The following is a 112,763-nucleotide window of genomic DNA, read 5'->3' as shown; positions in this document are numbered from 1 at the left end:
TGACCGTAGTGCCTTTGAAGAGCACATCCCTGCCAGATTGAAGCGGATCATCAAGAAATGCCTCGAAACAGATCCCGCTAATCGATATGCAGCAGTTATCGAGGTAGCGAACGACTTGGCAAAGGTGAATGCCGGTTTCGATTGGGAATTCACTACCGATGTGAAGTCGCGCACATGGATCCATACCCGCGACGGAAAGACTTACGAGCTTGCGGTAGATCAAAGCGGCGCTTCGACAGCGTATAAGACTGTAAATTCAGGGCGTCGGACGCGGGTTACTGGGTATTGCAAAGAACATATCACCAGCACGGAGATACGGCGATTCTTGCAGGAGAACGAAGAATGAATACCAAGATAAAGAATGATTCCTCCCGATACATTTCAAGGGCTTCGCTCGGGGGCATACGTACAGCGCATCGTGGAGTCCGCTCAATAAGTGAACAATCTCCCATCAACGAAGCCGAGCAGGAGCAGAAATTTCGTCAACGGGAGATGGATTCTGTAATCGACGATCGTTGGTACATCCAGTTCCCAGCTAGAAATAGTTGAGTAGATGGCAGGGCTTGCGGCTTCGATGCGGTCATCACGTGGTGTTGACCCTTAGCCTGGTGTCTTAGGATATGATGCTCAAGGGCCTAGGCCGTTGTGGGAACGGTACTGCTCTATCCACTTGACGGACTGCGCGATGCCGCCGAAGGGAAAGAAATGCAGGCTGACCTCGCCGTGTGCCGCTGTCAGCCCGGCGGCCAGGCGCTCGACAAACAGGTCCGGCCCCGCCGTGCCGAACAGCTTCCCGATTGAGACGCCGTACTTGGACCACATCGATGCGCAGGCGCTCACGCCGCACAATGCCGCATAGCGCGCCAGCACCGCGATGCTCGCGGGACCCGGCACGCCCACGCGCACGGGATGGTCAATGCCCCGCTCGCGCAGCGCTTTGAGCCACGTCAACACGATGTCGGCATCAAACGCAAACTGGGTGACGATCAAGGGCGTCATGCCGCGCTGCGCGATGCTGCGGCATTTGCGTTCGAGCACATCCCACTGCTCTGCCGTGCTCATGACCGGATGGCCTTCCGGATGACCACCCACGCCGATCACCTTCATGCCCGCGCGCTCGAACACGCCTGTGTCGATCAGCGCGGCACTGTCGGAAAACGGCCCCATCGCGGTGGATGGATCGCCGGCGATCACGAAGCAGCGCTCGACGCCCGCTTCGGCGACGGCGCGCTGGATGAATGACTCAAACTCGGCGAACGAGGCAATACGGCGCGCGGACAGGTGCGGCATGGGTTCGAAGCCGAGCGTGCGCACGGTGCGGGCCGCGGCCAGCCGCGCGGCGTTGTCCTCGCGCGGCAGGTAGGGAATGGCAATGGTGGATGCGGGCGCTATCCGCGGCGCCGCCGCGCTCAACGCCGGCATGTCCTTCGCACTGACTTCCAGGGAATAGGCGTGCGTGATGTGGCCGGCGGACCCGAGCTGAGCGGGATGCATCAAGAGATGACCCATGGCGTCGCTGCGGTCACTGCGCACTGGCGCTGGCAGGCTGGCGCGCCAGTGCGATGAAGGCGCGCACGTAGTCGATGGCGGTGTCCGTCTCGCGTGCTCCCAGGAAAATCTGCTTGGCGATGCCGCGCGCGCCCAGCCGCACAGGCACCACGTCCATCTTGGCTGCGTACTCCTCGACCAGCCAGCGCGGCAGGGCGGCCACGCCGCGGCCGCTGGCCACCATCTGCAGCATGATGTCGGTGGTCTCGATGGCTTTGTGGCGCTTGGGCGTGACACCAGCCGGCAAGAGGAATTGATTGTAAATATCCAGGCGCTCGATGTCCACGGGGTAGCTGATCAGCACTTCCTGCGTCAGTTGCTGGGGCTGCACATAGGCTGCCGCCGCCAGCGCATGGCCCTTGGCCACGACGAGTACCTGCTCATAGTCGAACACGGGTTCGAACGTCAGTCCCGGCTTGTACAGCGGGTCGGGTGTGACGAGCAAGTCGATCTCGTAGCCGAAGAGCGCGCCGATTCCGCCGAACTGGAACTTCTGCTTGACGTCCACATCCACGTCGGGCCATGCGGCCAGATACGGCGACACCACCTTCAGCAGCCACTGGTAGCAAGGGTGGCATTCCATGCCGATGCGCAGCGCGCCGCGCTCGCCCTGCGCGAACTGGCCCAGGCGCTCTTCGGCCAGGTCCAGTTGCGGCAGCACCCGGTTCGCCACCGCCAGCAGATACTGGCCGGCCTGCGTCAGGCGCAGGTTGCGCCCTTCGCGCAGCCAGACGTCGGTGCCCAGTTGCTGCTCCAGCTTCTTCATGCTGTGGCTCAGGGCCGACTGGGTCAGGTGCAGCACGCCTGCGGCGGCCGTCAGCGACCCTTGTTTCTCGACCTGCTGGACGATGCTGAGGTGGATGCGTTCAAGCATTGAGATGAGCTATGTTCATGGATGTATGAAATAAGACCATTATACTTCATCGATTCCCGCCGCTATCATCGATCCCCTTGTTGCCTGCACTTTTACGGCCCTGGCGCATCCATCCACATGAAAGCAAACATGACACGTCCACTTCGTTTAGTCGCGGTTTCCGGCGGGCTGCAACGCCCTTCCAAGGCGGCCGCCCTGGCAGAGCACCTGATGGACCTGATCGCCGAGGAAGTGCTGTGCGAACAACGCCTGGTCGAACTGGGCCAGCTCGCACCCCAGCTGGCCGGCGCGGTCTGGCGCTCCCACCTGCCCGAGACGGTGGAGCAGGACCTTGTTGCCGTCGAGCAAGCCGATATCCTGGTGGTGACAACGCCGGTCTACCGTGGCTCCTACACGGGACTGTTCAAGCATTTCTTCGACTTCATTCATCAGGATGCCCTGATCGACAAGCCCGTCCTGCTGGCGGCCACCGGCGGCAGCGAGCGCCATGCCCTGATGATCGACCACCAGTTGCGTCCGCTGTTCAGCTTTTTCCAGGCGCGCACATTGCCGCTGGGCGTGTATGCCACCGACAAGGATTTCGCCGACTACCGCGTGCAGGACGAGGCCCTGATCCAGCGGGCCGCGCTGGCCGTGCAACGGGCATTGCCATTGATCGCATTGACGCGCCATGCGAGTCCGGTCATCGCTGAAGAGGTGGTCGCAGCCTGATACGCATCGCCACGGTCACCAAGCAGTTACCCCATTCATCCTTTCGCAGAATTCAGGACACCAGATCACCATGAGCAAAGATTTTGCATTCAGCATCAAAAGCATTATTTTCGATGAAAACTATCATCCATCGGACAATACCCGCCTGACGACCAACTTTGCCAATTTGGCCAGGGGAACGAGCCGCCAGGAGAACTTGCGCAACACCCTGAAAATGATCGACAGCCGTTTCAACAGCCTGGCGCATTGGGATAACCCGAAGGCGGACCGCTACTCTGTCGAGCTTGAAATCATTTCCGTCGAATTGAATATTGATGTCAAAGGCGGCAATATCCCCTTGATCGAGATATTAAAGCCGACCATCATCGACAAAAAAACCGGCGAACGCATCGCCGGCATTGCAGGAAATAACTTTTCCTCTTACGTCCGCGATTACGACTTCAGCGTGTTGCTGCCAGAGCACAACAACAATCAATCTGCATTCAGCGCACCGGAGGATTTCGGCGATTTTCATGGCAAGCTGTTCAAGCACTTTGTCAGGTCAAATACTTACAAGGAACACTTCAACAAGGCGCCCGTTATCTGCATCAGCGCCTCGAGCAGCAAGACCTACCAGCGCACTGAAAATCAGCACCCCATCCTGGGCGTCGAGTATCAACAAAATGAATTTTCATCGACGGATGAATATTTCGAAAAAATGGGGATGCAAGTTCGCTATTTCATGCCGCCAAACAGTGCCGCCCCCCTGGCTTTTTATTTTATCGGCGACCTGCTGGGCGACTACAGCAATCTTGAGCTGATCGGCACCATCAGCACGATGGAAACGTTTCAAAAGATTTATCGGCCCGAAATCTACAATGCCAATTCAGCGGCGGGAAAAGTTTATCAGCCTAGCCTGAAGAATCAGGATTATTCGCTGACGCAAATTGTCTATGACCGGGAAGAGCGCAGCCAGCTGGCCGTCAAGCAGGGAAAATATACGGAAGAGCATTTCATCAAGCCGTACAAGCATATTCTGGAGCAATGGGCTGCCAATTACGCTCTCTGATTAATCAAATACACGACATCAATCATCATGAAAAAATTATTGCCTACTTCAACTGCCGGCAGCTTGCCGAAACCTTCCTGGCTGGCGCAGCCTGAAAAGCTGTGGTCGCCCTGGAAATTACAGGACGAGGAACTAATCGAAGGCAAACAGGATGCCTTGCGTTTGTCGCTGCAGGAGCAACAGCAGGCCGGCATCGATATCGTCAGTGATGGCGAGCAAACGCGTCAGCATTTCGTCACCACGTTTATCGAGCATCTGAGCGGCGTCGATTTTGACAAACGCGAGACCGTCAGAATCCGCGACCGCTACGATGCGAGCGTGCCGACCGTCGTTGGCGCCGTGAGCCGCCCGAAACCGGTGTTTGTCGACGACGCCAGGTTTTTACGCCAGCAAACCACGCAGCCGATCAAATGGGCGCTGCCAGGCCCGATGACGATGATCGATACGCTGTATGACAGCCACTACAAGAGCCGCGAAAAACTGGCCTGGGAATTTGCCAAGATCCTGAATCAGGAAGCCAGGGAACTGGAGGCGGCCGGCGTCGACATCATCCAGTTTGACGAACCGGCATTCAATGTTTTCTTTGATGAGGTCAATGACTGGGGGATTGCCACCCTGGAGCGGGCGATCGAAGGGCTCAAATGCGAAACGGCCGTGCATATTTGCTATGGTTACGGCATCAAGGCCAATACGGACTGGAAAAATACGCTGGGCTCCGAATGGCGTCAATATGAGGAATCGTTCCCCAAGCTGCAGCAATCGAATATCGACATCATCTCGCTGGAATGCCACAACTCGCGTGTGCCCATCGATCTGATTGAACTCATCCGCGGTAAAAAAGTGATGGTCGGGGCCATCGACGTGGCAAACAATGCCATTGAAACGCCGGAAGAAGTGGCCGACACCCTGCGCAAGGCGCTGCGGTTTGTCGATGCCGACAAACTCTACCCGAGCACCAACTGCGGCATGGCGCCCTTGTCGCGTCACGTAGCCAGAGGCAAGTTGCATGCGCTCAGTGCCGGCGCGGAGATCATCCGGAGAGAACTCTCGGCCTAGCCGTGCCGTGTCAAACTGGATTGTTGATTGACATGGATCAGGTCGCGTAACAGGAAGCAGCCCATGCTGCATGACGCCACAGGCGCCGAGAGGCACCTGTGGCGTTGCTGTCTTAGAACTCTTCCCAGTCGGATGACACCGTTGCTGCCGGTGCAGCTTTTTTGGCGGCCGGCATGCGCAGGGCGACGGCTTGCTGGCGCGGTACGGTTGTCGCGGCGATTGCCGGCTTGCTTGCCGGCGCGCCGGCTTCCAGCTTGAAGGCGCTCACCACCTGCGCCAGGGTGGCCGCCTGCTCCTGCATGGCCGCCGCCGCGGCCGCCGATTCTTCCACCAGGGCCGCGTTTTGCTGGGTGACGTTGTCCATCTCGCTGATGGCCTGGTTGATTTGCTCGATGCCGGCCGTCTGTTCCGCGCTGGCCGAGGTGATTTCTTCCATGATGTCGGTCACGCGGCGCACGCTGTCGACCAGGTCGCTCATGGTGTCGCCCGCTTGGTGCACGAGCTCGCTGCCGGCCGCCACGGTTTGGGTCGAATCGTCGATCAGGGTCTTGATTTCCTTGGCCGCGGCGGCCGAGCGGTGCGCCAGGCTGCGTACTTCCGTCGCCACGACGGCAAAGCCGCGGCCCTGTTCGCCCGCGCGCGCCGCTTCCACGGCCGCGTTCAAGGCCAGAATATTCGTCTGGAAGGCGATGCCGTCGATGACGCCGATGATGTCGGCGATCTTGTTCGACGAGGCGTCGATTTGCCGCATGGTCGCCACCACTTGCGCGATGACGGCGCCGCCGCGCTGCGCCACGCCGGAAGCCGTGTCGGCCAGCACGTGCGCCTGGCGCGCATTGTCGGCATTCTGCTTGACGGTCGACGTCAGTTCTTCCATGGAAGAGGCTGTCTCTTCCAGCGAACTGGCTTGCTGCTCCGTGCGCGCCGACAGGTCCAGGCTGCCCGCCGCCACCTCGGACGAGGCCGAGGCGATCGTTTCCGTGCCGGCGCGCACCGTGCCCACCGTTTGCGCCAGGTTGTCGTTCATGCGCTTGAGCGCCTGCAACAGTTGCCCCATTTCATCGCTCGATTGCACGGTGATCTGGCTGCGCAAATCGCCTGCGGCCACCGTGTTGGCCACCTGCAGCGCCGTGGTGACGGGGCCGGTGATCGAGCGCGTGATGCCATACGCCAACGCCGCCGCGATGGCCAGCGCCGCCAGCGACATGCCGATCAGCAAGGTACGCGTGTTGGCATAGGTGGCATTCGCGTTGTCGCCCGCCGTGTTGGCCAGGGTATTTTGCAAGCTGATCTGTTCAGCAATCAATTGTTTGTAGACGAGCAATACGGGGCGCAGCTGGCCGTACAGGTAGGCGCTGCTGTCGTCCGGCGTGCCGCTCCTGATCAGTTCAAGCAAGGCTTCCTGGCCCTGCGCGTAGCGCGTGTTGGCGTCGTTCATCTTGGCCAGCAAGGCGCGCTCACGGTCGGAATCGAGCATGCGGGCGAGCTTGCCGAGATTGCCGGCCGCCGCCTGGCGCGCGGCCAGGATGGCGTCCGTTTGCTTGCGCTGGTCGGCCGGATCGGCGCTGAGCATCATGTTGCGCAGCGCGATGGCGATGTCGTTGATGTTGGCCGACACGCTGTTGGCGAGCTCGATCTTCGGCATGCTGTCATGCACGATATGGCCGGTGCCCTGGTTGATCTTGCCCAGCATGGCGATGCCCAGGCAAGAGATGATGATCAGCATGGCGCCGATGGCGCCAAAGCCTGTGGCGAGGCGTGTGCCGATGGTCAGGTTGGATAAAAACTTCATGGCTGTCTCAATACGGAGGGAATGGTGAAAAGGTCGGCGGCGTGCAGATGGGTGCCGCGCCGCCAAGCGGACGACGATCCTAGACCTTTTTGAATGATATTTCCATAGGGCAATATGCCTAGTCGCGCCTGGAGGCACACGCCAGTTCCGCTGATCCTGTGGCTTGCCGGTGTTTTCAGCTATATTGACAGGCACCCGCCGGGCGGCACGCCATGACCGGCGCCGCCGCCAGTCCGGCAGTTTTTCTCATTTTCAGGCATAGGTCCGCATGACTTCTTTCCGTCTCCGTTTCTTCCCTTTCCTGCTGGCATTGTTGCTGGCGTGCTCGCTATCCGCGCCGCCCGCCTGGTCGCAGCCCGTCGATGACGCCGCCACTGCCGACCAGCGCCTCGACGGCTTGCGCAAGCAGATTACCGGCATCCAGAAGGCGCTCGATGGCGAGGCCGATCTGGATGACGCGACCCTGTCGCAGATGCGCGCCGATGCGCTGGCGGCCAGCACCGAAGCGGACAAGGTGGCCGACGCGCTCGCGCCGACATTGTCGAGCGTGCAGGCGCGGCTGGCCGAGCTGGGCAAGCCGGCGGCGGGGGTAAAAGATGCGCCCGACGTGGCAGCGCAGCGCAGCCAGCTGGACCGCACCAGCAGCGCGCTCGATGCGCAGGTGAAACTGGCGCGCCTGCTGGCCGTGGAAGCGACGCAGGCCTCGGAGCAAGTGTCGACGGTGCGCCGCGCGCAGTTGCAGGCGCGCCTGGGCGAACGCACGGCGTCGATTTTGGCTGGTTCTTTCTGGAAACAGCTGCATGCGGAATTGCCGCAGAACTTGCAGCGCCTGCGGGCGCTGGAGCTGGAGTTGGCGAACGCGGCCAGCGCCACGCCGTGGTCGGCCTGGGGCGGCTTGCTGGCCGCCATCGTGGCCGTGATCGGCGCCAGCGTCTGGGCTTCGCGCTACCTGCTGGTGGTCACGGCCACGCGCGTGCCGCATGGCCGCTTGCGCCGTTCCTTGCATGCGCTGGCCGTGCTGGTGCTGGCGCTGGCCACGCCGGGACTGGTGGCGGAATTGCTGGCCATGGGCTTGCGCTGGGAGGGTGGCCTGTCGGACAAAACCTCGACTTTCCTCAGCAGCTTGATCGGCATCATCTGTTTTGCCGGTTTTACGGCGGGACTGGGCCATGCGCTGCTGTCGCCACGGCGCGTGTCGTGGCGTTTGCTGCCCCTGCCCGACGCGCTGGCGCACCGCATGCGCAACTTCCCGTCGATGTTTTCCTTCATCGTCGTGCTCGTGTGGGCGACGGAACGGGTCACCATCGTCATCAATGCGGGCCTGTCGACGGCCGTGGCCGTCAACTGCATCGTCGCCCTGGTGATGAGCACGACCATCGCCTACGGCTTGATGCGCGCCGAGCGCTGCTGGCGCCAGTTGCGCGAAGCCGATCCCGCCACCCTGGTCACGCCGCTGTGGCTGCGCTGCGTCACGGTGCTGTTGTGGCTGGCGCTGGCGTCCAGCGTCATCAGCTTGCTGGTCGGCTATGTGGCGTTCGGCAGCTTTGTCGCCAAGCAAATCGCCTGGGTCATCGTGGTGCTGTGCAGCACCTATCTGCTGACGGTGCTGGTCGACGATATCTGCATGCTGCTGGCTTCCACCCCGCCGCCGCCGGATGTGGCCAACCCCGTGCTGGCCACGCCCAAGGCGCGCGACCAGGCGGCCGTGCTGCTATCGGGCATAGGCCGCGCCATCGTCGTGCTGCTGGCCCTGATGCTGCTGCTGGCGCCGTTCGGCGAAGGGCCGGGCGAGCTGTTCCAGCGGGTCGGCAAGCTGCAGGATGGCCTGGCCATCGGCGAGGTGGCGATCCGCCCTGCCGCGCTGATCCAGGCCCTGCTGGTGCTGCTCGCCGGTTTTGTTGCGCTGGGCTTGTTCAAGCGCTGGCTGCAAAACAGTTATTTGCCGACCACCAACCTTGATTCCGGCATGCAAGTGTCGTTCATCACGCTGTTTGGCTACATCGGCGGCGTGCTGGCCGTGGCGCTGGCCCTGTCGGCCGCCGGCATCGGCCTGGAACGCATCGCGTGGGTGGCGTCGGCCTTGTCGGTGGGTATCGGCTTCGGCTTGCAGGCGGTGGTGCAGAACTTCGTCTCCGGCCTGATTTTATTGGCCGAACGTCCGGTGAAAGTGGGCGACTGGGTGTCACTCGGCGGTGTGGAGGGCGACATTCGCCGCATCAACGTGCGCGCCACGGAAATTCAACTGAGCGACCGCTCGACGGTGATCGTGCCGAACTCGGAATTCATCACCAAGACGGTGCGCAACGTCACCCTGGCCAATCCGCTGGGCCTGGTGCAAGTCAAGCTGCCGTTGCCGCTGGGCACGGATGCGCAAGCGGCGCGCGCGCTGATCCTGTCCACCTTTGTCGACAATCCCGACGTGCTCGACACGCCGGCGCCCAGCGTACAGCTCGACGGCATCGACAATGGCTTGTTGCTGTTCAACGCCACCGGCTATGCCTCGTCGCCGCGTTTGACCTCGGGCATCCGCAGCGCGCTGCTGTTCGAACTGCTCAAGCGCCTGGACGCGGCGCATATCGCGATCGCCAAGCCCAGCACGATGGTGCTGAGCACGGTGCCGGCCCAGCCCGAGGCACCGGCCATGTCGGCGGTGGCAGCCGCGCCGGCACCCGCGCCCGTGCCGCCGCTGACGTCCTAGCGGACCGTCGACCACAGCAGCGCCGCCAGGTACAGGCCGATGCCGAACGCCGTGTGGGCCATCAGGCTGCGCAGGCGGGCGGCCGTCGGATGCGGCGTCTTGCTGGCGGCCAGGCCGGCGCCCATGCCCGGCTGCAAGATGCAAAACGGCGCGGCCACGCTCACCAGGCCCGCCAGCAGGGCCGGCGCGAAGGTCGGCCCTTGCACCCACCTCTCACCCACCAGCGCCAGCAGCACGGCCGCAAACAGCACGCCGATCGCATAGTGAGCCGTCCAGCCCAGGATGGCTTCATCGCGCACGGGCGCCGCCTGGGCGATGTTGACGTGGGTAAAAGTGCCGCGCGGCAGATGGCCCAGCCAGCGTCCCACCATCGCAAAGTTCAGCGAGGGGATGCACCAGAAGCGTTTTAACGCCACCGCCCACACATCCATCACCGCCGTCGCGCCCGCGCCGATCGCCAGCGCATCGAGCCAGAGTATTTGCATTGCTGCTCCTAACATTCAATTGATTGCTTGAATGTTATAAGGGTGCTAGCATCGTGTCAATGAAAAATGCCGATATCGAACTTCTCACCGGTTCCGCCGGGTTTGCCCATATTTTAGGCAGCGCGCCGCGCCTGCGCCTGCTCGAGCAGATCGTGCACGGCGAGTATGCGGTGGAGCAATTGGTGGAGTTGACGGGCCTGTCCGTGGCGAATACCTCGCAGCATTTACAGCAGTTGCGGCGCGCCGGTTTCGTGCTGGCGCGGCGCGACGGCAAGCGCGTGCTGTACCGGCTGGGCAGCGGCCCCATCGTGCAACTGCTGGCCGCGCTGGACGTGTATGCGCAGCACCAGCGCAGCGAATTGCAGGCGCTGGGCCGGGGTGACCACGTGGAAGCGATCACGGGCGACGAGTTGCAGGAACGCATGCGTGAAGCCAGCATCACCGTGCTCGACGTGCGGCCGGCGCAGGAATTCGCCGCTGGCCACTTGCCCGGTGCGGTCAATATTCCCTTTGATGACTTGCAGCGCCGCCTGGGCGAATTACCGGAGAATGCAGAAATCGCCGCGTATTGCCGCGGCCCGTATTGCGTGCTGTCCGTGCAGGCCGTGGCGGCCCTGCGCCAGCACGGCTTGCATGCGCGCCGTCTCGGCAGCGGCTACGACGATTGGCAGGCGGCCGGCTTGCCGGTGGTGAAGGCGGCCTGATGGCGATCCCGGACAGCAAGCAGGCACTGATAGCCGCCATCGACAGCACGTATGCGAAGTTGATGCAGGAACTGGCGCGCGTGCCGCCCACGCTGGCGCGGGAACCCGTGCTGGAAGGGCAAGTGGCGGGCACGCGCATGAGCGTGTGCGACTTGCTCGCCTACCTGGTCGGCTGGAACGAGCTGGTCTTGCACTGGCACGCGCAGTTGCGCGACGGCAAACGCATCGAGGACATCGCCTTTCCCGCCGAAGGTTTCACGTGGAACGCTCTGGGAAAACTGGCGCAGCGCTTCTATGCCGACTATGCTGACTTGAATATGGACGACTTGCTGCAGCGTCTGGCTCAGGCGAAAGACCAGCTGCTGGCGCTGATTGACAGCCACGACGATGGGCAATTGTATGGCCAGCCCTGGTACACGCATTACACGATGGGACGCATGATCCAGTTCAATACGGCGTCGCCCTATGCGAATGCGCGCACGCGCTTGCGGGCCTGGCTCAAGACCTTGTAGCACCCTGATCGGCAGGCTTGCACGATTGCATCAGTACGCTCAGAAAATTTTTCAGGCAGGATAGTGGTTTCAAGCGTAACCAATGAAGGATCGCCATGCTGACCATCGCCCTCGCCCAGATGAATCCCACCGTGGGCGACTTCGACGCCAATTGTGCCGCCATCATCGCGCGCATGGGCCGCGCCAGCAGCGATGGCGCCGACTTGCTCGTGTGCCCCGAGTTATCGCTGTGCGCGTACTATCCGGGCGACCTGTTCGAGGACGCCGCCTTCCTGCGCGACATGCAGCAGGCGCTGGATCAGCTGCTGGAAGCGTCCACGCGCTGGCCTGCGCTGGTCACCGTCATCGGCACGGCGCGGCCGAATCCCGGCGTCGGCAAGCCCCTGTACAACGCGCTGCTGGCGATGCGCGACGGACGCATCGTGGCCGAATACTACAAGCAGCTGTTGCCGACGTATGGCATCTTCGACGAGGGGCGCCATTTCGAGCCGGGTCCGCCCGGTGCCTGCACCCTCGATATCGCCGGCTGTAAAGTCGGTTTCATGATTTGCGAGGATGGCTGGAACGACGATGGCCGCGCCTACGCCGTCAACCCGTTCGACGCCCTGCACGCGGCGCGGCCCGACCTGGTCGTCAGCATCAACGCCAGCCCGTCCGACATCGGCAAGCGCGCGCAGCGCCATGCCGTGTTTGGCGCCGCCTGCGCACGCGTGAACTTGCCTTTGCTTTTCGTCAACCAGGTGGGTGGCCAGGATCAACTCGTGTTCGACGGCGCCTCGTTCGCCATGTCCCCCACCCTCGGCGTGCAATTCGAGGCGGCCCGCTTCGTCGAGGATGATCCATTGCTGCGCTTTGCCGACGGCGGTTTTACGCGACCTGATGGCGCGGCGTTTCCCGTGCCCGACCCGGACGGCATCCCGGCCGTGGAATTTGCGCGCCGTCAAATCGTGCTCGGTTTGCGCGACTATGCGCGCCGCTGCCGCTTTACGAAAGTCGTCGTCGGCTGCTCGGGCGGCATCGATTCGGCGCTGACCCTGGCCCTGGCCGTGGAAGCCCTGGGCGCCGACAACGTGGTGGGCATCACCATGCCGTCCGTGTTTTCCAGCGCCGGCTCCGTCACCGATTCCGTCGCCCTGTGCGCCAACCTGGGCATCGTCCTGCACACGCATGCCATCCGCGACATCGTGGCGCAATACGAAGCGGGCTATGCCCAAGCCTTCGACGGCAAGCTGCAGGGACTGCCGCTGGAAAACCTGCAGGCGCGGGTGCGCGGCACCATCCTGATGGAATACTCGAACGCCTTCGGCGCCCTGCTGCTCACCACCGGCAACAAGAGCGAAATCTCGGTGGGCTACTGCACCCTGTATGGCGACACGAACGGGGGACTGGGATTGATCGGCGACCTGTATAAAACGGAGGTATTCGCCCTGTCGCGCCACCTCAACGCCAGCGCCGGGCGCGAACTGATCCCCGTCGCCGTGCTCGACAAACCCCCGTCGGCGGAACTGGCGCCGGGCCAGCGCGACACCGACAGTTTGCCGCCCTATCCCGTGCTCGATGAAATCTTGAAATGGCATATCGAGGGACGCCGCCTGCCGGCGCAAGAAAGCGCGCAAGCCTTGACCCTGGTCGACCAGCTGCGCGAGACGGACGAGGGCCGCGCACTGGTGACGCGCATCCTCGGCATGGTCGCCCGCAATGAATACAAACGGCGCCAGGCGGCGCCCATCATCCGCGTGCGTTCGCGCGCCTTTGGCAGCGGGCGTCAATTGCCGATCGCCGCCCACTACCCCACCGGAGACGACGCATGAGCTCATCCTATCCTGCCGACGCGGCCATCCTGATCGGCCGCTTCCAGCCTTTTCACAATGGCCATGCGGGCTTGCTGCAAAAGGCGCTGGCCACCGCCGCCAGCGTCGTGGTGGTGCTCGGTTCCGCCTTCCATGCGCGCAGCCCGAAGAACCCGTTTACGTGGCAGGAGCGGGCCGCCATGATCGCCGCCACCCTGCCCGAGGCGCAGCGCGCGCGCGTGCATTACGTGGCCGTGCGCGATTACTACGACGATGGCCTGTGGGCCGATGCCGTGCGGCGCGCCGTGGCGGGCGCCGTGCCCGCGGTGCAGCGCGTCACCCTGGTGGCTTGTTTCAAGGACGCCACCAGTTATTACCTGCACCACTTCCCGCACTGGCAGTTGCTCAACCTGGAGATCGATCCCGGTGCGCCCATCGGCGCGACGGCGATCCGCAACGTGCTGTTCGAGGCGGAAGACGTGGACGTGTCGCTGAGCGCCGTGGCGCAGCTGCTGCCGGCGGCCATCGGCCAGTATCTGAAGGCGTGGACCTTGTTGCCGTGGTACGCGCCGCTGGTGCAGGAATACCGCGCCATCGAAGCGTACAAGGCGCGCTGGCGCACGGCGCCGTATGCGCCCATCTTTTGCACCGTGGATGCGTTGGTGCAGACGGGCGGCCACGTCTTGCTGGTGCGCCGCGGCGGCTATCCGGGCAAGGGCTTGTGGGCGCTGCCGGGCGGCTTCCTGGAGCCGCGCGAACGCCTGCTGCAGGGCGCCCTGCGCGAACTGGCGGAAGAAACTCAGCTGGGCGTGCTGGCGCCCACCCTGGTCGAGGCGCTGGTCGGCGTGGCCGTGTTCGACCATCCGGACCGCAGCCAGCGGGGGCGCACCATCACGCATGCGCATTATTTTGACTTGAAGACGCGCCAGCTGCCGGCCGTGACGGCGGCCGACGATGCGGCGCTGGCGCAGTGGGTGCCGGTGAGCGCCCTGCCGGCCATGGAAGAGCAGTTCTTCGAAGACCACTTCCACATCCTGAACCACTTCCTCAAGCTCACGCACGAGGGGCGCTGACAGAGCCATCCCCTCGCCGCGCGTCAGGACGTGATGCGCTCCCAGCCATGTTTGATGGCCGCCTTGAAGTTGTCCCACGCCGATTGCGGATACGTGTGCTCCCACGTGGAACGCAGCTCCGCTTCCACCTCATCCCACGGGCGGCCCCGGTAGCTGTCGCTGTTCGCCATCGAATGGCCATAGCGGTAGGCGGGATCGTAGTCCTCGAAGCGCGCGCCGGTGGCGACATAGGTGGCGCTCCAGTGGTTGCGGTAGTACTGTTCGTCGTTGTAGCTGGTGCCCGGCAGGTTGTCGGCGCTGGGGTAGCGGCGCGCGTTGGCGCCCGTGCCGGATGACGGCGGCGCCATGCCGCCCGCAAATTGCTGCGATGCTGCCGTCTCGTTCAGGTTGCCGGCCGACGCGCCCTGCTGCATGCTGGCGCCCTGGCGCCGCGCGCCGTCGTCTTGCGGCGCGCCCTGCCAGCCGCCGGTGCGCCAGTGCTCGGCGTGCGCATCGATGTCGAGCGGCGCATAGCGCTCGACGAGGTCGGTGGCGCGCTGGATATCGGCGTCGCTCGCCCCTTCCAGTGTCAGCACGACATGCCCGCGCCGCACGGCTTCCGCATAGATGTGGCGGTCGGCGTGGCTGCCGAACAGGTCCGTGAAGAAATGCTTGACGCTGTCGAGCAGGCTATCGCTGTCGTCGCGGCGGATGTTTTCCGTGGCGGAAAAGTCGTCACTGCCCGCATCGTGCAGGCGGATGTTGGCGCCGGGAAAGCCCGCCGTGATCAGGTCGTGCCGGGCGCGCTCGGCCATGTCGCGCACGGCGAAAACTGCTGCCAATGTATGTGCCATGATGGTCTCCAATCGGTGAACAACGTCCTTCCAGTGTAGGCCGTGAAAAGCGAAATGGGCGCTCGTTTGCCCTTTGGAAATCGTTGTATTCAACAAGTATTGACGACGTGACATGGGCGCCGTGGCGCCACGTGAAACCTCAGGCGGGCGTGCCCACGAACGCGCGCAAGAAGTCGATAAACGCGCGCACTTTTTCCGCAATATGCTGGGTGTTCGGATACACGGCATACACGCCCTGTTCCGGGAAGACGACGTCGGGCAGCAGGCGGCGCAAACGTCCCGCGCGCACGTCCCCTTCCACCTGCCATTGCGGCAGCAGGGCCACGCCGCAGCCGCCCAGGGCAAAGCCCAGCAGGGCCGAGGCGGAGTCGGAATGGATGGCGGCGTCGTCCTGCGCGACGAAGACGGCGGCACCGTCGGGCGTCTGCACGTCCCAGCGCAGGGGCGTAGCGAGGCGGCTGTGCGCCAGCCAGCGCGCGCGCTGCAAGTCGGGCAAGGTGGCGATGTCCCGGCCGGGCAGGCTGGCCAGGTAGGCGGGCGAGGCGACGGGCCAGATCGCATACGGCTCGATCAGCGCGGCGCGGTAGCTCGAATCGTTGAGGGAACCCATGCGGATGGCCAGGTCGTAGCCGCCCGAGATCAGGTCTTCATGCGAGGACGACGAGGAATGCTGGATCTGCAGCTGCGGATGGGCGGCGGCAAAGGCGATCAGCGCGGGGATCACCGTGCGGCTGCCGTATTCGACGGTGGTGGTCAGGCGCAGGGTGCCGCGCAAGCCCTGGTGCCCCTGGCGCGCCGTCTCGATGGCGCCCTGGGCTTCGCTCAGCACGCGCTGGCAATCCTCGTAAAAGCGCCGTCCCACGTCGGTCAGCGCCAGGCTGCGCGTGCTGCGCGTCAGCAGCGACACGCCCAGCTCCGCTTCCAGTTGCTTCAAGTTAAAACTGACGACGGCCTTGCTCTGGCCCAGCACGGCGGCGGCGGCCGTCAGCGAGCCGGCGTCGACGATGGCGATGAAAATACCCAAACGGTCAAGACTGATCATAAATAACTATGAGGATACATGCGGGTTGCGGGAGTTTGTCAAAATTTCTTTGACAGTGTAATCGGGGCTGGCCCGTTACGCAAATGGCGATGAAAGCTTAAGCTGGCCGTTTGCCATTCGGAGCACCATGGACTATCGCAAAAAGGTCGCGGCCATCTATCTGCTGGGGTTTTTCGTCGATCTGATCAACATGTTCATCACCAGCGTCGCCTATCCCGACATCGGCCATGCCCTGCACGCCTCGGTGGCGCAGCTGGCCTGGATCAGCACGGCCTACATCCTTGGCTTGACCATCGTCATCCCCGCCAGCGCCTGGCTGGCTGCCTATTATGGCAGCAAAACCGTGTTCATGGCATCGTTGCTAACTTTTTTATGCGCCAGCATCGGCGCCGGCCTGGCGCCCTCGATCGAGGCGCTGATCGCCTGGCGCTGTGTGCAGGGCCTGGGCGGCGGCTTGCTGATCCCGCTGGGGCAAAGCATGACTTACCAGCTGTATCAACCGGCCGAGCGTCCCGGCCTGTCGTCCGTCATCATGCTGGTGGGCTTGCTGGCGCCCGCCCTGTCGCCCGCCTTGGGCGGCGTCATCGTCGACAGCCTGTCGTGGCGGGCGATTTTTTATCTGAACGTGCCGTTTGCCGCGCTGGCGCTGCTGCTGGCCGCCTGCTGGCTGCGTCCCGACCCGCCGCGCGCGCAAGTGCCCCGCCTCGACACGGGCGGCCTTGTGGCGGGCAGCACAGCCATCCTTTTGCTGTTGCTGGGCTTGACCATGCTGGGCACGCCGGGCGAGCTGCTTGCCGGCGCCGGCGTGCTGGCGCTGGGCACCGCGTGCGCCTGGATCTACGTGCGCGGCGCGCTGCGCAAATCCACGCCGCTGCTCAACCTGCGCCTGGCCGCCGAACCGCTGCTGCGCATCGCCATGCTGATGTACCTGCTGGTGCCGGGCGTGTTCATGGGCGTGAGCCTGCTGGCCATGCTGTATTTGCAGGGCGTGCTGGGCATGTCGGCATCGACGGCGGGCGCGCTGATGCTGCCGTGGGCGCTGGCCTCGTTTGCGGCCATCTCGCTCACGGGAAAAAGCTATCGCCGCGTGGGGCCGCAACCCTTGTTCCTCGCTGGTGCGTTGCTGCAGGCGGCGGGCATGCTGATGCTGCTGCGCGTGGATGCGGCGGGCCAGTTGTTCTGGCTGGCCGGCGCGTATGCCGTGATGGGCTTTGGCGGCGGCTTGTGCAGCAGCACGGCGCAAAGCACGGCGTTCCTGCGCACGCCGGACGGGCAGCTGAGCCAGGCCAGCGCCGTGTGGAATATCAACCGTCAGCTGGGCTTTTGCCTGGGCGTGGCGCTGCTCAGCGTACTGCTGAATGGCTTGCTGGCGGCGCAGGGAATTACGTCGCTGGACGACCCCGCCCAGCACCTGCGCGCGGCGCAGGTTTTTCACTGGTGTTTTGCGCTGGCCGCCAGCGCGTGCGTGCTGCCTTTGGCGTTGTGCATGCGCATCGACAACCGCGCCGTTCTCGACCTTTTACATCACCATGGAGCAGCAAAAAAATGAAGACAACGAACCCCTGTTTTGACGACGTGTTATCCACGCATGTGCTGATCCGCGAATGGCTCTCCGGCGAATCCACGGCACCCGAACATTGCGCCGATTTGCTCGCGCGTTTCTCGCCCGGCTTCACGATGGTGTCACCGGGCGGCAAGCAGCTCGATCATGCCGGCTTGACGGCATTTTTCCAGGGCGCCGGCGGCAGCCGTCCGGGCCTCATCATGCGTATTTCCGACCTGGCATTGATCCAGGACAACGCGGCCGGCGCCAGCGTGACTTACCGCGAGCATCAATCGCTGCCGGGGGGAGAAAACACGGAGCGCCTGTCGACCGTCGTGTATGAGAAGACACCGGCTGGAACGCTGCTGTGGCGCCATTTGCACGAGACGTGGACCGCTTGATTTAACTCAAATCGTGCAAGTCTTTTTGCTGCGCCGGGCCGATGGAAAACCGGGAAAACACCACCTCCAGGCCAGCGCGTTCCGGCGTGCAGCACATGGGGCCGACGCGGTAGCTGCCGGCCTCGGGAAATGGCGCCAGGCGCAGCAGCGGCCAGCGCTGGCCATCGGTCGAATATTGCACGCGGATCGCGCCTTGCGCCACCGTCACGCGCAGCCAGAAACCGTCCGGCATGGCGGGAGCGCTGCTGACGGCCCAGTCGGATTTGTCCTGCGTCAATACCGTGCTCAATAAGAGCTGGCCGTCGGAAAATTCGACGCCGCACTTGATCCAGTTTTGCTCGTCGATGCGCACCATCATGCCGGCCTGGTCGTACAGCGCCGCGTACTGCGCCGCCACGTGCAGCTGCGCCGTGAAATCGCCGTCGATTTGCGTGCCGAAAAAATGGCCGCTGTCGCGGATAAAACCATAGTGAGTCTTGCGCCAGAAATCCGTATTTGCGTCCGTCGTCACGCGCAATTGCGCGCCGTCGGCGGACCAGTTTTCCGGTGGATTGAGCCAGCTGCCTTGCGTGAACATCGCGTGCCTTTCCGAGCTAAAAAGATCACATAGTGTGCCCCCATCCCAGCGCCTTGTACAGGGCAATCGCATCGATGTAGGACGCCGTTTCCGCCAGCAGCGCTTCGCGCCGGATATCGTACAAGGCGCGCTGGTTTTCCAGCACGGCCTGGTAGCTGCCGGCACCGCCCGCATAGCGCGTGCTGGCGATGCCGAGGGCCGCGTTGCCGTGGCGCGCCGATTCCAGCAGCGAGGCCAATCGCGTCTGGTTTTCCGCCAGTTGCGTGACGGCGTTTTCCACCTCTTCCTGCGCCAACAGCATCGTTTGCGTATAGCGCGCCTGCGCGCCTTGCGCTTCGGCCTGCGTGCCGCGCAAGCGCGCCTTGACGCTGCCCAGGCGGAAGGCCGGATAGCTGACGGAGGGCGCCACGTCGAAGGCGCGCGCGCCGCCGTCGAATACGCCGCTGCCGCGCAGCGCAAAGAAGCCCAAAAAGCCGCCCAGGCTCAGGCGCGGATACAGGTCCGCTGTTGCCGCCCCCACGTCTTCGCTGGAAGCGGCCAGCAGGCGCTCGGCGCGCACCACGTCGGGACGCTGCTTGATCAGGCGGTTCACGTCGCCCAGCGGCAACTGACCGGCCAGCGGCGCCTGCTGCCGCGGTGTGGTCGCCAGCGCGATGGCGCCCGGCGCTTGGCCGCTCAGCACATCGAGCCGGTACTGCGCCTGGCGCAAGCCGGCCTGCAACGGCGGCAAGGCCGCCTCGCTGCGCGCCAGGTTGGCCAGCGCGTTGTGGCGCTCTTCCGGCAAGCCGCCGCCGGCGCGGATGCGCGCATCGATCAGGGCGATGGTGTCGCGCCAGCTTTGCACTTGCGCCTGCGTCAGCGCCAGGTTTTGCTGGTAGCCCAGCGCCTCGTAGTAATTGCGCGCCACTTCGGCGGCGATCGTCAGCTGCACTTGGCGCAAATCGGCCTGCGCCGCGTCGGCGCGCGCCTGCGCCGAGCGGGTGATATGCGCCAGGCGGCCGAACAGGTCGATTTCCCATTGCGCATCGAACCCCACGCGCGTGCTCGTGCTGGCGGCGCGGCTGTCTGGCGCATCTTGCTGCACGCTGCGCTGCCAGCCCGCCTGGCCCGTGACGGCGGGCAGTTCGTCGAGGCGGCGCTCGTCGAAGGTGGCGCGCGCGGCCAGCAGATTGGCTTGCGCTTGCGCGATATCGAGGTTGTGCGTCAACGCGCTGGCGATCAGCCGCGACAGGCGCGCATCGTCGAAAAACGTCCACCAGGCGGCTTCGCTGGCAGCCGTTTGACCTGGCGCAAACTGCGCCTGCTGCGGACTGGCCAGGGCGATGGCGGGCGTGGCCGGCGTGACGTAGGCGGGGCTGACGGCGCAGCCGGCCAGCAGGGGGAAAAGGGAGACGAGATAGCGGTAATTTTTCATGGGGATTCCTTCAGCGCGTGCGACAAATCGCGCGCGCGCGGCGTGGCATGGTCGGCCGTGTGGCGGCGGGCCAGAAAGGTGTACACGGTGGGCAGCACGAACAGGGTAAAGAAGGTGCCGATCAACATGCCCGAAACGATCACCACGCCCAGGCCGAAACGGCTGTTGGCGCCGGCGCCCGAGGCGAACAGCAGCGGCACCAGGCCCACCACCATGGCCGCCGTCGTCATCAGAATCGGGCGCAAGCGGATTTGCGCCGCCTTGCGGATGGCGCTGAGGCGGTCCAGCCGTTCATGCACCTGCAATTCGTTGGCAAATTCCACCATCAAGATCCCGTGCTTGCTGATCAAGCCGATCAGGGTCACGAGGCCGATCTGCGTGTAGATGTTGACGGTGGCGTAGCCCAGCGCCAGCGGGATCAGCGCGCCGCAAATCGACAGCGGCACCGTGATCAGGATGATCAAAGGGTCCGTCAGGCTCTCATACTGCGCCGCCAGCACCAGGTAAATCACGACGACGGCCGCCAGGAAGGCCAGCAGCAGCGCATTGCCTTCCGTGGCGAATTGGCGCGCGTCCGATTGCCAGTCGTAGCTGAAGCCGGGCGGCAGGGTTTTCGCCACGCCGTCGAGGAAGGCGACGGCGTCGCCCAGGGTCACGCCCGGCGCCGGCACGCCCTGGAAGGTGGCCGCATTTTGCTGGTTGAACTGGGTCAGCATGTTCGGCTCGATCTGTTCCGTCACCGAGACGACGGCGGACAGGGGCAGCAGGCTGCCATCGTCGGCGCGCACGTACTGCTGCGTCAGGGCTTGCGCCGTCAATCGCTGCTCGCGCGGGCTTTGCGCGATGACGTCGTAGGCGCGGCCATCCATGCCGAAGCGGTTCAGGTAATTTTCGCCCACCAGCACGGCCAGCGATTCGCCGATGTCCTGCATGCGGATGCCCAGGCTGTTCGCCTTGGAGCGGTCCACGCGCACCTTGACGACGGGGTTGTTGTAATCGAGGTCGCTGTCGACGACGGCAAACAGGCCGCTGTCGCGCGCGCGCTGCTTGACGTCTTCCATGGTGCGGAACAGGGTGGCGTAATCCTGCGCGCTGCGCAGCACCATTTGCACGGGCAAGCCGCCGCTCGATCCGGGCAAGGGCGCCAGTTGGAAGGCGAAGATGCTGGTGCCTTCCACGTCGCCCACGGCGTGCTGCAATTCGGCCTGGATGACGGCCGCATTGCGCGAGCGTTCGGCCCACGGCGTCAGGTTGATGCCGCCGATGCTCGATGCCGGGCCTTCGCCGCCATTGATGATCCAGCGCGAGTCCGTTTCGGGGATATTTTTGTAGATCTCATCGAGCTTGTACGAAAAGCGTTCCACGTAATCGAGGTTGGCGTGCTGCGGCGCCTTGATCGCCGTCAAGACGCTGGCCTGGTCTTCCGCCGGCGCCAGTTCGCGCTGCGGCAGCAGGTACAAAAACGGCAGACTGAGCATCACCAGCGCGGCGAAACCGGCACTCCACCAGCGGTGGTGCAGCGAACGGTCCAGCAGGCGCGCGTAGCGGCTGGTGAGGCCTTCGAAGAAATGCTCGGCGGCGCGCGCCATGCGCCCTTCCGCTTGTTTCGGCTGCAGCAGCAGGGAGCTCATCACGGGCGATAAGGTCAGCGCCACTACGCCCGACACCACCACGGCGCCGGCCAAAGTCAGCGCGAATTCCTTGAACAGCGCCCCAGTCAATCCGCCCATCATGCCGATCGGCGCATACACGGCCGCCAGGGTGATCGTCATGGCGATGACGGGGCCGGCCACTTCGCGCGCGCCCACCAGGGCGGCCGCCACGGGCGTCTTGCCTTCCTCGATATGCCGGTGCACGTTTTCCACTACGACGATGGCGTCGTCGACCACCAGGCCCACGGCCAGCACCATCGCCAGCAGGGTCAGTAAATTGATGCTGAAGCCGAAGGCCAGCATCAGCGCCGCCGCACCCAGCATCGACAGCGGGATCGTCACGACGGGAATCAGCACGGAGCGCAGGGAACCCATGCAAAGGTAGATGACGATGACGACGATCAGCAGCGCTTCGAGCAGGGTGTGCGCCACTTCGTCGATGGACGACTGGATGAAGCGCGCGGTCTCGAACGCCAGCTCGACTTTCACGCCCGGCGGCAGGGTTTTCTGGATTTCCGGCAGCAGCTTCTTGATGCCGTCGACGATCACCAGCGGGTTGCCGCCGGGCGTGGGCGACAGGCCCAGATACACGGCCGGCACGCCGTCCATGATGCCGCTCGTCTCCGTGGCGGCCGCTCCCAGTTCCACCGTGCCCACGTCCTTCAAACGCACCAGGGCGGCGCTGTCTTTTTCATCGCCGCCCTTGCGGATGACCATGTCGCGAAATTGCTCCACGCTGGTCAGGTCCGTGTTGACGCTGATGTTCGCGACGACGAATTGTCCCTTCACCTTGCCGGGCGCCGCCTGGTAGTTATTGCGCCGCACGGCGTCGGCCACGTCGGCCGCCGTCAGCCCGCGCGCGGCCAGTTTCGCCGGGTCGATCCACAGGCGCATGGCCAGCTGCTGGCCGCCATACACGTCGACCTTCGCCACGCCGTCGATGGTGGCGAACATGGGCTGCACCACGCGCGCCAGGTAATCCGTCAGCGCGGGCGCGGACACGCTCTCGCTGGCAAAGCCGACATAGGCGACGGCCGAGGAATCGCCGGCCGCGCGCTCGATGACGGGGTCGAAAGCGCCTTCCGGTAATTTATAGCGTACCTGGTTGACCTTGGCCATGACTTCCGTCAACGCTTGCGTGGAATCGCGGTTCAATTCCATGCGCACGGTGACGGTGCTGCTGCCCTGCACCGACGACGACGTCAGGTAATCGATGCCTTCCACCGACGATACGGCTTGCGCGATGGGTTGCGTCACGAAACCCTGCATCAGTTCCGCCGAGGCGCCCGGATAGTTGGTCGTGACGGTGATGGTGGACGATTCGAGCATCGGGTATTGGCGGATCGGCAGCTGCAGGATGGCGATCACGCCCAGCATCAGAATCAAGGTGCTGATCACCAGCGCCAGCACGGGGCGGCGCACGAATAAATCGGTAAATTTCATGGTGCTGGCCCTTCCTCAAGAACCGGCCTTGGGCGCGGCGCGTTTCGCCTCGTCCAGGGTATTGGCCACGGCCTGCACGGCCATGCCGTCGGCCAGTTTCAGCTGGCCCGAAGCGACCACGCGCTGCCCTTCGCGCAAGCCGTCGAGAATGGCCACGCGGCCCCCGGCCCGCTCGCCCAGTTTGACGCCCACGCGCTTGACGGTGAGCGGCTGTTTTCCTTCCTGCTGCGCCACAAACACCGTATCGCCATACGCGCTGTAGGTCACGGCCGTTTCCGGTACCGTCAGCTGTTGGCCAGCCTCGCGGGCCACGCGCACGTTCGCATACATGCCCGCTTTCAGCGCACCGCGGGGATTGCTCAATGCCGCCTGCACCTGCACCATGCGCGAGCGGGCGACCAGCGGGTCGATGGCGTTGATCTTCGCCGTGAAGATTTCATTCGGATAGGCGTCCACCAGCACTTGCACGGCCTGTCCCGGCGCCAGATTCGCGCTGCTCTGTTCATCGAGGGCGAAGTTCACCAGCAAGGCCTTCGTGTCGATCAGGCTGGCCACCGTGTCGGCCGCGTTCAGGTACTGGCCCGCGTGCACCTTGCGGATGCCCAGCTGCCCGGCGAACGGCGCGCGGATGGTCTTTTGCGCGATCAGCGCTTCCGTCTGGCGCACGTCGCCCAGGGCCGCGTCGCGCGCGGCCAGCGCCGCATCGAGCTGCTCCTGCGTGGCGGCCTTTTCCCTGACCATCTGCACCGTGCGGGCATGGCTGCTTTCCGCGTTTTTCAGCTGTGCGCGCTGGCGCAGCAGCATTGCCTGTTCCTGGGCGTCATTGAGCTGTACCAGCACGGCGCCGGCCGCCACGCTCTGGCCCGATTCGAAGCGGATCTGCGTGACGCGCCCGCCCGTTTCGGCCGCCACCTGCACCTGGCGCGCCGCTTCCAGTTCGCCCACACCGGCAAAAAAGCGTTCCTGCGTGCCCAGCACGACGGGGACCAGCGCCACCTTGGTGGCGGGGTAGGCGGCGGCATCAGCCGCATGCGAGTTGGCGCGCGGATACAGCGCGGCGCCCGCGACGGCCAGGGCGATGGCCAGCGCGGAAGCGCCGACGAGTTTCGTATTCATGATGAAGTCCTTTACTGCATTGAAAGGGAGAAAGAAGAAGAGGCGCAGCGGAGGCTGGTCAGGTCCGCTGCGCGTTGAAGAGGAAGAACAAACCCAGGGTCCACAGCAGCAGCACCAGGTGCGTCGTCTGCAAGCTTTCCTGGGCGATCCAGTAGCCGAACCACAGGCCGCCCAGGTGCATCAGCAGCAGGAAGGCGGCCATGGCGCACAGGGCCAGGTTCAGCCAGGGCAACGCTTGCGTCAGGGATGCGCCGAGCAATAGCGCCACGCCCGTCCAGGCGGCGATGGCGGCCAGCAGTTGCAGCGCCAGCACCGTCAACAGGCTCAGGCGGTGCAAGACCAGGGACGTGAGCGCGCGGCGCAGCAGCGGCGTCTGGATGGTCGGGTCCTGGCGCAGCGGGTCCATGCGCATGGTGTTGCCGATGGCCCAGACGGCGCCGTGGAAGGCGTGCAGGTTGTTGAGGGCGGCCAGGGTGAGCCAGAGGGCCAGGCCGGTGGCGAGGATGGCGTGAAACAGCCAGATCGAGTGAGACAGTTGCATGGGAAAATCCTGTCAAAAGAGTACCTTGCCGGCATACGGACGTGGAAACTCCTCGACAGCGGGGAGCTACCGGCCTATTATGCAAGCAATTAGTTGGTTAACTGGCCCCATGATAGTTGAGTGAAATGAATTACACAAGTAAACGTTTGGATAATCAAGAGGCGCCGCAAACGACGGAGCGCATCCTGTATTTCATCAAGACCAAGGGACCCGTCTCCACGGCGACCCTGGCCAAGACCCTGGACATGACGGGCGAGGCGGCGCGTCAGCAAGTGCAAAAGCTGGTAGCGGCGGGCCTCATCGAGGGGCGCCAGGAAGCGCAGGCGGGCGCCGGGCGGCCGCGCCAGAACTGGGTCTTGACGGAGGCGGGCAATGCGCGCTTTCCCGACACGCATGCGCAGCTGACGATCAAGCTGATCGGTTCCGTGCGCCAGCTGTTCGGCGAAGCGGGGCTGGATAAACTGATCACGCAGCGCGAAGAGGAAAGCCGCAGCGCGTATGCGCTGGCGTGCTCGGCGCCGGACTTGCCTACGCGGCTGCAGCAACTGGCGGCCGTGCGCGATGAAGAGGGTTATATGGCGCGCGTGGAAGCGGATGGCGACGACTGGCTGCTGATCGAAGACCACTGCCCCATCTGCGCCGCCGCGCGCACTTGCCAGGGTTTTTGCCGCTCCGAATTGCAGCTGTTCCAGGAAGTGGTGGGACCGGGCGCCAGCATCGTGCGCGAGCAGCATGTGCTGACGAACGCGATGCGTTGCATCTACCGCATTTCGCCGCTGCCCGAGTTAAATTAAGCTTTCGGAAACAGGGGCCGCGTGGCCAGCGCCACCAGCCCCGCCAGCCACCACACGACGGGCCAGTTGCTGGCCGCCAGCAAGTGCGGGATGGCGATCGGTGTGAGGAACAGGCCCGCGTAGACGGCCGTGTTCGCCATGCCCAGGGCCGTGCCCGCGTTGGCGCCGCCCGCTTCCGTGGCCAGCTCCGTGTAGGCCACGCCATGCCAGGCGGACACGGCGATGCCGGCGGCCACCACGGCGGCCATCAGCAGCCAGCCCGGCGCCTGCAGCCAGGCGATGCATCCCAGCACAATGAACGACGCCAAGGCCACCAGGGCCGAGCCGCGCAGATAGGCGGGCCGGTTCGCGTGGCGGTCCGTGTGGCGTCCGCTCCAGATGCGCATCAACATGGCGCCCGCCTGCAGGGCCACCATCACGGCCGTGATGGCGGCCAGTCCCAGGCGGCCATGGTCGTGCAGGAAGACGGTGGCATAGCTGAGCACGGCAAACTGGGGCACGCACAGCAAGCCGATGGCGGCCACCATGCGCCACACTTTGCGGTTTTTGAGTGGACCTTGCAGCGGCGGAGGCGGCTTGATCCCCATCAGGCCCGTGGACGCGTTTTGCGGCCCCGTGGCGGCCTCGGCAGAGAAATCGGGCTCATGCATCCATCGCCACGTAAAAAACGCCGACAGGCCGCATACGAGGGCCAGGGCGCCAAACACGGGCATGAAGCCGTAACGTGACGCCAGGCTGGGCAGGACGAGGGCGCCGAGGCCGCCGCCGAGCGGTACGGCCGTCTGGCGGATGCTCATGGCGAAACCCCGTTCGCCGGCGCCGAACCAGCGCATCACGGCGCGCCCGCTGGCGCCATTCACGCTGCCGCCCAGCACGCCGACCAGGGCCAGCCCGGCCGCCAGCGCCCATAACGGCGGCACGGCGCCGTCAGCGGGTGTGATCCACAGCAGCAAGGTCAATAGGGCCAGCATGGTGCCCAGCAAGCCCGTCAGCAGCACGGGCCGGTCGCCCCAGCGGTCGGTGGCCATGCCCCATGGCAATTCTGTCAGGGCCACGCCCAGGCCCATGGCGCCCAGCGCCACCCCCAGTTGCGTATTGCTCAGGTGATAGCCGCTGCGCAGCCAGATGGCCGTCGTGGGCATGCCGTTGGCGGCAGCGGAAAAGCTGGCATTGGCCGCCACGCCGACGGCCAGCACCTTCCAGCGGTGGGTATCGCCCAGCGCGGGCGCGGTGGCGGGGACGGGAACAGGAACGGCTGGGCAGCTGGTGGTCATGGCAGGGAGGGGAAAGTGGTTGACCCTGACAGTGTTGCGCAGTACGATCGTTCTGAATATCAGATAATTTACCAGTCACCATCCCATAAAACAGGACGATTGTATTTGCGCCATGAGCTTGCTGAATTTTGACATCGCCTTCTTGCGCAGCTATGTGGCTGGCATCGAACTGGGCAGCTTTGCCCGCGCGGCCGACAAGGTGGGCCGCTCCACCTCGGCCGTCAGCGCGCAGCTGAAAAAACTCGAGGAGCAGGCGGGCATGCCCCTGTTCCGCAAGGATGGCCGGGGACTGGCGCTGACGCCGGCCGGCGAAGTGCTGCTCGGCTATGCACGCCGCTTGCTGGAACTCAACGACGAGGCGGCCGTCGCCTTGCGCGGCGCGGAACTGGAAGGCTGGATACGGCTCGGTTTGCAGGAGGATTTCGGCGAAGCCTTGCTGCCCGACGTGCTGGGACGCTTTGCCCGCGCGCATCCGAAAGTGCGCATCGAGGCGCACGTGGCGCGCAACACGGCCTTGATGCAAGGGCTGGCCATGGGCCAGCTGGACCTGGCCCTGCTGTGGGGCGGCGCCTGCATCGCCGACGTGGCCGAGTATCCGCTGCCGCAGCGCCAGCATATTGCCGAGCCGGCCATGCGCTGGATCGCCTCATCCAGCCTGGCCTGGCAGCCTGAATCGGGCGAGCCCTTGCCGCTCATTACCTTCGACCGCGACTGCCTGTTCCAGCGCTGCGCTACGCAGGCGCTGGACCATGCCGGCATCGCCTGGCGCACGGCGTTTACCAGTCCCAGTCTGGCGGGACTGTGGGCGGCGGCGGCCGCCGGGCTGGGCGTGACGGTGCGCACCAGCCTGGGCTTGCCGTCTTCCGTCTGCGCGCTCGACCACGTGGCGGCGGGCTTGCCCGCCCTGCCCCCGCTGTCGCTGGAACTGCTGCGCGCCTCCAGCGTGCCCAGGCCGCCCGTCGAGCGGCTGGCTGGCCTGATCATCGACGCGTTGCGGGACAGTCCCGCTTGATACCGGCGAGCAGGAACGGGCGCCGTGGGACAGCGGCATGCATCGGTCCCGGCGCGGGCCGCCGGCGCAGGTTTACCGAGGCCGTTCCCAGCTTGCTCGCCAATGGAAACAGATTCCATCTTGCATGATCTGCAAATCAGCTATGTTGCGCTGCATGCCGCTGTGCGTATCGAGTACGCAAAAATCGCATGACTGAATTTCCTGTTCCAATCGGTCTGCCTCGACGAAAAGCTGATCGTTGGCGGCTTGTTCCAGATTTTTGAACAAGGTCGCGTATGCGGCAAAGGCAGCCGTGGGAAGAAAAGTCCCGAGAACAAGCGCATTCTCTGACAGGACGACAATTTCTCCGAGGATCGTTCCAGAACGATCAGATAGTGTCAGGCTCATAGGGCGATGGACATCTTGGTGTTATCTCAGGTGCGTAATGCGGGGTTTGTCATGGTTCAGCGTTCAGCGCCATCGCTGCGCAGCCAGTATTCAACCACATGGGCGCAGCGCTTGCCATGCGATGCATCAAATGGCGCTTGCGGCAGCGCGCTGCGCGCGGGCGGATTCACGCTCCATCCTTGCGCGCAATCAACACTTGCACGGGCGCCATGGGGAAATCGCTGGCGCTGTATTGCTCCACTTGCCGCCAACCCGTGTCGCGCAGCACTTGCGCCAATTCTCCCTGCTGGGTTACCGTGCGGCCGAGCATGCGCATCGGCAAGTAATACGGCAGCACGCGCGCCGCGTCGCCGGCTGCCGGGGCGATTTCCGCTTGCACGCAAACGAAGACGCCACCGGGTGTCAATGCCGCATGGATCTTGCGCAAGGCCGCCGCCATGTCGGGCACGAAATGCAGCACGGACGAGCACCAGATGAGGTCGTAGCCGCTGCCGATATCGTCGCTGGCCAGGTCGCCGCCCACAGTCTCCAGGCGGTCAGACAGTTGCGCATGGGCGATGTTCGCGGCTGCCACGGCCACCGTTTCCGGCCAGTCGAAGACGCCGCCGTGCAAGCCCGCATGGGCTTGCGCCAGCGCAATGGCAACCCAGCCCGGTCCGCCGCCCAGGTCGAGCAGGCGCAGCGGCGTGTGGCCGTCTGCAAACGGGGCGATGCGCTGCATCACGGACAGGGCTGCGCGCATGGTGATGGCGCGTTGTTCCTGGCCAATCTGCTGCTGCGCGGCAATGGCCCAGTTGATGCCACTTGCCGTGCTGTAGGGCGCGGCCTTGTCGCCCTCGCGCACCAGCGTACTCAGCTGGGTGGCGAAATGGCGCAGCGCATGCAGCCGGTACAGCCAGGCGTCGCCGCAAAAGGCCACGGAGTCGCGGCAGAAATACTGCAAGGTGGCGGCCGTGCAGCGGTAGCGCTGCGCATCAGCATCGGCCGCATCGCGTTCCAGCACCTGCATGCTCCAGAGTAATTCCAGCAGCAGCGCCGTGTGTGGTGCGTGCAGCGACAGGGCGTCGGCCAGCTGCGCCGGCGTGTGCGGCGTGGCCAGCAGTTCGAAAATGCCCAGTTCCAGGGCGGCGGCCAGTCCATCGGCCTGGACGGGCGCGACGGCCAGGTCCCAATACGGTTGCAAGGCGTGTTGTGTTGTAAATGGCATGGTGCTTCCTTTCGGTGAGGTGGGCAAGAGCACCTATTTTATGCAACAATGAGAATAATTATCATTTGCATTTGTATGCGACACGGCGCATTTCGTATGCGCGACGGCGCGCGGGAAAACAGGGGGGAGCGATGAGGGAACAGGACAGGGAAGCGGCAGGCTGGACGCGGCGCCAGCTGGACCCCGGGATGGGCGAGTGCCGCGCTGACCAGCGCCAGGTCGACCAGGGCTTGCTGCTCGTGCATTCCGATTACCGTCCGCGCCTTGCGCTCGTCGAGCAATCGAAGCATGACGATGCGGGCGGCATGGTGATCACCATCGGCCTGGAAGGCGTGTCCGGCTACACCACGCGCGATGGCGAACAATTGCGTTTTCGGGCCGGCCATACGACGGTGACGGCGTTTCAGCACGTCAGCGGCGAGCGCCGTTTCGAGGCGAATCAGCGGGCGGCGCAATTGCGCGTGCTGGTGGACGAGGATGCGCTGGCGCGCTACTGGCCGCAAGGCCTGGCGTCATTGTTACCCCACGGTGGCGCGCGCCAGCTGGCGCATGCGGCCACCACGGCGGCGTCCGCCCTGCAGGCGCGGGCGCTGCTGCGTGCGACGGACCCGCTGGCCGTGCACATCGGCGTGCTCAGTGTCTTGGCGGAACAGTTGCGGGCGCTGCGGCCGGCGCCCGTGCCCGCTTCCATCCCGCGCTGGTCCGAGGCCGAGATGATCAAGCTGGAGCGCGTCCATGCGCTGATGCAGGAGCAGATGGCGCAAGACCTGACGCTCGATTACCTGTGCGCGCAGACGGGCCTGAGCTTGTTCAAGCTCAAGCAGGGATGGCGCTACCGCTACAACGACAGTCCGCAGCGCACCTTGCTGGCGCTGCGCATGCAGCGGGCAAAGTTACTGCTGGAAAATGGTTGCCAGGTGGCGCAGGCGGGCTGGCAAACCGGTTATCGCCATCCGTCCAATTTCAGCGCTGCGTTCAGCCGCTATTTTGGCTACGTGCCGAAGATCGTGGGACGCGCTGGCGCGTAAAAAGCCGGTGTAGAATCGGCGGGCAGCATTTTTCATCTCACCTGAAGGAGACATGATGGCCCGCAAAATATTTGTCAATCTGCCCGTCCAGTCGCTGGAACGCTCCGTGGCGTTTTTCACGGCGCTGGGCTTCAGTTTCAATGCCCATTTCACGGATGAAACGGCAACGTGCATGATCGTCGCCGACGATATCTTCGTGATGCTGTTGACGCACGACAAATTCAAGCAATTCACGCCCAAGCAGCTGTGCGATACCAAGGTGGCGACGGAAGTGCTCGTGTGCCTGTCGGCGGAGAGCCGTGGCGAAGTCGATGAGCTGGTGGCGAAGGCCGTCCAGGCGGGCGGCAGCATCTACAAGGAGCCGATGGATTTCGGCTTCATGTATGGCCACAGTTTCCAGGACCTGGATGGACATCAATGGGAGTTGATGTTTATGGAGCCGAACGCCGTACCTGGAAACGCCTGACCAAACCTACTGCGCGTCGCGCTTTGCGGCCGGCGATGCTCACCGTACTAGAGTACGGTTGCGCTTCTCGGCCACAAATCACTGCCGCTCGCTACGGTTTTGTCAGGCGTTGCAACAGCCAAGTCAAAACACTTGTTAAGCCCACGCCTTAGCTGGCCAGCGCCAGCAGATCGACCACGTCCAGGCCGGCCAGGTCTTGCGTCGTGTTGCCCGCAAACGCGGCGCGGCTCTGCTGGCCGTTTTTCAGCCAGGTGCGCGTGACTTCCTTGATCTGGCTCAGGGTGCAGGTCAATACGCCCGTGCGGAATTGCTGGCGCACGGCTTCCGTCGTGCCGCGCTGCTGCATGTTCCACGCCGTCAGCGCTTCCGCGTACGGCGAATGGGGCTTGTCGAGGCCCTTGATGACGCAGATGATGGCCTCTTCCACTTGTTCCTGCGAGAAATCGCCGTCGAGGATTTGATCCAGGGTCGTGCCGAAGTCGGCGTACGTGCCGGCCAGGCGCGGATCGCGGTAGGAACTGAGGGTAAACGTGCCGGCGCCGGCCGCATAGCTGGCGCTGCCGCCATACGCGCCGCCTTTTTCGCGCAGGGCCGTATGCAGCACCTGGTTGGTCATCAGTTCGGCGGCCACGGCCAGGGCGGACGCGTCCGGATTGTGTACGCCAGGCACGGCCCAGGAAACGAAGCAATGGTTGATCTGGCTCGTCGCATGCAGGGCCGTGTTGGCCAGCGGCAAGGCTGCCGGCGCTGGCGTTGCCGTCGCTACGGCCGCGTCCGTGTTGGCTGCCGGCAATTCCAGCAAGCGGGCCAGGGTGATGCCATCTTGCTCCAGGCCGGCGCACAGCACGGTTGGTTGCTGGGCGATGATGTGCGCGTGCAGGGTGTCGAGTTCGCGCGCGATTTCCTGCAAGCCTTCGGAGGTCTTGCTCAGCTGCTGCAAACGGCGGTAGAACGGCAAGGCCGCCGGGCCGCCGACGATGTCGTCGAAGCGGCGCGTGGGCGACAGCGGTGCCGCCGCGGCCAGCATGGCGTAGCGGTTGCCCGATTCGGACAGGCTGCTCAATTTGTCTTGCACCAGGCTTTCGATCAGGAAAGCCAGGCGCTCTTCTTCATCGAAGCGGGGCTTGGCGATCCAGGCCGACAGCACGGCGGCGATCGCCGCGTGTTCTTCGCGCAAGCCGCTGGCCGAGAACGACAATTCCACGCGCATCGCCTGTTGCGGGCGGGGAATGGCTTCCAGGCCGATGTGGAACGATGGCACCATGCTCTGGCGCCAGGCGCTGGCGTCGTCGAACGACATGTCGCCCACGCCCAGTTCCGGCGCCAGGTCCGTGTACAGACGCAGCCAGGGCCACGACGCTTCCGGCAAGCCCGACACGTCGTACAGCACGTTGGCATAGCTGATGCCATTCGAGGCAATGCTGAACGCCACGGCGCCGTCGACGGCGGCAGGAATCGGCAGTGCCGGGCGCGGCAGCGCGCTGACGTCGCCGGGGCGGATGCGCGGCAAGACTTCCGAATTCGACGGCAGTTGCTGATGCGCTTCCAGCGCGGCGGACTCGGCGATGATGTGTTCGCGCTCGGCGTCCGTCAGGCTGGCCTGCAGGGCCGCCAGCTTGGCGTCTTCCTGCGCGGCGCGGTCCGTGAAGTAGGCGCTGTCGGGCACCACGTGCGTCGTCAGACGGGTTGGATTGGCGATCAGCTCGCGCACCAGCTGCTTGAAGAATTCCGGGTCTTCGATTTGCTGTTCCAAGGTTTCCAGGATGTCCGCATTGTCGAAGGCATCCATGACGTTGCCGTCGTACATGGCCAGCGGCAAGGCGTGCAGCAGGCGGCCCAGGCCGTAAGGCATGCGGCCGCTGCTGATTTCGCGCTGGCTGTATTTGATATCGCGCAAGGCCGCGTGCAGCACGGCGGCGGGAATGCCCTCTTGCGCCGTCTCTTCCAGGGCCGTCCAGATGCGCTGGTGCGCATCGGCGATCTGTTCCTGCGTCAAGCCTTCCATGCCGATGTGGAACACCATCTGGCGGATGCCCGCGTCGCGGCCATTCATGTCCGATGGGCGGCCATAGCCGGCCGATTCCATGGCGCGCATGACGGGCGCCGACGATTCGCCCAGCAAGCCGTGCGACAGCAAATGCGCGTGGTAGTAGGCGATGGGGTCGCTCGACTCGCCCATCAGCCAGGCGAATTGCAGGCCGAATTCATCGTCGCGTGCTTCCTGCGATGGAATTTTCACCACGTTTTCCTGCGGCGCCGTCCACGCGGGCGCCAGTTGCGGCAGGCGGCGCGGGCTGAAGCCGCTGAGCTTGGACAGCACGCGTTCGGCCACCTGCTCTTGCACGGCCGACGCTTCGATATTGCCGGCGGTCATGATCACGGCTTGCGAAGGGTGATAGTGGCTGGCGTGGAATTCTTTCAGCATTTCATGCGTCAGCTCGGGGATCACCAGCGGATCGCCGCCCGATTCCACTTCATACGTCGTGCCCTTGAGCAAGGCGCTGGCGATGCCGCTGTCGAGCGCGCGCATGGGGCTGTTGAAAGCGCCCTTCATTTCATTGAAGACGATGCCCTGGTACACCAGCTTGTCGCCTTCGAACGCATGGCGCCAGCCTTCCTGGCGGAAATTCAGGTAATCGAGATTCGGGAAGAAGGCCGCGTCCAGGTAGACGTCGAGCAGGTTGAAGAAATCCTTGCGGTCGGTGCTGGCGAACGGGTACACGGTGCGGTCCGGGTAGGTCATCGCATTCATGAAGGTGGCCGTCGAGCGGCGCAGCATCGAGAAGAAGGGGTCGCGCACGGGGTAGCGGGCCGAGCCGCACAAGGCCAGGTGCTCGAGGATGTGGGCGCGCCCGTCGCTCACTTCCGGCACAGTGGGAAAGGCCACCAGGAACACCATCTCAGCCTGCTCGGTATGCATGTGGATATGGCGCATGCCCGTTGCTGGCTCGACATATTGCTCGATGGTTGCCTGCAAGACTGGAATGAAGTTGCTGCTGACTTTTTCAAATGTGCTCATGCGGTATGGGATCTCTGCGGTAGGTGATTCGGAGTGTCGGTGGGGCTGCATCACATGTGGGGGCAAAGTGGCGTAATGCCAGGGCCGGGGCCACTTTGATGCCTGTATGAAGCTTTTCTCTATTGTACTAGGAGTATCTGCGCGCCGCCGCCATGGCTTGCTTGCCGATCGCAAAAGCAACAACATTGTCAGATGGGCTATTTTTTGACAGGTGGCGCCTCGCGATGAACGCTTAGCGTACCATGCGCCTTTTGCACTCCAGACTGAACCGAAGGCGCCCATCTTGTCCCGACTTTCCTTTCGCCAACTGCTATTTGCCGCCTTCATTTTGACGACGGGCATTTTGACGGCCACCTCCGTGCAAGCCCTGCTGACCCTGGAACACCTGGCGCGGCTGGGGCGCGAGACGGCGGCGCAGGCGATTGCCTTGACGGAACAGTCGCAGCGCCTGTCCGAGCGCACGCTGGCCATGGAGCGCAGCGCACGGCAATTCCTCGTGCTCGACGATCCCGTCTTCCGCGAGCGCTACGCGGCGGCCCGCGACGAAGCGACGGCGGCGCTGCAAGTGCTGAACCGGGCCACGCCCGAGTTCGCCCCGCAACTGGCCGACGAATGGACGGTGCAGGCGCAAGCGGCGTGGGAAGTCTTGCAAGCGGGTAAGCGCCGCAAGCGCGATGGTCACGCCGTCGTGTACCGCGCGTTTGCCCGCATGACGCAGATCAATGACAGCCTGGCGCGCGAAAGCAAGACGGAAATCGGCAGCCGCAACGACGCCCTGCTGGCCGAGCTGGAACGCCAGCGCCGCTTGCTGGGCGTGCTGGTGGGGGGAGCCGTGCTGCTGGCGGCCGTGCTGGCCACCTGCTTCGGCTTTCTGTTGTCGCGCCCGCTGCGCCGCATCGAGACGGCCATCGAGCGCCTGGGCGACAAGCGCTACGACCAGCCCATCGTCGTCGGCGGCCCGGCCGACACGCGCCGCCTGGGCCAGCAGCTCGACTGGCTGCGCCAGCGCCTGGCCGATCTCGATGCCGACAAGGAACGTTTTCTGCGCCACATCTCGCATGAGCTGAAAACCCCGCTGGCGGCCCTGCGCGAAGGCGTGGCCTTGCTGGAAGACGAGGTGGCGGGCAAGCTCAGCGACGGCCAGCGCGAAATCGCCGGCATCCTGCAGCAAAACACGGCGTCCCTGCAAACCCAGATCGAAGACTTGCTGCGCTACAATACCGCCGCTTTTGACGCCCAGCATTTGGCGCGCAGCAAGGTGGACTTGCTGGTCTTGCTGCAAGATGTGGTGGCCGGGCAGCGCCTGCAATGGCTGGCGCGCCGTTTGACGGTCGAGGTGCAGGGCGCGTCGCTGATCGTGCAGGCCGACCGCGACAAGCTGGCCACGGCCCTGGCGAACCTGCTGTCGAATGCCGTGCGCTTCAGCCCGGAAGGCGGCACCGTGCGTTTCACCCTGTCTGGCGAAGGCGGCCGTGTGCGTATCGACTGCACCGACGAGGGCGCCGGCGTGGCGCCCGAGGATGCCGCGCGCATCTTCGAGCCGTTTTACCAGGGCGTGCGCCAGGCGGCCGGCGCGCGCAACGGCAATGGCATCGGCCTGTCCATCGTGCGTGAATATATCGCCGCCCACGATGGCAGCGTCACTCTTTTACCGCGCCCCGCCGGCGCGCATTTTCGGATAGAACTGCCCTTATGATGACGAGAATTCCCCTGGCCGGCATGGCCGTCTGCGCGCTGCTGTTGGGCGCTTGCGCCGCCAAGCCCCCCACCCAGACGCCCGTGCTGGTGCAGACGCCGCCGCGCGTGGTCGTGGTAGCCGATCCCCAGCTGACGGAATTGCTGGCGTATCAGGGCGCCTTGCGCCTGATGACGCCGTCGGAACTGGTGAAGGCGCAGCTGGACATGGCGAAGGCCGATCACGCGCCGCCCAACACCATCCGCCGCGCCATGCTGCAGGCGGCCTTGCGCGGCACGGGCGACCTGGCCCGCGCGCAGGCGCTGCTCGAGCCGTTGCTGACGGCCACGGGCAAGGACGCGCAACTGCTGGCGCCGCTGGCGCAATTGCTGGGCAGCCAATATGCGGAACTGCGCCGCCAGGACGAGGGCATCGACAAGCTCAACACGCAGCTGCGCGACGCCCAGCGCCGCATCGACCAGCTCAACGAAAAGCTCGAAGCGCTGAAAAACATCGAGCGCAGCCTGTCCGTGCGCCCCGCCGCGGGAGCGCCGAAATGAGCGAGCACGCCCACATCTTGCTGGTCGACGACGATCCCGACCTGTTGCGCTTGCTGACCATTCGCTTGAAGGCGGGCAACTATCGCGTGACGGCCGTGGGCAGCGCGGAAGCGGCGCTGGCGCGTCTGGCCGTGGAATTGCCCGCCCTGGTTATTACCGACGTGCAATTGCCGGGCCGCGACGGCCTGGCCCTGTTCGATGAAATCCGCCGCCAGCATGCGGCCCTGCCCGTCATTTTGCTGACGGCCCACGGCACCATTCCCGACGCCGTCGACGCGACGGCGCGCGGCGCGTTTGCCTACCTGACGAAACCGTTCGACGGCAAGCTGCTGATGGAAAAAGTGGCGTATGCCATCAACTTGTCCACCGTCATGCCGGCGCCCGCGTCCGGCGACGAGAGCTGGCGTGCCGAGCTGATCAGCCGCAGCGCGCAGATGGCCGAGGTGCTGGCCGAAGCCAAGCTGGTGGCCGGGTCCGATGCCAGCATCCTGATCCGCGGCCCCAGCGGCACGGGCAAGGAATTGCTGGCGCGCGCGCTGCACAACGCCAGCCGCCGCGCCAAGGCGCCGTTCATCGCCGTCAACTGCGGCGCCATTCCCGAGCAGCTGCTGGAATCGGAACTGTTCGGTCACGTCAAAGGCTCGTTTACGGGCGCCGTCGGCAACCGCGAAGGCTTGTTCCAGGCGGCCGATGGCGGCACCCTGTTCTTGGATGAGATCGGCGACATGCCCTTGCCGCTGCAGGTGAAACTGCTGCGGGTGCTGCAAGAGCGGGCCGTGCGCCCCGTGGGCGCCGACCAGACGCGTCCGGTGGACGTGCGATTGTTATCCGCCACGCACCGCGACCTGGACGTGGCGATGGCCGAGGGGCAATTCCGCGAAGACCTGTATTACCGCCTCAATGTCGTGACCTTGACCCTGCCGCCGCTGGCCGAGCGCCGCGAAGACATTTCTCTGCTGGCGAACCATTTCCTGCAGAAGCTGGCGGCCAAGTATGAGAAACCCCTGAACGGCTTTGCGCCCGACGCTTTGACGGCCCTGGTGGCGGCGCCTTGGCCCGGCAATGTGCGCCAGCTGGTCAATGTCGTCGAGCAAGTGTGCGCGCTGGCCACGGCGCCGCTGGTGCCCTTGAGCCTGGTGCAGCGGGCCTTGCGCGTGCCCTCGCTGGAAGCGCTCAGCTACAACGAAGCGAAGCAGCGCTTCGAGCGCGACTACCTGATACAACTGTTGCGCCTGACGGATGGCAACGTGGCCGACGCGGCCCGCCTGGCCGACCGCAACCGCACGGAGTTCTACCGTTTATTGCAGAAATACGAGCTGACGCCGGCCCTGTTCCGCGGCGAAGGCGACCCTGTCGCTGAATAGCGACAAAAATAAAGTATTAATAATCAATGACTTATTGTAAAACATTGATATTGTTGCCACAGGCTGTCGCTGGCAGACGACAAAAAGCCCGGATTTTCGGCCCGGAACGCCGCGAAACGGGCAGGAAAAATCGAGTCTAAAGCTAAGTCGTTGATTTTGAATGGAAATTAAAAGCTGGCACGGTGCTTGCTGTATGGGTAGATGTGACGCTTCAAAGTGTTGCTTTATCCAAGTAAGAAGCTTTTAACTTCATTGAGAGGAACTACCATGCAAACATCGAAACTGTTCAATACCCTGGTTGCCGCTATCGTACTGTCGGGCGCCTCGATCACCGCTTCGCATGCCGCTGACTCCGCACCAAAAGCACAAGCTCCTGCTGACACCGTCGTGGCCGCCAATGCCGCCGCAGCCGTCCCTGATGAAACCATTACTTCCTCGGCCAAGGCCGCCCTGAGCGCCGATGCGCAAGCCGCTGCCCTGCCCGTCAAGGTGGCAACCCAGCAAGGTGTGGTCGTCCTGTCGGGCGACGTGCCGAGCGCCGAAGCGGGCGACCGCGTCGTGCAGATCGTCGCTTCCGTGAGCGGCGTGAAAGAAATCAAGAACGAGCTGAAAGTCAAAGCCGCCGGCTAAGCCCTCGCGCTGTACTTTACTCCGGGTTGCCCTGTCTGCGGACAGGGCATTTTTTTGTCCGCACGGTTTTACCTGGCCAGCCATGCCGATGCCGCCAGGCAAGGAGCAGGGAAATACAAGTAGAATAGCCAGCACTGGCGCCGCTCCCGGCGCTGTTTGTCATCCCCGGCACAGCATTCTGTTGCAAGGCTGCGCCGTTACCAGGCTACCGCATGTCTTCTTTTTCTCCCGCTGCCCTGTTGCGCAATCTGAAACCCGATAACTTCACCATCGCCCTGCTCGTCACCGTGGCGCTGGCCACGTTTCTGCCCTGCACGGGCCAGACGGCCGTGGTCTTCGGCAATATCACCACCGTCGCCATCGGCGCCCTGTTCTTCTTGCACGGCGCCAAGCTGTCGCGCGAAGCCGTGGTGGCCGGCGCCATGCACTGGCGCCTGCACTTGCTGGTGCTGGCCAGCACCTTTGTCCTGTTTCCTCTGCTGGGCCTAGCATTGCGCCCGCTGGCGCTGACCTTCCTCACACCTGACCTGTACATGGGCATCTTGTTCCTGTGCGCCTTGCCGTCCACCGTGCAGTCCTCCATTGCCATGACCGCCATGGCGCGCGGCAACGTGCCGGCCGCCATCTGCAGCGCTTCGGCCTCGAACTTCATCGGCATTTTCCTCGCCCCCATCCTGGTGGGCTTGCTGGTGGCCAAGGGCGCGGAAAGCAAGTCGTCGGTGGACGCCGTGCTGTCCATCGTCCTGCAACTGCTGCTGCCCTTCCTGGCCGGCCAGTTCCTGCGCCGCTGGATCGGCCGCTGGGTCGACCGCCACAAGGCCACCCTGAAGTACGTCGACCAGGGTTCGATCTTGCTGGTGGTCTATACGGCCTTCAGCGAAGCCGTCAGCGAAGGCCTGTGGTATACGATTTCGGTGGAAACGCTGGTGGCCCTGGGCCTGATCAGCCTGCTGCTGCTGGCGCTGGTGCTGGGTATTTCGACCTTTGTCAGCCGCCGCCTGGGTTTTAACAAGGAAGATGAAATCGCCATCGTCTTTTGCGCCTCGAAGAAAAGCCTGGCCAGCGGCGTGCCCATGGCCAAGGTGCTGTTTTCCACGCGTTCGCTGGGCATGGTGATCTTGCCGCTGATGCTGTTCCACCAGATTCAGCTGATGATTTGCGCCGTGATCGCGCAAAAGTATGCGCGGCGCGACGAGGCGGCGGCGGTGCGCGTCTAGGGGATGGACGGGGCCTTGCTGCGCACCGGCCACGTCAGCGCGTCAAGCAAGGTGCCCGGCGCCTTGCCCGTGTCCAGCCCCGTCGGGGGATATTCTCCCGCGCGGGGAATATGGTGGGTGCCGAACAGCCAGTCGAAGACGGGGAACAGCCCCGCGAAATTGCAGTTGAAATGCTCGGCTTGCACCGAGTGATGAACGCGATGGTACTGCGGAGAATTGCACAGCATCCAGTAACGGCCAAAGCCGACCCGGACATTCATGTGTGGGAAAACATGATACAAGCTCAGTATCCCGTACATTCCCAGAATCACCATATTGGTCTTGAATAAGATCCCCGCCAGCAGATAGATACTGAGTGCCTTGATGCCCGCTTCGGCCCAATAGTGCCGCGTCGTTGTGCTGGCATTCATGGCCGTATCGCTGTGATGGAAGGAATGCATGGCCCACATGGCAGGTATGCGGTGTTGCACGCGATGAAAGACGTATTCCAGAAAATCCATGGTCAGGGCATACGCGAGGAAGGCCGGCGCCAGCATCCAGCCTGAAGAGGCTAGATTGATGAGCCCGCCGCCAGCCGCATTGACAAGCTGTACCGTGACGATGGCCGTGAGCGGGGCCAGCATGGCGCCGCTGGCGGCATAGATGAGCATATACGCAAGATTGAAGCGCGACGCCCCCGAAGGCTGTTGCTGCAGGGGATGCCGCCTCTCGATGAGCAATGCCAGAAGAATGACCGCCAGGAGCATCAGGGGGCCAAGCAGTAGCGCTGCGTATCCCATCGTTTACCCCTGGAAAGTAGTGGATAGTTGTCTCTTGTTAAAAATAGTCCGCCCATTCCCGCCTGTCAATGTCATTGGCATTGCCTTGACCCATGCAATGGCAGAACGCTATATATAAGTGTATATTACGCTCCTTGTTCACCGTTCACTTTACAAGGATACGATCATGCGCCTCACCTCCCTCGCCCGCCTGCTTGGCACCGCCCTGCTGGCCACCGCCGCCACCTCCGCCCTTGCCGGTGAAGTGGTGGTGTCGGCCGCGGCCAGCCTGACGAATGCGTTCAAGGATGCGGCGCAGAGCTACGAGGCGCAGTATCCGGGCAGCAAGGTGTCCCTGAACTTCGCCGCCTCGGGCGTGCTGCTGCAACAGATCGTCAAGGGCGCGCCCGTGGACGTGTTTGCCTCGGCGGACCAGGAAACCATGGATGCGGCGCAAAAGCAGGGCTTCGTCCTGCCGGCCGACCGCATGGATTTCGTCGGCAACAGCCTGGTGCTGATCGTGCCGCACGATAGCAAGCTGGGCATCAAGAACTTGAGCGACCTGACGCACAAGAGCGTGACCCGCGTGGCCATCGCCAATCCGGCCAGCGTGCCCGTCGGCCGTTACTCCGAAGGCGCGCTGAAGAAGGCGAAGCTGTGGGACGCCGTGCAGCCCAAGGCCATCGGCACGCAGAACGTGCGCCAGTCGCTCGACTACGTGGCGCGCGGCGAAGTCGATGCGGGCTTTGTCTACGCCACCGACGCGGCCATCATGAAAGACAAGGTGAACGTGGTGCTGGACGTGCCACTGGACGCGCCCGTGCTGTACCCGATCGCCACCATCAAGGACAGCGCCAACCAGGCTGAAGCGAAGCGCTTCGTCAGCTACCTGCAGACGGCGCCGGCGCAAGCCATCCTCGCCAAGTACGGTTTCAAGAAGCCATAAGGTAAACGAACGCGCATGGATATCGCCTGGACCGCGCTGGCCCTGTCGCTCAAGGTAGCGGCGTGGGCCACGGCGCTCAATTTGCTGCTCGGCATCGGTACGGGCTATGTGCTGGCGCGCACGCGTTTTCCCGGGCGCGAGCTGCTCGACGCCCTCATGACCCTGCCGATGGTGATGCCGCCCACCGTACTCGGCTATTACCTGCTGGTGCTGCTGGGCCGGCGCGGCACGATGGGCATCTGGCTGCAGGATAACTTCGGCATCAACCTCATCTTTACCTGGCAGGGTGCCGTGATCGCCTCCACGGTGGTCGCCTTTCCCCTCGTCTTCAAGCCCGCGCGCGCCGCCTTCGAAGCGGTCGACGGCCAGCTGGAGCAGGCGGCCCGCGTGCTGGGCATCTCGGAGCTGGCGATCTTTTTCCGCGTGACCTTGCCGCTGGCCTGGCGCGGCATCCTCGCCGGCGTGCTGCTGGGCTTTGTGCGTGCGCTGGGCGAGTTCGGCGCCACCCTGATGGTGGCCGGCAGCATCCCCGGCAAGACGCAGACCCTGTCGGTGGCCGTGTTTGAAGCCGTGCAGGCGGGCCAGGACGAGGTGGCCAATACGCTGGTCCTGATTATTTCCCTGGTCTGCATCGTGGTGCTGCTGTCGGCGGGCCGCCTGGCGCCCGGACGCATCGCGCACAAATGATGCAGATGATGACGCCTATGCAACTCGACCTCGACCTCCGCGCTACCTTGCGCTCCGGCAAACGCCGCTTCGACCTGCAGGTGCAATGCACTTCCAGCAGCCAGCGCATCGCCATGTATGGCCCGTCCGGCGCCGGCAAGAGCATGACCCTGAAAGCCATTGCCGGCCTCTTCACGCCGGAGGCGGGCCATATCCGCCTGAACGGGCGCACCCTGTTCGATTCCGCCGCCGGCATCAATTTGCCGCCGCAGCAGCGCAATGTCGCCTATCTGTTCCAGGATTATGCGCTGTTCCCGCACCTGACGGTGCGCCAGAACGTGGGCTTTGGCTTGCGCCGCGGCTGGTTCAATCCGCGCGCGCGCGAAAAATTGCAGAAGGTCGAGCATTGGCTCGACGCCTTCCACCTGCAGGAACTGGCGCACCAGTTTCCCGACGAGTTGTCCGGCGGCCAGCGCCAAAGGGTGGCGCTGGCGAGGGCGCTCGTGGCCGAACCGGCCGCGCTGCTGCTCGACGAGCCGTTTGCCGCCCTCGATCCGGCCCTGCGTGTCAAAATGCGCCTGGAGTTGAGCCAGTGGCAGCAGCGCCTGGACGTGCCCATGATCCTGATCACACATGATCCGGAAGATGCGCGCATTCTGGGTGAACATGTGCTTTACTTGCGTGACGGACAAATTGACAGCATGGAAGAAAATAAGGCATTGGGTGAACGCATTGGATAAATCAGCGGCAGCGGAAATCGGCCTGCAAGGCTCGGTATGGATGACGGTGGGCGGAGAACACCTGGGCGGCGCCGGCCGGGTGGAATTGCTGGGCGCCATCGCCGAATGCGGCTCCATCACGCAGGCGGCCAAGCTTGTGAAGATGAGCTACAAGGCGGCCTGGGACGCCATCGACGCGATGAACAACCTGGCTGGCGAACCGCTGGTCGAGCGCCTGACGGGCGGCAAGGGCGGCGGCGGCACGCGGCTGACGCCACGGGGGCGCCAGCTGGTCGACAATTTCCGTATCATCGAGCGCGAGCATGCCCGCTATCTGCGCCAGCTGGGCAGCCAGGCGGAAGGCATCGCCGACGATCTTTTACTCATACGGAGAATGGCCATGAAAACCACGGCACGCAATCAATTCCTGGGCAAGGTGGCCGAAATGAAACAGGGCGCCGTCAACGATGAAGTCACCCTGGAATTGCCCGGTGGCCAGCACATCGTGGCCATCGTCACGCAGGGCAGCAGCGCGAGCCTGGGCCTGGTGCCGGGCGCGGAAGCGTTTGCGCTGATCAAGGCGTCATCCATCATCCTCGTGACGGACAGCCAGGGCGCGCGTTTTTCCGCGCGCAACCAGCTGGCCGGAGTCGTGACGCGCGTGCAGACGGGCGCCGTCAACACGGAAGTGGTGCTGGACTTGCCGCGCGGCGGCACGATTGCCGCCATCATCACCAACCAGAGCAGCACCGACCTGGGCATCGAGCTTGGCAGCAACGTGACGGCCATCTTCAAGGCGTCCAGCGTGATTCTGGGCGTGCCCGCCTGATTTAATCCTGCAGGCGCGACAACCAATCCGCCGCCGCCGCCAGCGCCTGTTCCAGTTCCTGCGCCGTGTGCGCCAGCAGCGCCGGCACCTCGTCCAGGCGGCCCGCATCGATGGCTTCCTCGGTGGCGAACGCGGCGCGGATCAGGCGTTTCGTGCCCAGGGTGCCGACGGAGCCGCGCACGCTGTGCAGGATGCGCGCCACGTCGCTGTGGCGGCCCGCCTGCAACGCCGTTTCGGCGTCGCGCACGGGCGTCATGCCCTTGTTCAGCGCGTCTTCTACCATGCGCCGCAGCACGCCGCGCCCCTTCGCATCGCGTCCCATCACGCGCATCAGCGGCGCCATGGAAAACACTTCTTCATCGGCGATGCGTGCCGGCTCGGCCGTCTGTACTTGCGGGCGCTTGGGCAGGTGGCGCAGGATGACTTCCATCATTTCTTCCACCACTACGGGCTTGGCGATGAAATCGCTGATGCCGGCCGTCATGCAGCGCTCGCGCTCGGACGCCAGCACGCCCGCCGTCATGGCGATCACGGGCAGGTGCAAGCGCAGTTCCGTGCGGATGATGTGGGTGGCGCTGAAACCGTCCATGACGGGCATCTGCATGTCCATCAGCACGATGTCGTAGCGCAGCGCTTCCGTGCGCAGCCGTTCCACGGCTTGCAAGCCGTCGCCCACCACGTCCAGGGTGGCGCCCATGTGTTCGAGGATGCCGCGCGCCACGGCCTGGTTCAAATGATTGTCTTCCACCAGCAGGAAATGCACGCCGGCCAGTTCCGTGCCCAGCGGCTGGTGCAGCATGCGTTGCTCGCCGCCGTCGTCCTTGGCGATCAGCGCCTGGTGCAGGGCGTCGAACAGGCTCGATCCCGTGATCGGCTTCATCAGCACGACGTCGGCCTCGGCCGCGCTGGAGATTTCTTCCAGGTGGTTGCGGGCGAAGGCGTTGACCATCACCACGATGGGCTGGCGCTGGCCGCTGGCCGCCTGGCGGATGGCCTTGGCCGTGGCCAGACCGTCCATGACGGGCATGTGCCAGTCGGCCAGCACCACGTCGTACGGTTGCTGCTGCGCCAGGCGTTCGCGGTACAGCTCGATGGCGGCAAAGCCGGAGTCCACTTCGTCGGCCAGCCAGCCCCACGCCTCGATCAGCTTGACGATCAGTTCGCGCGTGGTGCGGTTGTCGTCGGCCACCAGCAGGCGCAGCTGGCCCAGCGCCGGCGTGCGCCGCGTTTCGGCCGGCTGCGCCAGCATTTCGAAGGGCACGCTGAACCAGAAGCGGCTGCCCTTGCCTTCGCTGCTGGCGACGGCGATGTCGCCGCCCATCATGTGGATCAGCTGCTTGCTGATGGCCAGGCCCAGGCCCGTGCCGCCGAAGCGCCGCGTGATGCTCTGGTCGCCCTGGGAAAACGCGGCAAACAGCTGCTGTTGCTGCAGTTCCGTCATGCCGATGCCCGTGTCGCGCACTTCGAAGCGCAGCCAGGCGCGGCCGTTTTCGTTCTCGGCCAGGCTGACGGCCACCACCACTTCGCCGCTCTCCGTGAACTTGATGGCGTTGCCGGCCAGGTTGACGAGGATTTGCTGCAGGCGCTGGGCGTCGCCCACGAGGCGCCGCGGCACGTCGGGCTCGACGGCGATGGCCAGTTCCAGCTCCTTTTCGCCCGCATTCATCGTCATCGTCGTGGCCAGGGTATTCATGACTTCATCGAGGTCGAATTCGACGGGCGACAACTCCATGCGCCGCGCCTCGATCTTCGAATAGTCGAGCACGTCATTGAGGATGCCCAGCAGCGACTGGCCCGCCACTCTGACCATGGTCAGATACTTGCGCTGTTCCGTGTCGAGCCTGGTATTGCCCAGCAAATACACCATGCCCAGTACGGCATTGAGGGGCGTGCGGATTTCATGGCTCATGTTGGCCACGAAATCGCTCTTCGCGCGGTTGGCCGCCTCAGCGCGGTCGCGTTCCTGTTCCAGCTCCGCCGCGCGCGATTCGAGTTCCTGCTGCAGGCGGTCGCGTTCGCTCATCAGGCCGTTGAACGCTTCCGTCAGTTCGCCGATCTCGTCGCGCTGCTGCACCGGCACGGGCGTGAAGCGGCTGCCGCTGGTGCGCAGGGCTTGCAGGGTGTCGCGCAGGCGCACCAGCGGCGACAGCAGGCGCACGGTGACCCAGCCCAGAACAAAGGCGGCCAGCAGCGAGGCGAGGATGCTCCACAGCACCAGCCGGTACAGCACGCCATCGAACGGTTCGAAGGCATCTTCGACGGGGAGCGAGGCGGCCAGCAGCCAGTTCACGGATTTCAGGCGCTTGAAGCTGTTGACGGCCGTGATGCCGCGGCTGTTGGTGCTGACCATGCTGCCTTCGCCATCTTCCTTCAGCAGCTGGGTCGTCGTCAGGTTGGCGTTCGGCTTGCGCGGTTGCAGCAAGCGGCTGGTATCGGGGTGCAGCACGTAGCGCGGCACGGCGCCGCGCGTGAGGATGAAGTAATAGCCGTTCTTGCCGATCTTTTCCGAGCGCAGGCGGCCCAGCAGGTTGTCCTTGTACAGGCGCAGCACGCCGATCACCACGCCGGCCACCTGGCCATCGGCGGCCAGCACGGGCGCCACCATCTGCACGATGGGCATGCCGCTCGACTTGCCCAGCATCGGTTCGGTGATCATGGGCTGGCGTGTGCGCAGGACGGTCTGGAAATACTCGCGCTCGGCGACGTTGATGCCGGCGCGCCCCGCTACCTCCGGCATGTCGGCCACGACGGCGCCATGCGCGTCGAGCACCAGCACGTCATCGAACAGCACCAGCATCGAGCGGCGCGAATAGTATTCGCGCAATTGGGCGGGCCGGGCGATCAATTCCGGCGGCTGCTGTCGGGCCGTCAGGGTGACGATCTGCAGCAGCATGCCCAGCTTGTCGTCGAGCTCGGCAGCGGTGCGGGTGATCAGGGACGATTGCTGGCTCAGCAGTACTCGGGTGAAGTCGTCGCGCATGTGCTGCACCTGGATCATGGTGACCAGCGCGATCATGGCGATCGAGGTCAGGCTGGTGGCCAGCGCGACTTTTGCTTTAATGCCGAGAGGCTTCATGATTTCCTTTTCAGTACCGGGCGGCACAGGCGGCAGATAATGCTGTCAGGAATTTTCCTATCAATGCCCCAGCTTGGCAAGCGGTGCCGCGCAAATTGCCCGTCCCGGATGGGCTTTTGACGATGTTGCCATATAATTAAAGGCTGGACGTCGTTTATTCGCCGAATTTACGGTGAAATTGGCATACGGCAACCCTGTATGCGGCTGTATGCAGTAAACTTGTTGTTGCATTTTCTAAAAGGTACCGACATGACTGAAGCGCTACTCACTCCAACCTTGCCCACCGTGAACGTGGAGGCGTTGCGTGCGCGATGCTCGACCTGCAGCATGCATCAATTGTGCCTGCCGATGGGCCTCGATGTGGGCGACATGGACAGGCTGGACCAGATCATAGGCCGCCGCCGCAAGATCGTGCGCGGCGCCTCGCTGTTCCGTATCGGCGACTCGTTCCAGAACCTGTATGCGATCCGCCTGGGGCATTTCAAGACGTACCAGATCAATCCGGGCGGCGAAGAGCAGGTGACGGGCTTCCAGATGGCGGGCGAACTGCTGGGCATGGACGCCATCAGCGCCGACCGCCACCACTGTAATGCGGTGGCGCTGGAAGACAGCGAAGTGTGTGAAATCCCGTTTTCCAGCCTGGAACAATTGCTGGGCAATATGCCGACCCTGCTGCGCCATTTCCACCGCATGATGAGCCAGGAAATCACGCGCGAGCAAAGCGTCATGCTGTTGCTGGGCAATATGCAGGCGACGCAGCGCTTTGCCGCCTTCATCGTCAACCTGGCGTCGCGCTATGAAGCGCGCGGCTATTCGGGCAGCAATTTCCAGCTGCGCATGTCGCGCGAGGAAATCGGCAACTACCTGGGCCTGACCATCGAGAGCGTCAGCCGCCTGCTGTCGAAGTTCAAGAAGGAAGGCTGGCTGCGCGTCTCGAACCGGGAAATTGAAATCCTGCAGCCGGCGAAACTGAAGGCGATTACGGCCGGCACGGACGTCTGCAAATAAGACTTACAGTTCCTCGTCCGCATGCAGCGCGATGCTGCGCTGCAGCGGCCAGGTCCAGATGCCGGACAGGCGCCACTCGCGTTTGTCGTTTTCCACCAGCACTTGCCAGCGGCTGCGCTCGAGCATCGGCAGCGCCACGGAAAAATTGCCGGCCGCATCGGGCTGTACCAGCACCTTGATATCCTTTTCCGGCAGGGTCGCATGCGCTAGGTGCAGCTGCAAAGGCGCCTGATAGGCCTTGCCGAAGCTGTGCACGGAACCGGTCAGGCGCGCTTGCGCCACGTCATACGACAGGCGCGTATCCATCGCCAGGTCGCTGGCGATCGTGTCGCGCTTCAAATCCTGGTTGATCGCCTTGCCCTGCTTGTAATAATCGCCCACCACCAGCGCATCGGGCTGCGTAAACGCGATATAGCCCATGAAGCTGCCGACGACCACGGACAGGCCGGGGCCGATCATCAGCAGCCATGGCCAGCGATGCTTGTACCACGGTGCAACGGGTGCTTGCAGTTTCAGACTGTCGGACATGATATTTCTCCTGTTTAATCAGCCAGTCCCCGCATGGGGACCGGCCTTCCTGCAACTTCGTGGCGGCGGCGAGGGCACCCGGTCCCCGTCCGCCTTTCCTTGTTAACGTGGCACGATGAATACCGCGCTTTCACGCACATGCAGCGATGGGTCGTCCAGCGATTGCAATTCGATCGCAATCTTGTTCGAGCCCTTCTCTCCCACGCCGTGCGGCACGCGCAGGCGGATCGGCCAACCCAGCGTTTCCGTCGGCTGCAAGGTCACTTCTTCGCGCGTCAGCAAGGTCAGGCCCGGCAAGCCGGAAGCGCTGATTTTGAAATGCTGGCTTTGCTCCGATGTGTTCATGATCTGCAGGCGGTAGACGTTTTCGATCATGCCGTCTTCCACTTCGCGTCCCATGGAACCGCGGTCGCGGATCACGTCCATTTTCAGGGGCGTGCGCAGGGCCAGCGAAGTACACACGGCGATGATGATCAGGGCCAGGATGGAAGTGTAGATCAAGACGCGCGGGCGCATGGCGCGCTGGCGTATCTGCTTCGAATTGAAGTTGTTTTCCATCGCATGGTCGGTACTGTAGCGTACCAGTCCCCGTGGCCGGTCGACCTTGTCCATCACGCTGTTGCAGGCATCGACGCAAGCGGCGCAACCGATGCATTCATACTGCAGGCCGTTACGGATATCGATGCCGGTCGGACACACCTGCACGCACAGGGTACAGTCGATGCAATCGCCCAGCTTGTCGTTGTTGCCGGCCTTCTTGCTCATGGCGCCACGTGGTTCGCCGCGCTTGGCATCGTAGGTGATGATCAAAGTGTCCTGGTCGAACATGGCGCTCTGGAAGCGCGCGTAGGGGCACATGTATTTGCACACCTGCTCGCGCAGCCAGCCCGCGTTGCCGTAGGTTGCCAGGCTGTAGAACAAGACCCAGAACCATTCCCAGGGACCGAAGTTCAGCGTGGTCACCGACTGCGCCAATTCCTTGATCGGCGTGAAGTAGCCGACAAAGGTAAAGCCCGTCCACAGGGCGATGGCGCCCCATACCAGGTGCTTGGCCGTCTTCTTGAACGCCTTGCGCACGGAGGGGCCCTGCTTGTCGAGGGCCATGCGCGCGCTGCGCGTGCCCTCGATGCGGCGTTCGACCCACAGGAAAATTTCCGTGTATACCGTTTGCGGGCAAGAGAACCCGCACCACACCCGCCCGGCAATGGCCGTGACGAGGAACAACAAATACGCACAGATGATCAGCAGGGCCGCCAGATAGATGAAATCCTGGGGCCACAGCACGACGCCGAAAATGTAGAACTTGCGCGTGGTCAAATCGAACAGCAGGGCTTGCCTGCCATTCCAGGTCAACCACGGCAAGCCGTAGAACGCGAGCTGGGTAAGCCATACGCATACCCATCGCCAGGTAGCGTAGCGTCCTTTGGCCTCGCGAGGGTAGATTTGCTCGCGGGCCGCATACATCTTGATGACTTGAGGTTCCATTTTTACTTTGCGGGTGCCTGCGGATTCGACAGGCTCCAGACATACGCCGACAGCACGTGTACCTTGGATTCGCCGAGGAAATCGCTGAAGGCCGGCATGGTGTTGCTGCGTCCCTTGCGTACGGTTTCCATGATGGTGTCGGCGCTGCCGCCGTACAGCCAGGTCTTGTCCGTCAGGTTTGGCGCGCCCAGCATCTGGTTACCCTTGGCATCGGCGCCATGACAGGCCATGCAGGCGCCGAACTTGGCCTTGCCCAGCACGGACTTGACGGGATCCGAGGTCGAGCCGGACAGGCTCAGCACATAATGGGCCACGTTCTCGACATCCTTTTCGGAGCCCAGGGCAGCGCCCATCGGTGGCATTTGCCCATTGCGGCCGTGCATGATGGTGGTCTTGATGATGTCGGGTTCGCCGCCATACAGCCAGTCCTTGTCCGTCAGGTTGGGGAAGCCCTTGTTGCCGCGCGCATCCGAACCGTGGCATTGCGCGCAGTAGGTCAGGAACAGGCGCTGGCCGATGGCTTGCGCCTGCGGATCGGCGGCCACCGTCTTCAAGTCCTGGCTCAGGTACTTGTTGAACAGGGGACCGTAGTCGGCTTCCGCCTTCTTCAGCTCTTCCTCGTACTGGCCCGTCGATTTCCAGCCCAGGCTGCCGGCATAGTTGCCCAGGCCCGGATACAGGAACAGGTAGGCCAGCGAGAAGACGATGGTGATGTAGAACAACCACATCCACCAGCGCGGCATCGGCGTATTGAGTTCCTTCAAGTCCTCGTCCCAGACGTGGCCCGTGGTGCCGTCAGCAGGGGCGCCCTCGACCACTTTGATTTTCGACTGCGAGTACAGCAGCACGCCGCAGCCGATGATGCCCAGCAGGGACAGCACGATGATGTAGATATTCCAGAAGCCATTGGTAAAGTCAGCCATGGTTGTGCTCCTTCGCCAGGGTCATCTCGGCCTCGGCCGGATAGTCGAGCGCGTCGTCGGCGAACGGCAGGCGTGCCGCCGCGTCGAAGTCGCTGTTGCTGCGGCTGAACGTCCACCACAGGATGCCCACGAACGTCGTAAAGGAAACCACCGTCATGACGCTGCTGGCGCTGTCAAACAGGTTTTCGATTGCCATGCTAATTCCTTGTTTTGATTAATGTACCGAGGCCTTGCAGATAGGCGACCAGGGCGTCTTCTTCCGTCTTGTCCTGCAGCTGCGCGGGGCCGGCGGCAATCTCTTCATCGCTGTACGGCTGGCCCAGGCGTTTCAGGGCGCGCATCTTCGGCATGATGTCGTCAGGCACCAGCTTGGTCTTCGCCAGCCAGGGGTAGGACGGCATGTTCGATTCGGGCACCACGTCGCGCGGGTTGTTCAAGTGCGTGCGGTGCCATTCGTCGCTGTAGCGCGCGCCCACGCGGGCCAGGTCGGGCCCCGTGCGCTTGGAACCCCACTGGAACGGACGGTCGTAGACGAATTCGCCAGCGACCGAATAGTGGCCATAGCGTTCCGTTTCCGCGCGCAGCGGACGCACCATCTGCGAGTGGCAGTTGTAGCAGCCTTCGCGCACGTAAATGTCGCGGCCCGCCAGGCGCAGCGGCGAGTACGGTTTCAGGCCGGCGACGGGTTCCGTCGTGCTCTTCTGGAAGAACAGGGGAACGATCTCGACGGCGCCGCCGATGCTGATCACCACCGTGACCAGGGCGATCAGCAGCCAGGGGTTTCTTTCAATCCATGCATGTGAAAATTTCATTTGCTTTCGCTCCTATCAGGCGTGCGCCGCGTTCAGTTCCGGAATGCGGGCGACGGGGAGTTTGCTGCCGCGCAGAGTCATCCAGGTGTTGTAGCCCATGATGCACATACCCGACAGGTACAGCAGGCCACCGGCCACGCGCACCACGTAGTACGGATACGTCGCTTTCACGCTCTCGACAAAGGTGTAGGTCAGGGTGCCGTCCGGATTGACCGCGCGCCACATCAGGCCCTGCATCACGCCGGCGATCCACATTGCCGCGATGTACAGGACGATGCCGATGGTGGCCACCCAGAAGTGCACGTCGACCAGGCGCGTGCTGTGCATCTGCGTGCGGCCCGCCAGGCGCGGCAGCAGGTAGTAGATCGAACCCATGGTGATGAAGCCCACCCAGCCCAGGGCGCCCGCATGCACGTGGGCAACGGTCCAGTCGGTGTAGTGCGACAGCGAGTTGATGGTCTTGATCGACATCATCGGACCTTCGAAGGTGGCGATGCCGTAGAACGACAGCGAAACGATCATGAATTTCAGGATCGGATCGGTACGCAGCTTGTGCCAGGCGCCCGACAGGGTCATGATGCCGTTGATCATGCCGCCCCAGCTTGGTGCCAGCAGGACCAGCGAGAAGACCATGCCGATCGATTGCGTCCAGTCAGGCAATGCCGTGTAGTGCAGGTGATGCGGGCCCGCCCACATGTAGGTGAAGATCAGCGCCCAGAAGTGGACGATCGACAAACGGTACGAGTACACGGGGCGCTCGGCCTGTTTCGGGATGAAGTAGTAGACCATGCCCAGGTAGCCGGCGGTCAGGATGAAACCCACCGCGTTATGGCCGTACCACCACTGGATCATGGCGTCCTGCACGCCCGCATACGCGGAATACGACTTGGTGAACGAGGCTGGCATGACGGCGCCATTGACCACGTGCAGAATCGTCACGGCCAGGATGTAGGCGCCGAAGAACCAGTTGGCCACGTAGATGTGCTTGACCTTGCGCTTGATCAAGGTGCCGAAGAAAACGATGGCGTAGGCGATCCAGACGACGGCGATGAGGATGGCGATAGGCCATTCCAGTTCCGCGTATTCCTTGCCGCGTGTCATGCCCAAGGGCAGGGTGACGACGGCGCACAGGATCACCGCTTGCCAGCCCCAGAACGTGAAGGCGGCCAGTTTGTCGGAAAACAGGCGCACCTGGCAGGTGCGTTGTACAACGTAGTACGAAGTAGCGAACAGGCCGCAGATGCCGAAGGCGAAAATCACCGCATTCGTGTGCAGCGGACGCAAGCGTCCGTATGTCAGCCATGGTATGTCGAGGTTCAGGGCAGGCCAGGCCAGCTGAGCGGCGATGATAACGCCAACCAGCATGCCGATGATGCCCCATACCACAGTAGCGACCGCGAATTGCTTCACGATCTTGTAGTTATAGTTCAGCGATTGATCCACAAAGACTCTCCCTGGAATTACTATTTATGATGGTGGCCAGAGAGTAAGTGTTTGACCGGGAAAAAACTTTGATGTGGATCAAAATTCCCCGGATGAAATAAGCGTAGCGAAGTGGCATCGAAATAAAGTGATATTTCGATCAAAAAAGCCATGCAAGATCCCTGCAAGCGCTGCTTGACCTGTGTCAAAAGACGCTTGCTGGCGCTGGCGGGCGTCAGCGTATTGCGTGGGAAAAAGTCAGGCCGGCGGTTCGCCGGGCGCGGGCTTGGCCGGCGTATCGTCGTCCTGCAGCACGCGCAGGCCCGGTCCGACGAGGTCGTCGAACTGGCCGCTGTCCGAGGCCGTGAAATACACCCACAGGGCGATGAAGACGACCACGACGCTTAAGGGGATGAGGAGGTAGAGAGCTTCCATTAGACTTTCCGCAGGCGCAGGGCGTTGGCGATGACGACGGCCGAGCTGGCAGCCATGCCGACACCGGACAGCCAGGGGTTGAGGAAACCCAGCGCGGCGGCCGGGATGGCCGTCAGATTGTACAGGGTTGCCCAGCCCAGGTTTTCGCGGATGATGCGCATGCTGCGCGCCGCCGTTTTCGCCGTGTCGAGCACGGAAACCAGTTGGCTCGACAGCAGCACCGTGTCCGCATGCGCCTGCGCCAGCGCGGCGCCGGAACCCATGGCGAAGGACACGTCGGCGCCGCTCAGCACGGCGGCGTCGTTGATGCCGTCGCCGACCATCGCCACCACGGCGCCCGTGGCCTGCAATTGCTGGACGAAATCGAGCTTTTCATCGGGCAGGCATTCGCCGCATGCCGTGTTGATGCCCAGTTCCGTCGCCACGCTTTGCGTCAGCGCTTCCTGGTCGCCGCTGAGCAGCACGACTTGCTTGCCGCGCCGGTGGAAATACGCGACGACGTCAGCCGCTTCCGGGCGCAACGCGTCGCTGAGTAAAAAGCGCGTCAGCCAGCGGCCTTGCGTGCCCAGGTACAGCGGCGTCATGCCCTGCATGCCGACGGCCGTGTCGCCCAGCGGCGGCCCGGCGAGGGCGGCGACAAAGGCCGCATTGCCCAGGCGGTAGCGCACGCCGTCGACGATGCCCTCCAGGCCCTGGCCTTGCACTTCTTGCAATTGTTCCGCATGCGCGCGCAGCAACTGTTTTGGCAACTCTTCTGCCGCTGCCAGGATGGCCTGCGCCAGCGGATGGGCGCTGCCCGCTTCCAGCGCGGCGGCCACCTGCAGGCAAGCGTCCTCGCCCATGCTGCCGAGCCCCTCGGTTTGCCGCAGCACGGGCCGGCCCAGGGTCAGGGTGCCCGTCTTGTCGAAGACGATGTGGGTGGCGCGGTGCAAGGTTTCCAGCACATGCGGCTGGACGATCAGCACGCCGCGCCGCAGCAGGCTGTCGGTGGCGGCCGCCAGCGCCGTCGGCGTGGCGAGAGACAGCGCGCAGGGGCAGGACACGACCAGCACGGCGATGGCCACGGGCCACGCTTGCGACGGGTCATGCCAGCTCCAGAAGGCGAACACGGCGATGGCAAACAGCAGCAAGCCCAGCACGAACCAGGCGGCGACCTTGTCGGCCCATTGGGCGATCTGCGGCTTGCCGCTGCCGGCCCGCTCGATCAGTTTCAACAGGTCGGACAGGGTGCTTTCGCGCGCCGGTTTGAGCACGCGCAAGATGAGCGCCGCGCTGGCGTTGATCGCCCCGCCCGGCACCCGTTCTCCCGTTTTTCTCCGTTGCGCCGCGCTCTCGCCCGTCAGCAGGGACAAATCGAGCGCGCTCGTGCCTTCGATGATGACGCTGTCGGCGGCGATCGCTTCGCCCGGTTTGACCAGAATCACGTCGCCGACGGCCAGGCTGCCGGCCGGCACCAGGGTGGTGGCGCGGTCGTCCGGGAAGCCCGCCATCAGCGACGCGGACGCGGGCAAGGCGTGCTGCAGGCGCTCCAGCGCCGAGGCGGCCTTGCGGCGCGCCTGCAGCTCGAAATAGCGGCTGCACAGCAGCAGGAAGATGAACATCGTGGCCGAGTCGTAATACACCTCGCCGCGGCCCGTGAAGGTCGCCACCACGCTGCCGAAGAAGGCCGCCAGGATGCCCAGCGCCACGGGCACGTCCATGCCCAGGGTGCGCGCGCGCAGGCTGGCCCAGGCGCCCTGGAAGAAGGGCATGGCCGAATAGCAGATGGCCGGCAAGGTCAGCAGCAAACTGGCCCAGCGCATCAGGCTGGCCATATTGTCATCCAGGGTGCCATCCTCGGCCAGGTAGGCGGGCGCCACGTACATCATCACCTGCATCATCGACAGGCCGGCGACGAACAGCTGGCGGCCCAGGGTCTTGCTGGCCTTTTGCAGGCGCTCGCCATGGCGCACGGCATCGTAGGGATAGGCCGTGTAGCCGACCTGGCGCACGGCTTGCAGGATGTCGCCCGGTTCGCATTCGGCGCGGCTCCAGCGCACGTACAGGCGCTCCGTGGCGACATTCAGGCTGGCCGCCTGCACGCCGGGCAAACGCGTCAGCTGGCGCTCGATCAGCCAGACGCAGGCGGCGCAGCGGATGCCTTCGACGGACAGGGTCGCTTCGCAACTGCTGGCGTCGCGCGCGAATTGCGCGTCGTCATTGCTGTACAGGCGCAGCTCGGGCGGCACCAGGGTGGCGTCGGCCGCGTTGACGGCATATTCGTCGCGGTCGCGGTAATACGCGCTCTGGCCGATGTCGACGATGGTTTGCGCCACCGCTTCGCAGCCGGGGCAGCACATGGCGCGCGGCACGTCGTCGATGGTGACGAGCCAGCTGGAGCCGACGGGGACGGGCAAGCCGCAATGGAAGCAGGCGGAGGGTTGTAACACAGCATTCATGGGTTTGTTTTCATGCGTCTTTTCATGGATGGCCCGTGACGCACAGGGCGTCGAGCCAGCCCAGCGACACGCCGTTGGCGGCGCGCAGCAGGCCCAGCACGCCAAAGCCCAGCACCAGCAAGCCGCTGGCGATGCGCACGGGACGGCGCTGCATCTGCGCGCGCAAGCGCGTGCCCAGCAAGCCCATGCCCAGCAGGGTGGGCAGGGTGCCCAGGCCGAAGGCGGCCATGGCGGCCGCGCCGTTCAGGGCCGAGCCTTGCATCATGGCCGTCAGCAGGGCGCTGTAGACCATGCCGCACGGCACCCAGCCCCACAGGCCGCCCACGGCCAGCGCCTTGAACGGCGTATCCATCGGCATCAGCGGCTTCAACAGGGGGCGCACGCGGCGCCAGATCACGTTGCCGGCCGCTTCCAGGTGCGCCAGGCCGCGCCAGGCATCCATCAGGTACAGGCCCAGGGCGACGAGCATCAGGTTGGCCAGCCAGTAGCCGGCCACTTGCAGGGATGCCAGGTGCAGCATGCCGGCGCCCGCCAGGCTGCCGGCCAGGGCGCCGGCCAGCATGTAGCTGACTATGCGCCCGCCGTTGTAGGCCAGCACGCGCAGCACGTTCTCCGGCAAGGTGGTCTGCAGCGCCGGGCGCGCCACGGCGATGGCAATCACGGGACGGCCGGGTGCGGGCGTGCCACCGCCCAGCGACAGGGCGCCGACGATGCCGCCGCACATGCCGATGCAGTGCACGCTGCCGGCCAGGCCGACCAGGAACATGGGCACGAGGCTCAGGGCATTCATCGGGCGGTATTACACCGTTTTCGAGTAGCGCAGCGGCTGCACGGCGTCCGGCGCCGTGTTGGCGCGCGCCAGGGTCAGGTAGCGGTCGAAGACCATGCAGATATTGCGGATCAACAAGCGCCCTTTCGGCGTCACCGTCAGCCAGTCCTCTTCGATGACGAGCAAGCCATCTCTCGCCAGTTCGCGCAGCTTGTCCAGCTCGGCGGCGAAATAGCTGCGGAATTTGACGGGGTGCGCTTGCTCGATGGTGGCGATCGACAGTTCGAAATTGCACATCAGCATCTGGATGATGATACGGCGCAACAAATCGTCTGTATCGAGCTTGATGCCGCGCGCGATCGGCAGCACGCCTTCGTCGAGTTTTTCGTAGTACGCGTCGAGAGTTTTTTCATTCTGGCTGTACACGGCGCCGACGGAACTGATGGCCGACACGCCGCAGGCGATCAGGTCCGCCTCCGCGCGCGTCGAATAGCCCTGGAAGTTGCGGTGCAAGCGGCCTTGGCGCTGCGCCACGGCCAGGTCGTCCGTTGGCTTGGCGAAATGGTCCATGCCGATGTACACGTAGCCGGCGGCCGTCAGGCGCGCGATGCACAGGCCCAGCATGGCCAGCTTGGTGGCGCTGTCGGGCATGTCCGCGTCGAGGATGCGGCGCTGCGGCTTGAACAGGTGCGGCATGTGCGCGTAGTGGTACAGGGCGATGCGGTCGGGGCTGGCGTTGATCACCTTGCGCAGGGTTTCCGTCATGGTGTCCAGGTTTTGCTTCGGCAAGCCATAGATCAGGTCGATGCTGATCGAGCGGAAACCGGCGTCGCGCGCCGCCTGCATGATGGCCACCGTTTCCGCTTCCGGCTGGATGCGGTTGACGGCTTTTTGCACGTCGGCGTCGAAATCCTGCACGCCCAGGCTGATGCGGTTGAAACCTTGCGCGCGCAGCGAAAACACGCGTTCGCGCGACACGGTGCGCGGGTCGATCTCGATCGAATATTCGCCGTCTTCATCGGAAGCGAATTCGAAATGCTGGCGCAAATGCGCCATCAGTTCATCCATCTGCTTTTCGCTCAGGTAGGTGGGCGTGCCGCCGCCGAAGTGTAATTGCTCGATCTGGTTCATGCCGGCAAACAGCTTGCCCTGCATGGCAATTTCCTGCTTTAAATAGCTGAGATAGGTGGCCGCCTTGCTGCGGTCTTTCGTGATGATCTTGTTGCAGGCGCAGTAGTAGCACAGGGTGTCGCAGAACGGCACGTGCACGTATAGCGACAGGGGACGGCGGCCGCCGCGCATGCGCAGGGCGGCCAGCGCTTCGAGGAAGTTGCCGTAGCCAAATTCCGCATTGAAACGGTCGGCGGTCGGGTAAGACGTGTAGCGCGGGCCGGACTGGCTCATCTTGCCGATGATGACCGGGTCGAATTCGACGACGGCGTCCAGGTCGGCGGAAGCACTGCTGAGTAGTGTAGGCATGATGTGTGTAAAGTCTTGAAAGGTTTAGGCGGCCAGGCGTTTCATGGCGGGCTTGCCGGCGTTCGCGGCGCCAGACTTGCCGCCAGGCATGGCGACGCGGCGCGGTGGCGGCATCTTGCCGAAATTGAACAGGCTCACGGCTTGCGACAGGCTGGCCGCTTCTTCCGCCAGGCGCGTGGCGGCCGCGGCGGCTTCTTCCACCAGGGCCGCGTTCTGCTGCGTCACCTGGTCCATATGGGCGATGGCCTGGTTGACCTGGTCGACGCCGATGCTCTGTTCGCGCGAGGCGATGGAAATTTCCTGCATGATGGCCGTCACCTGCTTGACGGAGCTGACCACCTGTTCCATGGTGGCGCCGGCGCGGTTGACCTGCAGCATGCCGGCGCCCACCTTGCCGACGGAAATTTCAATGAGTTGCTTGATATCCTTGGCTGCCACGGACGAGCGCTGCGCCAGGTTGCGCACTTCGCCCGCCACCACGGCGAAGCCCCTGCCCTGCTCGCCGGCGCGGGCCGCTTCCACGGCCGCGTTCAAGGCCAGGATGTTGGTCTGGAAGGCGATGCCTTCGATCAAGCCGATGATGTCGACGATTTTCTTCGACGAGGTGTTGATCTCGTCCATGGTGGTGATCACTTCGGAAACGATCTCGCCGCCCTGCACGGCCACTTTCGAGGCGGCCACGGCCAGTTCATTCGCCTGCACCGAGTTGTCCGCATTCTGTTTCACCGTCGACGAGAATTCCTCGATGCTCGAGGCCGTCTCTTCCAGGCTGGCCGCCTGCGATTCCGTGCGGCCGGACAAGTCCATATTGCCGACGGCGATTTGCTTGGTGGCCACGGCCATGGTTTCCACGTTGATGCGCACGTCGCGGATGGTGGCGATCAGGTTGCTGTTCATCTGTTGCAGCGCGCGCAGCAGTTGCCCCACTTCATCCGTGCTCTCCGTTTCAAAACTGCCCGACAGGTCGCCCGCGGCAATGGCCCGCGCGCCGTTCAGGGCCTTGCCCAGCGGCTTGAGCACGGACATGCGCAAGGTATACCAGAGGAAAACGTTGATCAGGAAACCGAACAGGGTGGCGCCGAAGATGGCGTAATTGGTGATCTGGCCGCCGCTGGCGAACAGGCTGATGACGCACACCAGCAGTTGCAGGCAGTTGACGATGGAGGTGGCGGCCCAGATGCGCAGGTTGAGCGACATGTGCGTCAGGCTGTGCAGCAGGTGCGCCAGGCCCGGACGCACGATTTGCCCGTTCTTGATGACGATGTTGCCGCCTTCCTTGTTGCGGATGGCCGCGTAGGCTTCTTCGGCGGCCTTGACCTGGTCCTTGTCCGCCTTGACGCGCACGGACATGTAGCCGATGGTCTTGCCTGCCTCGCGGATGGGGGTGACGTTGGCGCGCACCCAGTAGAAATCGCCGTTCTTGCAGCGGTTCTTGACCAGGCCCGTCCACGGCGTGCCGGCCTGGATCGAGGTCCACAGGTCGGCGAACGCTTCGGCCGGCATGTCCGGGTGGCGCACGATGTTCTGGGGCGAACCGAGCAGCTCGGCCTCGCTGAAGCCGCTGACCTGACTGAAGTAGGGGTTCACATATACGATATTGCCGTTCATATCCGTTTTCGACACGATGGCCTGATCGTCCAAGACGAGGACTTCACGGTTAGTCACTGGCAAATTTTGTCGCATGGTCGCGGCTTCCTGATCAGTTAAATAGGCAATTGGTGAGTAAGACTTGCACGATTGCAAGAATGGAGATCAGTGTAAGGAGTCGCCTGCGCAAATTTATTGATGTAGATCAAAATCCTCAAGATTGGTCGTGCTTGCACGCATTTAGCGATAGCAATGCGGCATTGTTTTAAAGATATTGGTTGCCGTCGGCGCTTAATCTGCGCCCGCCGTCAGCGGCCGCAGGCTGCCCACGGCGTAGCCTTGCGCGTAGTCGATGCCCAGTTCGCGGATGACGGCCAGGGTGGCCGCGTCTTCCACGTATTCGGCCACCGTTTCCAGTCCCATCACGTGGCCCACTTCATTGATGGCCTTGACCATGGCGCGGTTGATGGCATTGGTGGCGATGTCGCGCACGAAGACGCCGTCGATCTTCAAATAGTCGACGGGCAGGGCTTTCAGGTAGCCGAACGAGGAAAAGCCGCTGCCGAAGTCATCGAGCGAGAAGCGGCAGCCCAGGGCCTTGAGCTGGCGCATGAACACTTGCGCCTTGGGCAGGTTGGCGATGACGGCCGTTTCCGTGATTTCAAAGCAGATTTGCTCGGGCGCAATCGCGAATGCCACGAATTGCTCGGTGATGTAGTCGTGCAAGCCGGCATCGGCCAGCGACATGCCCGACAGGTTGACGGAATACAGGGCCGGTGCGCGGCGCCGGCTTTCGGCCAGCGCGGCCAACGGCGGCAGGCTGTCGCGCACGCTCTGGATATGCGCGCAGACGGCGCGGATGACCCAGCGGTCGATGGACAGCATCATGTCGTAGCGTTCGGCGGCCGGAATAAAGGCGCCCGGCAAGATCAGGTCGCCCTTGCTGTTGCGGATGCGGATCAGCACTTCGTCGTGGTGTTCCGGGCTGTCGCGCAGGTGCACGATGGGCATGGCGTACAGGCGGAAATAATCGTGGGCGAACGCTTCGTTCAGGCGCGAGATCCACAGCATTTCGCCATGCCGCTGCGCCAGCATGACGTCGGACTCCTGATAGATATGGATGCGGTTGCGGCCCTGCTCCTTGGCCAGGTAGCAAGCCTGGTCGGCCGCGCTCAGCAGCTCGCTCATGGACTTGCTGTCCTGGCTGATTTCCACGATGCCGATGCTCACGCCCAGCTCGAAGCTGCGTTCGTCCCAGGCGAAACGGAAATCGCGCACGGACTGGCGCAGCTGTTCGCCGATCAGGCGCGCATGTTCGAGCGGACAGTGCGGCAGCAGCACGCCCAGTTCGTCGCCGCCCAGGCGCGCCAGGATATCGCTGTCGCGCATCCGCCCCTGCAGCATCTTGGTCAGCAGCTGCAGCAGCACGTCGCCGGCGCCGTGGCCGCAGGTGTCGTTGATGACCTTGAACTGGTCCAGGTCCAGGTACAGCAGCGCATGCGCGTGGCCATCCTGCTTGGCCGTGCGCAGGGCGCCGGCCACCAGGTGCTCGAATTCGCGCCGGTTGATCAGGCCCGTCAGGGTATCGTGCGTGGCTTGCCACGACAGTTCCTGGCTCAGCTTGCGCTCGTGGCTGACGTCGCGGAACACGACGACGGCGCCGAGGATGTGGCCGTCGCGCGACCAGATAGGCGCGGCCGATTCCTCGACGGCGATGCGCCGCCCGTCGCGCGTGACCAGTTGCGAGCGGGGCGAAATGCCGATGGCCTGGCGCTGTTGCAGGCAGCGCATGGCCACGTGCTCGCGTGCCTCGCCCGTGCGTTCATCGGCCAGCGGCATGGTCAGGCCGATGTCCAGGCCCTGCGCCAGCTCGTTGCTCCAGCCCGTCAATTGCTCGGCCACCCGGTTCAGGTAACGCGTCTTGCCCTGCGGATCGGTGGTGATGACGCCGTCGCCGATGGAGCTGAGCGTCACTTCGGCCAGTTCCTTGCGCTCGGCGATCATCAGTTCGCGCGCCATGTGCTCGGTGATATCCCAGATGATGCCCAGGGTGCGGTCGGGTCGGCCGCCGGCATCCATGAAGATGTGCGCCTTGGCCGCCAGCCAGTGTTCGCTGCCGTCGGGCCAGACGACGCGGTATTGCAGGGCGTAGCCGCCGCGCCGGCGCACGCCGTCCTGCAGCACGTTGACCACCTTGTCGCGGTCGCCGGCGTGCACGCAGTCGAGAAAGCTGCGGAATGGCTGCGTCAGCGCCCGTTCTTCCAGGCCCAGCAAGGTGGCGCCCTTGGCCGACCAGCTGACCGTGCCGTCGATGACCTGGCCAGCGACGATGCGCGAATCCCAGATCGCCATGTGCGCCGCCTCCAGCGCCATTTGCAAACGTTTCTGCTGGTCGCCCATCATCCTCTCCCGACATGGATACAGGAATAGACGCGCCGCTGGTGTTTAAGTTCCCGGCAGCTCGGCGGGTGTGCTGGCCGAGGCGCGCGCCACGTCGCGCACATTCTTTTGCACGGCCACGGCAGCAAATAGGCTGAGCAAGAACGCCATGGCATAAAACCCTTTCTCGCTGTTTTGCAGGGTGGCGTTCCACAGGCCCACGGTCAATAACAGCAAGGCCAGCAGGACGGAAATCCAGCACAGGCCGAAATAGATGCCCGTCACGGCGATGCCTTCGCTGCGGTCGCGCACGGATTTTTGCAGCGAGATGGCGGCGAACAGGCCATACATGAGAATGGTGAAGTAATAGCCCTTCTCGTTGAGGGCCATCGTGGCGTTCCACAAGCCGGACAGATAGGTGACGATGCCGATCAGCAATGCCGCCCAGGAGGCGCCGATAAAGGCGCTGCTGGGGCGTGGGGCGGGGGAAGCATGCATAGGGTCTCCATGGGCAGCGGGCGCCGCCGGCATGGCCGGGGCGGCAGGCACGGATGCGCCTGCCGCTCCATCAGACCAGAAAGCTTATTTGCTTGGCTTGATCATGCGCAACAAAGCCGACACGGCCGTGACGCCGGCCAGCACCAGGCCGCCGGCGATGAGGCCGGCCACCGCGTTGATCAGGCTGGGCGTGACGGCCGCCAGCACGGGGCCGATGCCGGCCACGCCGCCGACGGCTTCCTCGACGTGGTGCAGCATGCCGCTGGCCCACGGCCAGCCGTGCGTCAAAATGCCGCCGCCGACCATGAACATGGCCAGGGTGCCCACCACGGAGAGAAATTTCATCAGTTTCGGCGCCGCCGAGACGAGCATGCGGCCAAAGCCGCGCACGCCGTCCATCAGCGCGCCCGCGCCCTTGCGCGCCGCCAGGTAGAAGCCCGCGTCGTCGAGCTTGACGATGCCGGCCACCAGGCCGTACACGCCCACCGTCATGATGAGGGCGATGCCGACGACGACGGCCACCTGCTCGGCGAAGGTGGCCGCGGCCACCGTGCCCAGGGCAATGACGATGATTTCCGCCGACAAAATGAAATCGGTGCGGATGGCGCCCTTGATCTTGTCCTTTTCCAGCGCCACCAGGTCGACTTGCGGGTCGCGCAGCGCCTGCGCCAGCTCGGCCTTGTGGCTGTCGTCCGGGTGCAGGTATTTGTGCGCGATCTTTTCGAAGCCCTCGAAGCACAGGTAGGCGCCGCCCACCATCAGCAGCGGCGTGATGGCCCATGGCGCGAACGCGCTGATGGCCAGCGCGGCGGGCACGAGGATGGCCTTGTTCTTCAGCGAACCGACGGCGACGGCCCAGACGACGGGCAGTTCGCGCTCGGCGCGCACGCCGGCCACTTGCTGCGCGTTCAGGGCCAGGTCGTCACCGAGCACGCCGGCCGTCTTCTTGGCGGCCACCTTGGTCATCAGGGAAACGTCGTCGAGGATGCTGGCGATGTCGTCGAGCAGGGCCAGCAGGCTGGAGCCGGCCATCTCAGCGGACTCCCACGGTGGTGGCAGGAAATTGTGGAGCGAGGAAAGTGTTGTTTTTCATGATGTTATTCTTGGTTGTACGGCAAGGAACGATGTGGCTAAGGCATGACCGCGATCTTACCTCAGGCGGGGCCGGCAAGGCCGCACGGGCCGGGTTAAAATTGCCTCTCATCACCATTTTTGGAAACCGCATGCCCTTTGCCACCTGGATCACCTTTGTCATCGCCGCCTCCATCATCGCCGTCTCGCCCGGCTCGGGCGCCGTGCTGTCGATGTCGCACGGCCTGTCCTACGGGGTGAAAAAGGCCAGCGCCACGATTCTTGGCCTGCAGCTGGGCCTGCTGGTGGTGCTGGGCATCGCGGGCGCCGGCGTCGGTTCCTTGCTGCTCGCTTCCGAAGTGGCGTTCAATATCGTCAAGACGGTGGGCGCCTTGTACCTGATCTACCTGGGCCTGTCGCAGTGGCGCGCCAAGGTGGCCGTGACGGGCGACCTGCATGCGGACGCCGTGGTGCCGTCCATGCGCCGGCGCGTGCTGACGGGTTTCCTGACCAACGTGACGAATCCGAAGGGCATCATCTTCATGGTGGCGGTGTTGCCGCAATTCATCAGCCCCACGTCGCCGCTGTTGCCGCAATTGCTGATCCTGGCCGTCACCATGTGCACGATCGACCAGATCGTCATGCACAGCTATGCTTTTTTAGCGTCCTCGATGCAGCGCTTCTTCCGCGACGCGCGCGCCGTGAAAAAGCAGAACCGCTTCTTTGGCGGCTTGCTGATGGCCGTCGGCGCCGCCCTGTTCTTCGTCAAGCGGGGCGGCCAGACGGCGTCCTGAGCCAGATCAAGATGCAAACATTTGTAAGCCCGCTTGCGATGCCCGCCCGATAGGACTGTAATCGGGGTGTTGTCTACCTTTCATCTCTGTCCGTCCTGCCTGGAGCGCTGCCATGCGTCCGACCCTGTCTTCCCCCTTCTTGAACACCGTGTGCGCCGTGCTGCTGTCGTCGGCGTGCTCCCTGGCCCTGGCGCAGGACCCGCCCGCCCGCGTGGGGCGCATTTCCACCGTCGAAGGGCAGGTGCTGGTGCGCGCCGGCGAGGGCGAGGCGCAAAATGCCCTGCTGAACTGGCCTGTCACGACGGACAACCGCTTGACCACGATGCGCGGCGCGCTGGCGGAATTGCGCGTGGGTGCGGCCGCCGTGCGCCTCGATGGCGATTCCGAGCTGGAAGTGAGCGAGCTCGATGACGACAGTTTCAAATTGCACCTCGGCTATGGCACGGTCAGCGTGCGCGTGCGCAATCCCGACGCGCTGCGCGGCTTCGAGCTGACCACGGCCCAGGCCCGCGTGGTCCTGACCCAGCCGGGCTGGGTGCGCATCGAGGCGGGGCGCCAGCCCGGCACCAGCATCGTCAGCGTGCTCGAAGGGGCGGCCGACGTGGATGGCGCGACGGGCAGCGTCACCTTGCGTGCAGGCAAGCGCGCCGAATTGACGGACGAAGAATTGCGCACGGGCGCCGTGCAGAGAATCGCCTTCGACAACTGGCCCGAAGCCTTGCCTGCCGCCGCGCCGGCCTTGCGCTATGTCACGGACGATACGACCGGCTATGAAGAGCTGGACCGCTATGGCGCCTGGCAGGACAACGCGGAATACGGCCCCCTGTGGCTGCCCAGCACGGTGCCGGCCGGCTGGGCGCCGTACAGCGACGGGCGCTGGACGTGGATCGCGCCGTGGGGCTGGACCTGGGTCGACAATGCGCCGTGGGGCTACGCGCCCTCGCATTACGGCCGCTGGGTGCTGCTGGGCCAGCGCTGGGGCTGGGCCCCGGGCCGCGAGCGCGGCCGCGTGCCCTGGGCGCCGGCCCTGGTGGGCTGGGTCGGCGGCAATCACGGGACCGGCCACGGCCAGCAGCCGGGCGTGGGCTGGTTTCCCCTGTCGCCGCACGAGCGCTACGTGCCTGGCTACCGCAGCAGTGCCGAGTATGAACGCCGCCTCAACCGCGTCGCCGACGGGCGCCGTTCCGTGATGGGCGAGCGCGAACGCCGTGAAGGCATGACGATGCTGCCGGGCGAGCGTTTTGGCGGCGCGCGCACGGTGGACGTGCCGCGCCGCAACCGCACCATCATGCCGGCGCCCGTGCTGCAAAGCATGCCCTTGAGCACGCCGCCTGCGCCGGCGGGCAACTGGCAGCGTCCCGCCGATGCGCCGCGCCAGCAAGATGGTTTCCGGCGCGACTGGGGCAACCGCCCTGGCCGTTTGCAGACGGACGATGGCCAGACGCACCTGGCGCCGCGTCCCATGCAGCCGAACCGGCCGCCCGTGCCGGCGCAGCCGCCGCAGCCGCAACAGCCGCCGATACCGGCCCAGCCCGTGATGCCGGCGGCGCCTTCCTTGCCGCCCGTGCAAGACCCGGTGGCGCACCCCGGCTGGCGTGGCGAACAGCGGCCGCAGCCGCGCCCCGTCATCGAGCGTCCTGCCGAGGTGCAGCGCCCGGACGGCAACCGCTGGGAGCGTGGCGGCCGCCGCGAAGTGCTGCAGACGGCGCCGCCGCCTGCCATGCCTGCGCCACCGCCCGTGGCCCAGCCGCGGCCCGCGCCGCCGCCGATGCCGGCTCCTGCGGCGCGTCCGGCACAGGAGGCGCGCGGGGGCGAACGCAGCGGGCCGCCACGCGAACGGAGCAATGACCGGAATATTGACCGGGGCAATGAGCGCGGCGGCCCCGGCCGTAATGGCCGGATGCAGGAAGCGGAGCGCTGAACTGGCCGCTGGCGCTGGCTGTCTGTCCGTCCGGTCATGGATTATCGACGTTCAAGCCGCCAAACCGACAGTTCGTCACATTTCAGCGGTCAAGCCGCGGTGTTTTGTCTACAGTGGAGTCATTGCAGCACAGCGCAATGCCTTCGCGGCTGACAGCACCGATTTTCCGGCTATTTTGTCCAAACGAAATAGTTTTCGCCAGCTTACAAAGCTGGCTTTTTTTTTCCGCGCCCCTGGCGCCATGGCGGCGGGCGCAGGCGCCGCCAAAGTTGGCTACAATACGCCTTTCTGCAGCCGCCGCGCGCCATGCGCCGCGCCGTCTGTTCTGACCGGCACTGATTGGATTTCCCATGCAAACCACCCCACCCACCGAAGTGACGATTCCTCCCAGCGAATCGCTGATCGAATACCCGAGCGACTTTCCCATCAAGATCATGGGCCCGACGCATGTCGATTTCGCGCCGACCATGCTGGAACTGGTGATCAGCCACGATCCGACCTTCCACGCAGGCCGCATGGAAGAGCGCCCATCGGGCAAGGGCAATTACACGGGCCTGACCGTTACCGTGCGCGCCATCAGCCGCGAGCAGCTCGACGCCCTGTACATGGCGCTGTCGGGCCACCCGATGGTCAAGATCGTCATGTAAGGCTGGCTGCCGCCACGCTGGCCCGGCTCTTCGTGAGCAGCCAGACGGCGGCAAAGGACGCGCTGGCCGCCGCCGTCACCCACAGCAGCGGTTGTGCGCTGCCGTCCGTGATGGCGGCGATGACGGCGCCGCAGGCGGCCGTGATGAGCATCTGCACGAAGAAGAACAGGCCCGAGGCGCTGCCCGCCTGGTCGCCGTACGGCTGCAGCACAGCCAGCTGGCAGGCGGGGATGGCCATGCCCACCGACACCATCACCAGCAGCATGGGCGCCACCAGCGACGCCACGTGCCACGGCGCCAAAGTCCCCGCCAGCAACAAGCTGGCCGCGCCCGCCACATTGATCAGCACCGCCACGCCCAGCATGGTATCGGCGCCCAGGCGCGGTCCCAGCGCGCGAAACAGGCTCGATCCCGCGATATAGCCGCTGACCGTCAGCGCGAACACCAGCGCGTACGCGTGCGGCGACAGGTGCATGTCCCTTTGCAACAGCACGGACGATTCCGCGATGAACGGGAAATACGTGCAATATACACAACCGATGGCCAGCGCATAGCGCAGGAAATACGCGTCGCCCAGCAGGCGGCGGTACAGCGCCAGGGTATTGCCCTGTGGCACGACGCTGGCCGGCCTGGTTTCCGGCACATACGCAGCGATCAGCCCCAGCGACAGCGCTCCCAGCAGGCACAGCACGCCAAACACGGCGCGCCAGCCGAACGCCGCGTCGAGCACGCTGCCGGCCAGCGGCGCCAGGATCGGCGACAAACCCATCACCATCGATATTTTGCCCAGCATGCGCGCCTGCGTGGCGGGATCGAAGCGGTCGCGCACCATGACCCGGCCGATGATGGTGCCGCTGCAGCCGCCGAACGCTTGCAGCACGCGCGCGGCGATCAGCACGTGCACGTCGGAAGTCACGGTGCAGACGATGCTGGCGAGCACAAAAATGCCCGTGCCGGCCAGCAGCACGGGACGGCGTCCGTAGCGGTCGGCCAGCGGCCCGCACGCGAGCATCGAAGCGGCTGAGCCAGCCATGAACAGGCTCAGGGTCAGTTGCAGCTGCGCGTCGCTGGCATGCAGGGCATCGGCCATGGCCGGCAGCGAAGGCAGATAGATGTCGATGCTGATGCGCGACAGGCAGACCAGCAGCAGCACGATGCCGCCCCAGGCCCATAAAGCGATTTGTTTCTGCATTGTTTTACACGATCCAGGCAAGCGTGCGCCCCGCTGGCGCACCGGAACGGTGAGAGTAGAATGTTTGTGGTGTAATGCGAAGTGCCAGTCATCAGAAAATTCATTGGACCACTTGGACGATTATTATGCCGCGAGGAAAATCACCGCACGCCCTGGACTTGCCTCGCCCCACCAGCTGGCTCGACAAGGCGGGCGTCAACAAGCAGGATGGCGCGTATGAAGCGCTGCGCTCGGCCATCCTGACGAAGATGTTGCCGGCGGGCAGCCGTTTGCCATCCAGCCGCACCCTGGCGGAACGGTGGGAGTTGTCGCGCGGCACCATCGAAACCGTGTTCGACCGCCTGCACGCGGAAGCGTACGTGACGCGCGTGCCCGGTTCCGGCACGCGCGTGTGCGCCGTCGTGCCGGAGCGCTTCCTGATGGCGGGCCTGGGCGACGCCGTTCCCGCCCCGCTGGCCGTGGCGCCCGCGCCTGCCTCGGATACGGGCGTGCGCGACGGCTTGCCCTTCGTGGCGCGGCGCGCCGACGCCAGCCTGTTCCCCATGGCCGCCTGGTCCAAGTGCGCCACGCGGGCGCTGGCCGCCGCCACGCCGGAGCAGCTGTGCAGCGCCGATCCCGCCGGCTTGCCCGAACTGCGCCAGCAGATCGCCGATTTCCTTGCCAAGTACCGCGGCGTGCGCTGCGACCCGCAAGACATCCTTGTCACGACCGGCATCCGCCACGCGATCGACTTGCTGGCGCGCAGCATCGTGCGTGAGGGCGACAAGGTGTGCCTGGAAGAACCGGGCTATCCGGCCGCGCGCGCCCTGTTCGCCCTCGCGGGCGCCGTGCCGGTGGACATAGCCGTCGACGCCGAGGGCATCGATGGCGCCGCCCTGGCCGCGCACGCGGATGCCCGCCTCGCCTACGTGACGCCGGCGCACCAGTCGCCGCTGGGCGTGACCATGTCCGTCACGCGCCGCCTGGCCTTGCTGGAATGGGCGAACGACCACGGCGCGTGGGTGCTGGAAGACGATTACGACAGCGAATTCAATTACCAGAGCGCGCCGCTGGCAGCCTTGAAGGCGCTGGACCAGTACCAGCGCGTGATTTACTGTGGCAGTTTTAACAAGACCCTGTTTGCCGGCCTGCGCGTGGGCTTCATGGTGCTGCCGCCCGCCTTGCGGCCGCAGTTGCTGCGCACCCTGCAGTTGACGGGCAGGTCCGTGGGCGTGACGGAGCAACTGGCGCTGTCCGCCTGGATGGAGGATGGCGCTTTCGTGCGCCATTTGCGCCAGGCGCGGCTGGCCTACAAGGAGCGGCGCGACCTGCTGGTGGCCTGCCTCGAGCAGATTGCCCCCGGGCGCTACGCCATTTCCGGCCAGCAAGCGGGTTTTCATTGCGTGCTGTGGTTGCCGCCGGGCAGCGATGAGCGGACGTTTTGCGCGCGCGCGGCGCACGAGGGGCTGGCGCTGCAGCCGCTCGGTGATTTTTGTCACAGCGCACAATTGGCGCCAGCCGTGCTGCTCGGCTACACGGCCTTGAATGGGCCCCAGATACGCCATGCTGCACAAAAATTGGGCAGATTGCTGCTGTTGCCGGAGTCTGCCCCGGAATGAAACGGCGGCCTGGCTTATAATCACGGCTTCGCCGCAGCGTCCGCAGGGCGCCGGCAGCTGATTACAGAATCCGTCATGACCACCACCCGAACCGAAACGGCGCTGATCCGCGAGCTGGGCCGCGTCGATTACGAGCCGACCTTTGCCGCCATGCGCGCCTTTACCGACGCGCGCACGACGGACACGCGCGACGAACTGTGGGTCGTCGAGCATCCGCCCGTATTCACCCTGGGCCTGGCGGCCGACCGCGGCCACCTGCTGGCCGGCGCGGAGAATGTGCCCGTGGTGCAGACGGACCGGGGCGGCGAAGTGACGTTCCACGGCCCCGGCCAGGTGGTGATTTACCTGCTGATGGACTTGCGCCGCAACAAGCCGGGCGGCAAGCTGTATGCGCGCCAGTTCGTGCATAAAATCGAGCAAGCCATCATCAACGTGCTGGCGGCGTATAATCTCGCTGGCGAGCGCATCGATGGCGCGCCTGGCATCTATATTGCCAGCGGGCCAGACAAGGGTGCGAAGATCGCCGCGCTGGGCTTGAAAGTGCGCGGCAACGGCTGCACCTACCATGGCGTGTCGCTCAACGTGGCGATGGACCTGGCACCGTTTTCCTGGATTAACCCTTGCGGCTATTCCGGCCTGAAGACGGTGGACATGCGCAGCATGGGCGTGTTGGCGCCGCTGGCCGACGTACAGCGGGCCCTGGCCCACGAATTGACCGTATTACTCGATGTAAGCGAAGTAAACAGCGCCGCAGGCGCGCCTCAGGCAGCGGATGCCTGAGCAAACAAACCAACATGCCCCTCAAGGGCTTGCAGCCATGACTTCTGAGACCATTTCCAGCACCGCCCCCGCCGCTCCCGCCGCCTACAACCCGAGCGAAAAGCAAAAAGGCGCCAGCAAGACTTCGCGCATCCCGATCAAGATCATTCCGATCGAGCAAGTCGAGCGCCTGAAAAAGCCGGACTGGATCCGCGTCAAGGCCGCGTCGGCATCGACCCGCTTCTATGAAATCAAGGACATCTTGCGCGAAAACAAACTCGTGACGGTGTGCGAGGAAGCCAGCTGCCCGAACATCGGCGAATGCTTCGGCAAGGGCACGGCCACCTTCATGATCATGGGCGACAAGTGCACGCGCCGCTGCCCGTTCTGCGACGTCGGCCATGGCCGCCCGGATCCGCTGGACAAGGAAGAGCCGGCCAACCTGTCGAAAACCATCGCCAAGCTGCGCCTGAACTACGTCGTCATCACCTCCGTCGACCGCGATGACTTGCGCGACGGCGGCGCCGGCCATTTCGTCGAGTGCATCCAGCAAACGCGCGCCCTGTCGCCGAACACCCGCATCGAAGTGCTGGTGCCCGACTTCCGCGGCCGCCTGGAAAAAGCCCTGAACCTGTTCAAGGATGGCTTGCCTGACGTCATGAACCACAACCTGGAAACGGCGCCGCGCCTGTACAAGGAAGCCCGTCCCGGTTCCGACTACATGCACTCGCTGAAGCTGCTGAAAGACTTCAAGGCCATGTACCCGGACGTGAAGACCAAGTCCGGCATCATGGTGGGCCTGGGCGAGACGGACGAGGAAATCCTGCAAGTCATGCGCGACATGCGCGAGCACGACATCGACATGCTGACCATCGGCCAATACCTGGCGCCATCGAACAGCCACTTGCCCGTGCGCCGCTACGTGCACCCGGACGTGTTCAAAATGTTCGAGGAAGAAGCGTATAAAATGGGCTTCACCCACGCCGCCGTGGGCGCCATGGTGCGCAGCTCGTACCATGCGGATGAACAGGCGCACAGCGCCGGCGTGGAATCGGCGCTGAATTTCTAAGCACCTTGCGCTGTATCAAAGCCGCCCGCTCGCGCTGGCGGCTTTTTTTTGCCTGTTCGAATCGTATGCGTCTCATCCGGCCGGGCGTTCTATACTATCGTGCTGAAAATGCATGGTTGACGAATAGGCTATGAGGTGAGGCATGGACGTACGCATCGACGCATCGTGGAAGGCGCGGCTGGAGGCTGATTTCGCCGAACCTTACTGGGAACGCCTGGCCGCCTTCGTGAAGGTGGAATATGCGGCGGGGCCGTGCTGTCCGCCCGGCAAAACCATCTTCCGGGCCTTCGACCTGACGCCGTTCGAGCAGGTGAAAGTCGTGATCCTGGGGCAAGACCCGTATCACACGCCGGGCGCGGCCATGGGACTGTGCTTTTCCATACCCGAAGGCACGCCGCCGCAGCCGAGCCTGCAGAATATCTTCAAGGAATTACAGAGCGACGCAGGCGTCGTGCGCACCCGGACGGATTTGTCCGACTGGGCGCAGCAAGGGGTATTTTTGCTCAACAGCGTGCTGACCGTGCGCGCGGGGGCGGCCGGTACGCATGCGGGCAAGGGGTGGGAAAAGCTGACGGACAGCGCCATCCGCCACCTGTCCGCCGAGCGCAGCAATCTCGTCTTCATCCTGTGGGGTGGCTACGCGCAAGCCAAGCGGTCCCTGATCGACCCCGGCAAGCACCTGGTGCTGACGGCTCCCCATCCATCTCCCTTGTCGGCGAATAAAGGTTTCTTTGGCAGCAAGCCGTTCAGCCTGGCGAATGCGTATTTGCAGGCGCACGGCCAGACGGCCATCGCCTGGGGATGAGACATGACACGGTACGGCAACCGACAGCGGCAGGCGTTGCTCCCTGCCGCTGTCTTCGCGCGTAACTCTTAGAAGCTTGTTGATAAACCCGCATAGATGCTGCGGCGGGCGCCGTACTGCGGCGCTCCCACGCCCACGCCGGAACCGTCGCGCAGCAGGTAGGACTTGTCGAACAGGTTGATCAGGGCCAAACGTCCTTCCACCTTGCCGACCGGCGTATTTTTCCACGTGTGCGTGAGCGCCGTGTTGACGGTGAAGTAACTCGGCAAATGGCCGGAATTCGGCGCGCCGCCATCCGGTGTCATGCGCAGACCGCTGCCATAGAGGAAGTCAGCGCTCACTTGCGAATCGCCGAAGTGATAATGGCCGCCACCGGACAGCGTGTATTTCTGGTCATGATCGAGATAGACATAGTGGCGGCTGATGTAGTTCAACTCATCGGCGCCAAACAGGGCCTGGCCCGAATTGATGTTGCGGCCCTGCGCCTTTTGCGTGCTGGCGTTGAGGAACAGGCCCCAGTTTTTCTCACTGTAGATGGCGGATAATTCCAGGCCCTTGGCGTAGCCATCCGCATAGTTGAACGGCGTCAAAATCAATGCCTGGCCGAACTGGCCTTCGTCGAGCAGGTTGCTGATCTTTTTATAGTACACATCGGCCGTCACGGTCAGTTTCGGACTCACCTGGTGGCTGATGCCCACGTCGTAATAATGCGTGCGTTCGGCCTTGACGTTGTCCGACTGGCTGATTTCCGGCGCATTCGTCGTGTTCGCATACAGGTCGATGCTGCCTTGCGCCGCCAGTTCCTGCGGCGGCGGCGTGAAGTAGCGCGAATAGCCCGCGTGCAGGGCCGTGCCCGGCGCCAGCTGGTAAGCCAGGTTCACGCGCGGACTCCATTGCTGCTCGCTCGTGTAGGCCGAGACCTTGTCGAAACGGGCACCATAGTTCAGGGTCAAGGGTTTGCTGATATGCCATTCATCCTGCAGGTAGAAACTGGCCAGGGTGCCCGTCTTGCCGCTGTTGTCGACGATGGAAATCGGCGTGGTGGCGCTTTGCGCACCGTCCAGCGCCGGGAACACGGCCACCGTGTTGTCGCTCGTCGTCTTCTGGCGCGTGTAGGCCAGGCCGGCGCGCACGGTATGGTCCTGGTGCAACTTGTAGCTGATATCGAACTGGGCACCCGAGGCGCTGTTCGCGCGGCGCGAATCCGACGCCACGCCGTTGTAGATCAGGTCGCCGATGGAGTCCGGCGTGAAGTGCAGTTCCGAATACTGGTGGAAGGCGGACACCTGGTAATTGACGTCGCCCAGGCTCTTTTGCAGCGACAGCACGAGGAAGCGGTTCACTTCGCGCTGGTTTTCATTCAGTTGCGACGACGGCAAGGTGGACGTGCCCGCCTGCGCATCGCTGTGACCGGCCAGCGAGAAGCCCGGCGCCTGGTCCGGATTGTTGGGGATCTGGAAGCGGCCGTTATACGTGCCGAACATGGCGCCCAGGCGCGTGTTGTCATCGAGGAAATACGACAGGCTGCCGAACGATTTGTTCTGGCGCGTCTTGTCGTGCAGGGCGCTGCGCGTGTCCTGCGGGTTTTCCACGCCCAGGGAATTGCCCAGGTAGCTGCCGGACAGGTAGTAATTGAACTTGCCCACGCTGCCGAAAAATTCGGCACTCGGCTCCACGTGGTCGTGGCTGCCGACCATGATGCCGATGCGCCCGCCCGGCGTCATGCCGCCCTCCTTCGTTTCGATGTCGACGATGCCGGCCGTGCGCAGGCCGAACTGGGCCGGCAAGGCGCCCGTCATGAAATCCGTCTTGTCGATCAGGCGCGTGTCGATCGACTGGCCAAAGCCGCTGATGCTTTCCGGCAATTGCACGCCGTTGATGCGGTATTGCACGTTGGCATGATCGTCGCGCACGTGCAGGGCGCCGGAACCCTTCGAATCCTGCGATACGCCCGGCAGGCGCAGCAGTACTTCGTTGAATGGTGTGTTGTCGCCCTGGCCCAGCATGTCGACCATGTGGCTGTCGATGCTGTAGATGGTGGTGCCGACTTTCGGCGACAGCTCGATGCGTGCGCTTTTCAAATGGGCGGACGTGACTTCCACTTTTTGCATCTCTTGCGGCGCAGCATCGGCGCCGGAAGTGGCCGGACTGGCATCCGCGGGCTCGGCGGCATGGGCGGAAAAGCTGAACAGGCTGGCAAGGGCGAGCGACAGCGCGCTCAAGCGTGGTGTGTGTTGCATGGTGAACCTCGAAAATAGTCTACGCCAGGCGGCCCGGCGCGCATGAGGGCGCGGCGGTGCAGCCTGAAAAAAGGATAAAAACAGCGTGGGAACTACAACGAGGCGGCAGGCGGACCGCGCACGGGCGGCAAGATGAGGGCGGCGGCGGGCGCCAGGGTGGCGGGCGCGATGGCCAGCAAGCGGTACGGCAATAACTGGGCGGGCGGCTCGGTAACGGCCGGCGGCACGGCGATATCGGCCACCTTGTCGATGACGGTGGCGCACAGCGCGCACTCTTCCGCGTCGAGGGTCGTCTTGTGCAGGTGCGACGCGGCCGTCGACAGCAGCAACACGAGGGCCAGCGCACTGAACAGCGCCACGCACAGCCGCCACGGCGTGCGCGCGAGGGCGGCGGCACCGTGATGAGCAAGCTTGCAGGTGGGCTGGCGGGAAGACATGGGCGCATAGTAGCAAGAAAATCGCCCCGCTGTCAGCGCTTGTTGCGTCATTTGCGCCGGAGCGAGCTTACAGGGTGGCGCGCAAGTCGCGCGGCGACAGGCCGTAATGCTGGCGAAAACGGGCCGCGAAGCGCGAGGGCGAGGCGTAGCCGCAGGCGGCGGCGATGTCGCCAATGGGTAAGATGCCAGATTGCAATTCTTGCAAGGCCAGGCCCAGGCGCACGTCTTCCAGGATGGCGCGGAAGTGACGTTGTTCCAGGGCCAGCTGGCGGCGCAGCGTGGACGCGCCCAGGTGCAGCTGGCTGGCGACCTTGGCCACGCTCCAGTCGGCGGCCGGGTCCAGCAGCAGCACTTGCTGCACGCGCGCGGCCAGCGGGTCGCGGCGGTCCAGCAGCAAGGGGCCGCAGTGGCCGCCCAGGGCCAGGGCCAGCAGCAAGCCTTCGGCCTGGTGCGCCAGCAGCGCGGGCGGGCTACCGGCAGCCAGGCTGGCCATCAGCTGGTCCCAGGCCAGCGCCGCGTGGTCATCGAGCGGCACGCACAAGCTGGCCGTGGCCGCCTGGCGCAGCTGGCCATCGACGAGGCTGCCATGGCGCGCGCGGAAACGGGCGATCAGGGCTGGCGAAAAACTCAGCACTTCGGCCCGGTAGCCTTGCGTGCCGGGCAGGTTGGCCACGCCCAATTCCTGGCCCGCCGGCATCAGCACCACGTCGTGCGTCCCGGCGCGCGCCTGGCGAGCGCCCCATTCCAGCAGTTTTACTCCCTGCCGCACGCGGCACAGGGCGCTCTGGAAGACGGGTACGCGGCGCAGGGTTTGCGCGCGGCGCGCCTCGATGGTGCCGTGGACGATGCGCAGTTCGCTCAGGGCCACCGCTTCCATCTTATCTTCCATACAGTCCCGTCAGCTGTGCCTTGCCCAGCGCGTTGGCGTTGAGCATGTAGCCGAGCATGGCGCCGCTGGCCTGTTGATCCAGGGGCAGCTTGTCCACGCCCAAGGCCCAGACCGTGATCTGATAGCGGTGCGCCTTGTCGCCGGGCGGTGGGCAGGCGCCGCCGTAGGCGCTGTCGCCGAAATCGTTGCGTCCTTGCATGGCGCCCGCTGGCAGGGTGCCGGCCGTGGCGCCGCCCGGCAAGGAAGTGGTGCCGGCGGGCAGATTGAATACGCTCCAGTGCCACCAGCCGCTGCCCGTCGGCGCGTCCGGGTCGTACAGGGTGACGGCGTAGCTTTTGGTGCCGGCTGGCGCGCCGTGCCACGACAGCTGCGGCGCCAGGTTGCCGCCCGTGCAGCCGAAGCCCTGGAACACTTGCGCAGGAGCCAGGGTCTGGCCAGGGGCGATGTCGGTGCTCGATACCGTGAAATCGGCCGCGTGGGCGCCCAGGTGCAGAGCGAGGCCCAAGGTGGCGGCGAAGAGGCGGGCAGTGGTCATGGTTTTCCTTTCGATGAAGTATAGGGGAAAGTGTATGCCTTGCAACATTCCTATGCGATGCCGATGCGCTCGCTGATGGTGCCGAAACGCTCGGTTTCCTCCAATTCGCGCGTTCTGATGAGCGTGTTGTATGGTTCTTCTCTTTCTTGCCGCACGTGATTTTCACTGCAGGGCTTTCATGCTATCGTTTCGCAGCCCAAAATTCCCAGAGTCCCCCTTCATGTCCAAGCGCCCGATTCCATGGCTGTTAGCCAAGCTGCACCTGTATGCGGGCCTGTGGTTCGGCGCCCTGTTCGTCCTGCTGGGCTTGACGGGGTCCGCCATCGCCTGGATGCCGGAACTCGATGCGTATCTGAATCCTAATTTGTTGCAGGCGAGCACGCCCGCGCCCGGCCAGGTGTTCCAGGTGACGCCGCGCACGCTGCAAGCGGTGGTGGACCAGCTGACTGCCGACCCTGCCTACGGCCAGCCTTCGCAGCTCAATCCGCCCGCCGATGCGCGCGACGTGTACGTGGCGTCGTACCGCCAGGCCAGCAAGCCATCGCCCTTCAGCCAGGCCATCGTGCGCCAGGTGATGGTCGATCCCTACACCCTGCAAGTCAAAGGCGAGCGCGACTGGGGCCGTTTCGGCCTCACGCGCCCGCTGTTGATGTCGGGCATGTTTCATTTGCACCGCTATCTGCTGTCGGGCGACGCGGGCAAGACGGTCACGGGGATTTCCGGCGTGATGCTGCTGCTGATGGCGCTCACCGGCATCTATCTGTGGTGGCCGCGCCTGCAGTGGACGGCGATCAAGCGCGCGCTGACGGTGTCGCATGGCGGTTCCTGGCCCCGTTTTCATTACACGTTTCACAAGGCGGCGGGCTTCTTTGCCGCGCCCGTGCTGGCTGTGCTCGCCTTTTCCGGCATCTATTTCAATTTGCCGCAATTGATCGTGCCGCTGGTGGAGCTGGTGTCGACGGTGCCGGATACGGCAAAATTGAAGAATGTGGCGCAGGACGGCGCCGTGCTCGATGCGGGCCAGGCCATGGCCGCCGCGCAGTTGCTGTATCCGCAGGCGCGCGTGTCGCGCATCGTGCTGCCGGCGAAAAAGGACCAGCCGTATGACGTGCGCGTGCGCCAGCCCGGCGAAATCGCCCACGGCGACGGCGCCACGCGCATCACCCTGGACGCGCGCAGCGGCTTGCCCCTGCGCATACGCGATCCCTTGCGGGCGCCGGCCGGCGATGTTTTCCTCGGCTGGCAATTCCCCCTGCATTCGGGCCAGGCGTTCGGCGTGGCCGGGCGCGCCTTCATTACCGTCTTCGGTTTGATGCCCTTGCTGTTCCTGCTGACGGGCAGTTTGGTGTGGTGGAAACGGCGGCGTGGCCGGAAATAGGCGGTTGCCAAACCGATGCGGGGAAAGTTGCTATCATCATAGTATTTTCCGGCAGATCCGCTGTCCGGATTCACCCGCACAAGGACCAGCATGAGCAATCCCGACATCACCGTAGCAATGTTGAATGAACGCGGCACCGGCCGCCTGCCCGGCCACCTGGGCATCGTCATCACGGCAGTGGGCGACGGCCAGCTGACGGCGGAATTGCCCGTGCTGCCGCACTTGCTGGCGCCGAACGGCTACCTGCATGCGGGCAGCGTGGTGACCCTGGCCGACACGGCTTCCGGCTATGGCTGCATCGTCAACTTGCCCGAAGGCGCGAGCAATTTTACGACCATCGAGTTGAAATCGAACCACCTGGGCACGGCCCGCGAAGGCACGCTCACCTGCACGGCGAAAGTCGAGCACAAGGGCCGCAACACGCAAGTGTGGGATGCCGTGGTGAAAAGCAAGGAAACGGGCAAGACGATTGCCCTGTTCCGCTGCACGCAGATGATTCTGTATCCTAAATAAGCTTAGATTTTCACCCAGTTACCCTTGTACAAGATTGGTCCCGTCGGTCCGTTCGGATCCGGCGAACCGCCTTTCGGCTCCAGGGTAACGGCCAGCAAGGCCACGTCGCTGCCGATGGCGCGCTGCGACAGGGCCAGTTTCACGTTGCCCTTGTCTGCCAGCAAGCCGAGCGAACGTGGGTTGCCGCTCTTCGGCACGGCCCACAGTTCCAGATCGCGATCAGCAGGCACGGGCGCGTTGCCCACCATGCGCACCTCGAGCGCGCCATGGCGGCTGTCGGCCGTCAGCAGCAGGGCTGTTTGCGCTTTCTCGTCCGTCAGGCTGGCCACATAGCTGATCTGCGGCGCATCCATCACGCGCGTGGCCACGACGATCACCAGCAGCGCGGCGATGGCGCTCGACGCCATGCCCAGGCCACGCCAGAACGCCAGCGAATCGTGCAGCCAGGACTTGCCGCCCTGCGGACGCAGGTGCAGGCGCTGCTCGATCTGTTGCCAGACGCGCTTGGGCGCCACCACGGGCGTGGCAAATTCGGCCATCGGTTCCAGGCGCTGGCGCCATTCGGCCGTGATATTGCGCAAGTCGGCGTCGTTGTGCAGCCAGCCTTCGAAACGCCGCCGCGCGCCCCCTTTCAGGGTGCCCAGCACGTATTCGGACGCCAGTTTCTGGCGCAGCACGTCATTGCCGCGGATATTCATGATGCCTCCCGTTTCGCCAGGCACGTGCGCAGCCGTTCCAGGCTGCGCCGTATCCAGGTCTTCACGGTGCCGATCGGCAGCGACATCTGCTGCGCCACTTCGCTATGCGACAGGTCGTGATAGAACGCCAGGGCGACCACCTGCCGGTGCAGCCCTTCCAGGGCGGACATGCAAAACGCCAGCGCCTTGGCGTCACCGCTCAGTTGCAGTGACTCGATCGGCGTGGCCTGGGGGTCTCGGAGTGCATTCATGACTTCGCTATCAAACTGTTCGGCATCGATTTCCACGGTATCGTCGCTGCGCCGCAGCACATCGAACGCCTTGTTGCGCACGATGGTGGCCATCCAGGTCATCGGCGCCGCCAGATGGCTCTGGTAAGCGGCGGCGTTGTTCCAGATGGCGACGAACCCCTCTTGCAAGGCTTCTTCAGCGAGCTCTTGCTTATGCAATATACGCAGCGCGAAGCCAAACAGTTTCGATGAGGTGGAGTTATATAGCTGGCGGAACGCGGTGGCGTCCTTGTTACCGGCGGCGAGCAGCCAGGTTTTCAGTTGCTGCGGGTCGAGCGATTGGGCGGCTGGGGACACGGCTGGCCTTCACAAGGTGAGTGGGATCACGCAAGGGAAGGTTATAACAGATTGGCAACACCTGGCAACAGGGTTTTGTATGGTGCTCCCCTCGTCTTCAACGCCTCACAGAAGCGTAGCGAGCGGAAGTGAGTTGCGGCAGAGAAGCGGAACTGTGCTTGAGCACAGTGAGCATCGCAGGCTGCAAATCGCGACGCGCAGTAGCTTATGTGAGACGTTTAGCCGGCGATGGCGGATTCGAGCAGCTTGTGCAGTTCAGCGAATTCCGGCTTGCCCACGTAGCGCTTGAGGATCTTGCCCTGTTTGTCCAGGACGAAGGTGGTGGGCGTGAGGGCCACGTCGCCGTAGGCCTTGGCCGCTTCGCCCGTCACGTCGAGCGCCACCTTGAACGGCAGCTGGCGCGTTTCGGCGAAGTTCAGCACGTAGTTGGCCGGATCGTATTTCATGGCCACGGCCACGAATTCCAGTCCCTGCCCCTTGTACTTGTTGTAGGTGTCGACCATTTCCGGCATTTCCGCCACGCAAGTCGTACACGAGGTGGCCCAGAAATTGACCATCACCACCTTGCCGCGCAGGCTGTTTGACGTGATTTTCTCGCCATGGATGCCGTGGAAGGTCACGTCCGGCGCGCTTTGCTTGTCGTTCAGCGACAGATAGCCGGCTGCTGCCACGCCCGCCACGAAGACGGCGATCAGGGCTGGCTTGATCCAGGACTTGCTTGCGGATGGCGAAGTTGACATGGTTTTCACTTGAAAAGCGGGGCGATGCGGCCACGATGCGACTATTATAGCCACCGCATCGTCGGCGCGCCCTAGGTCGGATGGCGGAGGCGCTTACTGCTGGACCGTATCGCTGACGGTGTTCGTCGTGCGCTGCTGCGGCGGGTCCGGCTGCAATTGCTTCAGTTCCGCTTCCGAGATGTAGTCGAACAGCTTGACCACTTTCTGCACGCCGCCCACGCCGCGCGCCACGTCGGCCGCGACCGTGCCTTCGCGCTGGGTCACGCGTCCCATCAGGAAGACGGTGGCGTTCTCGGTGACGACCTTGAACGAGGCCGCCGAGATGGTTTTCATGTCGACCAGGCTGGCCTTGACCTTGGTGGTGATCAGCGCATCGTTCGAGCGCGAGGTATAGCTGGCCGGGCCGGCGATGATCAATTCATTCGCCACCGATTCCACGCCCTCGATATTGCGCACTTCGCGCTCGACGGCATTTTTCATCGCCTCGTCGCGCACTTCGCCCGTCAGCAGGACGCGGCGGTTGAAGCTGGTGACGTTCACGTGGCCCACGTCGCCCACGATGGAGGGGATGCGCGACTCGCCTTTGAGGGCGATCGACTTGTCTTCGGTCTGCGCGCCCAGGGTGCGGCGGTCCGCTGCGGCCACGCCGCCCATCACCGCGCCGCCGACCATCAATTCGATGCAGCCGGTGAGCGAGGTAAGCATGGCGCCGCACAGCAGTGCGGTGGCCAGCGGGCGTTGTACGCGTTTCCAGCCTGGGCCAGTACCGAATTTAGTCATTCACGTCTCCTCCGAATAGGGCGACATCGATGCCGTCGCAGATGCAATGTATGGTGGTCAGATGGACTTCCTGGATGCGCGCCGTGCGCTCGGCCGGCACGCAGATATGCACGTCGGCGTCCGTCAGCATCTTGCCGATGGCGCCGCCGTCCTTGCCCGTCAGCGCCACGACGCGCATTTCGCGCTCGAGCGCCGCTTCCACGGCCGCCATCACGTTGGCCGAATTGCCCGACGTGGAGATGGCCAGCAGGATGTCGCCAGCCTGGCCGAATGCCTGCACCTGCTTCGAGAAGATCTCGCGGTAGCTGTAATCGTTCGCCACGGCCGTCAGGATGGACGTATCCGTCGTCAGCGCCAGGGCCGGCAGCGGAAAGCGTTCGCGTTCGAAGCGTCCGACCAGCTCTGCTGCGAAATGCTGGCAGTCGGCGGCGGAACCGCCGTTGCCGCAGGCGAGGATCTTGTTGCCGTTGGACAATGCATAAAACATCAGGTCGATCGCCTGCGCAATCGGTTGCGCCAGTACGGTGGCGGCCTGGATCTTGAGTTCGGCACTTTCGTGGAAGTGCGAGAGGATGCGTTGATTATTCATAGTCTGCCGATTATAGTGCAGGCGCGCGGCATGGCGGACAAGCACTGTTAAAAATGCTTACATATCGAGGATGTTCTTCAGCCAGCTGATGCGCCCGCCATCGATGGCCAGCGCGTCGAAGCGGCATGGCGGCAGCGTTTTTTGTCCCAGCAGCCAGGTTTGCGCGGCCAGCACCATGCGCCGCTGCTTGGCCGGCGTGATGCTGGCCAGGGCGCCGCCGTAGGCCGTACTGCTGCGCAGCCGCACTTCGACGAAAACGATGGCGGCGCCGTCGCGCATGATCAGGTCGAGTTCCCCGCCCTTGCACAGATAGTTGCGTTGCAGCAGCACCAAGCCTTGCAGCAGCAGATACGCGAGCGCATCGTCTTCTCCTTGCCGTCCCCGTTCCCGTTTGTTCCAGAAAGCGAAGGGCGGCATGGCGTGTCCTTATTGCGCTGCCGGGGCCGGCGGCCAGGTACCCAGCACGCCCTGCTGGTAGGTGGCGGCCTGTTCCGTGCGTTCGAACACGCTTTGATCACCGTCAAAGCGCACGGCCAGGCGGCCCGTCACGCCATCGAGGGTAAATGGCGCGTTCGGCCGCAGCGCCACTTCGCGCGCCACGCGGAAGGCATCGATGCCCAGCGCGTACAGGCGTTCCATGTCGGCCGTCAGCCGGCGTTCGGCGGGTTGCTCGGGCTGTGGATACACCATCACTTGCGGATGGTCGCGCTGCACTTGCCATGGCAAGTCCAGCAGGCGCGCGCCGTCGAGTTCCGGGCCGCTGGCGCCGCGTCCGGCGCCGGGATTCAAGGACGAGGTGCCATACAGCGGCAGATCGCTGCCGATGGCCACGCGCAGCTGGCGCGCCTGGTCGGCGTCGAGCGCGGCAAACAGCAGGCCCGGCGGCGTGGCGGCCAGGCGCGCGCGCAGCTGCACCAGCTCGGCATCGCTCAGGTAGCCATTCGTGGCCGTCAAGTCCATGGTTTCGATCTTGCCGCCCTGGCGCAGCCATTCCTGCTTGAAGGCGGCGCTGATGCGGCGCTGCGAGGGCGAACCGGCCGACAGGACCAGCGCGCTGGCGCCCGGCTGTTCGCTGGCGGCCCAGGCGGCGACCTGGCGCGCTTCCGCCTCGATCGACAAGCCCATCACCAGCAGCTTGGCCGGCAGGCGCGCGTCGCCGCGGTTGTCCGGGTGGTTCAGGGCGATCGTTGGTTTACGCACCAGGTCGCTGTTCGCCACGGCCGTGACGGCCGAACGCGACAAAGGCCCCACGACGATGTCCTGTTCTTCCTGCGCTTGCGCAAACTTGTTCAGGACGTCGCTGCTGCCATCGCCCGTATCGATCACCGTCACTTCAAAGCCGCTGCGGTCGCGTTCGTACGCAGCCATGAAGCCGGCGCGCAGCAATTCGGCGGCCGGGCCCAGGGAAGCCGAGCGCAGCGGCAGCAGCAGGCCGATGTGGTGGACATTGCCGTCGGACGGCGCCGGCGCCGTGGCGGCCGGCATGTCGAGTGGCGTGCCGGTGGCCGGTTTGTTCTTGATGGGTGTCAACGGCGCGCCGTTGCCGTCGTACGCGGTAATATCGGGCACGGCCACGGCGAAAGTGACGGGTTCGGGCGCGGGCGGCTTCGGCGGCAGGGGCAGCGGCTTCGGTGGCGGCAGCGCCCTTGTGTTAGATTCAATAGGCGCGCACAATTGCCCGGGCGCGTCGCAAGGCGTGCTGCAAGCGCTCAGCATGCCGGTCGCGGCACAAACAAGCAGTAACTTCACACTATTAGCAAGCATTTAACCTCCAAAATGACCGTACAAGAAATCAGTTCCATCGCCAGCCTGCCCATCATGACAGAGGCGGCGCACCAGGTCTATCCTATCGCAACATTGTATATAGTGGCCACGCCGATCGGCAATGTGACCGATATCAGCCTGCGCGCGCTGCATTTGCTGAGCCTTGCCGATGCCGTCGCCTGTGAAGATACGCGCAATACGGCGCACCTGCTGACGCGCTTTGGCTTGAACAAGCCGTTGATTGCGGCGCATCAACATAATGAACGCGAAGTGGCGCAAACTTTGATTGCCCGCCTGCACGCCGGCGAGCGCATCGCCCTCGTCTCCGACGCCGGCACGCCCGCCGTGTCCGACCCGGGCGCGCGCATCGTCGACGCCGTGCGTGCGGCCGGCTTGCGCGTGCTGCCCCTGCCCGGTCCATCGGCGGCGATCACGGCCATTTCCGCCAGCGGCTTGCTGAATGACCAGTTTTACTTTGTCGGCTTCCTGCCAGCCAAGGCCAAGCAGCGTGAAAACATGCTGCACAGCCTGCGCGGCGTGACGGCCACCATGGTGTTCTATGAGGCGCCGCACCGCATCCTCGATTGCGCCACGGCCCTGGCGGCGGCGTTCGAGCCGACGCGCCAGGTGGTGTTCGCGCGCGAACTGACGAAACTGTTCGAGGAAATCCACCGCTGCCCCCTGTCCGAGGCGGAGGCGTGGATACGCGCCGACGCGCACCGGGAAAAGGGAGAATTTGTCGTCTTGCTGGAAGGCGCCACGGAAGCGCAGGACGCGGAAGACGTGGAAGCGGAACGCATCCTGAATATTTTATTGGCCGAATGCAGCGTCAAGCAGGCGGCGAATTTGACGGCGCAGATCACGGGCCGCAAGAAAAACGCCCTGTATGAGCGGGCGCTGCAGTTGAAGGGGCAGGAATAATCTGATGGTGGCATACCCATGATGGGGTGTTGCTAAATAATCACCACTTGCAGCCGCTATCCTTCTTGTCGAGCAGCATCAGCACGGGCGCCAGCAAGCCCGCGCCAGAATAGGCGGTGCGGCAATCGCCGCGCTTGCCTTGTGCGATGTCGCGCGCCAGCTGGGTTTCCGTTTGCAGCGGCTTGTCGGGGATTTGCCCCACGGCCGTGCCCACCTTGGACGGATCGCGTTCGCCCGCCATCTTGCGCGCCGTCCGCCTGGCCGCGTCCATGTCGAATTTCGGTGTTTCCGGGGTTTCTTGCCTGAAGGTATCGGCACTGGCCGCCGGCGTGGCCGGTGCTGCCGGGACGACCGTGATGGCTTGCGGACCTGGCACGGGCGCCGTCGCCGCCGCCGGCGTTTCCCGGACCGTGGCGAGTTTCGGCTTGCTGATGGGCTTGGGTTCGCGTTTCGGCTTGACCACTTCGACGGGCGGCGGAGGCGGCTTGGCGGCCAGCGGACGTATCCACACGGCGATCGATTCCACGCGCGGGGCCGTGTCCATCCGCGCGGCCGGCTGCACATGGCGCCACAGAGTGATCAAGGCGCCATGCAGCAGCAGGGACACGGCGATGCCCAGCACGATGCCGCGGCGGTTCGGCAGGGGCCGGCCACCGTCGCTTCTTTCTATCCTGAACTCCATTGCCGTCGTCACCTTCATGTCTGATCGGGAAAACTTGCCAAGCCAGTGTCGCATACTTCAATCGTTTTGAAAAATACATGGGTTCCAGTGCCGCGCGTAAATAATTTACACAGAGTTTCACCTGACCCTTGACCGAAGTCGATACGGCCTGTATTATCTTGGTCTTCGGAGTGTGGCGCAGCCCGGTAGCGCACCTGGTTTGGGACCAGGGGGTCCAAGGTTCGAATCCTTGTACTCCGACCAAATTTGTAGAAAAAAACCCAAGAGTTTAGGCTCTTGGGTTTTTTTTCGTCTGTAGCGCCTGCGGCGCGAGGCCGGCAGCAAAAAGGGGCCGCAGCCCCTTTGCAATTACCCCAGGCGTTTCGCCGCAATGGCGTTTCCCGCCCGGCTCGATCCTTTGCGCCCCAGCTGCTGCGAGATGAACTGCCCCGCATCGACGACCAGGTCCAGGTCGATGCCGGTGGCAATGCCCAGCCCCTGCATCAGGTACAGCACGTCTTCGGTGGCCACGTTGCCGGTGGCGCCCTTGGCGTAGGGGCAGCCGCCCAGGCCGGAGACGGACGAGTGATAGATCGCGATGCCCGTTTCCAGGCTGGCGTAGATATTCGCCAGCGCCTGGCCATAGGTGTCGTGGAAGTGGCCGGACAGGCCTCCCACGTGGAAAGCCTGGATCGCGCGCTCCATTACCGCCTGCGTCTTGCGCGGCGTGGCCACGCCGATGGTGTCGGCGATGTCGATTTCGTCGCAGCCCAGGTCGCGCATGCGTTTCACCACGTCGGCCACGGCGTCGAGCGGCACGTCGCCCTGGTAGGGGCAGCCGAAGGCGCAGCTGATGCTGCCGCGCAGGCGCAGGCCGTGTTCCTTGGCCGCTTTCGCCACGCCTTCGAAGCGGGCGATCGATTCGGCGATGGAGCAGTTGATGTTCCTTTGCGAGAACGCCTCGGAAGCGGAGCCGAAGATCACCACTTCATCGGCCTGCGCCGCCAGCGCGGCATCGAAACCCTGCATGTTCGGTGTCAGCGCCGAGTAAATCGTGCCGGGGCGGCGTGCGATTTTCTCCATGACTTCCGCGCTGGTGGCCATCTGCGGCACCCATTTCGGCGAGACGAAGGACGCCGCCTCGATATTGGCGAAGCCGGCCAACGTCAGGCGGTCGACCAGTTCGATCTTGACGGCGGCGCTGATGGTTTCCTTCTCGTTTTGCAGGCCGTCGCGCGGACCCACTTCGACGATCTTGACCTGCTTGGGCAGACTGGTAGTAGGGTTCATCTCAATATCCTTGCAAACGGTTGACGATGCCGGCGACAGAGTCGCCGGCGTGCAGGCGGCGCATTTTGGCGGCGATTTGCGCCACGCTTTCGCGGCGCAGGGTGGCGGCCGAAATATGCGGCGTGATGGTGATGCGCGGTTCTTGCCAGAACGGGTGCTGCTGCGGCAGCGGCTCGTTGCGGAACACGTCCAAGGTCGCTCCGGCGATGTGCCCGGAGCGGATCAGGGTCAGCAAATCCGGTTCGGCGAGATGCGCACCGCGCGCCACGTTGATGACGTAGGCGCCCGGCAGCAGCATCGACAGGCGCGCGCGGTCGAGCAGGTTGTGCGTGTCCGGCGTGAGCGGCAGCATGCAGACCAGCACGCGCGTGCCGCGTAAAAAGGCTTCCAGCTCCTCTTCGCCCGCAAAGCACTGCACGCCATCGACGTGTTTCTGGCTGCGGCTCCAGCCGCGCAGGGGGAATTCGAACTGCGCCAGCGCTTGCAGCACGCGGGTGCCCAGCACGCCCATGCCAAGCACGCCGACGGGGAAATCCCCCTTGTCGAATGCGGGCAGCGGTTGCCAGATGCCGGCGCGGCCCTGCGCCTCGTAGTCGTCGAAACGGCGGAAGTGGCGCAGCACGGCGTGGCTCACATATTCGGCCATCTGCACGCCCATGCCTGCGTCATCGAGGCGCACCAGCGGCACGTGGGCCGGCAGCGCGTCGCCGAATTTCAGCAGCGCGTCGACGCCCGCGCCCGTGTTGAAGATGGCTTTGACTTCGCTCAATACGGGCAGCATGGCGGCGGGCGGCTGCCACACGACGGCATAGTCGTAGGGCGCGAACGACTCGCCCTCGCGCCAGAAGACAATCTCGGCTTCGGGCAGCAAGTCACGGAAGTCGCTGATCCACGCCGCTTCCTTGCCGTCCGCGCGCTGTAACAGGATGCGCATCGAGGTTTCCAAGAGCGCTCCTCAGGCGGCGGCCTTGAAGGCCAGCAGCGGCGCGCCATCGGCCACCTGGTCGCCGACCGCGTACAGCACCTCTTCCACCAGGCCGTCGTGCGGCGCGGCGATCGTGTGCTCCATCTTCATCGCTTCCATGATGACCAGCGGCTCGCCCTTCTTGACGTCCTGGCCTTGGTTGACCAGCACGGCGACGACCTTGCCCGGCATCGGCGCCGTCAGGCGGCCGCCTTCCGCTTCCGTTTCGCCCGCATGCGCCATCGGGTCGCTGTAGTGCAGGGTGTGGTGCAAGCCGCTGGTGAACACGTGGAATTGCTCGCCGTCGCGCAGCACGGTGCCATGCACGGCACGCTCGCCCAGCTTGATGTGCAGCTCGTTGCCTTTGCGCGCCGTCAATGTCAGGGGCTGGCCGTTGAACAGCCAGCCATCCGTCTGGTAGGCGATGCGCGCGGCATAGGCCTTGCTGTCGCCGGCCAGCGCGAATTCGTCGGCAAATGCCAGGCTGCGTCCCAGGGTGCTGTTCAAGCGCCAGCCCAGGGCATTGCCCCATGGGTCGGCGCGGTTGGCCGATTGCGCTTCGGCGGCCGCTTTTTCTTCCAGCAGCAGGGCCACGGACGCCAGCGCCAGGGCCGTGTCGGGCGCCGCCTGCAGGGCGGGGAACAGCGACTCTTGATTGCGCTCGATCAAACCCGTGTCCAGGTCCGCGCTGGAAAATGCCTGGCCTTCGACCAGGCGTTTCAGGAAGGCGATATTGCTGGCGAGGCCGACGATCTGGTATTCCGACAGCGCTTGCGCCATGCGCGCCAGCGCTTCGCGGCGGTCCGCGCCCCAGACGATCAGCTTGGCGATCATCGGGTCGTAGAATGGCGAAATGGCGTCGCCTTCGCGCACGCCCGAATCGATGCGCACGGACGCCGGCACGACCGTGCCACCCAGTTCGAACGTGACGGCCGATGGCGACTGCATGTGGCGCAGGGTGCCGATCGACGGCAGGAAGCCCTTCTCCGGATTTTCCGCGTAGATGCGCGCCTCGATGGCGTGGCCGTGGATCGCCAGTTCGCTCTGTTTTTTCGGCAGCGGCTCGCCAAAGGCGACGCGCAACTGCCATTCCACCAGGTCGGTGCCGGTGATCATTTCCGTCACCGGATGCTCGACCTGCAGGCGCGTGTTCATCTCCATGAAGTAGAACGAACCATCCTGGTTGGCGATGAATTCCACCGTGCCGGCGCCCACGTAGCCGACGGCCTTGGCGGCGGCGACGGCCGCTTCGCCCATGGCTGCGCGGCGCTCGGCCGGCATGCCCGGCGCCGGCGCTTCTTCCAGCACCTTTTGATGGCGGCGCTGCACCGAGCAATCGCGCTCGAACAGGTAGATGCAGTTGCCGAACGTGTCGGCGAACACCTGGATTTCGATATGCCGCGGGCGCGACAGGTATTTTTCGGCCAGCACCTTGTCGTCGCCGAAAGAGCTGATCGCTTCGCGCTTGCACGAGGCCAGCGCGGCCTTGAAGTCGGCGCTGTTGTCGATGACGCGCATGCCCTTGCCGCCGCCGCCGGCCGAAGCCTTCAGCAGGACGGGGTAGCCGATCTTGTCGGCTTGCGTGTGCAAAAAGTCCGCATCCTGTTCCTCGCCATGGTAGCCGGGCACCAGCGGTACATTCGCCTTTTCCATCAGCGACTTGGCGGCCGATTTGGAACCCATGGCGCGCATGGCGGACGCCGGCGGGCCGATGAAGACGAGGCCCGCCGCGTGGCAGGCGTCGGCGAAATCCGCGTTTTCGGACAGGAAGCCGTAGCCGGGATGGATCGCCTGCGCCCCTGTCGCCAGCGCCACGGCGATGATCTTGTCGCCGCACAGATAGCTTTCCTTGGCCGGCGCGGGGCCGATCAGGACGGCTTCGTCGCACACGGCGACGTGCTTGGCGTTGGCGTCCGCTTCCGAATACACGGCGACGGTCTGGATGCCCATGCGGCGCGCGGTAGCGGCGACACGGCAAGCGATTTCGCCGCGGTTGGCGATCAGGATTTTAGTGAACATGGTCTCTCTCTTTGCAGCTCGTGGCTGGAAGTTTTTTATCTGAGGTGTCGCGATGAAGGAATGCGCCCTGGTGGGGCGCATTCCGATGGCTGGATCAGCAGCCGCACTTCTCTTTCTGTACCGAGTCCAGCATGGCGCCGCGCGTTTGCAGGCCCAGCTTGTTCAACAGGACGCGGTCGTCTTCCGCTTCCGGGTTGTCGGTGGTGAGCAGCTTGTCGCCGTAGAAGATGGAATTGGCGCCAGCCAGGAAGCACATGGCTTGCACGGCTTCGCCCATCTGGCGGCGACCCGCCGACAGGCGCACGCGCGCCTTCGGCATGGTGATGCGGGCCACGGCGATGGTGCGCACGAATTCGAACGGATCGAGCGCTTCCATGCCGTACAGTGGCGTGCCTTCCACCTGCACCAGGTGGTTGACGGGCACCGATTCCGGATACGGATTCAGATTGGCCAGCTGGGCGATCAGGCCCGCGCGCTGCAAGCGCGTTTCACCCATGCCGACGATGCCGCCGCAGCATACTTTCAAGCCCGCTTCGCGCACGCGGCCCAGGGTGTCCAGGCGGTCCTGGTATTCGCGCGTCGAGATGACGTTGTCGTAGAACTCGGGCGCCGTATCGAGGTTGTGGTTGTAGAAGTCGAGGCCCGCGTTCTTCAGGCGGTCCGCTTGTCCTTCTTCCAGCATACCCAAAGTAGCGCATGTTTCCAGGCCCAGCGCCTTGACCTTGGTCACCATCTCTTCGACTTTTTCCATGTCGCGCTCTTTCGGGCTGCGCCAGGCGGCGCCCATGCAGAAGCGCGTGGCGCCGTTGGCTTTTGCCTGGCGCGCCGCGTCGAGCACCGTGTCGATGTCGAGGATTTTTTTCGCTTCCACACCCGTGTCGTAGCGGGCCGCCTGCGGGCAGTAGCCGCAGTCTTCCTCGCAGCCGCCCGTCTTGATCGACAACAGGGTCGCCAGTTCCACGTCGCCGTCGGGGAAGTTGACGCGGTGGGTTTGCTGGGCCTTGAACATCAGGTCATTGAATGGCAGGTCGAACAGGGCCAGCACGTCGGCGACGGGCCAGGTGGCCGCTTCCGGCACGGTGATGCGCGCCGCAGGGCGGTGCAGTTCGACGGTTTTTGCTGCTTCTTGGACTAAAGACATGGTGATTCCTTCGCTTCTATTTTTTAGCTACATTAAGTGTTGGGATGCTGCGCCGGCCAGTTGGGCAAGCCGGTGAAATCGAGATACGCCGCCGCCGCTTGCGCGCTCGGCTGCGCCAGGCGCGGCACCCTGCCCAGCAGCGGCGCCGGGATGCGCTCGATCAGCGCATCGATATTTTCGTCGAGGAAGCGCATTTCCACTTCCAGCGTGTTGGCGACCCAGCCGACGACCGTCAAGCCGCGCGCTTCGACGGCTTCCACCGTCAGCAAGGCCTGGCTGATGCAGCCCAGGCGCATGCCGACCACGAGGATCACGGGCAGGTCGAGTTGCTGCGCCAGGTCGGCCGAGTCGAAACCGGGCGACAGCGGCACGCGGAAACCGCCCACGCCTTCGACCACCACGGCGTCCGAGGCGGCGGCGATTTCCAGGTAGGCGGCCAGGATGGGCACCGATTCGATGCTGACGCCTTCCAGTGCGGCGGCGATATGCGGCGCGGCCGGTTCCTTCAGCATGTAGGGCGTCGTCAGGCTGCGCAGCATGGTGACGTTGCCGGCCGCGATCAGGCTGTCGGCGTCTTCATTATGCAGTTCGCCGTCGCGCATTTCGGCGCCGGCGGCGACCGGCTTCATGCCGCAGGCGCGCACGCCGCGCGCGACCAGTGCGTGCAGCAGGGCCGACGACGTCAATGTCTTGCCGATTTCCGTGTCGGTGCCGGTGACGAAACAGGCAAAGCGCGAGGGCAGGCCGGCAATGGCCGGAGCCGGCTGCACGGCCGGCGCCAGGTCCGCCAGCACTTCCGCCACGATAGGATCATCAAGGCTCATGGTGAGTCCTTTCCAGGGTGTTGACTGCGTTGATCAATTGCGCCACTTCCTGCGCCGTATGGCCGGCCGACAGGGTGACGCGCAGGCGCGCCGACCCCGCCGGCACGGTGGGCGGGCGGATGGCGCCGACCCACAGGCCCTGTTCATACAGGGTGGCGGCGATGTCCAGCATGTCCGCGTTCTCGCCGATGATGACGGGCTGGATGGCGGTCACCGAGGGCAAGGCTTGCCAGCGTTGCAGCTGCAGGCCGTCGTTCCATTGCGCCACCAGCGCCGCCAGGTGGGCGCGGCGTTGCCGGCCTTCCTCGCCGGCGATGATGTCCAGGCTGGCCAAGAGCGCATGCGCCAGCGCGGGCGCGGCCGCCGTAGTGAAGATGTACGGGCGCGCCTTTTGTATCAGGGTGTCGATCACGGCTTCGTGCGCGCACACAAAGGCGCCGCCCACGCCGGCCGACTTGCCCAGGGTGCCCACGTACACGAGGTAGGGCGAATGCAGGTCGAAGTGTTCGAGCGCGCCGCGGCCGTTGGCTCCCAGCGCGCCGAAACCGTGCGCGTCGTCGACCACCAGCCAGGCGCCGTATTGTTCGCACAGGGCCAGCAGCGCGGGCAGCGGCGCCAGGTCGCCATCCATGCTGAAGACGCTGTCGGTGACGACGATCTTGGTTTTCGCCGTGCTGGCCGCCAGCAGGGCCGCCAGGGCATCGAGGTCCGCGTGCGGATATACGCGCGTTTTCACGCGGGCCAGGCGCGTGCCGTCGATCAGCGAGGCGTGGTTCAGCGCTTCCGAGAAAATCTCCGCGTTCGCGTCGCCCGCCGACAGGGCCGTCAGCACGGCCAGATTAGCCATGTAGCCGGTGCAGAAATACAGGGCGCGGGCGTTTTCCAGGTTGGCGCCCACGAACGTCGCCAGGCGCTCTTCCAGCTGCGCGTGGGCGCGGCCATGGCCGCTGATCAGGTGCGACGCGCCGCTGCCGGCGCCATACAGGTCGGCGCCCTCTTTCAGCGCCGCGACGATGCGCGGATGCGACGCCAGGCCCAGGTAGTCATTGCTGCAAAAGGCCAGCATGTCGCGGCCGTCCACCGTCAGGCGCGGCGCGCACGGCGTGTCGACGGTGCGCCGGCGGCGGATCAGGCTGCGCTCTTCCAGCCCTTGCAGCTGCTGTTGTAATCGGGCGATCAGTTCCATCTCAGGCCCCGATCACATGATTGAAGACGGCCAGGGTCTGCTGGCCCAGGCCCGCGATCTCTGCGTCGTCGAGGATGTACGGCGGCATCAGGTAGACGGTGGAACCGATGGGGCGCATCAACAGTTCGTGTTCCAGCGCCGTGCTGAAGAAGCGGCGCGAGAAATCGGGCGCTGCATCGACGGCGTCAAACGCCCAGATCATGCCCTGCTGGCGGAAATTGTGTACTTTTTCATGCTGCGCCAGCGGCGCCAGCGCTTGCGTGATTTTTGCGGCGCGCACCCGGTTGGCCGTCAGCACATCGTCTTCCTCGAAGATGGACAGGGTCGCCAGCGCGGCGCGGCAAGCCAGCGGGTTGCCCGTGTACGAGTGCGAATGCAGGAAGCCGCGGCGCACGTCGGTGCTGTAGAAGGCCTGGTAGATGTCTTCGCGCGTCATCACCAGCGATAAAGGCAGATAGCCGCCGCTGATGCCTTTCGACAGGCAGACGAAATCGGGCCAGATGCCGGCCTGTTCGCATGCAAAGAAGGTGCCCGTGCGGCCGCAGCCGACGGCGATTTCATCGAGGATCAAATGGACTTGATAACGGTCGCACAGGGCGCGCACCAGCGACAGGTACAGCGGGTCGTGCATGGCCATGCCCGTGGCGCACTGCACCAGCGGTTCGATGATGATGGCGGCGATTTTTTCTGATTTCTGCTGGAACAGCTGTTCCACTTCAAAGGCGGCGCGGCGCGCCACGTCTTGGGCCGATTCGCCTTCGGCCGCCTGGCGAAAGTCGGGCGACATCACCGTCTGCGTTGCGCGCAGCAAAGGGCCGTAGGCATCCTTGAACAGGGCGACGTCCGTGACGGCCAGCGCGCCGATGGTTTCGCCGTGGTAGCTGCCTTTCAGGCAGACGAATTCCTGTTTTTCACTCTTGCCGCTGTTGCGCCAGGCGTGAAAACTCATTTTCAGGGCGATTTCCACGGCCGAGGCCCCGTCGGACGCGTAAAAGCTGTGGCCAAGCACGCCGCCCGTCAAGGCGGAGAGCTTTTCTGACAGCTCGATCACCGGTTCATGCGTAAAGCCGGCCAGCATCGCGTGTTCCAGGCGGTCCAGCTGGTCCTTCAGCTCCGCATTGATGCGCGGATTCGCGTGGCCGAACAGGTTCACCCACCAGGAGCTGATGGCGTCCAGGTAGCGTCGTCCTTCGTGATCATACAGCCAGGCGCCGCGGCCGTGGCTGACGGGGATCAATGGGACCGTCTCGTGGTGCTGCATTTGCGTGCACGGATGCCACACGCTGCGCAGACTGCGTTCGACCCAGCCCGATTGTTTTTCTGCTTTCAAAACTGCTCCAATGATATTGCTAGCCCATGAGCCAACTCGGCTTGCGCTTGTCGAGGAACGATTGCACGCCTTCGCGTCCCTGCTCCGAGGCGCGGATCTGCGCGATGCGCTCGGCGGTGTCCGCCAGCAGCGCGTCGTCGACGGGTTGGCCGACGATCTCGCGCACCAGCGTTTTCGCTTGCGCCACGGCGTGCGGGCTGTTGCCCGTCAGCGCTTTGAGCACCTCGGCCGTTTTCGCGTCCAGCGCGTCTGCCTCGACTACCTCGTGGGCAAAGCCGATGCGCAGCGCTTCCTGAGCGGAGAATCGCTCGGCGGTCAGGAAATAGCGGCGTGCCGCGTTTTCGCCCATGGCCTTGATGACATACGGTGAAATAGTGGCGGGAATCAGTCCCAGCCGCACTTCGCTCAGGCAGAAATGCACGTCTTCCGCAACCAGAATGATATCGCATGCGGCGACGAGGCCCATGCCGCCCGCATAGCAGTCGCCCTGGACCTTCGCCACCACGGGTTTCGGACACAGGTAAATCGTGCGCAGCATCTGCGCCAGCTGCAGCGCGTCGGACTGGTTTTCGGCATGCGTGTAGCCTGCCATCTTCTTCATCCAGTTCAAGTCCGCGCCGGCGCAAAAGGCCGCGCCATTCGCTGCCAGCACGATGGCGCGCACCATGTCGCTGCGTCCCAGGCCCTCGAAGGCGCGCGCTAGTTCGGCGATCGTCGTCTCGTTGAAGGCATTGCGCACGTCGGGGCGGTTCAGGGTCACGGTGGCGACATTGCCTTCGATGACCAGCTTTAAGGTTTCAAATTCCATTATCTTCTCCCTGAATGCCGCTTACATGCGGAATACGCCGAACTTCGTGTCCGGGATTTCCGCGTTCAAGGCGGCCGACAGGCCCAGGCCCAGCACCATGCGGGTGTCGGCCGGGTCGATCACGCCATCGTCCCACAGGCGCGCGGTGGCGTAGTACGGGTGGCCCTGGTGTTCGTATTGCTCCTTGATCGGCTGCTTGAAGGCCGCTTCCTCGTCCGCGCTCCACTGCCCGCCCTTGCCTTCGATACCGTCACGCTTGACGGTGGCCAGCACGGATGCGGCCTGGTCGCCGCCCATGACGGAAATGCGGGCATTCGGCCACATCCACATGAAGCGGGGCGAAAACGCGCGGCCGCACATGCCGTAATTGCCGGCGCCGAAGCTGCCGCCGATGATCACCGTGAACTTTGGCACGCTAGCCGTCGCGACGGCCGTCACCATCTTGGCGCCATTGCGGGCGATGCCCTCGTTTTCGTATTTGCGGCCCACCATGAAGCCCGTGATGTTTTGCAGGAAGACGAGCGGGATCTTTCGCTGGCAGCACAATTCGATGAAATGCGTGCCTTTCAGGGCCGATTCGGAGAACAAGATGCCGTTATTGGCGATGATGCCGACTTTTACGCCATAGATATGCGCGAAGCCGCAGATCAGGGTGGTGCCGTAGCGGGCCTTGAATTCGTCGAAATCGCTGCCGTCGACGATGCGCGCGATCACCTCGCGCACGTCGAACGGTTTGCGCGTGTCGACGGGGATCACGCCATACAGTTCCTGGGTCGGGTATTTCGGTTCGACGGAGTCGCGCAAGGCCATCTGCTGCGGTTTTTTACGGTTCAGGTTTGAGACGATGGTGCGCGCCAGCGACAGCGCGTGCAGGTCGTTCTGCGCCAGGTGGTCGACCACGCCGGACAAGCGCGTGTGCACGTCGCCGCCGCCCAGGTCTTCGGCCGTCACCACTTCACCCGTCGCCGCTTTCACGAGCGGCGGGCCGCCGAGGAAAATCGTGCCCTGCTCCTTGACGATGATCGATTCGTCGCTCATGGCAGGCACATACGCGCCGCCCGCCGTGCAAGAGCCCATCACCACGGCGATTTGCGGGATGCCCTTGGCCGACAAATTCGCTTGGTTGTAAAAGATGCGGCCGAAATGGTCGCGGTCGGGGAAGACGTCGTCCTGGTTCGGCAGGTTGGCGCCGCCCGAGTCGACCAGGTAGATGCAGGGCAGGTTGTTCTGGTCGGCGATTTCCTGGGCGCGCAAATGCTTTTTCACCGTCATCGGGTAATACGTGCCGCCCTTGACGGTGGCGTCGTTGCAGACGATGACGCATTCCTGGCCCGAGACCCTGCCGATGCCCGTGATGATGCCGGCGGCCGGCGCCGCATCGACGCCCTTGGCGTCCTGGTACATGGCGTAGGCCGCCATCTGGGAAAACTCGAGGAAGGGCGTGCCGGGATCGAGCAGCATCTGCACGCGGTCGCGCGGCAGCAGCTTGCCGCGCGCCAGGTGCTTGGCGGCCGCCGCCTCGCCGCCGCCGGCCGCGATTTTCTCGACCTTGTCGCGCAGATCGTCGACGATGGCTTGCATGGCCGCGGCATTGGCCTTGAAATCTTCACTGCGCGGATTGAGTTTGCTTTCGATGTGCGGCATTGCGGTTCCTTTTTATTATCGCCCGGTCTCTCGGGTCGCGCTATTCGGGAAAACTGCCGTCGAGATAAAACCAGCGCAGGGCGCCACCACTGCTATTGTCCGCCTCGCGCACGAAGCGGCTCACTTCATGCAGGCGGTGCGCGCGGCCGTTGACCTTGTAGCGGGCCACGAATTCCACGCTGTCGCGCTGTATCTCTTCGGCTTGATCTGCTGATTCTGCTTTACGTTGACGTAAACGTAAAGCAGATTTTACCTCAAGTCCCAGCCAGTGGACTTTTTCTTCTTCGGCGAATAAGGCGTCGGTGGGACAGGTGCTGGCGTGCCAGGTGGCGCGCAGATAGGGCTCGTCGCGCAAGGTGAAGGCAGTGTAGCGCGAGCGCATCAGGGCTTCGGCCGTGGGCGGCACGGCGTCGCCCGCGATATACGGGCCGCAGCAACTGGCGTAGGAGGCGCCGCCACAGGGGCAGGCGGCAGATGTCGAGGGTGTGGGCATGCGCTGGCAGACAGGGAACGGAAAAGTTCCGCAATTATCCGCCATAAAGGCAGCGGCGCGTGCGCGCCGCCTTGGGCAGCTATTTTTTCGGGCTGAGGAAGTCCAGCGCGAACGGCGGCGCCTTGCCCGCCATGAGGTCGGCCAGGATGCGCGCCGTGCCGGCGGCAAAGGTAAAGCCCAGTGGACCATGGCCCACGTTCAGCCACAGATTGCCGACTTTGCTGGCGCCCACCAGCGGTGCGCTGTTCGGCGTGGCGGGGCGCAGGCCGGCCCAGGCCGTGGCCTGGTCGTAGTCCGCGCCGTGCGGCATGGCTTCGCGCGCCAGCCGCGTCAGGCCGGCGATGCGGTTCCAGTCGATGCTGTTGTCGGCACCCACCATGTCGACCATGGCGGCCACGCGCAGGTCGCCGCCTATGCGCGCATACAGCACCTTGCGCTCGAAATCCGTGATGCTGATCTCGGGCGCCTGGTCCTGTGCGCGGATGGGCGCCGTCAGGCTGTAGCCTTTCAACGGGTACAGGGGCAGGTAGATGCCTGCCGTGGCGGCCAGGTCGCGGCTCTGGATGCCGGCCGCCAGCACATAGTGATCTGCCTGCAACAGGCCCAGGCTGGTGTCGACGCCCGTGACCTTGCCCTTGTGCGTGACGAGGCGGCGCGCCTCGCCTTTCAGCAGGAGGGAAAAGTTCGGGTGCTGCAGCAAACGCGCTTCCAGGGCCAGGCAAAAGGCGTGGCAATCGGCCACGGCTTCTCCTTCGGTAAAAATGCCGCCCGCCAGGGCACCCTGCAGGGCCGCCAGCGCCGGTTCGCGCTGTACGGCTTCAGACGGAGACAGCACGACGCGCGCCTCTTCCGACTCGGGCCGCGCCACGGCCCGTTGAAAGATGGCGGGCGTGCGGTAGACGATGAGTTTACCTGCATCGCGCCAGGCATACGCTTCCGGCGGCACCGTCAACTCCAGCTGCGCCATGCCGGCGCGGCTCCATTCGCCCAGTTGCAGCAGCTTGGCCGTCGTGCGGGCATTGTTGGCGCTGTTGCAATTGCGCAAGAAACTGGCCATCCAGCGCCATTGGCGCCAGTCCGCTTCGGGACGGAAGCGCAGCGGACCGTCTTTTTGCAGCAGCCACTGCAGGGCTTTGAAGGGCACGCCCGCGTCCGCCAAGGGCGCCACATAGCGATAGCTGAGCTGGCCGCCATTGCGGTAGCTGGCGGCGATCGCCACTTGTTCATTGCGTTCCAGTACAGTGACCCTGTAGCCGGCCTCGGCCAGCCACCAGGCCGATGTCAGACCGACGATGCCGCCGCCGATGATGATGACTTGTTGCTGCATGTTGCCTCGCTGCGTTGCGCTCCCATGGTGCGGGAGCATTCGGGAAGAGCTTAGAGGCTGGCCGGTCGGGGAGCCAATGAAACATCATGGTGCAGCCATAACTTTCAGGAATGCACTATTTCGGTGCAAATTATTCATGCTTGCCAATCGCACCACGGTATAGGGTGGTGAGTATCAATTCCTCGCTGCGACCCATGGCGGAATAGATGCCAGGATAGCGTTCGGGATCGCTGCCCGTGCCGCCCACCAGCATCACCATGCCGTTCCGGTTCTTGAAATCGAGCACGAAGGCGGACACCAGGCCATACGCGTCGCCCAAATGGCCCACGGCCGTGAAGCTGGCGCCCTCGACCAGGCCATTGCCCTGCCCCGCCACCGCGTCGAATTGCTGGTTGCCCAGCCCCCAAGCGCGGTACAGGCCCCGCTCGCTGTCGCCATTGCTGGCGTCTGGCGCCAATTGCCATTGCCGGCCAAACATCAGCGCGATGCTGGCCGGCTGCAATAGCTGCTGATCCTGGTAGCGGCCCCCGTCGAGCAGCATTTGCATGACCTTGCCCAGTCCCGCGGCGGAAATGCGCAAGCCGCCCGTGGGACTGAAGACGGTGGCGTTGCTACCGATCACATAGCTGGCCATGCCGGCCGGTGGGCGCTGGTAAAAATCGTCGGCCTGGGCGATCCATGGCCCGTGCGGCTGCCACACTTCCGTTTCCAGCGTGCGCTTGCGGTACAGGGTGGCCGTATTGGCGACCTCTTCCGGGGAAAAGGCGGCCGGGTTGTAGCCGCCGCGCACGTCGAGGGGATCGAGCAGCAGACGGCGCATCAGCAAGTCGAAGCGCTCGCCCGTGACCTTTTCCATCACCGTGCCGATCACGCCCCAGTTCAGGTTGCAATACGTAAAGTAGCGGCCCGGCGCTGCGGCGCGATCCCACATGCTGTCGCCGCCGGCCGTAAACACGTCGCGCAGGCTGCGTTCCGGCCCCCAGGCGTAGCCGCCCGCGTCGCGCAGCGAGGAAGTGTGGCTGAGCAAGCTGCGCAGGGTCAACGGTTGCTGGGGGAAATGCGGGTTGCGCAGGGAAAAGCCCAGATAAATGCCCACGTCCTGGTCCAGGCTCAGCTTGCCCTGCTCGACCAGCCGCATCAGGCCCAGCGTGGTCATCATCTTCGAGACGGAAGCGATGCGGAACAGGGTAGCGGGCGTCACGGGCAAGCTGTCCGCCGGCGTGGCGGCCATGTGCCGGTAGCCAAATTGTTGCTGATACGACACCTTGCCATGGCGGATGGCCAGCACGGACAGGCTGGCCAGCGGGTGGGCCGTATCGTCGACGATGGCGGCCAGCGTGGCATCGAGCGCGCGCGGCCCTACGTTTTGAGAGACCAAGTCGCTGCCGCTGCCGGGCGGGGCGGCCAGCGCGCTCCAGGTCGTGCCCAGCAGCAGCAAGCCCAGTAAACCCGTCATTTTATTGTGCATGTTTCCCTGTTGTCCGATGTGGTGGAGGCGTCACCAGCATAGGGCGCGATGGTTTACATGGCTAATGAAAATTGCTTATTTATCTATAATACAAAGCTATACGTACGGTAAAACATTGTTTTTTTAAGTGTATAACCGTTATTTATGGTCATTTTCCATTTATTCATGGGTGGACGGGCTACGCGCAGGCGCCATCGCTATTACACTAGGAGGACAAGGAGAACTGTATGAGCCAGACCAGCGTAGAACTCAAGGTCGATTTAAATGACAATTCGCCTTTATATATGCAGATCGCCCGCAAGCTGAGCGATGACGTACGCAACGGCCGCTACCAGGTAGACCAGGCCCTGCCATCCGAACGTACCCTGTCCGAACTGCTTGACGTATCGCGCGTGACTGCCCGCAAGGCCATCGACCAGCTCGTCGAGCAAGGTCTCGTCGTGCGCCGCCGCGGCTCGGGCAACTATATTGCCCCGCGCATCGAGCAGCCGCTGTCGAACCTGTCGAGCTTTTCCGAGCAACTGCAGCAGCGCGGCTACCGCCCCGGTTCGCGCTGGCTCAAGCGCGAAGTCGTCATCGCCAGCAGCGATGAACAGCTGAGCCTGGGCCTGGCGCAGAACACGAAAGTGGCGCGCCTGGAGCGCTTGCGCCTGGCCGACGATGTCGTGATGGCGTATGAAGTGAGCGTGCTGCCGTTCAGCGTGGTGCCGGACCCGGATACCATGGGCGACTCGCTGTATGAATACTTGAGCAGCATCAAGAAGGCCCCCGTGCGCGCCTTGCAGCACATCCGCGCCATGAATGCGACGGACGTGCTGGCCAAGCAACTGGGCATCCCCGATGGCCAGGCCGTGCTGTTCATCACGCGCATCGCCTACCTGGAGTCGGGCGAAGCGGTGGAACTCACGCATTCGTATTGCCGCAGCGATCATTACGATTTTGTGGCGGAAATGCGCCGCGCTCCGTAAATCTACTGCTCGATCAGGCGGATCATGGATTCTGCCACGTCGACGGACGACTCCCAGCTCATGCCCGTCACCAGCCGGCCGTCGACCTCGACGTGGCTCTTGCCGTTGGCGCCGTGCCTGAATATGCCGCCATGGCCCTTGATGCTGGCTTCTGCCGAAAAGGGATAGGCCTTGTATACCGGCGATTCCTTGTTGAGAAACGCATCGGGGAACGAGGTGAGCACCTTGCCCTGGATCAGGAAAGTACCGTCACGCAGCTTCAGATTCTTGATGCCCTCGGTGCCATGGCAGATGGCCGCGATCACCCCGCCCTGTTGTTCGTAGATACGCAAGGCGATGTCCTGCAGCGGCTTGTTGTCCGGGATGCCGACGATGGCCGCACCGCCGCCGACGAAAGCCATGCCCGCATAGTCGTCTGCCCTGACCTCGGCGACGGGCTTGGTATGGGCCAGTGCCCACATGAAATCACTGTCGTACAGATGCTTCTTGAGTAGTTCGTCCGACGTGACGATCATTTCCAGGGGAATGGCGCCCCCCTCGGGACTGACGAAATCGACGGCGTACCCTGCTTTGCGAAAGACATCATAGGTATACGCGATCTCCGGAAAATTATTGCCTGCGTTAACCTCTGTGCCGGGATATTGATGCACATTCGACACGACCAGCAGCACCTTGCGTGCCTGGCGCGGGGCTGCCGGCTCGCGATCTGCCGACTTGCTGATGATCTTCCAGTTGCCGGCGATCTTTTTCAACAGAAAGACATCCACATAGCGTACCCCTTGCTGGGGAATGTGGATCTCGGCCTTGGCGGTGGCCACCTTGCCGCTCACATCCACCTTGATCAATCGCCCGTGGCGCCCATTGAATTGCCCTATTTTCTCTTGGGAAAAGAGTTTGGCGTATTCCGGACCGCTCAATTCCCATTCCGCATCGTTTTTGCCGTCCAGATAAAGGCGGGCATTGGCATAAAAGGCCTGGTTGATCTCGCTCTGCACGTTAAAGCTGGTGCCATGCATATACAAGCGCACGGTTTCCCGGATGGCATTTTCGTCCTGGTCCGCGGTTGCGGCGGTGCCGACGGCGGTGATGCTTAACAAGCAACAGGCGAGTATCGTTCGCAATAAAAACTGAATCATGGATGTACCCTGCATGTAGAACTGCGTTTATCGGAGCAACGACTATTTCAGATCGCTGGTGGTCGATAATTTATCGAAATGCAGGGGAATTGATGTCGCCAAACATGATTTCAGACTCCGGAATGGCGATTCCGGAGTGGTTTTACGCGGAAATGGCCCTGGCCGCCTGGCTGGATTGGGCCCGGAAACTGGCGGGAGTCTGGCCAGCCACTTTCTTGAAGGTCGAGTAGAAGGTGGAACTGGAATTGAACCCGCAGCGCTCGGCGACGCTATCCATGTTCCATTGCGGCTCGTCGCTCAATACCTGTTTCGCTTCGGCGATACGGTATTCGTTGACGTAGGTAGTGAAGCTCTTGCCCAGCTTGTCATTCAATACCTGCGACACCTGCGCCTGCGTGCATCCCGCCCGCTTGGCGAGCTGGGCCAGGGTCAGGTTCGGATTCAGATAGGATTTCTGCCCGCTCATCTGTTGTTCCAGCGCGGCGAGCACGGCAAGCGTATCTTCGTGCGTCAGGCGGCTATTCCGGTACTTTTGCTGCGGGTCGGCAGGCGCCAGGATTTCCTTTCTCAGCAGAAAGACCATCACCGCCACATGCAGCGAGAAGGTGAACGACAAGGCGCCGACAATATAGGACGTGAACGGCGTGCTCGCGTATGCCGCCAACATGAGACAACTGCCTGCAAAGACGCTCAGCAGGAGTACGCTGCTGGTCGCCATCCGCTGTCCCTCGTTCCACCATGCGCGGCGGCTTTGCCACAGCAGCCTGGCGGTTGCCAGCAGGTAGCATAGCCAGAACACATGAATGGCATGGCTCGACTGGTTCCACACAGCACGATACTCGGAATACGGAAAGGCAACGCCAATGCCGATCAGCAGGAAGGACAAGCCCAGATGCCAGCGCCATTCTTGTCCGGCAGGCCGTTGCGCCAGCCCGGCGATGAAGGCGCGTACATAGAGATAGGTCAAGGGACCGATCAGCAGGCAGGCCGACAGGCCCAGCTGGCGGAATTCGATGGCGATCGCAGGATTGAAGTAGAGGAAAGCGGACTTGGCGGTGCGCACCCCGACGGCAAGCAGCAATGCCCCCAGCATGCAGTCGGCGAGGCAGCGTGGCCGGCGGCTGAAAAAATAGACGGCCAGGAAAATGCCGTTGATGGCGCCGAGGGCGCTAAACAGGAACAGCAATTGGCGAGCGATCATGGGGCGTGTCGTGGATGTTGGCGTCGAACTGAAGTATAGACATAAACGGGTCTGAAACTTGCCTCTGGGCCACTGAATGAACAAATTCAGCAACTGGTTTGCCGCCGTAGCGAAGTACGCCTAGTTGCACTGGCCATAAACTCCCGTTATGCCCGCCCGCCATCCTTTCATGGTTGATCCCGCTCGTTGGTATTAAACTGGTTTCACGGTCAACCATGTTCTGAAATCATGTTGAAAACTGAAACCCCGAGCCGGCGGCATCCGGACCTGGACCTGTATCCGGTGGAGCAACTGGTGGCGGCGCTGGTCGATGACCAGTTCTGGGCCGTCGAAGCCGTTCGGTTGGCGTCGCCCGGCATTGCTGCCGCCATCACGGCCGCCCTGCCCCGCATCGCGGCCGGCGGACGCCTGCTGTACGTGGGCGCGGGCACGTCGGGACGCCTGGGCGTGCTCGACAGCGTTGAACTCAATCCCACGTTTTCCTGGCCGCCCGAGCGGGCCGTCGCCATCCTGGCCGGCGGCGCGGGCGCCATGTTCACGGCCGTCGAAGGGGCGGAAGATGATTTACAGCAAGGCGAGGCGGACTTGCTGGCCCTGCAGCCGCAGAGCAATGATGTGGTGATCCTGCTGGCCGCGTCCGGCGCCACGCCGTATGTGCTGGGCGCGCTGCTGGCCGCGCGCAAGGCCGGCGCCTTGACGATCGGCATCGCCAACAATGTGGACGCCCCCGTGGCGCATGAGGCGCAATGCGGCATCGTGCTCGACACGGGCACGGAAGTCATTTCCGGCAGCACGCGCCTGAAAGCGGGTACGGCGCAAAAAATCACCTTGAACACGATTTCCAGCGCCCTGATGGTCGGTTTGCACAAAACTTACGGAAACTTGATGGTAGACTTGAAGCCGACCAACGCCAAGCTGATCTGGCGGGCCGTGCGTCTGACCATGCACGCCACCGGCGCCAGCGAAGTGCAGGCCAGAACCGTGCTGGAGCAATGCCACTATCACGTCAAGGTGGCGATTGTTGCCTTGATCAAAAAAATCAACACAAACCAGGCACAGGCATTGTTGGCCGGCGCGGACGGCAGTGTGCGGGCGGCACTGGCGGCGTGATCCGATGGCGCGGCATTCTTCTGTCTGGGAGACAAAGAAGGATGTATGGAGCTTGTGAAACAAACCGCCCCGGCGCGCGCGAATAAGCCGTGGCTGTGGATCCCCTCCCTGTATTTCGGCCAGGGCATCCCGTATGTTGTTGTCATGACACTGTCCGTGATCATGTACAAGAACTACGGTTTTTCCAATACGGATATCGCGCTGTATACGAGCTGGTTGTACTTGCCCTGGGTTATCAAGCCCCTGTGGTCGCCCTTCATCGATATGTACCGCACCAAGCGCTTCTGGATCGTCGGCTTGCAGCTGGTGATCGGCGCCGCGCTGGCGCTGGTGGCCTTGACGACGTCGCTGCCCCATTTTTTCCAGATCAGCCTGGCCATCTTCTGGCTGATGGCTTTCAGTTCCGCCACGCATGACATCGCCGCCGACGGCTTTTATATGCTGGGGCTGGAAGAGCACCAGCAGGCGGCCTTTGTGGGCGTGCGCAGCACGTTTTACCGCCTGGCCATGATCGCCGGCCAGGGCGGCCTCGTGTACCTGGCCGGCTACCTGACGCATGCGACGGGCAATGTGCAACTGGCCTGGTCCGTCGTGTTCGCCATCCTGGCGGGCTTGTTCATCGCCCTCTTCCTGTATCACTATTTCATTTTGCCCAAGCCTAAGGATGACCGGCCCAGCATCCAGGGTGTCGGTATTTCTCCTCTGCAAGAGTTCGTCGCCACCTTTGCCTCCTTCTTCAAGAAGAAGGATATTTTCGTCATCCTGGGATTTTTGCTGCTGTTCCGCCTGGGCGAAGCGCAACTGCTCAAATTGGCCGCACCCTTCCTGCTCGACCCCGTCGCGAAGGGCGGCCTGGGCCTCAGCACGGAACAGGTGGGCCTCGTCTACGGCACCATCGGCGTCATCGCCCTGACCCTGGGCGGCTTGCTGGGTGGATTCATCATTTCCCGCTTCGGCTTGAAACGTTGCCTGTGGATCATGGTGCTGTCCGTCCACTTGCCCGACCTGGTCTTCGTTTACCTGGCCACGGCCTTGCCCAGCAGCATTTATGTGATCGCCGGTGGTATTGCGTTGGAGCAATTTGGCTATGGCTTCGGTTTCGCGTCCTACATGCTGTACATGATCATGGTCTCCGATGGCGCGCATAAAACGGCCCATTACGCCATTTGCACGGGGTTCATGGCCCTGGGCATGATGTTGCCGGGCATGGCCAGCGGCTGGATACAGCAAATGCTCGGTTACCAGCATTTCTTCATCTGGGTGTGCATCGCCACCATTCCTGCTTTCATCATGGCCGCGCTGGTCAAGATCGATCCCGAATTCGGCAAGAAGGCCGAGGCCTGATTCTTTTGAACGGTGCGCCCGCAAGGATGGCGGGCGCACAGTAAAATGCCCCACCGATAGACCTGCGCTCCACCACTGCAAGGAATTGTTTTGTTGTCTACTTTTAAAAAACGCCTGGGCGCCAGCGCCGGCGTATTGGCCGCGCTGGCCACCGCCACATTGCTCAGCAGCTGTACCAGCACCAAGCTGCCTTCCGCAGTGACGCCGGGTGAAGCGGGTTTGCCGGCCGTGCCGCCCGTGCAGCACATCACGGGCGAAGTGCCGCCGCCGGCGCCGCGCGAGTTCCGCGCCGCCTGGGTGTCAACCGTGGCGAATATCGACTGGCCCAGCCGCAGCAATTTGCCGGTCGCCAAGCAGCAAGCGGAAGCGCTGGCCATCCTCGACCGCGCCAAGTCCTTGAATTTGAACGCGATTGTGCTGCAAGTGCGGCCCAGCGCCGACACGATATACCCGTCGCAGCTGGAGCCCTGGTCGGAATACCTGACGGGCAAGCAAGGCCAGCCGCCGTTGCCTTTGTATGACCCGCTGGCCTTCTGGGTGGCCCAGGCGCATGCGCGGGGACTGGAATTGCATGCCTGGTTCAATCCCTACCGTGCCCGCCACGCGACGGCCAAGTCGCCGCTGGCGCGCGACAGTTTCGCGTCCACCAACCCGGCGTCCGTCAAACAATACGGCCGCTACCTGTGGATGGACCCGGGCGACGCCGCCGCTTCCAGGCACACGACGGACGTGGTGCTCGACGTGGTGCGCCGCTACGATATCGATGGCGTGCACATCGACGATTACTTTTACCCGTATCCGATTGACGCGCCAGGCGCCGGCGCCGGCGCGGAAACAGCCGCGCTGGACGCGGGCAATGGCGGCGCCAAGCGCGAACTGCCGTTTCCCGATGAGCCTTCCTGGCAGCAATATCTGCTGGCTGGCGGTCAGCTGGATCGTCCGTCCTGGCGCCGCCAGAACGTCAACCAGTTGATCGAAGCGTTATATACAGGCATTCACCGCGAAAAGAGCTGGGTGCGCTTCGGCATCAGCCCGTTCGGCATCGGCCGCCCGGATCGCCGTCCTGCCGGCATCGTCGGCTTCAGCCAGTACGACAAATTGTATGCGGATGCGGAACTGTGGCTGGCCAAGGGCTGGCTCGATTACCTGTCGCCGCAGCTGTACTGGCCCGTGGCGCAGGCGCCGCAAGCGTTTGGCGTGCTGCTCGACTACTGGCTGGCGCAAAACCCGTATGGCCGCCACGTGTGGCCGGGTTTGTATACGAGTCGCATCGACAATTCCGCCAAGTCCTTCACGCCGCAAGAGATCATCAAGCAGATCGAAGTGACGCGCACGCGCCCCGGCGCGAATGGACAAGTGCATTTCAGCATGGTGCCCCTGATGCAAAACCGCAAGGGTGTCAGCGACCAGCTCAAGGCGAGTGTGTATCAAAGCCCTGCCCTGATTCCCGCCACGCCATGGCTGGGCAAGGAAGCGCCCGCTACGCCCGTGCTGGCCTTGCGCCGCGATTCCACCAGCCTGAACGTCAAATTGGCGGCGGGCGGCGGCAAACCCGTGGCGCAGTACGCCGTCTGGGCCCGCTATGGCGAAGACTGGCGCTTTACCGTGGTCACGGGCGTGCAGGGCGAACTGACCCTGGTCGACGATGCCACCGGCAAGGTCAATGCGGTGGTGGTCAGCGCCGTCGACCGCCTCGGCAATGAAAGCCCCCGCGTCACCGTGCGCGAACCGTTTGCGGCCCCCGCCAAGTAGTTGCTGAGCGTTTATCCGTAGTCCATAACCTGCAGGCATGAAACATGCGCAAGCTTTCATGCCTGCAAGCTCCGCTTGGCTTTACACTCATGCCATGATTTTCTCCCCTGCAACCCATATTGATACTGCCGTGCTCGGGCTGGGCATCGACGCGGGCGGCACGCAGACGCGCTGGGCCCTGGCCAACGGGGACGGCGCCATCGTGGCCGACGGCGTTGTGGAAGGCTTGTCTGCCTTGCAAATGAGCAGCGATGCGGGCCGCGCAGCCGTGCACGCCACGTTTACCCGGCTGTGCCAGGCCGTGCTGGCTGTCGGCCAGCCCCGCGCCGTGGTGGCAGGCTTGACGGGTTTTGGCAGTGACGATGCGGCGCTGGCGCCCATGCTGGCAGAGTTGCTGGCGCTGCACGCCGGTGACGTACGCTTGGGCAACGATATCGATATCGCTTATCGCGACAGTTTTGAACCCGGCGAAGGTTATCTGGTCTACGCTGGCACGGGCTCGATTGCCGCCTGGATCGATGCGGACGGCGGCTTTCACCGTGCAGGCGGGCGTGGCGTGCTGCTCGACGATGGCGGCGGCGGCTACTGGATCGCGCGCGAAGCCTTGCGCCACATCTGGCGCGGCGAAGACGAGGCGCCGGGCGGCTGGCAAGAGTCTCCCATGGCCCAGGCCGTGTTTGCGCAACTGGGCGGCAGCGACTGGTCGCTGTCGCGTGCCTTCATGTATGGCCAGGAGCGGGGCGCCATCGGCCGGCTGGCCCTGGCCGTGGCCGCCAGTGCGGACGCCGACCCGCTGGCGCTGGACATCTTGCAGCGCGCTGGACAGGAATTGGCGCGCCTGGCGCTGGCCCTGACGGCGCGCCATGGTACGCGTCCCGTCGTGCTGGCGGGCCGCGCGGCGCAGTTGCACCCGGCCATCGCGGCTGCCATGCGCGCCGCTTTGCCTGTATCGTTGACGCTGGAGCAGAAAGTTGCCCGTCCACATGAAGCGGCGGCCAGGATAGCCGTCAAGACGGCTGTCAAGACACAGGCCAGCACTGAACATTTTATTAACCCGAACACGGATCTTCCATGAAAAAAATCGCCCTCGCCCTGCTGGTGGCCCTGCTCTCCGCCTGTACCACGCCCGCGCCGCACCTCGACCACAGTTTGACGGCGCGCAGCCAGAGCCCGCGCGTAAAATTCATCGTCATCCATTACACGGTCAGCGACCTGCCCCGCTCGATCAAGATCCTGACGGAACAAGTGGTCAGCAGCCATTACTTGCTGACGGACACGGACAAGCCGAAGTTTTACGTGCTGGTCGACGAATCGCGCCAGGCCAATCACGCGGGTGTGAGTAACTGGAAGACTTATACACAGTTGAATGTCAGCTCGATCGGCATCGAGATCGTCAACCCAGGTTACAAAGATACGCCGGAAGGCCGCCTCTGGTATCCATTCCCGCAGGCACAGATCGATGAACTCATTCCCCTGTTGAAAGATATCCAGGCCCGCTACAACATCGCGCCGGAAAATATCCTCGGCCACAACGAGATCGCCCCCCAGCGCAAGCAGGATCCGGGCCCATTGTTCCCTTGGCGCCAGCTGGCCGATGCGGGCTTGATCGTGTGGCCCGATGCGAATCGTGTCGCTACGCAGCGCCTCATTTTTGAGCAGCAAGTGCCGGACGCCGTCTGGTTCCAGAAAAAGCTGGCCCAGCACGGTTATGCGACGCCGACTACGGGCGTGTTCGACGAAGCGACGCGCAATGTGCTGATCGCTTTCCAGATGAAATATCGCAACAAGCTGTTCGATGGCACGCCCGATGGCGAAACGGCGGCCCTGCTGGAAGTGCTGACGACGCCGGCCCCGGCTGTTGCAACAAAGTAGCATGACCGTTCCAGCCCATGACTTTTTCTTATATGCTGAACATTGACGGCCCTGGCGGCCACGGCAAGGTAAAGGAATAGCTCATGCGGTTGCGTCATATTGAAGTGTTTCACGCCATCATGCAAGTTGGCACCATCAGCGGCGCCGCCCAGGTGCTGCATATCTCGCAGCCGGCCGTCACCAAGGTCTTGCAACATTGCGAATTGCAACTGGGCATGCCGCTGTTCGAGCGCGTGCGGGGCAAGCTGTACCCGAAACCCGAGGCGCACCGGCTGTTTGTCGAGACGGAAAAGCTCAACCGCGATTTATTGGGCATCCGCCGCCTGGCGGCCAGCCTGAAGGGCCACGCGGTGGAAACCATCCGCCTGGTGTCCACGCCGACGATCGCCATCAGCGTCTTGCCGTTCGCCATGACGGAGTGGCGGCGCGACTTTCCCCACACGCGTTGCCAGCTGGCCACCCACCACACTGGCGAGATCGTCAACACCTTGCGCCTCGGTGAAGCGGACCTGGCCGTGTCCCTGCAAGACCCGCGCCATCCGGGCATCGTGGCCGAACCGCTCGCGCATGGCGTCATGACGGTGATCGCGCCCGCCGGCACCTGGCATGCGGCCGATTGCGGCACGCCCCTGACGGCGCATGGCCTGAATGGCGAGCTGATCGGCCATGCCGACAACGATCCGCTGGGCGAACTGGTGGTGGCCGCCTGCGAAGCGCAGGACATTCACCCCGTGTTTTCCACCGTGGTGCAGACCTATCAAATTGCCCGTTCCCTGGTGGAAGCGGGCGCCGGCATGGCCGTGGTCGACCCGTTTACGGCCGCCTCCGGCTCGCCCGAGCGCCTGCAGCGCCGTCCCTGGGCGCCGGCTATCCCCATCCAACTGTATTTATTGACGGCGAGCCATTCGCCGCTGTCGCATGGCGCGCGGCGCCTGGCCGACAGCATCGGCGTGGCGGCGCGCAACTGCCTGGAAAGAGGAGTCTGATGTCTGTTGCAAGTTTGCAATTAGAAGCGGTTGGCAACGATCCGCAATTTCGCCACCTGAGCAGCATCGCCGGCATCGCCGTCGACTTGCGCTATGCCACGCCCGACAATTTCGTCGGCCGCGACTTATACAGCCCCATCGATTGCGCCTGGCTGCACCGCGATGCGGCCGCCGCGCTGGAACGGGCCGTGGCCTGGCTGGCCGCGCGGCGCCCCGATCACCATTTATTGGTGCTCGACGCCTTGCGCCCGCAGCGGGTGCAGCAGCAATTGTGGGACGCGTTGCAGGGTACGGAGTTGCTCGGTTATATCGCGGAGCCGTCGCGCGGCTCGATCCACTCGTTCGGCATGGCACTCGACATCACCATCGTCGGTCCGGACGGAGAGGAATTGGATATGGGCACAGGCTTTGACGACCTGAGTGAGCGCTCGCACCCGGCGCTGGAGCTGGTTTTACTGGAAAAGGGAGAAATTACGCAGGAGCAGGTGGCACATCGCCGATTGTTGCGCGACGCCATGTTCCAGGCGGGCTTCTTCGGCATCAACAGCGAATGGTGGCATTTCGATTGCGGCGACCGGGTGCTAGTGCGCCAGACCTACACCCGGGTACTCTGATTAAAAGACCTTTAATCCCTTCAGCATCACGATCAGGATCAATACGGGCGAGACAAAGCGCAGCAGGAATAGCAACACATGCGCCAAGGTTTGATTCTGCAACTGGCCGTGATTGCTGATCGCATCAATGAAATGGTCCTTGCCCCAGGCCCAGCCTGTAAACAAGGCGATCGCGATGCCACCCACGGGCAGGAAGATATTCGATGAGACGAAGTCGAACAGATCAAACATATTCAAGTTAAATAGCTTGAAGTCTGCCAGGCTGCTGTTACTGAGGGCGCATACGGAGCCGAGCACGGCCAGCAGCAGCATGGTCACGATGGTGGACTTGGTGCGCGTCCAGCCGAAACGTTCATGGAAAATCACGACGGGCACTTCCATTAGCGACAGCATCGCCCCCGTGGCGGCCACGGCAGCCAGGATGAAGAACACCACCATCAGAGCTTGTCCCATCGGTATTTGCGAGAACACGGCGGGGATGGTGATGAACACCAGCGACGGTCCCGCGCTGGGGGCGAAGCCAAAGGTGAATACGGCGGGGAAGATGGCGATGCCGGCCAGCATGGATACGCCGAGGTCGGCCGCCATCACGCGCAAGGTAGTGATGGGGATATTCTGGTCGTCGCGGAAATAACTGCCGTACGTCATCATCGTACCCATACCGACGGACAATTTGAAGAAGGCCAGGCCCATGGCTGTCAGCACGACGGAAGCCGTCAGCTTGGAAAAATCAGGACGGAACAGGAACGCCAGGCCTTCGCCCGCCTTGTCGAGCGACAAGCTGACCGCGCAGAGCAGGAGCAACAGCAGGAACAGCAGTGGCATCAGTTTCTTGGCGATCGCCTCGATGCCCTTGGTCACGCCCAACATCAATATGCCGCCGATAAACACCAACACGCCCCATTGCCACAACAGCGATTGCAGGGGATTGCTGATCAGCGAAGCGAAGGCCGCTTCTGTCACCAGCTTGTCGCTGCTGAGGATGGAACCATCGATGGCCTTGGCGATATAGGCAAACACCCAGCCCACTACCTCCGAATAGAACGCCACGATCAGGAAGGCGGCGATCATGCCGATGACGCCGACCAGCCACCAGGGCTTGCCCTTGGGCGCCAACTGTTCCATGGTGGAGATCGGGTTGACCTTGGCGCGGCGCCCCAGGGTGATTTCCGCGATCATCACGGGCAACCCTACTAATAAGGTGGCGAGCAGATAGATGAGCAGGAAGCCGGCGCCGCCATTGGCGCCCGTCAGGTAGGGAAATTTCCAGATATTGCCGAGACCGACTGCGGAACCGAGGGTGGCGGCGAGCACGCCGAAGCCAGTGGTAAAGCCAGCCCGTTTCAGGGTCAGGCCTGATCCTTGAGCTTGTTGTTTCATGGTGAATCTTCTATGGTGGGACGCGAATGTGCGCTGAGGGGGCGAAATTGTAGCAGTTGGCCGCAAATACCCGGGAAAAGCCTTGCTTCCGCTGGGGCGCTTTGCTATAGTTCGCCTCCCCAATGAGACGCACTGGTTTGCGGCACAAAAGGGACAGCCTTCAGGGGCTGGGTAGTAGAAAAGAAGGTGTTGACGATTGTGCTGAAATGCTTCATACTCTTCCTTCTTCGCAGCTGACAAACACAACGCTTTGTCGATAGCGCGAAAGCAGTAACCGAATACAGTTCTTTAACAATTAACAGTCGATAAGTGTGGGCATTTGATGTAGTGCAGCAGCGATCTTCGGATTGCTGTAATACTTAAAATATCAAATGTTCACAAGAAATAATGAAATAGGATACTTCTTCGGAAGTAGCCTGTCAGTTTTTTGAGTGAGCGACCCGTCAGCAATGACGGTGCCGGTAAAACGGCAAAGTAACAGAGATTAAACTGAAGAGTTTGATCCTGGCTCAGATTGAACGCTGGCGGCATGCCTTACACATGCAAGTCGAACGGCAGCACGGAGCTTGCTCTGGTGGCGAGTGGCGAACGGGTGAGTAATATATCGGAACGTACCCTAGAGTGGGGGATAACGTAGCGAAAGTTACGCTAATACCGCATACGATCTAAGGATGAAAGTGGGGGATCGCAAGACCTCATGCTCGTGGAGCGGCCGATATCTGATTAGCTAGTTGGTAGGGTAAAAGCCTACCAAGGCATCGATCAGTAGCTGGTCTGAGAGGACGACCAGCCACACTGGAACTGAGACACGGTCCAGACTCCTACGGGAGGCAGCAGTGGGGAATTTTGGACAATGGGCGAAAGCCTGATCCAGCAATGCCGCGTGAGTGAAGAAGGCCTTCGGGTTGTAAAGCTCTTTTGTCAGGGAAGAAACGGTGAAGGCTAATATCCTTTGCTAATGACGGTACCTGAAGAATAAGCACCGGCTAACTACGTGCCAGCAGCCGCGGTAATACGTAGGGTGCAAGCGTTAATCGGAATTACTGGGCGTAAAGCGTGCGCAGGCGGTTTTGTA

The 112,763-nt window shown here is 63.8% G+C and carries 103 protein-coding genes, 1 tRNA gene and 1 rRNA gene (1 of these 105 running past the window's edge); 45 read left to right on the top strand and 60 right to left on the bottom strand.

The genetic code is table 11. The annotated features are described in order from the left end of the window. Positions 1-346, top strand: the 3' end of a protein-coding gene (locus O3298_RS20950) for a serine/threonine-protein kinase (protein WP_305060458.1). It extends 698 nt beyond the left edge of the window; 346 of the gene's 1,044 nt are visible here — the last part of the coding sequence; its start codon lies off the left edge, out of view; its stop codon occupies positions 344-346. A gap of 281 nt (positions 347-627) precedes the next feature. Here O3298_RS20950 and O3298_RS20945 read toward each other — a convergent pair whose 3' ends face one another. Both O3298_RS20945 and O3298_RS20940 read right to left on the bottom strand, forming a co-directional pair. Further along, positions 628-1,509 carry a methylenetetrahydrofolate reductase gene (locus tag O3298_RS20945; RefSeq protein ID WP_305060457.1) on the bottom strand — a complete coding sequence of 294 codons (882 nt, stop codon included), beginning with the start codon at positions 1,507-1,509 and terminating at the stop codon, positions 628-630. Positions 1,510-1,522: 13 nt separating this feature from the next. Beyond that, positions 1,523-2,422, bottom strand: a complete 900-nt coding sequence (locus O3298_RS20940; RefSeq protein WP_289906015.1) for a LysR family transcriptional regulator — start codon at positions 2,420-2,422, stop codon at positions 1,523-1,525. A gap of 129 nt (positions 2,423-2,551) precedes the next feature. Here O3298_RS20940 and msuE point away from each other — a divergent pair, with 129 nt between their 5' ends. The 3 genes from msuE to O3298_RS20925 all read left to right on the top strand — a co-directional run bounded on the left by msuE (position 2,552) and on the right by O3298_RS20925 (position 5,237). Beyond that, positions 2,552-3,133 carry an FMN reductase gene (msuE, locus tag O3298_RS20935; protein ID WP_305060456.1) on the top strand — a complete coding sequence of 194 codons (582 nt, stop codon included), beginning with the start codon at positions 2,552-2,554 and terminating at the stop codon, positions 3,131-3,133. A gap of 70 nt (positions 3,134-3,203) precedes the next feature. Next, positions 3,204-4,181 carry a DUF1852 domain-containing protein gene (locus O3298_RS20930; RefSeq protein WP_289906017.1) on the top strand — a complete coding sequence of 326 codons (978 nt, stop codon included), beginning with the start codon at positions 3,204-3,206 and terminating at the stop codon, positions 4,179-4,181. 27 nt (positions 4,182-4,208) lie between these two features. Next, positions 4,209-5,237 (top strand): methionine synthase, encoded by a 1,029-nt coding sequence (locus O3298_RS20925; RefSeq protein WP_305060455.1) that lies wholly within the window; start codon positions 4,209-4,211, stop codon positions 5,235-5,237. 112 nt (positions 5,238-5,349) lie between these two features. On the opposite strand, the gene O3298_RS20920 is transcribed toward O3298_RS20925, so the two are convergent. Further along, positions 5,350-7,029, bottom strand: a complete 1,680-nt coding sequence (locus tag O3298_RS20920; RefSeq protein ID WP_305060454.1) for a methyl-accepting chemotaxis protein — start codon at positions 7,027-7,029, stop codon at positions 5,350-5,352. A gap of 268 nt (positions 7,030-7,297) precedes the next feature. Here O3298_RS20920 and O3298_RS20915 point away from each other — a divergent pair, with 268 nt between their 5' ends. Continuing rightward, complete coding sequence (locus O3298_RS20915) at positions 7,298-9,727, top strand: DUF3772 domain-containing protein (protein WP_305056451.1); 2,430 nt, start codon at positions 7,298-7,300, stop codon at positions 9,725-9,727. On the opposite strand, the gene O3298_RS20910 is transcribed toward O3298_RS20915, so the two are convergent. Continuing rightward, entirely contained in the window at positions 9,724-10,212 is a 489-nt protein-coding gene (locus O3298_RS20910) for a DUF2938 domain-containing protein (RefSeq protein WP_289912586.1), read from the bottom strand. The two genes, O3298_RS20915 and O3298_RS20910, sit on opposite strands and share 4 nt — an antisense overlap. Positions 10,213-10,271: 59 nt before the next feature. Here O3298_RS20910 and O3298_RS20905 point away from each other — a divergent pair, with 59 nt between their 5' ends. The 4 genes from O3298_RS20905 (at position 10,272) to O3298_RS20890 (ending at position 14,291) form a co-directional block, all read left to right on the top strand. Further along, the gene (locus O3298_RS20905; RefSeq protein WP_289912587.1) at positions 10,272-10,916 is read left to right on the top strand and encodes a metalloregulator ArsR/SmtB family transcription factor; all 645 of its coding nucleotides are present in this window, start codon (positions 10,272-10,274) and stop codon (positions 10,914-10,916) included. Next, positions 10,916-11,428 (top strand): ClbS/DfsB family four-helix bundle protein, encoded by a 513-nt coding sequence (locus O3298_RS20900; protein WP_305060453.1) that lies wholly within the window; start codon positions 10,916-10,918, stop codon positions 11,426-11,428. Before O3298_RS20905 ends, O3298_RS20900 begins: the two co-directional genes overlap by 1 nt. 95 nt (positions 11,429-11,523) lie before the next feature. Then, the gene (locus O3298_RS20895; protein ID WP_305060452.1) at positions 11,524-13,239 is read left to right on the top strand and encodes an NAD+ synthase; all 1,716 of its coding nucleotides are present in this window, start codon (positions 11,524-11,526) and stop codon (positions 13,237-13,239) included. Further along, positions 13,236-14,291 (top strand): bifunctional nicotinamide-nucleotide adenylyltransferase/Nudix hydroxylase, encoded by a 1,056-nt coding sequence (locus O3298_RS20890; protein ID WP_251349618.1) that lies wholly within the window; start codon positions 13,236-13,238, stop codon positions 14,289-14,291. Before O3298_RS20895 ends, O3298_RS20890 begins: the two co-directional genes overlap by 4 nt. A gap of 23 nt (positions 14,292-14,314) precedes the next feature. Here the strand turns inward: O3298_RS20890 and O3298_RS20885 are convergent, their stop codons facing one another. Both O3298_RS20885 and O3298_RS20880 read right to left on the bottom strand, forming a co-directional pair. Beyond that, entirely contained in the window at positions 14,315-15,124 is an 810-nt protein-coding gene (locus O3298_RS20885) for a hypothetical protein (protein ID WP_305060451.1), read from the bottom strand. 139 nt (positions 15,125-15,263) lie between these two features. Then, positions 15,264-16,166, bottom strand: a complete 903-nt coding sequence (locus tag O3298_RS20880) for a LysR family transcriptional regulator (RefSeq protein ID WP_251349621.1) — start codon at positions 16,164-16,166, stop codon at positions 15,264-15,266. Positions 16,167-16,293: 127 nt separating this feature from the next. Between O3298_RS20880 and O3298_RS20875 the strand changes: the two genes are divergently transcribed. Both O3298_RS20875 and O3298_RS20870 read left to right on the top strand, forming a co-directional pair. Continuing rightward, on the top strand, positions 16,294-17,715 hold the full coding sequence (locus tag O3298_RS20875; protein WP_305060450.1) for an MFS transporter: 1,422 nt from the start codon (positions 16,294-16,296) through the stop codon (positions 17,713-17,715). Continuing rightward, the gene (locus O3298_RS20870) at positions 17,712-18,110 is read left to right on the top strand and encodes a DUF4440 domain-containing protein (protein ID WP_305060449.1); all 399 of its coding nucleotides are present in this window, start codon (positions 17,712-17,714) and stop codon (positions 18,108-18,110) included. Before O3298_RS20875 ends, O3298_RS20870 begins: the two co-directional genes overlap by 4 nt. Before the next feature lies 1 nt (position 18,111). Here the strand turns inward: O3298_RS20870 and O3298_RS20865 are convergent, their stop codons facing one another. The 5 genes from O3298_RS20865 to O3298_RS20845 are packed head-to-tail and all read right to left on the bottom strand — an operon-like array spanning position 18,112 to position 24,853. After that, positions 18,112-18,687, bottom strand: coding sequence for a DUF1349 domain-containing protein (locus O3298_RS20865; RefSeq protein WP_305060448.1), 576 nt, complete (start codon positions 18,685-18,687; stop codon positions 18,112-18,114). 25 nt (positions 18,688-18,712) lie between these two features. Then, the gene (locus O3298_RS20860; protein ID WP_305060447.1) at positions 18,713-20,101 is read right to left on the bottom strand and encodes an efflux transporter outer membrane subunit; all 1,389 of its coding nucleotides are present in this window, start codon (positions 20,099-20,101) and stop codon (positions 18,713-18,715) included. Then, positions 20,098-23,196, bottom strand: coding sequence for a MexW/MexI family multidrug efflux RND transporter permease subunit (locus O3298_RS20855; protein ID WP_305060446.1), 3,099 nt, complete (start codon positions 23,194-23,196; stop codon positions 20,098-20,100). Before O3298_RS20855 ends, O3298_RS20860 begins: the two co-directional genes overlap by 4 nt. Before the next feature lie 15 nt (positions 23,197-23,211). Continuing rightward, entirely contained in the window at positions 23,212-24,312 is a 1,101-nt protein-coding gene (locus O3298_RS20850; protein ID WP_305060445.1) for an efflux RND transporter periplasmic adaptor subunit, read from the bottom strand. 58 nt (positions 24,313-24,370) lie between these two features. Further along, positions 24,371-24,853: a DUF2165 family protein gene (locus O3298_RS20845; RefSeq protein WP_289912600.1), complete on the bottom strand. Its 483-nt coding sequence runs from the start codon at positions 24,851-24,853 to the stop codon at positions 24,371-24,373. Between the two features lie 125 nt (positions 24,854-24,978). Between O3298_RS20845 and O3298_RS20840 the strand changes: the two genes are divergently transcribed. Further along, complete coding sequence (locus tag O3298_RS20840; protein WP_305060444.1) at positions 24,979-25,647, top strand: metalloregulator ArsR/SmtB family transcription factor; 669 nt, start codon at positions 24,979-24,981, stop codon at positions 25,645-25,647. On the opposite strand, the gene O3298_RS20835 is transcribed toward O3298_RS20840, so the two are convergent. Next, positions 25,644-26,921 carry an MFS transporter gene (locus tag O3298_RS20835; protein WP_305060443.1) on the bottom strand — a complete coding sequence of 426 codons (1,278 nt, stop codon included), beginning with the start codon at positions 26,919-26,921 and terminating at the stop codon, positions 25,644-25,646. The genes O3298_RS20840 and O3298_RS20835 overlap by 4 nt on opposite strands. 112 nt (positions 26,922-27,033) lie before the next feature. On the opposite strand from O3298_RS20835, the gene O3298_RS20830 reads away from it, so the two are divergent. Then, positions 27,034-27,933 (top strand): LysR substrate-binding domain-containing protein, encoded by a 900-nt coding sequence (locus O3298_RS20830; protein WP_289906038.1) that lies wholly within the window; start codon positions 27,034-27,036, stop codon positions 27,931-27,933. A 72-nt stretch (positions 27,934-28,005) separates the two neighbouring features. Here the strand turns inward: O3298_RS20830 and O3298_RS20825 are convergent, their stop codons facing one another. Both O3298_RS20825 and O3298_RS20820 read right to left on the bottom strand, forming a co-directional pair. Then, positions 28,006-28,320 carry a hypothetical protein gene (locus O3298_RS20825; RefSeq protein WP_305060442.1) on the bottom strand — a complete coding sequence of 105 codons (315 nt, stop codon included), beginning with the start codon at positions 28,318-28,320 and terminating at the stop codon, positions 28,006-28,008. A 166-nt stretch (positions 28,321-28,486) separates the two neighbouring features. Next, positions 28,487-29,527 carry a class I SAM-dependent methyltransferase gene (locus O3298_RS20820; RefSeq protein ID WP_305060441.1) on the bottom strand — a complete coding sequence of 347 codons (1,041 nt, stop codon included), beginning with the start codon at positions 29,525-29,527 and terminating at the stop codon, positions 28,487-28,489. Between the two features lie 131 nt (positions 29,528-29,658). Here O3298_RS20820 and O3298_RS20815 point away from each other — a divergent pair, with 131 nt between their 5' ends. Then, on the top strand, positions 29,659-30,555 hold the full coding sequence (locus O3298_RS20815) for an AraC family transcriptional regulator (RefSeq protein WP_305060440.1): 897 nt from the start codon (positions 29,659-29,661) through the stop codon (positions 30,553-30,555). Between the two features lie 55 nt (positions 30,556-30,610). After that, positions 30,611-31,021: a VOC family protein gene (locus O3298_RS20810; RefSeq protein ID WP_289906042.1), complete on the top strand. Its 411-nt coding sequence runs from the start codon at positions 30,611-30,613 to the stop codon at positions 31,019-31,021. A gap of 148 nt (positions 31,022-31,169) precedes the next feature. Here O3298_RS20810 and O3298_RS20805 read toward each other — a convergent pair whose 3' ends face one another. Further along, positions 31,170-34,040 carry an insulinase family protein gene (locus tag O3298_RS20805; protein WP_305060439.1) on the bottom strand — a complete coding sequence of 957 codons (2,871 nt, stop codon included), beginning with the start codon at positions 34,038-34,040 and terminating at the stop codon, positions 31,170-31,172. Between the two features lie 283 nt (positions 34,041-34,323). On the opposite strand from O3298_RS20805, the gene O3298_RS20800 reads away from it, so the two are divergent. From O3298_RS20800 to O3298_RS20780, 5 genes are all read left to right on the top strand, one after another. Then, positions 34,324-35,736, top strand: coding sequence for an ATP-binding protein (locus O3298_RS20800; protein WP_251349647.1), 1,413 nt, complete (start codon positions 34,324-34,326; stop codon positions 35,734-35,736). Further along, positions 35,733-36,275 carry a hypothetical protein gene (locus O3298_RS20795; protein WP_305060438.1) on the top strand — a complete coding sequence of 181 codons (543 nt, stop codon included), beginning with the start codon at positions 35,733-35,735 and terminating at the stop codon, positions 36,273-36,275. The genes O3298_RS20800 and O3298_RS20795 overlap by 4 nt, the downstream gene beginning before the upstream one ends. Next, complete coding sequence (locus tag O3298_RS20790) at positions 36,272-37,639, top strand: sigma 54-interacting transcriptional regulator (RefSeq protein ID WP_305060437.1); 1,368 nt, start codon at positions 36,272-36,274, stop codon at positions 37,637-37,639. Before O3298_RS20795 ends, O3298_RS20790 begins: the two co-directional genes overlap by 4 nt. A 267-nt stretch (positions 37,640-37,906) precedes the next feature. Next, entirely contained in the window at positions 37,907-38,269 is a 363-nt protein-coding gene (locus O3298_RS20785; protein WP_034752546.1) for a BON domain-containing protein, read from the top strand. A gap of 212 nt (positions 38,270-38,481) precedes the next feature. After that, complete coding sequence (locus tag O3298_RS20780) at positions 38,482-39,486, top strand: bile acid:sodium symporter family protein (protein WP_305056434.1); 1,005 nt, start codon at positions 38,482-38,484, stop codon at positions 39,484-39,486. On the opposite strand, the gene O3298_RS20775 is transcribed toward O3298_RS20780, so the two are convergent. Beyond that, entirely contained in the window at positions 39,483-40,265 is a 783-nt protein-coding gene (locus tag O3298_RS20775; protein WP_305060436.1) for a sterol desaturase family protein, read from the bottom strand. The genes O3298_RS20780 and O3298_RS20775 overlap by 4 nt on opposite strands. Positions 40,266-40,431: 166 nt before the next feature. Here O3298_RS20775 and modA point away from each other — a divergent pair, with 166 nt between their 5' ends. The 4 genes from modA to O3298_RS20755 are packed head-to-tail and all read left to right on the top strand — an operon-like array spanning position 40,432 to position 43,404. Continuing rightward, positions 40,432-41,190 carry a molybdate ABC transporter substrate-binding protein gene (modA, locus tag O3298_RS20770; RefSeq protein WP_099665997.1) on the top strand — a complete coding sequence of 253 codons (759 nt, stop codon included), beginning with the start codon at positions 40,432-40,434 and terminating at the stop codon, positions 41,188-41,190. A 15-nt stretch (positions 41,191-41,205) separates the two neighbouring features. Then, entirely contained in the window at positions 41,206-41,877 is a 672-nt protein-coding gene (gene modB, locus O3298_RS20765) for a molybdate ABC transporter permease subunit (RefSeq protein WP_305060435.1), read from the top strand. An 8-nt stretch (positions 41,878-41,885) separates the two neighbouring features. Beyond that, positions 41,886-42,596 carry a sulfate/molybdate ABC transporter ATP-binding protein gene (locus O3298_RS20760; protein ID WP_289918865.1) on the top strand — a complete coding sequence of 237 codons (711 nt, stop codon included), beginning with the start codon at positions 41,886-41,888 and terminating at the stop codon, positions 42,594-42,596. A 40-nt stretch (positions 42,597-42,636) separates the two neighbouring features. Beyond that, on the top strand, positions 42,637-43,404 hold the full coding sequence (locus tag O3298_RS20755) for a TOBE domain-containing protein (RefSeq protein ID WP_305060706.1): 768 nt from the start codon (positions 42,637-42,639) through the stop codon (positions 43,402-43,404). A 1-nt stretch (position 43,405) separates the two neighbouring features. Here the strand turns inward: O3298_RS20755 and O3298_RS20750 are convergent, their stop codons facing one another. Beyond that, positions 43,406-46,480, bottom strand: a complete 3,075-nt coding sequence (locus tag O3298_RS20750; RefSeq protein ID WP_305060434.1) for a response regulator — start codon at positions 46,478-46,480, stop codon at positions 43,406-43,408. Between the two features lie 249 nt (positions 46,481-46,729). Between O3298_RS20750 and fnr the strand changes: the two genes are divergently transcribed. Next, positions 46,730-47,488: a fumarate/nitrate reduction transcriptional regulator Fnr gene (gene fnr, locus O3298_RS20745; RefSeq protein WP_034782711.1), complete on the top strand. Its 759-nt coding sequence runs from the start codon at positions 46,730-46,732 to the stop codon at positions 47,486-47,488. Positions 47,489-47,491: 3 nt separating this feature from the next. On the opposite strand, the gene O3298_RS20740 is transcribed toward fnr, so the two are convergent. The 14 genes from O3298_RS20740 to O3298_RS20675 form a co-directional block, all read right to left on the bottom strand. Beyond that, the gene (locus tag O3298_RS20740) at positions 47,492-48,016 is read right to left on the bottom strand and encodes a FixH family protein (RefSeq protein ID WP_251349655.1); all 525 of its coding nucleotides are present in this window, start codon (positions 48,014-48,016) and stop codon (positions 47,492-47,494) included. A 102-nt stretch (positions 48,017-48,118) separates the two neighbouring features. Next, on the bottom strand, positions 48,119-49,501 hold the full coding sequence (gene ccoG / locus O3298_RS20735; protein ID WP_099666002.1) for a cytochrome c oxidase accessory protein CcoG: 1,383 nt from the start codon (positions 49,499-49,501) through the stop codon (positions 48,119-48,121). Positions 49,502-49,503: 2 nt separating this feature from the next. Further along, positions 49,504-50,424 (bottom strand): cytochrome-c oxidase, cbb3-type subunit III, encoded by a 921-nt coding sequence (gene ccoP, locus O3298_RS20730; protein WP_070278469.1) that lies wholly within the window; start codon positions 50,422-50,424, stop codon positions 49,504-49,506. Continuing rightward, entirely contained in the window at positions 50,417-50,620 is a 204-nt protein-coding gene (locus tag O3298_RS20725; protein ID WP_034782719.1) for a cbb3-type cytochrome c oxidase subunit 3, read from the bottom strand. The genes ccoP and O3298_RS20725 overlap by 8 nt, the downstream gene beginning before the upstream one ends. A 1-nt stretch (position 50,621) precedes the next feature. Next, a complete protein-coding gene (gene ccoO, locus O3298_RS20720) occupies positions 50,622-51,236 on the bottom strand; it encodes a cytochrome-c oxidase, cbb3-type subunit II (RefSeq protein WP_070278467.1) in 615 nt (204 codons plus the stop codon). Positions 51,237-51,251: 15 nt separating this feature from the next. After that, on the bottom strand, positions 51,252-52,679 hold the full coding sequence (gene ccoN / locus O3298_RS20715) for a cytochrome-c oxidase, cbb3-type subunit I (protein ID WP_034782722.1): 1,428 nt from the start codon (positions 52,677-52,679) through the stop codon (positions 51,252-51,254). Between the two features lie 237 nt (positions 52,680-52,916). After that, a complete protein-coding gene (gene ccoS, locus O3298_RS20710; RefSeq protein ID WP_251349659.1) occupies positions 52,917-53,093 on the bottom strand; it encodes a cbb3-type cytochrome oxidase assembly protein CcoS in 177 nt (58 codons plus the stop codon). Continuing rightward, complete coding sequence (locus tag O3298_RS20705; protein ID WP_305060433.1) at positions 53,093-55,531, bottom strand: heavy metal translocating P-type ATPase; 2,439 nt, start codon at positions 55,529-55,531, stop codon at positions 53,093-53,095. The genes ccoS and O3298_RS20705 overlap by 1 nt, the downstream gene beginning before the upstream one ends. Before the next feature lie 22 nt (positions 55,532-55,553). Next, positions 55,554-56,321 (bottom strand): sulfite exporter TauE/SafE family protein, encoded by a 768-nt coding sequence (locus O3298_RS20700; RefSeq protein ID WP_305060432.1) that lies wholly within the window; start codon positions 56,319-56,321, stop codon positions 55,554-55,556. Between the two features lie 9 nt (positions 56,322-56,330). Next, the gene (gene hemN, locus O3298_RS20695; protein ID WP_099666007.1) at positions 56,331-57,779 is read right to left on the bottom strand and encodes an oxygen-independent coproporphyrinogen III oxidase; all 1,449 of its coding nucleotides are present in this window, start codon (positions 57,777-57,779) and stop codon (positions 56,331-56,333) included. Positions 57,780-57,803: 24 nt separating this feature from the next. After that, positions 57,804-59,462, bottom strand: coding sequence for a PAS domain-containing methyl-accepting chemotaxis protein (locus tag O3298_RS20690; protein ID WP_289899735.1), 1,659 nt, complete (start codon positions 59,460-59,462; stop codon positions 57,804-57,806). Positions 59,463-59,657: 195 nt separating this feature from the next. Then, positions 59,658-61,766 (bottom strand): EAL domain-containing protein, encoded by a 2,109-nt coding sequence (locus tag O3298_RS20685; protein ID WP_305060431.1) that lies wholly within the window; start codon positions 61,764-61,766, stop codon positions 59,658-59,660. A 45-nt stretch (positions 61,767-61,811) separates the two neighbouring features. Next, entirely contained in the window at positions 61,812-62,243 is a 432-nt protein-coding gene (yiaA, locus tag O3298_RS20680) for an inner membrane protein YiaA (protein ID WP_289918812.1), read from the bottom strand. A gap of 84 nt (positions 62,244-62,327) precedes the next feature. Further along, on the bottom strand, positions 62,328-63,275 hold the full coding sequence (locus O3298_RS20675) for a DUF808 domain-containing protein (RefSeq protein WP_251349665.1): 948 nt from the start codon (positions 63,273-63,275) through the stop codon (positions 62,328-62,330). Positions 63,276-63,466: 191 nt separating this feature from the next. Between O3298_RS20675 and O3298_RS20670 the strand changes: the two genes are divergently transcribed. Together O3298_RS20670 and O3298_RS20665 are read left to right on the top strand one after the other, a co-directional pair. Then, complete coding sequence (locus tag O3298_RS20670; protein WP_099666012.1) at positions 63,467-64,108, top strand: LysE family transporter; 642 nt, start codon at positions 63,467-63,469, stop codon at positions 64,106-64,108. 112 nt (positions 64,109-64,220) lie between these two features. Beyond that, the gene (locus O3298_RS20665; protein WP_305060430.1) at positions 64,221-66,029 is read left to right on the top strand and encodes a DUF6600 domain-containing protein; all 1,809 of its coding nucleotides are present in this window, start codon (positions 64,221-64,223) and stop codon (positions 66,027-66,029) included. An 82-nt stretch (positions 66,030-66,111) separates the two neighbouring features. Here O3298_RS20665 and O3298_RS20660 read toward each other — a convergent pair whose 3' ends face one another. Next, on the bottom strand, positions 66,112-66,381 hold the full coding sequence (locus O3298_RS20660; protein ID WP_289906061.1) for a hypothetical protein: 270 nt from the start codon (positions 66,379-66,381) through the stop codon (positions 66,112-66,114). Between O3298_RS20660 and O3298_RS20655 the strand changes: the two genes are divergently transcribed. Further along, complete coding sequence (locus O3298_RS20655) at positions 66,380-66,676, top strand: DUF493 family protein (RefSeq protein WP_070257888.1); 297 nt, start codon at positions 66,380-66,382, stop codon at positions 66,674-66,676. The two genes, O3298_RS20660 and O3298_RS20655, sit on opposite strands and share 2 nt — an antisense overlap. Here O3298_RS20655 and O3298_RS20650 read toward each other — a convergent pair. Beyond that, positions 66,669-67,868, bottom strand: coding sequence for a multidrug effflux MFS transporter (locus tag O3298_RS20650; protein ID WP_305060429.1), 1,200 nt, complete (start codon positions 67,866-67,868; stop codon positions 66,669-66,671). The genes O3298_RS20655 and O3298_RS20650 overlap by 8 nt on opposite strands. Positions 67,869-67,993: 125 nt before the next feature. Between O3298_RS20650 and O3298_RS20645 the strand changes: the two genes are divergently transcribed. From O3298_RS20645 to O3298_RS20630, 4 genes are all read left to right on the top strand, one after another. Continuing rightward, positions 67,994-69,466, top strand: a complete 1,473-nt coding sequence (locus tag O3298_RS20645) for a PLP-dependent aminotransferase family protein (protein WP_305060428.1) — start codon at positions 67,994-67,996, stop codon at positions 69,464-69,466. A gap of 75 nt (positions 69,467-69,541) precedes the next feature. After that, positions 69,542-70,246 (top strand): lipoyl(octanoyl) transferase LipB, encoded by a 705-nt coding sequence (gene lipB / locus O3298_RS20640; RefSeq protein WP_305060427.1) that lies wholly within the window; start codon positions 69,542-69,544, stop codon positions 70,244-70,246. A 37-nt stretch (positions 70,247-70,283) separates the two neighbouring features. Next, entirely contained in the window at positions 70,284-71,294 is a 1,011-nt protein-coding gene (lipA, locus tag O3298_RS20635; protein ID WP_077398299.1) for a lipoyl synthase, read from the top strand. Between the two features lie 142 nt (positions 71,295-71,436). Further along, on the top strand, positions 71,437-72,099 hold the full coding sequence (locus tag O3298_RS20630; RefSeq protein ID WP_305060426.1) for a uracil-DNA glycosylase: 663 nt from the start codon (positions 71,437-71,439) through the stop codon (positions 72,097-72,099). A 68-nt stretch (positions 72,100-72,167) separates the two neighbouring features. Here O3298_RS20630 and O3298_RS20625 read toward each other — a convergent pair whose 3' ends face one another. The 4 genes from O3298_RS20625 to O3298_RS20610 all read right to left on the bottom strand — a co-directional run bounded on the left by O3298_RS20625 (position 72,168) and on the right by O3298_RS20610 (position 76,200). Continuing rightward, positions 72,168-74,339, bottom strand: a complete 2,172-nt coding sequence (locus tag O3298_RS20625) for a TonB-dependent receptor (RefSeq protein ID WP_305060425.1) — start codon at positions 74,337-74,339, stop codon at positions 72,168-72,170. A 92-nt stretch (positions 74,340-74,431) separates the two neighbouring features. Then, positions 74,432-74,776, bottom strand: a complete 345-nt coding sequence (locus tag O3298_RS20620; protein ID WP_305060424.1) for a hypothetical protein — start codon at positions 74,774-74,776, stop codon at positions 74,432-74,434. Positions 74,777-74,843: 67 nt separating this feature from the next. Further along, positions 74,844-75,665 (bottom strand): helix-turn-helix transcriptional regulator, encoded by an 822-nt coding sequence (locus O3298_RS20615; RefSeq protein ID WP_305060423.1) that lies wholly within the window; start codon positions 75,663-75,665, stop codon positions 74,844-74,846. Further along, complete coding sequence (locus O3298_RS20610) at positions 75,655-76,200, bottom strand: YbhB/YbcL family Raf kinase inhibitor-like protein (protein WP_305060422.1); 546 nt, start codon at positions 76,198-76,200, stop codon at positions 75,655-75,657. Before O3298_RS20610 ends, O3298_RS20615 begins: the two co-directional genes overlap by 11 nt. A 220-nt stretch (positions 76,201-76,420) precedes the next feature. On the opposite strand from O3298_RS20610, the gene O3298_RS20605 reads away from it, so the two are divergent. Both O3298_RS20605 and O3298_RS20600 read left to right on the top strand, forming a co-directional pair. Further along, positions 76,421-77,578 carry a PepSY domain-containing protein gene (locus O3298_RS20605; RefSeq protein ID WP_305060421.1) on the top strand — a complete coding sequence of 386 codons (1,158 nt, stop codon included), beginning with the start codon at positions 76,421-76,423 and terminating at the stop codon, positions 77,576-77,578. Between the two features lie 90 nt (positions 77,579-77,668). Next, the gene (locus O3298_RS20600) at positions 77,669-78,091 is read left to right on the top strand and encodes a PaaI family thioesterase (RefSeq protein WP_076564607.1); all 423 of its coding nucleotides are present in this window, start codon (positions 77,669-77,671) and stop codon (positions 78,089-78,091) included. A 2-nt stretch (positions 78,092-78,093) separates the two neighbouring features. Here O3298_RS20600 and O3298_RS20595 read toward each other — a convergent pair whose 3' ends face one another. The 7 genes from O3298_RS20595 to O3298_RS20565 form a co-directional block, all read right to left on the bottom strand. Further along, positions 78,094-78,789 carry an anti-sigma factor domain-containing protein gene (locus O3298_RS20595; RefSeq protein ID WP_305060420.1) on the bottom strand — a complete coding sequence of 232 codons (696 nt, stop codon included), beginning with the start codon at positions 78,787-78,789 and terminating at the stop codon, positions 78,094-78,096. Then, positions 78,786-79,376 carry a sigma-70 family RNA polymerase sigma factor gene (locus O3298_RS20590; protein WP_077398290.1) on the bottom strand — a complete coding sequence of 197 codons (591 nt, stop codon included), beginning with the start codon at positions 79,374-79,376 and terminating at the stop codon, positions 78,786-78,788. Before O3298_RS20590 ends, O3298_RS20595 begins: the two co-directional genes overlap by 4 nt. Positions 79,377-79,594: 218 nt before the next feature. After that, positions 79,595-80,116, bottom strand: coding sequence for a peroxiredoxin (locus O3298_RS20585; RefSeq protein ID WP_305053618.1), 522 nt, complete (start codon positions 80,114-80,116; stop codon positions 79,595-79,597). Positions 80,117-80,209: 93 nt separating this feature from the next. Then, entirely contained in the window at positions 80,210-80,896 is a 687-nt protein-coding gene (locus O3298_RS20580) for a BON domain-containing protein (RefSeq protein WP_215410182.1), read from the bottom strand. Then, positions 80,889-81,485, bottom strand: a complete 597-nt coding sequence (locus O3298_RS20575; protein ID WP_034752465.1) for a phosphoheptose isomerase — start codon at positions 81,483-81,485, stop codon at positions 80,889-80,891. Before O3298_RS20575 ends, O3298_RS20580 begins: the two co-directional genes overlap by 8 nt. Before the next feature lie 57 nt (positions 81,486-81,542). Beyond that, the gene (locus O3298_RS20570; RefSeq protein ID WP_289899750.1) at positions 81,543-81,902 is read right to left on the bottom strand and encodes a YraN family protein; all 360 of its coding nucleotides are present in this window, start codon (positions 81,900-81,902) and stop codon (positions 81,543-81,545) included. Between the two features lie 9 nt (positions 81,903-81,911). Then, positions 81,912-83,054, bottom strand: a complete 1,143-nt coding sequence (locus O3298_RS20565) for a penicillin-binding protein activator (protein WP_305060419.1) — start codon at positions 83,052-83,054, stop codon at positions 81,912-81,914. A gap of 207 nt (positions 83,055-83,261) precedes the next feature. Here O3298_RS20565 and rsmI point away from each other — a divergent pair, with 207 nt between their 5' ends. Further along, positions 83,262-84,170, top strand: coding sequence for a 16S rRNA (cytidine(1402)-2'-O)-methyltransferase (gene rsmI, locus O3298_RS20560; protein ID WP_289906072.1), 909 nt, complete (start codon positions 83,262-83,264; stop codon positions 84,168-84,170). Positions 84,171-84,210: 40 nt separating this feature from the next. Here the strand turns inward: rsmI and O3298_RS20555 are convergent, their stop codons facing one another. Then, complete coding sequence (locus tag O3298_RS20555; RefSeq protein ID WP_305060418.1) at positions 84,211-84,906, bottom strand: hypothetical protein; 696 nt, start codon at positions 84,904-84,906, stop codon at positions 84,211-84,213. A 112-nt stretch (positions 84,907-85,018) separates the two neighbouring features. Here O3298_RS20555 and O3298_RS20550 point away from each other — a divergent pair. After that, positions 85,019-85,095 (top strand) — tRNA-Pro (locus O3298_RS20550). Between the two features lie 105 nt (positions 85,096-85,200). Here O3298_RS20550 and O3298_RS20545 read toward each other — a convergent pair. The 12 genes from O3298_RS20545 to O3298_RS20490 all read right to left on the bottom strand — a co-directional run bounded on the left by O3298_RS20545 (position 85,201) and on the right by O3298_RS20490 (position 99,325). Then, positions 85,201-86,121, bottom strand: a complete 921-nt coding sequence (locus O3298_RS20545; RefSeq protein WP_305060417.1) for a hydroxymethylglutaryl-CoA lyase — start codon at positions 86,119-86,121, stop codon at positions 85,201-85,203. Between the two features lies 1 nt (position 86,122). After that, positions 86,123-87,055, bottom strand: a complete 933-nt coding sequence (locus O3298_RS20540) for a glyoxylate/hydroxypyruvate reductase A (protein WP_305060705.1) — start codon at positions 87,053-87,055, stop codon at positions 86,123-86,125. A gap of 21 nt (positions 87,056-87,076) precedes the next feature. Further along, positions 87,077-89,104, bottom strand: coding sequence for an acetyl/propionyl/methylcrotonyl-CoA carboxylase subunit alpha (locus O3298_RS20535; RefSeq protein WP_305060416.1), 2,028 nt, complete (start codon positions 89,102-89,104; stop codon positions 87,077-87,079). 94 nt (positions 89,105-89,198) lie between these two features. Further along, entirely contained in the window at positions 89,199-90,245 is a 1,047-nt protein-coding gene (gene bioB, locus O3298_RS20530) for a biotin synthase BioB (protein ID WP_099666034.1), read from the bottom strand. 32 nt (positions 90,246-90,277) lie between these two features. Then, positions 90,278-91,069: a dethiobiotin synthase gene (gene bioD / locus O3298_RS20525; RefSeq protein WP_099666035.1), complete on the bottom strand. Its 792-nt coding sequence runs from the start codon at positions 91,067-91,069 to the stop codon at positions 90,278-90,280. Next, a complete protein-coding gene (gene bioF / locus O3298_RS20520) occupies positions 91,059-92,255 on the bottom strand; it encodes an 8-amino-7-oxononanoate synthase (protein ID WP_305060415.1) in 1,197 nt (398 codons plus the stop codon). The genes bioD and bioF overlap by 11 nt, the downstream gene beginning before the upstream one ends. A gap of 1 nt (position 92,256) precedes the next feature. Then, positions 92,257-93,585 (bottom strand): adenosylmethionine--8-amino-7-oxononanoate transaminase, encoded by a 1,329-nt coding sequence (gene bioA / locus O3298_RS20515; protein WP_305060414.1) that lies wholly within the window; start codon positions 93,583-93,585, stop codon positions 92,257-92,259. A gap of 19 nt (positions 93,586-93,604) precedes the next feature. Beyond that, positions 93,605-94,393: an enoyl-CoA hydratase/isomerase family protein gene (locus O3298_RS20510; RefSeq protein ID WP_305060413.1), complete on the bottom strand. Its 789-nt coding sequence runs from the start codon at positions 94,391-94,393 to the stop codon at positions 93,605-93,607. Between the two features lie 21 nt (positions 94,394-94,414). After that, on the bottom strand, positions 94,415-96,037 hold the full coding sequence (locus tag O3298_RS20505; protein ID WP_289918840.1) for a carboxyl transferase domain-containing protein: 1,623 nt from the start codon (positions 96,035-96,037) through the stop codon (positions 94,415-94,417). 40 nt (positions 96,038-96,077) lie between these two features. Further along, complete coding sequence (locus tag O3298_RS20500; protein WP_305060412.1) at positions 96,078-96,530, bottom strand: YchJ family protein; 453 nt, start codon at positions 96,528-96,530, stop codon at positions 96,078-96,080. Between the two features lie 79 nt (positions 96,531-96,609). Continuing rightward, positions 96,610-97,896 carry a D-amino acid dehydrogenase gene (locus tag O3298_RS20495; protein ID WP_305060411.1) on the bottom strand — a complete coding sequence of 429 codons (1,287 nt, stop codon included), beginning with the start codon at positions 97,894-97,896 and terminating at the stop codon, positions 96,610-96,612. Positions 97,897-97,987: 91 nt separating this feature from the next. Further along, positions 97,988-99,325 (bottom strand): serine hydrolase, encoded by a 1,338-nt coding sequence (locus O3298_RS20490; protein ID WP_305060410.1) that lies wholly within the window; start codon positions 99,323-99,325, stop codon positions 97,988-97,990. 227 nt (positions 99,326-99,552) lie between these two features. Here O3298_RS20490 and O3298_RS20485 point away from each other — a divergent pair, with 227 nt between their 5' ends. Beyond that, on the top strand, positions 99,553-100,293 hold the full coding sequence (locus tag O3298_RS20485) for a GntR family transcriptional regulator (RefSeq protein ID WP_077398269.1): 741 nt from the start codon (positions 99,553-99,555) through the stop codon (positions 100,291-100,293). A gap of 2 nt (positions 100,294-100,295) precedes the next feature. Here O3298_RS20485 and O3298_RS20480 read toward each other — a convergent pair whose 3' ends face one another. Both O3298_RS20480 and O3298_RS20475 read right to left on the bottom strand, forming a co-directional pair. After that, the gene (locus O3298_RS20480; protein WP_305060409.1) at positions 100,296-101,429 is read right to left on the bottom strand and encodes a nuclear transport factor 2 family protein; all 1,134 of its coding nucleotides are present in this window, start codon (positions 101,427-101,429) and stop codon (positions 100,296-100,298) included. A gap of 142 nt (positions 101,430-101,571) precedes the next feature. Then, complete coding sequence (locus O3298_RS20475; RefSeq protein ID WP_305060408.1) at positions 101,572-102,630, bottom strand: helix-turn-helix transcriptional regulator; 1,059 nt, start codon at positions 102,628-102,630, stop codon at positions 101,572-101,574. A gap of 228 nt (positions 102,631-102,858) precedes the next feature. On the opposite strand from O3298_RS20475, the gene O3298_RS20470 reads away from it, so the two are divergent. The 7 genes from O3298_RS20470 (at position 102,859) to O3298_RS20440 (ending at position 110,308) form a co-directional block, all read left to right on the top strand. After that, positions 102,859-103,740: an N-acetylmuramic acid 6-phosphate etherase gene (locus O3298_RS20470; RefSeq protein WP_099666046.1), complete on the top strand. Its 882-nt coding sequence runs from the start codon at positions 102,859-102,861 to the stop codon at positions 103,738-103,740. A 45-nt stretch (positions 103,741-103,785) separates the two neighbouring features. Further along, positions 103,786-105,084 carry an MFS transporter gene (locus O3298_RS20465; protein ID WP_305060407.1) on the top strand — a complete coding sequence of 433 codons (1,299 nt, stop codon included), beginning with the start codon at positions 103,786-103,788 and terminating at the stop codon, positions 105,082-105,084. A gap of 90 nt (positions 105,085-105,174) precedes the next feature. Further along, positions 105,175-106,836: a glycoside hydrolase family 10 protein gene (locus O3298_RS20460; RefSeq protein WP_305060406.1), complete on the top strand. Its 1,662-nt coding sequence runs from the start codon at positions 105,175-105,177 to the stop codon at positions 106,834-106,836. 94 nt (positions 106,837-106,930) lie between these two features. Further along, entirely contained in the window at positions 106,931-107,911 is a 981-nt protein-coding gene (locus O3298_RS20455; RefSeq protein WP_305060405.1) for a BadF/BadG/BcrA/BcrD ATPase family protein, read from the top strand. Further along, entirely contained in the window at positions 107,908-108,708 is an 801-nt protein-coding gene (locus tag O3298_RS20450) for an N-acetylmuramoyl-L-alanine amidase (RefSeq protein WP_251349698.1), read from the top strand. The genes O3298_RS20455 and O3298_RS20450 overlap by 4 nt, the downstream gene beginning before the upstream one ends. Positions 108,709-108,791: 83 nt before the next feature. Then, positions 108,792-109,694, top strand: a complete 903-nt coding sequence (locus tag O3298_RS20445; protein WP_251349699.1) for a LysR family transcriptional regulator — start codon at positions 108,792-108,794, stop codon at positions 109,692-109,694. After that, complete coding sequence (locus tag O3298_RS20440; protein ID WP_289906094.1) at positions 109,694-110,308, top strand: M15 family metallopeptidase; 615 nt, start codon at positions 109,694-109,696, stop codon at positions 110,306-110,308. Before O3298_RS20445 ends, O3298_RS20440 begins: the two co-directional genes overlap by 1 nt. On the opposite strand, the gene O3298_RS20435 is transcribed toward O3298_RS20440, so the two are convergent. Further along, the gene (locus O3298_RS20435; RefSeq protein WP_305060404.1) at positions 110,309-111,688 is read right to left on the bottom strand and encodes a sodium-dependent transporter; all 1,380 of its coding nucleotides are present in this window, start codon (positions 111,686-111,688) and stop codon (positions 110,309-110,311) included. Between the two features lie 486 nt (positions 111,689-112,174). Between O3298_RS20435 and O3298_RS20430 the strand changes: the two genes are divergently transcribed. Continuing rightward, positions 112,175-112,763, top strand: a 16S ribosomal RNA gene (locus tag O3298_RS20430); the annotation flags it as partial.

The organism is Janthinobacterium sp. SUN137, from assembly GCF_030587265.1.
Classification (GTDB): Bacteria; Pseudomonadota; Gammaproteobacteria; order Burkholderiales; family Burkholderiaceae_D; genus Janthinobacterium; species Janthinobacterium kumbetense.
The sequence above is the reverse complement of the archived record's forward strand: the minus strand, read 5'-3'. Positions and strand labels throughout refer to the sequence as shown.

What these genes read in the sequence shown, in the direction of transcription:
- O3298_RS20470 (WP_099666046.1), top strand. Translation starts at nt 102,859, where the DNA reads ATGTTGAAAACTGAAACCCCGAGCCGGCGGCATCCGGACCTGGACCTG.
- O3298_RS20725 (WP_034782719.1), bottom strand. Translation starts at nt 50,620, where the DNA reads ATGGCAATCGAAAACCTGTTTGACAGCGCCAGCAGCGTCATGACGGTG.
- O3298_RS20490 (WP_305060410.1), bottom strand. Translation starts at nt 99,325, where the DNA reads ATGCACAATAAAATGACGGGTTTACTGGGCTTGCTGCTGCTGGGCACG.
- O3298_RS20785 (WP_034752546.1), top strand. Translation starts at nt 37,907, where the DNA reads ATGCAAACATCGAAACTGTTCAATACCCTGGTTGCCGCTATCGTACTG.
- O3298_RS20660 (WP_289906061.1), bottom strand. Translation starts at nt 66,381, where the DNA reads ATGGGAAATCCAATCAGTGCCGGTCAGAACAGACGGCGCGGCGCATGG.
- ccoO (WP_070278467.1), bottom strand. Translation starts at nt 51,236, where the DNA reads ATGAAATTTTCACATGCATGGATTGAAAGAAACCCCTGGCTGCTGATC.
- O3298_RS20475 (WP_305060408.1), bottom strand. Translation starts at nt 102,630, where the DNA reads ATGATCGCTCGCCAATTGCTGTTCCTGTTTAGCGCCCTCGGCGCCATC.
- O3298_RS20945 (WP_305060457.1), bottom strand. Translation starts at nt 1,509, where the DNA reads ATGGGTCATCTCTTGATGCATCCCGCTCAGCTCGGGTCCGCCGGCCAC.
- O3298_RS20930 (WP_289906017.1), top strand. Translation starts at nt 3,204, where the DNA reads ATGAGCAAAGATTTTGCATTCAGCATCAAAAGCATTATTTTCGATGAA.
- O3298_RS20850 (WP_305060445.1), bottom strand. Translation starts at nt 24,312, where the DNA reads ATGAATACGAAACTCGTCGGCGCTTCCGCGCTGGCCATCGCCCTGGCC.
- O3298_RS20670 (WP_099666012.1), top strand. Translation starts at nt 63,467, where the DNA reads ATGCCCTTTGCCACCTGGATCACCTTTGTCATCGCCGCCTCCATCATC.
- O3298_RS20685 (WP_305060431.1), bottom strand. Translation starts at nt 61,766, where the DNA reads ATGGGCGACCAGCAGAAACGTTTGCAAATGGCGCTGGAGGCGGCGCAC.
- O3298_RS20650 (WP_305060429.1), bottom strand. Translation starts at nt 67,868, where the DNA reads ATGCAGAAACAAATCGCTTTATGGGCCTGGGGCGGCATCGTGCTGCTG.
- bioF (WP_305060415.1), bottom strand. Translation starts at nt 92,255, where the DNA reads ATGGAACTGATCGCCCGATTACAACAGCAGCTGCAAGGGCTGGAAGAG.
- O3298_RS20615 (WP_305060423.1), bottom strand. Translation starts at nt 75,665, where the DNA reads ATGGAAGATAAGATGGAAGCGGTGGCCCTGAGCGAACTGCGCATCGTC.
- O3298_RS20815 (WP_305060440.1), top strand. Translation starts at nt 29,659, where the DNA reads ATGAGGGAACAGGACAGGGAAGCGGCAGGCTGGACGCGGCGCCAGCTG.
- O3298_RS20510 (WP_305060413.1), bottom strand. Translation starts at nt 94,393, where the DNA reads ATGGAATTTGAAACCTTAAAGCTGGTCATCGAAGGCAATGTCGCCACC.
- O3298_RS20585 (WP_305053618.1), bottom strand. Translation starts at nt 80,116, where the DNA reads ATGTCAACTTCGCCATCCGCAAGCAAGTCCTGGATCAAGCCAGCCCTG.
- O3298_RS20595 (WP_305060420.1), bottom strand. Translation starts at nt 78,789, where the DNA reads ATGAATATCCGCGGCAATGACGTGCTGCGCCAGAAACTGGCGTCCGAA.
- O3298_RS20700 (WP_305060432.1), bottom strand. Translation starts at nt 56,321, where the DNA reads ATGAATGCCCTGAGCCTCGTGCCCATGTTCCTGGTCGGCCTGGCCGGC.
- ccoS (WP_251349659.1), bottom strand. Translation starts at nt 53,093, where the DNA reads ATGGAAGCTCTCTACCTCCTCATCCCCTTAAGCGTCGTGGTCGTCTTC.
- fnr (WP_034782711.1), top strand. Translation starts at nt 46,730, where the DNA reads ATGACTGAAGCGCTACTCACTCCAACCTTGCCCACCGTGAACGTGGAG.
- O3298_RS20445 (WP_251349699.1), top strand. Translation starts at nt 108,792, where the DNA reads ATGCGGTTGCGTCATATTGAAGTGTTTCACGCCATCATGCAAGTTGGC.
- O3298_RS20620 (WP_305060424.1), bottom strand. Translation starts at nt 74,776, where the DNA reads ATGTCTTCCCGCCAGCCCACCTGCAAGCTTGCTCATCACGGTGCCGCC.
- O3298_RS20860 (WP_305060447.1), bottom strand. Translation starts at nt 20,101, where the DNA reads ATGAAAAATTACCGCTATCTCGTCTCCCTTTTCCCCCTGCTGGCCGGC.
- O3298_RS20665 (WP_305060430.1), top strand. Translation starts at nt 64,221, where the DNA reads ATGCGTCCGACCCTGTCTTCCCCCTTCTTGAACACCGTGTGCGCCGTG.
- rsmI (WP_289906072.1), top strand. Translation starts at nt 83,262, where the DNA reads ATGACCGTACAAGAAATCAGTTCCATCGCCAGCCTGCCCATCATGACA.
- O3298_RS20440 (WP_289906094.1), top strand. Translation starts at nt 109,694, where the DNA reads ATGTCTGTTGCAAGTTTGCAATTAGAAGCGGTTGGCAACGATCCGCAA.
- O3298_RS20895 (WP_305060452.1), top strand. Translation starts at nt 11,524, where the DNA reads ATGCTGACCATCGCCCTCGCCCAGATGAATCCCACCGTGGGCGACTTC.
- bioB (WP_099666034.1), bottom strand. Translation starts at nt 90,245, where the DNA reads ATGTCTTTAGTCCAAGAAGCAGCAAAAACCGTCGAACTGCACCGCCCT.
- O3298_RS20940 (WP_289906015.1), bottom strand. Translation starts at nt 2,422, where the DNA reads ATGCTTGAACGCATCCACCTCAGCATCGTCCAGCAGGTCGAGAAACAA.
- O3298_RS20925 (WP_305060455.1), top strand. Translation starts at nt 4,209, where the DNA reads ATGAAAAAATTATTGCCTACTTCAACTGCCGGCAGCTTGCCGAAACCT.
- O3298_RS20880 (WP_251349621.1), bottom strand. Translation starts at nt 16,166, where the DNA reads ATGATCAGTCTTGACCGTTTGGGTATTTTCATCGCCATCGTCGACGCC.
- O3298_RS20480 (WP_305060409.1), bottom strand. Translation starts at nt 101,429, where the DNA reads ATGATTCAGTTTTTATTGCGAACGATACTCGCCTGTTGCTTGTTAAGC.
- O3298_RS20450 (WP_251349698.1), top strand. Translation starts at nt 107,908, where the DNA reads ATGAAAAAAATCGCCCTCGCCCTGCTGGTGGCCCTGCTCTCCGCCTGT.
- O3298_RS20465 (WP_305060407.1), top strand. Translation starts at nt 103,786, where the DNA reads ATGGAGCTTGTGAAACAAACCGCCCCGGCGCGCGCGAATAAGCCGTGG.
- O3298_RS20820 (WP_305060441.1), bottom strand. Translation starts at nt 29,527, where the DNA reads ATGCCATTTACAACACAACACGCCTTGCAACCGTATTGGGACCTGGCC.
- O3298_RS20805 (WP_305060439.1), bottom strand. Translation starts at nt 34,040, where the DNA reads ATGAGCACATTTGAAAAAGTCAGCAGCAACTTCATTCCAGTCTTGCAG.
- O3298_RS20900 (WP_305060453.1), top strand. Translation starts at nt 10,916, where the DNA reads ATGGCGATCCCGGACAGCAAGCAGGCACTGATAGCCGCCATCGACAGC.
- O3298_RS20435 (WP_305060404.1), bottom strand. Translation starts at nt 111,688, where the DNA reads ATGAAACAACAAGCTCAAGGATCAGGCCTGACCCTGAAACGGGCTGGC.
- hemN (WP_099666007.1), bottom strand. Translation starts at nt 57,779, where the DNA reads ATGCCTACACTACTCAGCAGTGCTTCCGCCGACCTGGACGCCGTCGTC.
- bioD (WP_099666035.1), bottom strand. Translation starts at nt 91,069, where the DNA reads ATGAGCCTTGATGATCCTATCGTGGCGGAAGTGCTGGCGGACCTGGCG.
- O3298_RS20740 (WP_251349655.1), bottom strand. Translation starts at nt 48,016, where the DNA reads ATGTCCGACAGTCTGAAACTGCAAGCACCCGTTGCACCGTGGTACAAG.
- O3298_RS20810 (WP_289906042.1), top strand. Translation starts at nt 30,611, where the DNA reads ATGGCCCGCAAAATATTTGTCAATCTGCCCGTCCAGTCGCTGGAACGC.
- O3298_RS20630 (WP_305060426.1), top strand. Translation starts at nt 71,437, where the DNA reads ATGGACGTACGCATCGACGCATCGTGGAAGGCGCGGCTGGAGGCTGAT.
- O3298_RS20795 (WP_305060438.1), top strand. Translation starts at nt 35,733, where the DNA reads ATGATGACGAGAATTCCCCTGGCCGGCATGGCCGTCTGCGCGCTGCTG.
- O3298_RS20760 (WP_289918865.1), top strand. Translation starts at nt 41,886, where the DNA reads ATGACGCCTATGCAACTCGACCTCGACCTCCGCGCTACCTTGCGCTCC.
- O3298_RS20675 (WP_251349665.1), bottom strand. Translation starts at nt 63,275, where the DNA reads ATGGCCGGCTCCAGCCTGCTGGCCCTGCTCGACGACATCGCCAGCATC.
- O3298_RS20555 (WP_305060418.1), bottom strand. Translation starts at nt 84,906, where the DNA reads ATGCGACACTGGCTTGGCAAGTTTTCCCGATCAGACATGAAGGTGACG.
- yiaA (WP_289918812.1), bottom strand. Translation starts at nt 62,243, where the DNA reads ATGCATGCTTCCCCCGCCCCACGCCCCAGCAGCGCCTTTATCGGCGCC.
- O3298_RS20890 (WP_251349618.1), top strand. Translation starts at nt 13,236, where the DNA reads ATGAGCTCATCCTATCCTGCCGACGCGGCCATCCTGATCGGCCGCTTC.
- O3298_RS20645 (WP_305060428.1), top strand. Translation starts at nt 67,994, where the DNA reads ATGCCGCGAGGAAAATCACCGCACGCCCTGGACTTGCCTCGCCCCACC.
- O3298_RS20910 (WP_289912586.1), bottom strand. Translation starts at nt 10,212, where the DNA reads ATGCAAATACTCTGGCTCGATGCGCTGGCGATCGGCGCGGGCGCGACG.
- O3298_RS20545 (WP_305060417.1), bottom strand. Translation starts at nt 86,121, where the DNA reads ATGAACCCTACTACCAGTCTGCCCAAGCAGGTCAAGATCGTCGAAGTG.
- modA (WP_099665997.1), top strand. Translation starts at nt 40,432, where the DNA reads ATGCGCCTCACCTCCCTCGCCCGCCTGCTTGGCACCGCCCTGCTGGCC.
- O3298_RS20580 (WP_215410182.1), bottom strand. Translation starts at nt 80,896, where the DNA reads ATGACTAAATTCGGTACTGGCCCAGGCTGGAAACGCGTACAACGCCCG.
- O3298_RS20830 (WP_289906038.1), top strand. Translation starts at nt 27,034, where the DNA reads ATGAGCTTGCTGAATTTTGACATCGCCTTCTTGCGCAGCTATGTGGCT.
- O3298_RS20755 (WP_305060706.1), top strand. Translation starts at nt 42,637, where the DNA reads ATGACGGTGGGCGGAGAACACCTGGGCGGCGCCGGCCGGGTGGAATTG.
- ccoG (WP_099666002.1), bottom strand. Translation starts at nt 49,501, where the DNA reads ATGGAACCTCAAGTCATCAAGATGTATGCGGCCCGCGAGCAAATCTAC.
- O3298_RS20780 (WP_305056434.1), top strand. Translation starts at nt 38,482, where the DNA reads ATGTCTTCTTTTTCTCCCGCTGCCCTGTTGCGCAATCTGAAACCCGAT.
- O3298_RS20825 (WP_305060442.1), bottom strand. Translation starts at nt 28,320, where the DNA reads ATGAGCCTGACACTATCTGATCGTTCTGGAACGATCCTCGGAGAAATT.
- ccoP (WP_070278469.1), bottom strand. Translation starts at nt 50,424, where the DNA reads ATGGCTGACTTTACCAATGGCTTCTGGAATATCTACATCATCGTGCTG.
- O3298_RS20920 (WP_305060454.1), bottom strand. Translation starts at nt 7,029, where the DNA reads ATGAAGTTTTTATCCAACCTGACCATCGGCACACGCCTCGCCACAGGC.
- O3298_RS20905 (WP_289912587.1), top strand. Translation starts at nt 10,272, where the DNA reads ATGAAAAATGCCGATATCGAACTTCTCACCGGTTCCGCCGGGTTTGCC.
- O3298_RS20705 (WP_305060433.1), bottom strand. Translation starts at nt 55,531, where the DNA reads ATGAATGCTGTGTTACAACCCTCCGCCTGCTTCCATTGCGGCTTGCCC.
- O3298_RS20845 (WP_289912600.1), bottom strand. Translation starts at nt 24,853, where the DNA reads ATGCAACTGTCTCACTCGATCTGGCTGTTTCACGCCATCCTCGCCACC.
- O3298_RS20570 (WP_289899750.1), bottom strand. Translation starts at nt 81,902, where the DNA reads ATGCCGCCCTTCGCTTTCTGGAACAAACGGGAACGGGGACGGCAAGGA.
- lipA (WP_077398299.1), top strand. Translation starts at nt 70,284, where the DNA reads ATGACTTCTGAGACCATTTCCAGCACCGCCCCCGCCGCTCCCGCCGCC.
- O3298_RS20790 (WP_305060437.1), top strand. Translation starts at nt 36,272, where the DNA reads ATGAGCGAGCACGCCCACATCTTGCTGGTCGACGACGATCCCGACCTG.
- modB (WP_305060435.1), top strand. Translation starts at nt 41,206, where the DNA reads ATGGATATCGCCTGGACCGCGCTGGCCCTGTCGCTCAAGGTAGCGGCG.
- O3298_RS20750 (WP_305060434.1), bottom strand. Translation starts at nt 46,480, where the DNA reads ATGAAGCCTCTCGGCATTAAAGCAAAAGTCGCGCTGGCCACCAGCCTG.
- O3298_RS20690 (WP_289899735.1), bottom strand. Translation starts at nt 59,462, where the DNA reads ATGCGACAAAATTTGCCAGTGACTAACCGTGAAGTCCTCGTCTTGGAC.
- O3298_RS20870 (WP_305060449.1), top strand. Translation starts at nt 17,712, where the DNA reads ATGAAGACAACGAACCCCTGTTTTGACGACGTGTTATCCACGCATGTG.
- O3298_RS20875 (WP_305060450.1), top strand. Translation starts at nt 16,294, where the DNA reads ATGGACTATCGCAAAAAGGTCGCGGCCATCTATCTGCTGGGGTTTTTC.
- msuE (WP_305060456.1), top strand. Translation starts at nt 2,552, where the DNA reads ATGACACGTCCACTTCGTTTAGTCGCGGTTTCCGGCGGGCTGCAACGC.
- O3298_RS20605 (WP_305060421.1), top strand. Translation starts at nt 76,421, where the DNA reads ATGTCCAAGCGCCCGATTCCATGGCTGTTAGCCAAGCTGCACCTGTAT.
- O3298_RS20600 (WP_076564607.1), top strand. Translation starts at nt 77,669, where the DNA reads ATGAGCAATCCCGACATCACCGTAGCAATGTTGAATGAACGCGGCACC.
- O3298_RS20855 (WP_305060446.1), bottom strand. Translation starts at nt 23,196, where the DNA reads ATGAAATTTACCGATTTATTCGTGCGCCGCCCCGTGCTGGCGCTGGTG.
- O3298_RS20885 (WP_305060451.1), bottom strand. Translation starts at nt 15,124, where the DNA reads ATGGCACATACATTGGCAGCAGTTTTCGCCGTGCGCGACATGGCCGAG.
- O3298_RS20535 (WP_305060416.1), bottom strand. Translation starts at nt 89,104, where the DNA reads ATGTTCACTAAAATCCTGATCGCCAACCGCGGCGAAATCGCTTGCCGT.
- O3298_RS20835 (WP_305060443.1), bottom strand. Translation starts at nt 26,921, where the DNA reads ATGACCACCAGCTGCCCAGCCGTTCCTGTTCCCGTCCCCGCCACCGCG.
- O3298_RS20610 (WP_305060422.1), bottom strand. Translation starts at nt 76,200, where the DNA reads ATGACCACTGCCCGCCTCTTCGCCGCCACCTTGGGCCTCGCTCTGCAC.
- O3298_RS20840 (WP_305060444.1), top strand. Translation starts at nt 24,979, where the DNA reads ATGAATTACACAAGTAAACGTTTGGATAATCAAGAGGCGCCGCAAACG.
- O3298_RS20655 (WP_070257888.1), top strand. Translation starts at nt 66,380, where the DNA reads ATGCAAACCACCCCACCCACCGAAGTGACGATTCCTCCCAGCGAATCG.
- O3298_RS20775 (WP_305060436.1), bottom strand. Translation starts at nt 40,265, where the DNA reads ATGGGATACGCAGCGCTACTGCTTGGCCCCCTGATGCTCCTGGCGGTC.
- lipB (WP_305060427.1), top strand. Translation starts at nt 69,542, where the DNA reads ATGACCACCACCCGAACCGAAACGGCGCTGATCCGCGAGCTGGGCCGC.
- O3298_RS20540 (WP_305060705.1), bottom strand. Translation starts at nt 87,055, where the DNA reads ATGCGCATCCTGTTACAGCGCGCGGACGGCAAGGAAGCGGCGTGGATC.
- O3298_RS20495 (WP_305060411.1), bottom strand. Translation starts at nt 97,896, where the DNA reads ATGCTCCCGCACCATGGGAGCGCAACGCAGCGAGGCAACATGCAGCAA.
- O3298_RS20505 (WP_289918840.1), bottom strand. Translation starts at nt 96,037, where the DNA reads ATGCCGCACATCGAAAGCAAACTCAATCCGCGCAGTGAAGATTTCAAG.
- O3298_RS20865 (WP_305060448.1), bottom strand. Translation starts at nt 18,687, where the DNA reads ATGTTCACGCAAGGCAGCTGGCTCAATCCACCGGAAAACTGGTCCGCC.
- O3298_RS20625 (WP_305060425.1), bottom strand. Translation starts at nt 74,339, where the DNA reads ATGCAACACACACCACGCTTGAGCGCGCTGTCGCTCGCCCTTGCCAGC.
- O3298_RS20915 (WP_305056451.1), top strand. Translation starts at nt 7,298, where the DNA reads ATGACTTCTTTCCGTCTCCGTTTCTTCCCTTTCCTGCTGGCATTGTTG.
- O3298_RS20485 (WP_077398269.1), top strand. Translation starts at nt 99,553, where the DNA reads ATGAGCCAGACCAGCGTAGAACTCAAGGTCGATTTAAATGACAATTCG.
- O3298_RS20575 (WP_034752465.1), bottom strand. Translation starts at nt 81,485, where the DNA reads ATGAATAATCAACGCATCCTCTCGCACTTCCACGAAAGTGCCGAACTC.
- O3298_RS20455 (WP_305060405.1), top strand. Translation starts at nt 106,931, where the DNA reads ATGATTTTCTCCCCTGCAACCCATATTGATACTGCCGTGCTCGGGCTG.
- O3298_RS20500 (WP_305060412.1), bottom strand. Translation starts at nt 96,530, where the DNA reads ATGCCCACACCCTCGACATCTGCCGCCTGCCCCTGTGGCGGCGCCTCC.